This is a genomic window from Amycolatopsis ultiminotia (assembly GCF_039536925.1).
Lineage (GTDB): Bacteria > Actinomycetota > Actinomycetes > Mycobacteriales > Pseudonocardiaceae > Amycolatopsis > Amycolatopsis ultiminotia.
In genome coordinates this window covers 1-115,343 of the sequence record NZ_BAAAZN010000017.1, presented here as the reverse complement: position 1 = coordinate 115,343, position 115,343 = coordinate 1, and the positions used below count along the sequence as shown (strand labels likewise).

Here is a 115,343-nt window from a genome sequence, read left to right as displayed (position 1 = left end):
ACACCGTGCCGTTGCCGCGGCTGATCGCGGCGGAGCTGCGCTGGATTTTCCGCAGGCCGCGCACGCTGGCCGTGCTGGGGCTGCTGGCACTGGTGCCGATCGTGATCGGCATCGGGCTCACGCTGGTCGGCCAGAACTCGTCCGGCCCCGGTGGGGGCGACGCGAGCGCGGCGCTGCTGTCGTCCGCGGTGAACAACGCCTTCGTGCTGCCGATCGCGGCGATGGTGATGACACTGACGCTGTTGCTGCCGCTCGCGTCGGCCATGGCCGGTGCGGACGCGATCGCCGGTGAGGCAGCGCACGGCACGCTGCGCGGCTGGCTGGTCGCACCGGTGAGCCGGGGCAGGCTGCTGACGGTGAAGGCGATCGGCGTGGCGATCGTGTCGGTGGTCGCGGTGCTCGGGATGTGCGTGACCGGGGTGGTCACCGGCCTGATCCTCAACGGTACCGATTCACTGTTCACCTTGTCGGGCACCACGTTGTCGCTCGGCGGGGCACTGGTGCGCATCCTGGTCGTGGCAGGCTGGATCGTGCTGCAGATGTGGGCGGTCGGCGCGGTCGCGCTGGCCGTGTCGAGCTGGACCGAACACCCGATGCTCGTGGTCGCCTCGGTGCTGGCCGGCAACATCGTGTTCACCATCCTCGGCTTCCTGACGTCGCTGGACTGGCTGCACCCGTTCCTGCTCACGCAGAACTGGACGGAGGCGCCGACCGAGGTACTGCAGGACCCGATGTCCTCGACGATGCTCGGCGAGGGTGCGCTGCGTGCGGTCTGCTACCTCGTGGTCGGCCTCTCGGTGGCCTACGGCAGGCTCGCCACCCGCGACGGCTGATCGCCCAGAACCGCCAGAACCGCCCAGGGCCGCTCAGCCGAGCACGGCGATCCCGTCCGGATCCGGAACCAGCCGGACGGGATCGCCTGCCCGCAGATCCCGCCCGGCCGGCGCTACCGCGTCCATTGTGGACTCTTCCCGTCGGACGACGAGACGCAGGTGGTCGCGCCTGCGCACGGCCGCGACGACCTCGCCCGGCACGCCTTCCCCGGCCACCCGCAGCCCGTGCGGGCGCAGGCCCAGCCGGACCGGCCCGTCCGCGGTACCGGGCAGCTCGACGGCACCGAGTTCGGTGTGCACCACCCCGCCGTCGGCGGTACCGGCCAGGAACGTGGTGACGCCGAGGAAACGGGCCACCGATTCGTCGGCCGGATGCTGCCACACCGATCGAACGGCGCCCTCCTGCCGGATCTCGCCTTCGTCGAGCACCGCCACCCGGTCGGCGAGGGTGAACGCCTCCTCCTGATCGTGCGTCACCAGCAGCGCGGTGATCTTGCTGCGCCGCAACAGGTCCGCCAGATCGAACGCCAGTTGCTCGCGCAGCCCCGCGTCGAGTCCGGACAACGGCTCGTCGAGCAGCAGCAGCCGGGGCTTCGGGGCCAGCGCGCGGGCCAGCGCGACCCGCTGGGCCTGTCCGCCGGACAGTTCGGTGACCCGCCTGCGTTCGAATCCGGCCAGCCCCACCAGGTGCAGCAGTTCGGTGACCCGTTCCGCGTGCTGTGCACGGGCAACGCCGTGCATGCGCAGGCCGAAGGCGATGTTCGCGGCGACGTCGCGGTGCGGGAACAGCTGACCGTCCTGGAAAACCAGGCCGAAGCCCCGTTTGTGCACCGGGACCGCGGCGAGGTCGGCGCCGTCCCAGGAAACCGTCCCCGAGGACACCGGTTCCAGTCCGGTGATCGCCCGCAGCAAGGTCGACTTTCCCGAGCCGGACGGTCCGAGCAGCGCGAGCACCTCACCGTCGGCGAGGTCGAGCCTGGCGTCGCGCACCGCGGCGAAGGTTCCATAGTGGACGGTGACGTCCCGTACCGAAAGCGCCATCAGAACTCCCCGACCGAACCGAACCGGTCGATCAGCACGACGGCCGCCACGGTCACCAGCATCAGCAGGGCACACGAGGCGTAGGCCATCTGGTTGTTCAGCTCCCCCGGCCTGCCGATCAGCGTGGCGACCGCGACCGGCAGCGTCGGTGCGTCCGGACGGGCGAGGAAGCTCGTCGCGCCGAACTCGCCGAGCGCGACCACGAAGCCGAATCCGGCGGCGGCCACCAGTGAGCGCGCGGCCAGCGGCAGATCGATCTCCCGCCACACCCGCAGCGGACCCGCGCCCAGCGTCGCCGCGGCCTGGCGCAGCCGTTCGTCGATCGCACGCAGCACCGGCAGGATCATCCGCACCACCAGCGGGATGATCACCAGCGCCTGTGCCAGCGGCACCAGCATCGGCGAGGTGCGCAGGTCACCGGGCAACGCGTCGAGCGTCACGAGGTAGCCGAATCCGACGGTCACCGCGGAAACCCCCAGCGGCAGCATCAACGCGGCGTCCATCGTCTCGCCCGTCCCGCGGGCGAACCGCCCCGGCGAACGGCGCAGCGCCACCAGCACCACGCTGGCGATCACCCCGATCGCCAGCGCGAGCAGCGTGGCGTCGGTGGCCGCGGCGAGCGAGTTCTGCGCCGCGACCCAGCCGGTCACCTGCAGTGCGCCGTCCACACCGGTGCTCGACAGTGCGCGATACCCGGCGAAGCTCCATCCGTCCGGAGTGGACACCGACGCCACGAGCAATGCGACGATCGGCGTCAGCAGCAACCCGAGCACCACCACCGCGGCGGCAACCACCGACCACTGCCCGCCACCCGGCCGACGCGCGGTGACCCGGGCAGACCGCAGCCGTTCGGCGTTCTCCCGGCGCCGCCGGGCGACCGCGCCGAGCGCGAGAGCGGCGATCACGGCGGCGAACTGGAGCAACGACAGCGCGGCCGCTCCGGAGAGATCCAGCAAATCGACGGTACGCAGGTAGATCTCGGTCTCCAAGGTGCGGTAGTTCCCGCCACCGAGGATCAGCACCACACCGAAACTGGTGGCGCAGAAGAGAAACACCACCGCGGCGGCGGAGGCGACCGCAGGCGCCAGCGCGGGCAGCGTGACCGTGCGGAACGCCCGCCACGGCGAGGCACCCAGCGCCCGCGCGGCTTCGGTGGCCCGCGGGTCCAGGTGCGCCCACAGCCCCGAGACGGTCCGTGCGACCACGGCGACGTTGAAGAACGCGTTGGCCAGTACCAGCGCCGGCACGCCACCGTCCGGCCACAGCGCGCGGAACGCGAGCCCGACGACCACCGTCGGCAGCACGAACGGGACCAGCACGATGGTCCGGGCCAGTCCGACCCCGGGCAGCCGCACCCTGGCCAGCAGGTACGCCACCGGCAGTCCGGCGAGCACCGCGACCACGGTGGAAGCGGCGGCGCTGCCGACGGTGAACCCGGCGAGCCGCCAGGTCTGCGGGTCGCCGAGCACGGTGTCCACGCCACCGGCGGAGAAGCCGCGGCCGATGATCGCCACCACCGGCCAGGCGAAGAACACCAGCAGGAAGGCGACCGGCAGCAGGCCGAGCAGGGTCAGCCCGGCGGTGCGGGCAGTCCTCACGCCCCCATGAGCGAACGCCATGCACCGATCCACTTCTCCCGGCCGGCCTGGATCTTCTCGGCTGCCATGGTGGCCGGGTCCGACGGCTGCGGTGCCACGGCGGTCCAGCCGGCAGGCAGCTCGACGCCCTGGCGCGCGGGGTAGACGTACATGTTCGGCGCGACGGTGGCCTGGAACTGCTGCGAGAGCAGGAAGTCGACCACCTTCTGCGCTTGCGGCACCTGTTTGCCACCGGCCAGCACCCCGGCGTACTCGACCTGCCGGAAACACGTGTCGAGCAGTGCCTTGGTCCGCGGCTTGCCGTCTTCGCCGAGCTCCGCGGCAGGCGAAGAGGCATAGGAGACCACGATCGGGCGCTGGCCCTTGCCCGACGAACCGGAGAAGTCCTTGCTGTAGGCCTCCTCCCAGCCGCTGTCGACCTTGAGCCCGTTGGCCTTGAGCCGGTTCCAGTAGTCCGGCCAGCCCGATTCGCCGTACTTCGCGACCGTGCCGAGCAGGAAGGCCAGGCCGGGGGAAGCGGTGGCCGGGCTCTCGGCGACCATCAGGTCCTTGTACTGGGGGTCGGCCAGATCGTCATACGACGTCGGAGCCGGAACGCCCTTCGCCGCGAAATAGCCGGTGTCCACGTTCACGCAGACGTCGCCGAGGTCGACGGCGGCGAGCCGGTGCTCCGGGTCCACCGAATACCGCTGCGGGCCCCGGTCGGACTCGGGGCTCGTGTAGGACTGGAACACGCCTTCACCGAGCGCACGGGAGGCGAACGTGCTGTCGACGCCGTATGCGACGTCGCCGATCGGGTTGCCCTTGGTCAGCACCAGCTTGTTGGTCAGCGCCCCGGCGTCGCCGGACTTGACGATCTTGAGCGTGATGCCGGACTGGCGCTGAAAGGCGTCGAGCACGTCCTGCGGCGCGGCGAACGAATCGTGGGTGACCAGCGTGACGGTCGGATTCTGCTGGTCGGAATCCGCCGAGCCGCCGGAGCTCCCGCCGGACAGCGAACAGGCACTCGCCAGCACTGCGACCGTGCCGAGGCCCAGCACCGTACGTGCGGTCCGCGGAATCATCTGCCCTCCTGCACTAAGCCGGACAAGGAGAGCGGTAGGCCTCCCTGCGCCGGCATTACCCGGAATCAGGTGCGAACGGTCGCGGACCGGTAGCGCCCGCCTCTCAGTCCGGCGTGCCGGACTCCCGTGGCAACTTCGCAGCGTAGCCGACACCATGGAGTGATGACGAAACTCCTGAGCAACACCGCGGCCGACGAGGCACTGACCACCCTGTCCGGCTGGCATCGCGCGGACGACACCATCGTCCGCACCGCCGAGCTCTCCTCGTTCCCGGCGGCGATCGAGGTGGTCGACCGGGTGGCCGAGCTCGCCGAGGCGGCCGAGCACCACCCGGACATCGACATCCGCTGGCGGACGTTGACCTTCCGGCTGAGTACCCACTCCGAGGGCGGTCTCACGGAGAAGGACTTCGCACTCGCGCGGCAGATCGACGAGGTGCTGGCGTCCCGCTGATCAGCTGTGACCTCTGCTACCACGGCAACACGAACGACCTCCCGGTGCGTCACCCAGGCAAAGCGGACCGCACGTTCAGGAGGATCGGAAATGCTGCAGGCGATCGTGGTGGGCACGGTGTCGTTCGGCCTGATGGTGGCCGTCGCGGGTGGGGTGCTCTGGCACACCGTACGCAATCGGCGTGATCTCGAGCACAGGCAGTAACACCGGGCATGATCAAGGCGCTAACCCTGCGGAATCGTCACTTCACGCCCGAGGACACGCCATGAACAGCTCCTCCGCCCAGGTCACCGTCTCCCAGCACGCCTGGATCGCGGTATTTTCCACGGCCCTCACCTTGACTGCGATCGTGGTGCTCGGCCTGCTCGGCTGATCACCCCCGCCCCTCGCTCACGGTGAAGGGGGCTTCCAGGATCCTGGAAGCCCCCTTCACCGCCGAAGGTTCCGGTCGCCGTCAGGCGTGACCGGTCCGCGTTGCGCCCACTGCCGCGACCACGTTGCTCGTCGGCCGAATAGATTCCTTCAGCCCGCACCGTGCCTCATACGGCGAACATCGGTTCCCGCGCCCCAGTTCGTTCTCGAACCGATTTCGCGGTATTCGTTCTCAGTACCGCGCCTGGTCGTATTTGAACGAGTCAAAGTCGTTGAAGGTGTTCACGGCCGTGTTACCTGCCGCCTCCGTGGTTCCCCGCGCGCCGACCCGCTCTTCGAACTTGTTGCCCTGCTCTTTCCTGATCCGCAGGACAAACTGCGTACCGGTCGAAGCCTGCGTGGTCACGCACGCGGCACCGGCGACGGTCCAATCGGTGTTGTGACCGTCGACCTCCACCCGCACCTTGTAAGCCGTGGTGGTGTTGCACAGCCGGAACTCCGCCGAAGCAGCCTCCGCCACCGAGGTCGTCCCCACCATGGCAAGCACACTGAGCCCCAGTGCGGCAGCCGTCGTGATGAACGCCGGTGCGCCCCTTCCTGCTGACTTCATGTCGAGCCACTCCTCCGCGTGATGTTCGGTCGTCCGAATTCAGTGAAGGGAGCTTCGCGGCGAATGGAGTAACCCGGCAACAACCTTGGCCCGCCTTTTGCCCCTCCAGGTCACGAAGTCTGCCCCGCACCTCGCTCACCCGCTGAAATGGATCAAGATGCGGCACGACGCCGAGGCGTTCAGCCCGCACACGCACCCGCCGAACCCCGGCTCGAATCCCCCGACAGACGACCGCGACACCTTCCTCGCCCCGCCTGGCGGCGATGGTCCTGACACCGGCAGCGCCGATCCGCCGGACCAGCGCCGGCAGTCAGACGTTGAAGCGGAACTCCACCACGTCACCGTCGGACATCACGTAGTCCTTGCCTTCCATCCGGACCTTTCCGGCGGCTCGGGCTGCGGCCATCGAGCCCGCTGCGATCAGGTCGTCGTAGGAGACGATCTCGGCCTTGATGAAGCCGCGTTCGAAGTCGGTGTGGATGACGCCCGCGGCCTGCGGGGCGGTGGCGCCCTGCGGAACGGTCCAGGCACGCGATTCCTTGGGGCCCGCGGTGAGGTAGGTCTGCAGGCCGAGGGTGTGGAATCCGGCGCGGGCCAGCGCGTTCAGGCCCGGCTCCGGCTGACCGACGGATTCCAGCAGCTCGCGCACGGATTCCTCGTCGTCCAGTTCGAGCAGTTCGGCCTCCACCTTCGCGTCGAGGAACACCGCGTCGGCGGGCGCGACCAGTTTCGTCAGCTCCGCGCGGCGCGCCTCGTCGGTGAGCACGGGCTCGTCGGCGTTGAAGACGTAGAGGAACGGCTTCGTCGTGAGCAGGCTCAGTTCCCGCAGCGCTTCGGTGTCGATCTCCTTCTGCGACTGGAACAGCGTGCGCCCGGAATCGAGGATCTCCTTGGCCCGCTGGGCGTTCTCCAGCGCCGGCCGGGCCTCCTTCTTCGTCCGGGCCTCCTTCTCCAGCCGCGGCAGCGCCTTCTCCAGCGTCTGCAGATCGGCGAGGATCAGCTCGGTGTTGATCGTCTCGATGTCGCTCGAGGGGTCGATCCGGCCGTCCACGTGCACCACGTCCGGATCATCGAACACCCGGATGACCTGGCAGATCGCGTTGGCCTCACGGATGTTGGCCAGGAACTTGTTGCCGAGCCCGGCCCCCTCGGAGGCACCCTGCACGATCCCCGCGATATCCACAAAGGACACCACGGCCGGCACCGTCTTCTCCGAGGAGAACAGCTCGGCCAGCTCGGCCAGCCGCGGATCCGGCAGCGGCACCACCCCGACGTTCGGCTCGATCGTGGCGAACGGGTAGTTCGCGGCGAGCACGTCATTGCGGGTCAGCGCGTTGAACAGGGTGGACTTGCCGACGTTGGGCAGGCCGACGATACCGAGGGTGAGACTCACGGCGGGTAAGTCTACGTGCCGTGCACCCACGCTCGCCGACCCGGCCAGCGCGACCCCGGCACTCGCCCGCCCGGCCGCCGCCTGACCGTCGCCCGACCGAGTGCCACGGTCGCACCGTCGTGTCGGATTCCCGCCAGTCAGTCCCCCCACCTGCTGGCATCATCGACGTCATGGCCCCCACGAGCACCCCGGTCTGGCAGGACACCGAGCGCTGCTACCGCGCTGTCACCGCCCGCGACCAGCGGTTCGACGGCCAGTTCATCATGGCCGTGCGCACCACCGGGATCTACTGCCGACCGTCGTGCCCGGCGCTCACGCCGAAGGCACAGAACGTCCGCTTCTTCCCGACGTCAGCCGCAGCGCAGGCCGGTGGCTACCGCGCGTGCCGCCGTTGCCTTCCCGACGCCGTGCCGGGATCGCCGGACTGGAACGTCCGCGCCGACCTGGCCGCCCGCGCGATGCGGCTGATCTCCGACGGTCTCGTCGAACGCGAAGGCGTGCCGGGCTTGGCTCGGCGGCTCGGCTATTCGGAACGCCAGCTCGGCCGGGTGCTGACCACCGAACTGGGCGCCGGCCCGCTCGCCCTCGCGCGCGCCCACCGCGCACACTCCGCGCGACTGTTGATCGAGATGTCGCAGCTGTCCCTCACCGACGTCGCGTTCGCCGCCGGGTTCTCGAGCGTCCGGCAGTTCAACGAGACCATTCGCGAAGTGTTCGCCACCACCCCGTCACAACTGCGGGCGGCCAGCCTCCGCCGCGGACGCCACGACGAACCGAGCAGCGCAACGAGACTGTGCCTGCGCCTGCCGTTCCGCGCCCCGTTCGACGCGCAAAGCGTGCTGCGTTACCACGCTTCGCGCGCGCTGCCGGGTATCGAAGCAACCGAGGGCGGCACGACACTGACCGGTTACGGCCGCACCCTGCGGCTGCCACACGGCCCGGGTTCGGTGTGGGTTCACCCGCAGCCCGACCACGTACGCTGCGACCTGGCCCTGACCGACCTGCGTGACCTGGGCAGCGCCGTCGCCCGAGTCCGCCGCCTGCTCGACCTGGACGCCGACCCGGAAGCAGTGGCCCGCACCCTCGCCGCAGACAAGGCACTCGCGCCGCTGATCTCCGCGTCACCAGGCGTCCGAGTACCAGGCGCGGTCGACGGACCGGAAGTCCTGCTGCGCACCTTGCTCGGCAATGCCGCCGCCGACGTCGCCACCCTCGGCGAACCCATCTCGCCAGCCACCCCAGCAACCGAACCCGCAGGCAGCCCGGCCCCGGCAGCCACCCCGCTGACCGGACCGCCCCCAGCCCCCAACCGCGCCGACGATCCAGCCTCCGCAACCAGCCCTGCACGCGATTCGGTCCCGGCAGCCGGACCAGCACGCCGTCCAACCCCGACAGCCAGCCCTGCAGGCGACCCGTCCTCGACAGCCGGCCCCCCGGGCCTGCCAACCCCGACAGCCCACCCCGCCAGCGACCCAACCCCAGCAACCGGACCTGCCGGCGAGCCGGTCCTGGCAACCGGATCCGCACGCGGTCCGATCCCGCCCGGCACAACCACACGCGGTCCGGCTCCAACGACGCAGCTCACCGGCGCCCCGACCCCGGCAGCCCGCCCAGCTCCCGTGGGCGGTCCGGCACCGGCGGACGCGCCTGCAAGCAACCCGGCTCCGACGACCAGTCTCGAGAGCGACCCAGTCCCAGCAGCCGGACCTGCCGGCGACCCAACCCCAGCAACCGGATCCGCACGCGGTCCAATCCCGCCCGGCACACTCACCAGCCGACCGACTCCCACGACGCAGCTCACCGGCGCCCCGACCCCGGCAGCGGAAACTGCGCGCGGCCCGGTCCCGCCCGACGCAACCGTAAGCAAGCCGGCTCCGGTGGCCGGGGCACCGACCGGCCGGTTTCCGGTCCGGCGCCGCGCGGCGTCGGCGGACCGGGAACCGTCCCGTTCGGACGGTTCGCCGATGGACGCGCTCACCAGGCTGTTCCCGACCCCGGCAACCGTCGCCGAAGCGGACGTGGACCCGTTGGTCAGGAGGGTCGCCGCGGCCCTTGCCGAGGGCACCCTCGACCCGCACGTCGGCCGCGATCCGGACGAGCTGCGCGACGAGCTGCTGACCGGCGGCGTCAGCCCGGCGGCCGCGGACTACGTCGTGATGCGCCTGCTGGGCGCGCCCGATGTGCTGCTGAGCGCCGACCCCGCCGTCCGCCAGGGCGCCGGCACCCTGGGCATCGATCTCGCGACGTCCGCGCGCGGATGGCAGCCGTGGAGCTCGTATGCCGGCATGTACCTCCGCACTCTCGCCAGTCACACCGTTTGAGGAGAATTCTCGTGAGCACTGCTTTTTGGTCCACTTCGGATACCAAAGTCGGCCCGTTCACCGCCGTCGTGGCGGGTGACGGGGCGGTACTCGCCTCAGGCTGGACAGCCGACGTCACCGAACTGACGTCCCTCATCTCCCCCGCACTGGCGCCCGCCACGCTGACCGAACGCCGAGACCTCGGCCCCGTGACGACCGCCGTGCGCCGCTACCACGCCGGCGACCTGGATGTCACCGCGGACATCGAGGTCCGGCAACGCTCCGGCGCCTTCCGCGAGCACGCCTGGGACATGCTGCGCAAGGTCCCCGCAGGCAGCCCGGTGAGCTACGCCGAATACGCCACGCTGACCGGCAACCCCGCCGCAGTCCGCGCCGCCGCCTCAGCCTGCGCCCGCAACGCCGCGGCCCTCTTCGTCCCCTGCCACCGAGTAATCCGCACCGGCGGCGCCCCAGGCAACTTCCGCTGGGGCACGGACACCAAGCGCTGGCTGCTGAACCACGAACAAACCGCCTGACCCGGGCCGCACGGCGTTTTCCGGCCACCCCCGCCCAACCCCGATCCTCCACACGCTCCACATCCCCGGACCAGCCCAACCCCTCCACCGACCAACCCCGTCCGCCAAGCCGACGACCGCCCAACCAAGCGCGGCCGCACCCAACCAAGCGCCGCCCCACCCAACCGAACGGCACCACCCAACCCGAACGGCACCACCGACCGAACGAGGCACCGTTCGCCCGGACGAACGCAGCACCGCCCCGACCGAGCGCAGCGCCACCCGACAGAGCACCGCCAACCGAGCCCGGCACCGTTCGTCTGAGCACCGCCGACCAAGCGTGGTGTCGCCCAACCGAGCACCGGCCCCGACCGAGCGCGGCACCGTTCGTCCGGACGAAGGCTTTCCCCGCCGTCGCAGCACCCTCCGGCCAGCCGCAGCCGCAGCCGCAGCCATAGCCACCGTCAGCCAACCGCAGGCCCCGACCGCCCACGCATCCCGTCAGCCAACCGCGGTTCTCACCAACCAGCCGCAGCCCCGCAGGTCAACCACAGACACCTCCCACCAATCACACCACCGCCGACGCTGGTACGTCCCGGCCGGAGACGTCAGAGATGCAGGCGGCAACTACCGCCGACCTTGCTCCAGCCCGCCGCCGGCCTCGGAGCAAGGTCACCACCAGACGACTCCCACCAGTAGGCCGGAAGGCGAGGATCCGCAGATTGCCTCAGCGAGCCTCGCACACAAACCTGCGGTCCAAGGACTTCCGCAACGACGCCGGCTGAGCACCGCTGCAGTCGGACGGTTCCCCCAACGAAACCGTCGGCACCACAGACGCCCGGCACCACAGTCGGCGAGACCGTGTGCAACGCCGCAGTCAGACAACTCCGGAACGAAACCGTCGGCACCACCGCCGTCCAGCACCGCCCTCGACGATGCCGGGACGGCCGACGCCAGCACCGAGACCGTCCAGTCCTGCGGTGTCCGCCGCTCGGCTTGCGGTGCAGGCTGGCTCCTCGGGCAGGTCCTGCTCGGCCCAGGCAGTCCCGCGTAATCAGCGTCCCGCGCTGTTCTCGTCAGGCCATGCTCAGCTCCACGGTCGAGCCGGTGCGCGCCTTTCGCACCCGCAGGCGGGTGGGGATGCGTTGGCGCAGTTCCTCGACGTGGGACACCAGGCCGACCACGCGTCCGCCGGCGCGGAGTTCGTCGAGGATGTTCATCACCACGTCGAGCGTCTCGGCGTCGAGGGTGCCGAAGCCCTCGTCCACGAAGAGCGTGTCGAGTAGCGCTCCTCCGGTCTCACCGGCGACGACGTCGGCAAGGCCGAGCGCGAGTGAGAGCGACGCGAGGAACGACTCGCCACCCGAGAGGGTCTTCGCCGGCCGGACAGCGCCGGAGTAGTCGTCCAGCACGTCGAGTCCCAGGCCGCCGCGGGTGCCACGGGCACCGGCCGCGTCCGAGTGCACGAACGAGTACCGGCCCTGGCTCATCGTGCGCAGCCGGGCGGTCGCCGCAAGCGCGACTTCCTCGAGCCGAGCGGCGAGGACATACGAGCGCAACGACATCTTCCGCGCGTTCTGCCCACGTCCATTGACCACTTCGGACAGCGCGCGCAGCTCTGCGTACTCCTCCTCGACCGGAGCCAGTTCGGTCAGCGCCTTGCCCATCCGGCCGGCCAGCTTCGCCAGCTCTCGGTGCTGGGCGGTCACCGATTGCTGTGCCGCATACGCCGTGTCCGCACGCGCACGCGCGACCTTCGCCGCTTCGGCCTTGGGCGCGACCTCCACGACGTCGTCCGGTGAAATCCCGAACAGCTCCGGTTGCGCGAGCAGTTCCCGTGCACCCGCCGCCATCGCCTCGGCCTCGGCGAGACCCTGTTCGAGTTTCGCGACCTGCTCGTCGGAACGCACCGCGGCCCGCATCTGTTCGAGCGTGGAGAACCCTTTGGCGTGCAACGAGATCTCGACAAGATCCCGCTGTTCGGCCAGCCGGGACTCGGCACCGGCGAGCGCGGTGCGGGCCTCGGCGGTCTGGTCGAAGGCGCCCGCGACGGTGAGCAGGTGCTGCCGCCGTGCCGGAACGTCCGGGAATTCGCCCCGGCCGGCGCGCAGCCGTTGCTCACGTTCGGCGAGCCGCTCTTCCAGCGCACGGACTTCGCCGGTCGCCTCGGTGACCGCCCGTTCGGCCAGCCGGTGCCGCTCGCCCAGCTTCTCCACCTGCTGCTCCAGATCGGTGACCTGGCGGGTGAGCCGGTCCTGGTGCCGCGCCCGTTCCGCCAGCTCCGCAGCAACCGCACGAGCCTCGGCCAGCTTCGCCGCCACCGATTCCGCGGTACGCCCGTCCAGCCGTTCCCGGAGTGCCTCAGCCCTGGCCTTCACTTCCTCCAACGCGGAAACCACCCGCTGCCGCATCGTCGAAGCCTGCTGTTCAGCCTCCTCCGCGGCACGTTCCTCGGCCGGATCCACCAGCCGCGCCTCGTGGTTCGCCGGCGCCGGGTGGTCCGCCGAGCCGCACACCGGGCACGGCGCGCCTTCCGCCAGCCCGGACGCCAGCTCGGCCGCCATCCCCTCCAGCCGACGCTCGCGCAGGTCCAGCCGCCGCTGCCGAGCCGCCTGGTGTGCATCGACGGCCTCGCGCAGCTTCACCTCGCCACGCTCGACCCGAGCCTCGGCCGCAGGCAGCTCCTCGGCCGCCTTGGCCAGCACCGCCAGCTCCTCCACCCGAGCTCCGGCGCCGTCCAGCTTGGCTGCCGCTTCACCGGCCGAGACTGCTGCGCTCCGGGCCGCGGTGAGCCGTTCGGGCAACTCCTTCAGCTGCTCGGCGAACTCCGTGGCTCGCCTGGCTGCTTCCTCGGCCGCCTTGTTCCGCTCCGCGCGGTGTTGTTCGTCTATCTGCTGCTGCCGGGCTTCGGCAGCCAGTTCGGCGAGCGCACCGGCCTCCTCCCGTAGTGAGCCCGCGCGCTCGCGCAGGTCGGCCACGGCGAGCCCGACTGCGTCGAACCCCATTTCGGCGACGTCACGGGTACGGTCGGCCTCGATCACCTGAGCGTCCGCGAGTTCGCCGGTGCGCCGCTCCAGCAGCTCGACTTCGGGTGCCACCGCCCCCGCCCGTCGTGCGGCCGCGATCTCCTCGGCCCATTCGGCACGCTCTCCCGCCTGGTCCGCGATCTGCGCCAGCCGCGTGTGCGCGGTACGAACGCGACGTACCTTTTCTGCCGCCTCCTCGGCTTCCCGCACCACGACATCCGCCGTCGCGGCCGCCGAACGTGCTTGTGCCGCTTCGGTTTCGACCACCTCAGCGCGTGCGGCAACCTCCGCGAGCAGCGCGTCGACCCACTCCGCCTGTCCGTCCTCCGGCGGTTCTTGCTGGGCCTCCTGCGCATAGCGGGCGAGCAGCTCGCGCACCTCCAGCTGCTTTTTCTCCAACGCCCGGCCACGCTCGGCCCGCAGCTCGGCGAACCAGCGCTCGACGTCGGAAAACCGCTCTGTCCCGAACAACCGTTCCAGCAGCTTCTCGCGCTCGGTGGTGTCGCTGCGCAGGAATTTCGCGAACTCGCCCTGCGGCAGCAGCACGACCTGGAAGAACTGCGCGGCGGTCATGCCCAGCAGCCGCTCTACCGTGCGCGCGACCTCGTCGATCCGGATCAGTCCGTCGGGTGGCAACCCGGCCGGTGGCTCACCGATCCAGGTCAGCGAGACCCTGGCCTGCTGCGTGGTGACTCCGGCGCCGCGCTTCTTCGGCCGCGCGTACTCCGGGCTCCGCACGATCCGCAACCGCTGGCCCTGCACCGTCAGCTCCAGCACGACCTCGGTGTGCCGCTCAGGCTCGGCAAGGTCGCAACGCAGCCGTTTGACGTCCCCGCGCGCACCAGGGACCACCCCGAACAGCGCGAAAGCGATCGCGTCGAGCAGCGTGGTTTTGCCCGCGCCGGTGTCGCCGTGGAGCAGGAACAGACCGTCCGCGCCGAGTGCGTCGAAGTCCACTGTCTCGCGCTGCGCGTACGGCCCGAACGCCTCCACTTCCAGCCGATGCAGTCTCACAGCTTCGCCACCGCCGCCCGATTCGCCGCTTCGAGCGCGAGGTGCACGAGTCGTTCCTCGCGTTCGTTGGGCGGAGCACCGCGGCAGTCGTCGAGGAAACTCCGCGCGATCTCGATGTCGGAGCGGCCGCGCACTGCGTCCGCGTATTTCAACTCCGCGTCGGCGACTCCGCCTTCCGGATGCCAATCCATGTGCACCGCATAGGGAAAACGCTCCCGCAACCGGCGCATCGCATCGACCGGACGCACCCGGTCGGTGATGGTGACCGAAAGGAAGTGCTCACGCCATTGCTCGTGGTCCGGATCCGCGAGGAGTGCGGCGAGCTCTCCGGCGAGCGTGGCCAGCGGCCGCGGGACCGGCAGCTCGTGCCTGCGCACGGCGGCCAGCCCAGCGGCGTCGAGATCCACGAGCCAGACCGATTTCCGTTGCCTTGCCTCGGAAAACGAGTAGGCGAGCGGACTTCCGGAGTACCGGAGGTGTTCGGCGAGCGTCTGCGGACCGTGCAGATGACCGAGTGCGACGTAGTCCACGCCGTCGAACACCGAGCCCGGCACCTGCTCGACACCGCCCACCGCGATGGTGCGCTCCGACTCACTGGCCGCGCCTCCGGTGACGAATGCGTGCGCCAGCACCACCGACCGCGTGCCGGCGCGACCGGCCAGATCGGTACGCACCCTGCGCATCGCCTCGCTCAGCACTCCGGTGTGCCCACGCGCCTCCGGTACGCCCAGCGCATGCCGCGACGGCTCGGGTTCGAGATAGGGCAAGCCGTAGAACGCCACCGGACCGTGCTCGTCCTCGATCAGCACGGGATCGGCGATCCCGCGGACCGTCGCGCGCATGTGCAGTCCGCCCGCCGCCGCGAAGTCCGCGAACGCGCCCAGCCGTGCCGCGGAATCGTGGTTGCCCGGCGTGATCACCAGCTCCGCGCCGGCACGGCGGATACCGGCCAGCGCGGCCGTGGCAACCCGGACCGCCTCGGCGGAGGGCACCGCGCGGTCGTAGATGTCGCCGGCCACCACCACGACGTCGACCGCCTCGCGCTCGACGAGGCCGGCGATGTGCGTGAGGAGGGCCTCCTGTTCGGTGAGCAGATCGGCGCCGTGGAACGTGCGGCCGAGGTGCCAGTCGGAAGTGTGGAGGACTCTCACGACGACCACGTTAGGAGCCAGGACCGACGAAATGCCGCAGGCACGCCGATGCTCCACTCGAACGTGTGTACTAATCCAATCGAGGCGGATGGACACGCCGTCGCTCGAACCGGTGAACTGGCTGGTCAGCTACGCAGCACGACGGACGGCGCCGGTTTTTGTCGGTGCGGTCCGCCATGATGTCTCCTCGACCGACACCCCTAGGGAGAGGAGGCCCGGGTGGAGACGGTGATCACCACCGCGGCCGTCGTGCTCGCGCTGCTCCTGTGCGTCGCGGTCGCCCTGCTGTGGCGGCTGTACAAAGACGGGATGCGCCGGGCCGACGCGGCTGCGCGGCTGGTCGCGGCGGAGCGCGCGAAGGGCGATCAGCAACAGCTCGCGCTGCGGCGGTACGAAGTGGCGTTCGCGTCGATCCACGGCAGGGGCGAACTCGGCGAACAGGTACTGGTGGAAACCGCTCGGGCACTGGGATTGCGGGAGGGGCTGCACTTCACGCTCCAAACCGATCTCGCCGGCGGCGGGAGCGCAAAACCCGACCTGGTGCTGAACGTCGGCGGCGGCCGGGCGGTACCGGTCGATGCGAAGGCGAGCATGGCCATCTGGGCGGAGGCGGTCGAGACCGACGACCCGGAGGAACGGCTCGACGCGTTGCGCGTCCACGTCCGGCAGCTGCGCTCCCGTGCGGCGGAGCTGGCAGGCAAGGGATACCAACGCTGGGCAGACGCGATCTACGGCACCATCATGTTCGTCCCGTCCGACGCGGCCGTGGCCGCCGCGCTCGACACCGACCCGGAGTTGTTGCGCTGGCTCATCGACCGTCGGGTATTCCTTTGTGGACCGACAGGTTTCGGGGTGCTCGCGTCGGCGGCGTTGTTTGCAGCAAGCGATCGGGCGTTGGTGGAGGACGTGGAGCAAGTCCGCGCCGGGGCGGCCGCCGCGCACCGGGCGGCGGGGAACGCGGTGGAGGCACTCAACCTGTCCACCACCCATCTGCAGCGCTTCGTGTCCGCTCGCCGTCGCGAACTGGAAGCGCTGGAGTCGTTCCGCGCGACGGTCGCGCCACTCACCGACGCGTCAGGCAGCCCGGCACCGGTACCGCAACTGCGAAAGGGGGATGAAGTGGCCGCGAGCTGAGGACCGGCATCCGGCCGCCCGCGTCGGCTTGGCGCGCGATGGGCCGGTCACGACGCTGCGTGGATGGAGCCTGCCTGCCGTGGACGGAGCCTGCCTGCTGTGGACGGGTTGCGCCGCGCGGATGGGCTCGGGCCATGCGGACGCACGCTCCGCGAGCAAGAGGGCTGTGCGAATGGGCTAGGGTACGGAGCCGGCTTCAGGGATGGAGATGGGCTCTGCCGCCTGGAGGCTCGCGGCCAGGGGCTGGTACTTCGAGCGTGCCGGACTTCACTGCCGGGGCGTTCACGTCGCAGTGGTGTGGGCTTCTCTGCCACGGAGATGCGAGTCACCACCGCGGAGGTCTGTTCGTTGCCGCGAAGGCTTGGGGCGACGGATCCACCGGCTGGGGATTCGCTGACCTGGCGAGCGTGGACGTGCCACGGTTCGCAGGACCGGCTTGCACAAGGCGAGCGGAGCAGTACGAGACTCGTGCGTTGGGCGTTGGGCGTTGGGCGTTGGGCGTTGGGCGTTGGGCGTTGGGCGTTGGGCGTTGGGCGTCGGGCGTCGGGCGTCGGGCGTCGGGCGTCGGGCGTCGGGCGTCGGGCGTCGGGCGTCGGGCGTCGGGCGTCGGGCGTCGGGCGTCGGGCGGTTCAGGGATGGGCATCCGTGAAGATCGGCTTGGTGTTGGCCGTTGCGGCATGGGCGCGTGAGGAACGACGTCTTCTTTCGTGCGGCTGTGCGGCGGCGGCTGTCGGGTCGGGCGTTCTGACGGAAGCTGTCGGGTAAATGTCCAGTCGCAGCGCGGCGGCTGGGGGGCGGTTGGGGGCGTCGGAACGTTCGAACGGGCACGATTACGGCATCTCGCGGGCACGATTATTCGCCGGTTGAACCGCGGTACCACGTTAATTCTCGGTCAAGTTCACGGTGTGCCGAATGCGCTGGGCGGGCTTCCGCCGGGGAAGTCCGAGGGCGCACAGCCGGGGTGCGCAGCGGGCGACGAAGTGCCTCACCGGCACATACCACCGGTATGAGTGCTGGTCAGAGGTCTGGTCCACGGGCCAGTCTCACGGCGGAACGGACCGGCCCGCTGACACGCTGGGTACCACTCGACCGGGCGAGAGATCATGCGGTCGGGTGGCGGCTGGGTGCTGTGTTCGACAGTGCCAGCAAGATCGTGACAAGTACGGGCTACGGTGTGCGACGTGACCGCGATACGCGATCGCCAGAGCGATCCTGATGCCGATGACACTCCCGTGCCCTGGGACGAGCGTCTCGTTGTCGGCGCAAGGCGCGGACTGTCCTGGTGGGCGGCCGTGCTCGTGGGTTTCGGCTTGGCCGTGCTCGGCGCCATCATCGACGAGGAGACCAAGGGCAGCCTCGATTTCGTCTTCAAGGCGGGCTATTTCCTCGGGGCCGTGATCGCAGTCGGCGCGGTGCAGAGACGGGCCCTGTTCGGTCCGATGGTGCAGCCGCCGCTGGTACTGGCCGTCACTGTGCCCGGTGTGGTGCTCGTCACCGGCGGTGGTTCCGGCGGCAGTGACACGCTGTCGAAGCTGCTGAACGTCGGGACCCCGCTCATCAACGGCTTCCCGACGATGGCAGTCACCACCGGCGTCACACTGCTGTTCGGCTTCTTCCGCATCTACCGCGAACGCGACCCGAACGCCCCGGTCAAGCTCAAGGACGGCAAACCACCACGCGACCGCGGGGACGAGACGCCCGCCCGGCCCCGCAACCGGCCGCCGGCCGGACGCACCGGGCAGACGCCTCCGCCGCCCGGCAGTTCCCGCCGCGATCCGCGCGAGCGCGGCCTCGACGGCCCCCCTCCGCGTCGGCCACGCCCACCGGCAGACCCCGCTGCCCGTCCCCGGCGGGAACCCGTGGACCCGAACGTTCGCGGCGGACGCAAGCCTCCGCCGCCCGGCCGTCCACGGCCGCCGGAAGGCGACCCGCGCCGGCGCGACCCCCGCGGTGAACCGCCGCCCCGTCGCAGGCCGCGCGGGGACGAGCCGCCCCCCGGCCGGCCGCGCGCGCCGCGCCGGGAACCCCCGCGTCGCCAACGCCCGTGGGAAGACGGTGCCTGACCGGCAACAACGTTTGACACTGCGCCACGGACACCACAAATGCCGCCGATCCCACCCGGACCGGCGGCATTTCCGTGCGACAGCCTCATCGCGGACGGACGGATCACCCGGGCAGCACCCAACCGTGACTGCTCGGCCTCCCGCATCTGGGGGCGACGGCACCAGGACGCCGACGACAAGGAGCACGAGTCGCCGACCACCGCACAGCGCTCGGGTCATGACTGGCACCCGACCTCAACCCGACGTGCACACGCAGTGACTGCCCGACCCCGACGCGAACATTCGCTCCAGGCCGAGGAACTGGACCAGGCGGGAACGGGAGCGATCAAGTCCAACCGGGAACCGCTGGAACGGCAGCGGCGAGCCCCGGGGCTAGAGCGCGGCCCAGCTCAAGGCCGACGCGACTCACTGCCGGTGGGTTCAGGGCAGGCGCCCTGACGGCAAGCACGACTCACGGCGGGCACAGCTCAGGACCGTGGTGTTCCGGTGAAGATCGGAGCACCTGGCACGCCACGAGCACAGATGGAAACCTATGGTGCACAAGGGAAACATCAGTTCGGATCGCAGGACACGGTGCAGGGGAAGAACATCCTGACAGAGCGTTGGCAGGAGCCGGCCGGGAATCGATGGCTCGATAACGCTGGTTGTCACTGGCCCGGACCTGATTCCCAGTGCCTCGGGACAGCTGGGGTTGGTGCAGGAATTGACGGCTTCTTCGAGAACTGGTCGAGCTCACCCGGCGGCCGAAGTGGTGCGCCAACGTACAGCGCGAAGTACTGGTCCAGCCAACAGGAACGCCGACTGCGCTGGCGTGGCATGGCCAAACGGCGGTGGGGCGGGCACCGGCTGAAGCAGCGAGCTGGCATGGCGGGGCACTCGCCTGTCGGGCGCGGCGAAGCGAGACGCGAGTATGCCGGGCGCGGAGCGATGCGCAGCAGAACGCAAGTGTGGCAATAGCGCAGCGGAACGCCAGCGCGGTGAAGGCGGAGCGGAGCACCAGCGCGGCGGGCAGAGGCGGAGCGATGCGAAGCACCGTCGCGACGGGCGCCAGCAGGGCGGGCGCCAGTGTGGCAAGGAGCTCGGGCAATGCGCAGCGGAACGCAAGAGCGATGAGTAGCGAAGCACCGGCGCAGCGGGGCACCAGAAGGGAGAGCGCTGGCGGGGCGAAGCGGCAGCGTGGCCAAGCCGGGCGCGGCGAGACGGGCGCGACGGAACGGGCGCGGCGAGACGGGGCGGCGGAACGGGGACGGAGGGCGGAGCAGCGCGCCAGCGCGGCAAGGCAGCGCGCCAGCGCAGCCGAGCGGGGCGACAGCACAGCCGAGCACGCTCCGCGTACAAGAGCGGGGCGCAGGCGGAGCGATGCGTAGCGAAGCACCAGCGTGACGCAGCACCAGCAGGGAGGGCGCCAAACGTGCGCGGAGACGGGACAAAACCTCGTCTGGCTCAGTCTGGTGCGAAGCGATTGCGGGCGGGGGGCAAAACCGCTCCTCACGCGTCCGGTCGGGGAGCGGGTCCGGGGCCGGACCTGCGGCCCGAAGCCGGGGTGGTGGTGGGGGCTTCGGTCTTCGTGGGGACTGTGTGGTGGGGCGGTTGGGTCAGGCCTGTTCTTTGGTTGCCTTCCGGAGTTCCTTCGGCAGTGCGAATGCGATCTTCTCGTTCGCCGTCGTCACCTCGTCCACCTGGCCGTAGCCGCGGTCGGCCAGCCAGGTCAGCAGGTCCATCACCAGGACGTCCGGGACCGAGGCGCCGGAGGTGACACCTACCGTGGACACGCCCTCCAGCCAGGATTCGTCCACCTCCGTGGCGAAGTCGATCAGGTGGGACGTGCGCGCGCCCGCCTTCAGCGCGACTTCCACCAGTCGCTTGGAGTTCGACGAGTTCTTCGAGCCGACCACCAGTACCAGATCGCATTCCGGGGCCATCGCCTTGACCGCGACCTGCCGGTTCGTGGTGGCGTAACAGATATCGTCACTCGGCGGATCGGCCAGGCCGGGGAAACGCTCCCGCAGCTGGTCGACGCGCTCCATGGTTTCGTCCACCGAAAGCGTCGTCTGGGAAAGCCAGATCACCTTGGACGGATCGCGCACCTCGACCTTGCCGACGTCTTCCGCCTGGTCGACCAGCTGCACCTGCTCCGGCGCCTCACCGGAGGTGCCTTCGACCTCCTCATGACCTTCGTGGCCGATCAGGAGGATGTCGTAGTCGTCCTTGGCGAACCGGTTGACCTCTTTGTGCACCTTGGTCACGAGCGGGCAGGTGGCGTCGATCGTGCGCAGGTTCCGGTCCGCGGCCTCGGCGTGCACCGCAGGCGAGACGCCGTGCGCGGAGAACACCACGAGCGCTCCCTCGGGCACCTCGGAGGTCTCCTCGACGAAGATCACGCCCCGTTCGCGCAGGGTGTCCACCACATGCCGGTTGTGCACGATCTCCTTGCGCACATACACCGGCGGGCCGTAGAGCTCGAGGGCCTTCTCGACCGCGACGACCGCGCGGTCCACACCGGCGCAGTAGCCACGCGGCTTGGCAAGCAGCACGCGTTTGGCGGCGCCGGACTGGGCGATCGTCGGATTGCCGGCGGGCTCGGTTCCGGGACTCGCTGAGGTCATGCCTCCAGGGTACGGGCTGTCCCGCCACTGCTTCGAAGTCCTCTTTGGGATGACCTGCTGGACCATCCGGGATGTGCCAGCGGTCACGTCGCGTGTGCCTGCCCACCCGTTCGGCTGGGCAGGAGGGCCGCCATGCGGCACGCTGTGACCCATGAAGCCACTCCCGCTCCCCCTCCGGGTCGCCGCGGGCCTCGCCGTCACCACCGCCGAGCGGGTTCGTGAGCTCCCGAAGCAGCTCACCGGCCTGCCGGTCACCGTCGTGAGCCAGGTGCTGCAGCTGTCCATGCGCGTGCAGCAGCAGGTCACCGAACTGGCCATCAAGGGCGACGACGCGCTGTCCGTGCTCCGCCCCGTCGAGGACACCCCCAGCTGGGCCACGTTCGACGAGGACGCCGAACCCGACCTCACCCCTGCCCGGCCGAAGCTCGTTCCGGTGGACGACCTTCCGCAGTCCCGCACCAACGGGCACCGCACGACGGCGCCCGACCTCGCCACCGCGGTCGCCGACGACATCGACGACGCCGAGCCCGCCGACCCGTGGGTCGAGGAGACCCGTGCGCTCGCCGAGGACCACGCGGACGGCGAGAACGACAGCGCCGGCAAGCCCGCGGGTCTCACCGGCTACGACGAGTTCAGCCTGCCGCAGCTGCGTGCCCGCCTGCGCCGGTTTACCGTGCCGGAGCTGGAAGAACTGCTGGCGTATGAGAAGGCGCACGCCGATCGTGCGTCGTTCGTCGGCATGCTCGCCCGCCGGATCGCCAACGCGCGCAAGGCCGCGGAGACGAGCGAAGGCGGATCGGGCGACCCCGCGGAAGGCCAGTGAACACCCGCCGACGCACTCCCTCCCGCGGAGGCGGCATGAACACCGCCAACGCACTCCCTCCCGCGGAGGCGGCATGAACACCGCCAACGCACTCCCTCCCGCGGAGGCGGCATGAACACCGCCAACGCACTCCCTCCCGCGGAGGCGGCATGAACACCGCCAACGCACTTCCCCCTGCGGAGGCGGCATGAACACCGAACCGGCGACCAGTCCGGAGCAGCCGTGGCCGGTCCGGACCGTCGCGCGCAAGATCGGGGACTGGATCCACCGGCTCGGCGATGTGTGGGTCGAAGGCCAGCTCACACAGATCAACGCGCGTCCGGGTACGCAGACTGCGTTCCTCACGTTGCGGGATCCCTCGGCGGACGTGTCGATGTCGGTCACCTGTCCGATGTGGCTGGTGCGCGAGCTCGAAACACCGCTGCGCGAAGGCGATCGCGTCGTGATCCACGCGAAGCCGTCGTACTTCTTCGGACGGGGCACGCTCAGCCTGCGGGCCGACCGGATTCGTGCGGTCGGCATCGGCGAACTGCTCGCGCGCATCGAACGGCTGCGTAAGCTGCTTGCCGCCGAAGGACTCTTCGCCCGCGAGCGGAAACGGCCGATTCCCTTTCTGCCCAGGGGAATCGGCTTGATCACCGGACGGGCCTCCGCGGCCGAGCGCGACGTGCTGGCAAACGCGCAGGCACGCTGGCCGCATGTGCTGTTCAAGGTCGTGAACACCGCGGTGCAGGGACCGCAGGCGGTGCCGCAGATCCTCCGCGCACTGTCCACTCTGGACAAAGATGCCGACGTCGACGTGATCGTGCTCGCCCGCGGCGGCGGCAGCGTGGAAGATCTGCTGCCGTTCTCCGACGAGGCGCTGTGCCGGGCGGTTGCGGCCGCGGGCACCCCGGTGGTCAGCGCGATCGGGCACGAACCGGACACCCCGTTGCTCGACCACGTCGCCGACCTGCGGTGTTCCACCCCGACCGACGCGAGCAAACGCATTGTGCCCGACGTGCGGGAGGAGACCGCCCGCGTACGGCAGATGCGTGACCGCGGCCGGCGCGCGCTGCACGGCTGGGTCGACCGCGAGACGCGGCTGCTGACCCAGCTGCGCAGCCGTCCATCGCTGGCCGATCCGCTCGGCCCGATCCAGCGCAGGCTCGACGACGTACTGCTGCACCGCGAACGCGGCCGGCGCGCGATGCTCGGGCTGCTCGCCAAGGACCAGGCCGAGGTCGCCAACGCCCGCGGCAGGCTGACCGCGCTCGGCCCGGCGGCCACCATGGCCCGCGGCTACGCCGTCGCCCAGTTCACCGACGCCGAAGGCAACCTCCAGGTGCTGCGGTCCGTCTCCCAAGTCGAGGACGGTGCGCCGCTGCGCGTGCGGGTCGCCGACGGGGCGGTGCACGCGGTGGCCGAGTCCGTCGAGAAGACAGCGGAGACCGCGGAAGGAGACCGGCCGTGAGACAGCAGGCACCGGCGTTCCTCCCGCTCACGGTGGACGCTGCGGCCCGGCTCGGCGCCGGTCCCCTACTGCGGCAGGCGCTGGCCACCGACCGCGCGGCCGACGAGTGCTGGACGGCACTGCTCGCCGGTTGTGGCACGGCCGCGCGCCGCGGGCTCGCTCCGCAGCTGCGTCGTCTTTCGGAGGCGACCTCGGAACAGGTCGGCCCGCGCTGGTGGTTCGCCGAAGGCGCCGGGCATCGGCGGCGGGTGGCTGGTGCGCAGGAGAACCTGGAAGACGCGATAGCAGAAGGTGACGGGCAGGAGTTCGCCCTCGCGTTCGTCGGCTACGACCACGCGATGGCCAGCGCGGTAGTCTGCGCGCACAGCCCCGTGCACCCGAAGGTCGGAGAACGTCGAGCGTGAGCGAATCAGCCAGCGAAACCGCCGGCCTCGGCTACGAGCAGGCACGCGACCAGCTCGTCGAGGTCGTGAAGGAACTCGAGGCGGGCGGGCTGTCCCTCGAGCAGTCGCTCGAGCTGTGGGAGAAGGGCGAGCAGCTCGCGAAGGTGTGCGAGCGGCACCTGGAAGGCGCGCGCGAACGGGTCGAGGCGGCACTGGCGTCGGTCGAGGACGACGACGCTGAGTAGGTGACGACGCTGCGTGCATGACGACGCAGGGTGACGTGCACCATGCGCGACTGAATCGGTCAGGGCAGGCCGGCATCTGAGAGACTGGGCTTCCACTGAGGAACTGTGATCCGGGAGGTCCGTATGACCACAGCCAGTGACCCGCGTCGAGTCGAAGCGCCCGATCGCAACCTCGCCATGGAACTCGTGCGCGTGACCGAGGCGGCCGCGATGGCGGCAGGCCGCTGGGTCGGCCGCGGCGACAAGATCGGCGGCGACGGCGCGGCGGTCGACGCGATGCGCCAGCTCGTCTCCACCGTCTCGATGCGTGGCGTCGTGGTGATCGGCGAGGGCGAAAAGGACGAGGCGCCGATGCTGTTCAACGGCGAGGAGGTCGGCAACGGCGACGGCCCGTACTGCGATGTCGCGGTCGACCCGGTGGACGGCACCACGCTGATGGCCAAGGGCATGCCGAACGCGCTGGCCGTGCTCGCCGTCGCCGAACGCGGGGCGATGTTCGACCCGTCCGCGGTGTTCTACATGGAAAAGCTCGCCGTCGGGCCGGACGCGGCCGGCAAGGTGGACCTGGCCGCGCCGATCGACGAGAACATCCGCCGCGTGGCCGAGGCGAAGAACTCCAGCGTCAGCGATGTCACGGTGTGCATCCTCGACCGGCCGCGGCACGAGCAGATCATCAAAGAGGTCCGCGAAGCTGGCGCCCGGATCCGGTTCATCTCCGACGGTGACGTGGCAGGCGCGATCGCCGCGGCCCGCCCGACCACCGGCGTGGACATGCTGATCGGCATCGGCGGCACGCCGGAGGGCATCATCGCCGCGTGCGCGATGAAGTGCCTCGGCGGCGAACTGCAGGGCAGGCTGTGGCCCAAGGACGAGGAGGAGCGCGCGAAGGCGCTGGCCGCAGGCCACGACCTCGACCGGATCCTGCTCAACGACGACCTGGTACGCGGGGACAACGTGTTCTTCTGCGCCACCGGCGTCACCGACGGCGACCTGCTGCGCGGCGTGCACTACCGCGCGGGTGGCGCGACGACGCAGTCCATCGTGATGCGGTCCAAGTCCGGCACGGTCAGAATGATCGACGGTTATCACCGGCTGGAGAAGCTACGGGCTTACTCGTCCGTGAACTTCGACGGCAAACTCGAACTCAACGACGACGGCAGCGTGCCCCCGCTGCTGCCCTGACCCGCGGAACCCCCGCAAGGAGCCATCCGGTGCCGAAACGGTTGCCCGCCATGCTGTCCGCCGTCCTCGTCGCTGTGGCGCTCGGCACCGGCACTGCGGCCGCGAGCCCGGCACTCGTCGGCGGGACCGCGGCGGACCAGCCCTACCCGTTCGCGGTGTCGCTGCACACCTCGTCCGGTGCGCTGTTCTGCGCCGGTTCGCTGATCGCCCCGTCGTGGGTCGCCACTGCAGCGCACTGCCTGTCCGCGGAGAAGCCCGCGACGGTCGGGCTGCGGGTCGGCACGGCCGACGCCGACCAGGGCGGGGAAACGCCGAAGGCGGCCGAATTCGTGCTCAACCCGCACTTCAACGCGGCCGACCAGACCGGTGACCTCGGGCTGATCCGGCTCGCCGAACCGGTGCAGGCCACGCCCGTGCCACTCGGTGAAGCAGCGGGCCCCGGCACCGCGACCCGGTTGCTCGGCTGGGGCCAGACCTGCGCGACCCCGGACTGCGGTCCGGTCGCGTCGTCCCTGCAGCAGCTGGACACCCACCTCGTCGAGGGCGCGAACTGCAGCTCGGCGTTCGACGGCACCGCCGAGCTGTGCACGGACAGCCCCGGCGGCAAGGCCGGTTCGTGCTACGGCGATTCCGGCGGCCCGGAGCTGGCCCGCGACGGCGACCGGTGGGTGCTGGCCGGTGTGATCAGCCGTCCCGGCAACGGGTCGACGACCTGCGCGACCGCCCCGTCCATCGCCACTTCGGTGGTCGCCTACCGGCCGTGGATCGAGGAGAAGACCGGCTGACTCATTCCGCGTTGCTCGAGTGGCCGGGGAACAGGTGTGCCTCCGGGTTGAGCGCCACCGCGATGTTGTTCACCGCCGTGGCGGCCTCGCCGAAACCGGTGGCGATCAGCTTCACCTTGCCCGGGTAGGCGGCGACGTCGCCTGCCGCGTACACGCGTGGGCGGGCGGTGGCCATGGTCGAATCGACGGAGATGGCGCGGTGGTCGATCTCGAGGCCCCAGCTTTCGATCGGGCCGAGGTCGGCGGTGAAACCGAGAGCGGCGACCACTGCGTCGGCACGCAGCTGCTCCTCGCCCGCGCCCTTCACCGAAAGGTCCACGGCCGTCAGTTCGCCGCCCGGTGCGGCGACGAAACGGGTCACCTCGGCGTCGGTGACCAGCCGTATGCCCAGCTCCCGAACCTGGCGCACGATCGACTCGGCTGCCCGGAACTTCGCCCGGCGGTGCACCAGCGTCACGCTCTCCGCGACCGGGTGCAGCGCGAGGCACCAGTCGAACGCCGAATCGCCGCCGCCGACCACCACCACGTGCTGGCCCGCGTGCGCGGCCAGCGACGGCACGAAGTGCACCATGCCGCGGCCGAGCCAGCCGTCCCCGGCCGGCAGCGGACGCGGGGTGAACTCGCCGATTCCCGCGGTGATCAGCACCGCGCCCGCCCGCACCACCTCACCGCCGTCGAGGGTGAGCTGCACGCCGCTGTCCAGGATCTCCAGTTTCTCCGCCTTGCGCCCGAGCAGGTACTTCGGCTGCCACGGCGCGGCCTGCTCGACCAGGCCGGTCACCAGATCACGGCCGCGGATCGCCGGGAACCCGCCGACGTCGTAGATCATCTTCTCCGGGTACATCGCGGTGACCTGCCCGCCGGGTTCGGGCAGCGAATCGATCACGGCCATGGACAGGCCGCGGAATCCCGCGTAGTAGGCGGCGAACAGGCCGGTCGGGCCTGCGCCGATGACGGCGAGATCGTAGGAATCCATAAAACTCGCTCCAGCCAGTGGTGGGTGGCGGTGATCGAGAACACATCGAGAATAGCCAGCCCGGCAACGCCGCTCGGTAGGGGGCGGGCCACCGGAGGAAGCCGGGCCCGGTCGCCGAGGTGGGCGACGCCACCACGCCATCCGCCGGATTCCGGGCCAGAATCAGGGTATGGCTGAACAGGAATACCGGATCGAACACGACACGATGGGCGAGGTCCGCGTCCCGGTCGACGCGCTCTACCGCGCGCAGACGCAGCGTGCCGTGCAGAACTTCCCGATCTCCGGCCGCGGTCTCGAGCGGGCCCAGATCCGCGCGCTGGGCCTGTTGAAGGCGGCCGCCGCACGGGTCAACAAGCAGCTGGGCGTGCTGGAGGGCGAGGTCGCCGACGCGATCGCCGCGGCAGCCGACGAGGTCGCCGACGGCCGTCACGACGCGCATTTCCCGATCGACGTGTTCCAAACCGGTTCCGGTACCTCGTCCAACATGAACGCGAACGAGGTCATCGCGACGCTGGCCACCCGCGCACTCGGCCGGGACGTGCACCCGAACGACCACGTCAACGCCTCGCAGTCGTCCAACGACACGTTCCCGACCACGATCCACGTCGCCGCGACCGAGGCCGTGCTGACCGACGTGGTGCCGGCGCTGGAGCACCTCGCGGGCGCGATCGAGCAGCGTGCGCAGGAGTGGCAGGACGTGGTGAAGTCCGGCCGCACGCACCTGATGGACGCGGTGCCGATCACGCTCGGCCAGGAGGCCGGCGCATGGGCCGCGCAGATCCGGTTCGGCATCGAGCGGCTCAAGTCCGGCCTGCCGCGGCTGGGCGAGCTGCCGATCGGCGGCACCGCGGTCGGGTCCGGGCTGAACGCGCCGGACGGGTTCGGCGCCGCGGTCGCCGCCGAACTGGCGAAGCTGACCGAGCTGCCGCTCACCGAAGCACGCAACCACTTCGAGGCACAGGCAACGCAGGACAGCGTGGTCGAGACCTCCGGGCACCTGCGCACGGTCGCGGTGTCGCTGAACAAGATCGCGAACGACCTGCGCTGGCTGGGTTCCGGTCCGCGTGCCGGGCTGGCCGAACTGGCGCTGCCGGACCTGCAGCCGGGTTCGTCGATCATGCCGGGCAAGGTGAACCCGGTGATCCCGGAGGCGACGCTGCAGGTGGTCGCGCAGGTCGTCGGTAACGACGCGGCGGTGGCGTTCGCCGGTGCGGCGGGCAACTTCCAGCTCAACGTGAACCTGCCGGTGATCGCGCGCAACGTGCTGGAATCGGCGCGGCTGCTCGCGGCCGTTTCGCGGCTGCTGGCGGACAAGGTGTTCGCCGGGATCACCGCGAACACCGAGCAGGCACGGCAGTACGCCGAGGGTTCGCCCTCGATCGTGACCCCGCTGAACAAGTACATCGGCTACGAAACGGCGGCGTCCGTGGCGAAGCAGGCGCTCAAGGAGCTGAAGACGATCCGTGAGGTCGTCATCGAGCGCGGTTTGCTGAAGGAAGGCAAACTCACCGAGGCCCAGCTGGACGAAGCCCTCGACGTACTGCGCATGGCACGCGGCGGGAAGTAACTCAGTCCTCTGCAGCGGCCCTCGCGAGCGGAATCGCGGGGGCCGCTGCTTTCGCGTTCCGTGAGTCCACATGCGACGGATACGGTGACCATCGTCGGTCACGGCACAACCGTCGCCACGGCGTCCCGGTGTCGGTGCCCGGCGGTGCAGCGCACCCCGGAGCGGCTGCGGACGGCGGTCGAGCGGATTTCATCGGCTTGCTGAACCGCGAGTGAACTCCTGGTGCACGAGGGAGGGGTCCCGCCGCGGACGCCTACTGTGGGCATCTCGGAATTCGCGATGGGGGAAGGAACGCCGTGAGCTTCGGGGAGATCCTGCGGACGCTCGCCGAGGTGCTCACCTCCGGGCGCGGCATCATCCCGATCGCGGTCGTGGCGGGTGCGACGATCGCGGCGCCGCTGATCGACCGCTACCTGATCCGGCGAAGACGGCTGCTGTTCCGGGTGCTCTACAACTCGAAGATCGGCCTCAGTCCGGTCACCCTCGGCGACGGCAACGACGGCGCGGCACAACAGGATCCCGAGCTGGTCCGCACGGTGCGGCTGCTGGAACCGCTCAGCGTGGTGGTGATCCGGATCCGCAACACCGGCAGCTTCGACATCCGCCCCGACGACTTCGAGCACCCGCTGCAGTTCACCTTCGGCGATCGGATCGTGTGGGACGCACGGGTGTCCGAAGCCCGCGACGGCCTGCGCGACGTGGTGCGCAACGGTCTCGAGTTCTTCACCCACGACGAGCCCGCACCGGAGCCGGTGCCGGACGCCGCCCGGCTGTCCGGGGTCAGGGCACTGCTGCCGCAACGGCTCGCCGACCTCCTTCGCCAGCCCGACCCGTCGTCGACGCAGACCAGGGCACCGCAGTGGCACGGGGTGCAGCTCGGGCGACTTTCCCTGAAACGCCGGGAAAAGTTCAAGCTCGTCGTGGTACTGCGCGAACCGGACGGCTGGCACGGCGGTCCGCTGTCGAAGGACTGGGGGTGGACCGGACGGCTCGGCGGCGGCCGGATCAAGGACGAACGCAAGCAGCGCCGGCTGTCCTGGCCGGTGGTCACGGTGGCGATCGGCGTGCTGCTGACCGGGGCGCTGATCAGCACCCTCATCGTCGCCGCCTCGCAGTCGTCCGCCTCCGGCTGTGGCAGCGGGTCGGTCGCGGTGCACGGGTCCAGCGCGTTCGTGCCGATCCTCGGCAACATCGCGCAGGAGTACCACGGGCAGTGTCCGGATGCCGGGATCACCACCCAGGCCACCGGCAGTGTCTCCGCGGTACGGGAACTCGGCCCGCTGGCACCGGAGGCGAAGGACGGTCTGGCCGTGCTCTCCGACGGCAAGGCGAGCGCGGCCGGGCCCGACCTGGTGGCGCAGCCGGTGGCGGTGCTGATGTACAGCCTGGTGGTGAACGGTGCGACCGGCGTCGACCGGCTGACCACCGACCAGGTACGCGGCATCTTCAGCGGCCGGTACCGCGACTGGGCACAGCTGCGGCCGGGCCCGTCGTTGCCGATCCGCATCGTCGGGCGTGGACAGGAGTCGGGCACGCGCAGCACCTTCGAGCACAAGGTGCTGGACGCCGCGGAACCGGCGCTGTCTTCGGACGACTGCCGGACACCGCGGTTTCCCCCTGCCGCCGGGGTGGTGCGGTGTGAGCGCGGGACCACCGCCGAGCTGCTGCAAGCCGTCGGCGAGACACCGGGCGCGATCGGGTACGCGGACGGGCCTGCCGCCAAGCTCGCGTCGGGCCAGGGCGGCAAGGTCACCGTGGCCCAGCTCGACGGCCGCTACCCGGACGTGACCAGCATCGACGCCGGCTACCGCTTCTGGACCGTGGAATACCTGTACACGAAGGGCGTGCCGGAGAACGATTCGCTGCTGAAGCTGTTCCTCGACTACCTGCGCAGCAGCACGGCACGCGCGGAACTGCAGGACGCGGGCTACGCCCCGTGCGTGACGAAGCAGGGTCTGCTGGATCCGTATTGCACCCGGCCGGACGCGTGAGCCGGTTTTTGTCGGTGGCCGGGGTCATCATGGTCGGGTGCTGCTGACCGACCTCGTCACCGCCTCCGCCGAGCTGGCGGCCACCCGCTCCAGGAAGGCGAAGATCGCCGTACTGGCCGCGGTGCTGCGCGCGGCCGAGCCGGATGAGCTGCCCGCGGTGATCGCCTACCTCACCGGGCAGACCGCGCAGGACCGGCTGGGCGCGGGCTGGCGCACGCTGGCCGAGCTCACGGTCACCCCGGCGGCCGAGCCTGCGGTCGCGGTGCACCAGGTCGACGCGGCACTCACCGAGGTCGCGGCCGCCGCCGGGGCCGGTTCGGTGCAGCGGCGCGCGGACGTGCTCACCGCGCTGTTCGCCCGGCTGACCCGGGCCGAACAGGAGTTCGTGATCCGGCTCGTCACCGGGGAGCTGCGCCAGGGCGCACTGGAGGGCGTGATGGTCGAGGCGATCGCCGTCGCCGCCGAGGTGGGCCTCGAGCAGGTCCGGCGGGCGTTCATGTTGTCCGGACGGCTGCCGGTCACCGGGCACGCGGCGATGACCGGCGGCGCGGCCGCACTCGGGCAGTTCCGGCTGGCGCTCGGGCGGCCGGTGCGGCCGATGCTGGCCTCGCCGGCGGAGTCGCTGGAAGAGGCCTTCGCCGAACACGAGCACGCGATTGTCGAGTACAAAATGGACGGTGCACGGATACAGGTGCACCGGCAGGGCTCGCAGGTGCACATCTACACCCGCACGCTGCGGGAGATCACCGCGAGTGTGGCCGAGCTGGTGGAGCTCGTGCGCGCGCTGCCGTGTGAATCGGTGGTGCTGGACGGGGAAACGCTCGCGCTGACCGACGACGGCAGGCCGCGGCCGTTCCAGGAAACGATGAGCCGCTTCGGCAGTACCCGCGAGGAGCAGGTGCGTGCGTTGCTGTTGCGGCCGTACTTCTTCGACTGCCTGCACCTCGACGGCGTGGATCTGCTCGACTCGCCGCTGTCCGAGCGCAACGCGGCGCTGCGCCGGGTGGCCGGAGCGCACGTGATCCCCGGCGAGGTGCACCCGCCCGATCCGGCGGCGGTGCTCGACGCCGCGATGGCGGCAGGCCACGAGGGCGTGCTGGTCAAGGACCTCGATTCGGGATACGCAGCCGGTCGCCGCGGGCGCGCCTGGCTCAAGGTGAAACCGGTGCACACCATCGACCTGGTGGTGCTCGCCGTGGAATGGGGGCACGGGCGGCGCACCGGCATGCTGTCCAATCTGCACCTCGGCGCGCGGGATCCCGACGGTGGCCCGCCGATCATGGTCGGCAAGACGTTCAAGGGCCTCACCGACGAACTGCTCGCCTGGCAGACCCGGCGGTTCCAGGAGATCGAAACGCACCGCGACCGCTGGACCGTCCACGTACGACCGGAGGTGGTGGTCGAGATCGAGCTGGACGGCGCGCAGGTCAGCACGCGGTACCCGGGAGGTCTGGCGCTGCGGTTCGCCCGCGTGCTGCGGTACCGCCCGGACAAGGATCCGGCCGAGGCGGACACCATCGACGCCGTGCGCGCACTGCTGCGCGGGGAGCGGGCGGAATGAGCATATTCCGGACATCACACCGGATTCCGCGCCGTTTTCGGGGAAACGCCCGACGAAAGTCGATGTCGTGGCACCGGGCGCGAAGGCGAGAGTGGGGGAACTGCTTCGGCTTCGGGTGCTGGGAGCTGCTTCGGGTGAAAGGGAGAGTGCACATGAGGTTTCGGGTCCGGTCCGCTGCCCGGCGGCTCATCCGGCCGGCCGCCCTGCTGGCCGGTGCGGCACTCGCCGTCACGGCGATGACAGCCGGGACCGCGGCGGCAGCGGCGTCCGAAACCACCGCGGCGACATCCGCAGCCGCTGCGGGCGGAAGCACCACGGCACCCGCTGCGGCATCCGCGGCCGGAACCACCACGGCACCCGCTGCGGTCTCTGCGGCGGCGAACGCCGCGGCCAGGTCGGCCGGAGCCGGAGCCAGTCCGGCTGGGTCGGCCGGGGCCGGAGCCAGTCCGGCTGGGTCGGCCGGGGCCGGAGCCACTGGGGCTGGGTCGGGGAGCGCCTCGCCGGCGCCGCCGAAACCGCCTGCGGAGCACCGGTTCTCCGCGGCTGCTCGGTCGTTCGTCGGAGCGGCCACGGTGCCGGAGCGGGTCGCGAAGCTCGAGGCGGCGATGGCGAAGCTGCCACCGGAAAGCGGCGCTTACCACGCCACGAAGCTGTGGGACCAGGGCATCACCGGCGCGGGCGCCACGGTGGCCACGCTGGTGTCGTTCGGTGACGACCAGGTCAAGCAGGTCCTCGACGAGTACTCGCAGAAGCACGGGCTGCCGCCGGCCAACGTGGAGGTGCTGCAGCCCTCCGGCGCGGTGCCCGCCTGTACCGACCCCGGCGTGGACACCGCCACCTGCCAGGCGTGGGGCGGGGAAACCGACCTCGACGTCACGATGATGCACGCACTGGCGCCGAACGCGAAGATCGTCGTCGCGGCCACCCCGGTCGCCGAGACGCAGGGCTTCACCGGGCTGCCGGAGATGATGCAGGCGGTCGACTACCTGACCGAGCACCGGATCGCCGACGTGATCTCCATGAGCTTCGGCACCGCGGAGGAGAACTTCCCGTCGTTCCCGTCCATCAAGACCCTCGATCCGGCGCTGGAGCGGGCCGGCCGCGCGGGGGTCACGATGGTCGCCTCGTCCGGCGATGACGGGCCGACCGGCGGGGACCTGCAGGGCACCGGCAACTACCCGTACCGGGTGGCAAGCTGGCCTGCCGGCGATCCACACGTCACCACGCTCGGCGGCACACAGTTGCACCTCGACGCCGAAGGCAACCGCACGAAGCCGGACGATCTGGTGAACGTCGCCGACAACGGCTTCGCCGAGGGCGCGGGCCTGTCGAAGGCCTACGCGCGCCCGTCGTGGCAGAACGGCGTCAAGAAGATCACCGGCAGCCAGATGCGTTCGTTCCCGGACATCAGCATGGAAGGGGTCAACGGCACGTCGCAGTCGGCGCCGCTGTTCGCCGGCGTGCTGGCGCTGGCGGTGCAGTCCCATCACGGTCGGCTCGGCCAGATCAACCCCGCGCTGTACACGGAACTCGGCCCGGCAGGCACCGCGGCCGGCATCGTCGACGTCACCACCGGCGACAACAGCCAGGACGGCGTGCCGGGATTCAAGGCCGCCGCCGGCTACGACATCGCCAGCGGCTGGGGCACCGTCGACGCCTCGATCTTCGTCCCGGCGTTGGTGAAAGCGCTGCACTGACGGCTCCGCGCCTGGAGACCGAGGCGGCCCGGCACGAGCGATCGCCCGGCCCTGCGCACGGTGCCCAGGGCCGGTCCGATCAACGCCGCCCGTGCCGACTGCCTCGTCGCATCCCGGGCGATACCGCACCGACCTGACGAACCGTAGGAGCGTTTTCGTGCCGGCGGCCCACGACACCGGCCGTCGCAGCGGGCGCGAAAACGTCGCAAACGCCGATCGGGACCGTACCGTGGTCGGCATGCCTTCGAGGACGTTGGTGCGCGGATGGTTCGCCGTCACCGCGGTCGTGGTGCTGGCGGCGCTGGTCATCCAGATCGTCGCGGTCGCGCGTGCCGAGGGGCGGGTCGCGAACCTGCTCAGCTACTTCACCATCGACTCGAACCTGCTGGTCCTCGTGACCACCGCAACGCTCACGCGAGGCCGGGCGCCCTCGTCGACGCTGTTTCGGGTGCTCTGGCTCGACGCGCTGGCCGGGATCGTGGTGACCGGCGTGGTCTACCAGGTCGCGCTCGCCGGGCGGTACGAACTGCACGGACTCGATCTGCTCGCCGATTTCCTGCTGCACCGGGTGTCGCCGGTGCTGTGCGTGCTCGGCTGGCTGATCGCCGGACCGCGGATCAGCAACTGGCGCGCGGCCCGCTGGTCGATCGTCTTTCCGTTGCTGTGGCTGGCTTTCACCCTCGCGCGCGGCGCGTCCGGCGGCGGTTATCCGTACCCGTTCATCGACGCCGGGGCACTCGGCTACGTTCGCGTCGCGCTCAACTGTGGCTTCATCGCGGTGTTCTTCGTGCTGCTCGTCGTCGCGATCCGGTTCGTGGATCAGCGGCTCAGGCACGCACCCGGCGGAACGCGTTCAGCGGATCGTTGAGCCCGGCGGTCGCCAGCGCCCGCCACGCGCTCCGGCGATCGGCCGGTTTGCCCTCCGCCAGCCGGTGCAGCTGCTGGGTGTGCCACTGGATTTCCAGCAGGCTGTCCGCGAGCCGGATCCCGGTGCGCGGGCACCGCCGCTGCGCTTGCACGTCCGCGCCGGCCAGCAGCCGTCCCGGCAACTCCGCATCCACGATGTAGGGACGACCGAGGCCGATCACGTCCAACGCACCGGAACGCAGTGCCTCGGCCATCGCGGCCGCCGTGGTGAAACCACCGGTGACCATCAGCGCCACATCGCTGACCTGGCGGGCTTTCGCCGCGTAGTCCAGGAAATACGCTTCCCGCTGCGCGGTGCTCTCGCGGACTGTCCCCATCATCACGGTCTTTTCGTACGTACCGCCGGAAATCTCCAGCAGGTCGATGCCCGCCTCCCCGAGCGCCCGGACGACGCGCAGCGACTCGTCCTCGTCGAAGCCGCCGCGCTGGAAATCCGCGCTGTTGAGCTTCACCGAAACCGGCACCCGATCCCCCACCGCGGCGCGCACCGCACGCACCACTTCGAGCAGGAACCGGCTGCGGTCCCGGCCCCATTCGTCCTCGCGCCGGTTCACCAGCGGGGACAGGAACTGGGAGATCAGGTAACCGTGCGCGCCGTGCAGCTGCACCCCGGCGAACCCGGCGGCCACGAACGTCCGCGCGGCCAGCGCGAACCGCTCCACGATGCCCTCGATCTCGGCACCGGTGAGCGCGCGAGGCGCGGCGAACGCAGTGCGCACGCCCCGATCGCCGAAGGAGACCGCGGACGGCGCGACCGGACGGCGCGACAGGTACCGCGGGCTCTGCCGTCCGGGATGGTTGAGCTGCACCCACAGTTGCGCGTCCGTGCCGTCGACAGCCTGCGCCCACGGCCGGAACGCCGCAGCATCCGGCACCGTGGGCACCGCGACGTTGCGTGGTTCACCGAGCGCAGCCGGATCGACCATCACATTGCCGGTCACCAGCAGCCCGGCGCCACCATGCGCCCAGGTCCGGTACAGCGAGGCGAGTTCGGACGTCGGTGCGTTACGCCGATTACCGAGCTGTTCGCTCAACGCCGATTTCGCGAGCCGGTGCGGCAGGACCGCGCCACAGCGCAGTTCGAGCGGTTCGGCCAGCAGTTCCCGGGTGACTGTCATCGCGGTCCCGTCGTCGCAGCGAACTTACCGCCAGTAAGACTACTCGACAGTAGATACCGGCGGTAGGCCGTCACGGGCGCCGGGACTTCAGGAAGGACTGCCTGCCTGCGGATCTTCGCGGTCTGCCTGCGGGTCTTCGGGCACCGGGTCGGGATCGTCGGCGAGGTAGATGGCGCGCATCCACACGCTCGTCGCCGACTCCACGAGATCGTCGACCGACATCGCACCCGGTGCGTCGATCAGCTCCAGGAAGAGCATCCGCTCGCCGTGCCAGATCAGGTTGCGCGCGAGCCTGCCCGGCTCCGGACCGTCCGGGGCGATGCCCCGCTGCCGCTCGCGCTCGATCGCGCGAGTCATCCGCTCGACCGGCTGCGTGATGAGGTCGTGCCACAGGGTGCGGGCCTCGGCAACGGAATTCCACAGATCTGCGCCCTCCCGCATCACCGCTCCGTGCGCGAGCCAGAAATCGACGACCGCGCGGATGGTGGCCGTCATCGACTCGCGCGGCCGGACGGATTCCGGGCGCTGGAACCACGATTCGTTCGTGTCGTAGAACACCAGCAGCCGGTCGCGCACCCTGGCGAGCAGCGAAGCGTAGGCCTCGTGTTTCGACTTGAAGTAGAAGTAGAAGCGAGTGCGGGTGATGCCTGCTTCCTCGGAGATCTGCTCGACACCCAGGTCTCGCAGCGGAGTCTCGGTCAGCAACCGCTCCAAGGCGTCCAGGATCAACTCGTCTCGCCGCCGGGTGGCCCGGGTCTTGCGCGTACCGCTCCTGGCGGCGGCTGGCGGTCCTGACATCGAGCCGACTTTACCTCGTGCGCGCGGGACCGCCCATCGTCCGTCCCGAACTCGCGGGCCCCGCCGTGGGCAGCCGGAATTGAACGCGCTCGATCGAGGAGCAGAGCGGCCCGAGCAGCCCGAGCCGGATCCGACGGTGTTCGGCGTTCTCGTCGTAGGCGCGGTACGCCTCCTCGTCGGCGAGGTCGACAGTCACCGCGAAGTCCGCGTTTCCCGCGCGGAGCCCGAGGTCGACCCCGGCGTGCAACTCGATTTCGACACCGGGAACCGCCAGTTCCCGGAGGGCTTGCAGACCAGCCTCCAGTGCAGCGAGGTCCACCTCGTCCGACACCCTGCCCAGCACGACATTGCGAATCACCCGCCGCCTCCGGTTCCGGCTCGGCCACGCTCCCACTCCCGGGGACGGACCGGAACGCTGCGCAGGGAGGCCGACCGCCGCTCGTCGAGCGCCCGCCTGCCGTGCTCGCTCATGAGCTCCGGTGTCCACATCGTGGCGGTGTCCACCTCCACCCGGACGGCCTCGACCCCGTCGACCTCGGCGACGCGATCCTCGATCCCGTCGGCGATGGAGCTCATCAGGATGCACGACGGTGCCGTCGGACTGATCGTGATCACGACGGTGCCGTCCCAGTCGAGGTGCCACTGCCGGACCAGGCCCATGTCCCGGACGCTCATCGGCGCCTTGGCGGCGATGCTGCAGGGATCGTCGACCCTGCTGAGCGCGTCCTCGATCGCGGCGTGCAGTCCGGCGTTGCCGGGCGAGCCGTGCGGTTCGGCGCTCACCGCCGGAACTCCGCCCGATCGGAGGCGAACTCCTTTTTCCAGGCCGCGTAGGGCTCCGGTCGCGGTTCCGCGCGCCGGGCCATCGAGAACTGGTCGTCGGCGATCCTCGCCTTCGCGGACTCGACGTCGAGATCGACCACGCGCGCGTAGTTGAGCCCGAGGATCTTGGCCTTGTCCGCACGGGTCAGCGGCTCGACCCCGGTGCCCGCACAGGTCTTCTCGGAGAACTGGAACTTCGTGAACGCTTCGAGAAACGGCTGTGTGTGGGCGAACATCGCGCCGTCGGAGAAGACGATCTTGTCCGGGCCGCCCCAGAGGATGAAGTCGGCCAGCACCTCCTCGAACATCTGCGGCGCCTTGAGCAGGAGCAGGCTGGTGACCTCGAGATTGGCGTAGACGTTGGGAAAACGGGCCAGCGCAAGGGAAGTCTCCCGAGTGAAGGCCAGCCCGGCGTGGATGATCTCGAAGTTCATCTCCGGGTAGCGGCCTGCCGCACCGTCCACGTCGTCGATCCGGTACGGGTTCATCGGCACCGGCCCGAGTGGCGCCGCCTTGTGGATGGCGACCGTCTTCAGCCCGTGCTCGATCGCCCGCTCGATGATCGGGAAGGCGAGGTCCGGATCGTCGAGCCGCCACGAACGGTCCGGTTCGACCTGCGCCGGGTACATCTTCAGCCCGATGGCCTGCGGCAGCTCGGCCATCTGCTCGTCCAGCTCACGCAGGCAGGTCTCCAGACCCGCGGTCGGGTCCACGCCGACGTAGGCGAGGAAGCGGTCCGGGTGCTTCGTCGCTGCCTCGACGGTCTTGCACCGCGCGGCCAGCCCGTCGTCGAAGTACGAGTCGAGGCGCAGCGTATGGGTCGAGGCGAGGTCGACGTCGGACTCCACGAACAGCGCCTGCGCGAGGGCATCGACGGTCCAGTCGGAGGTGAACTCCTCGTGCGTCATCCGGGCATGCGGTGGCGACCACGACTCGTGCAGCCCCCAGAGCATGTCGCACAGCAGCTGTCCCGGCCGGTTCCGGATGTTGGCAGGCTCGAGATTGTAGGCGTGCGCGACCGCATTGATCACGAAGTAGTCGTCGATCATCGTTGACCTCCTGTGCTGGGTGGTGCGTGCCGCCGGATCGGCGGCATCGCGACGAGCGTCGTGTTGGGTGGACGGGATCAGATTCGGCGCGTCGTCGTAGCCCAGTACTCGTCGCGCAGCGCGCGCTTGAGCACCTTGCCGACGCCGGAGCGCGGGAGATCGCGCAGGATGATGCGTTTCGGTGCCTTCACCGAGCCGAGATGCGCCTTGCACTGCGCGATGAGGGACTGTTCGTCGAGCGGGAAGCCGGGTTTGGCCTCGATCACCGCGGTGACCGCCTCGCCCCACTTCGGGTCCGGCAGGCCGATGACCGCGCAGTCGCCGACGGCCGGGAACGTGTGCAGGAACGCCTCGACCTCGGACGGGAACACGTTGAATCCGCCGGTGATGATCATGTCTTTCTTGCGGTCGACGAGGTAGACGAACCCGTCCTCGTCACGCAGGCCGACGTCGCCGGTGCCGTACCAGCCCCCTGGCCGGACGGTCTGCGCAGTCGCCTCGGCGTCCTGCCAGTAACCGGCGAAAACCAGTTCGGACCGCACGACGATCTCCCCGCTCTCCCCCGGGCCGAGCAGCGCGCCCTCGTCATCCATGATCTCGATCCGGGCGATCTCCGACGGCCTTCCGCAGGACGCCAGCCTGCGGCTCAGCGCGGGATCCGCGACCGCGGCGGCGATCTCCGGCGCCTCGTGCACGGTGCAGATCAGCGGGGCCTCCGCCTGTCCGAAGGTCTGCGTCAGCACCGGCCCGAACACTTCGACCGCTTCAGCGAGCCGGTCCGGTGCCAGTGGCGCGCCGGCGATCAGGAACTGACGCAGGGACGAGTAGTCGTGCTCGCGAACGTGCGGGTCGGCGAGCAGCTTGTACAAGGCGGTCGGCGGAAGGAAGATCGCCGAGACCCGGTTGCGTTCGATCGATCCGAAAATCCGGTCGGGAACCACGGCGTGGTGCACGATCACCGCGCCGCCGTCGGCCAGTGCCGGGAAGCAGAGCAGACCGGCGGCATGCGTCATCGGGGTGGCGCAGAGGTAGCGGGACGGAGCGGGTGCACGCAGGTGGATCCGGAAGGCCAGGCACATCAGATGGATCTGGTGGTTCGTGATAGGGACCGCTTTCGAGCGGCCGGTCGTCCCGCCGGTCGGGAGCAGCATCGCGATGCGGTCCGGTTCGAAGGCCGGGTCCGGTGCACGGAATTCCGGTGGCGCCAGCCAGTCGGCGAAGCCGGTATCACCGCCGAAGCCGACGGACGGGTCGAGGCCCTCGACCCGTTCTTCGAGTTCGGCGACCCGATCGGACAGATCCTGGTGGTGGATGATCCGCCGGCAACCGACCGTGGCGAGGAAACCCGCCTGGTCCGCCGCTCCGGAGGCGACGTTGATCGCGGTCCAGATCGCTCCCGCCCGGAGGATGCCGGCGACCCCGGCGAGGGCAAGCGGATGGTTGGTGCTGAGGATGCCGATGCGATCCCCCGGCCGCACTCCGTCACGGACAAGCGCTCCGGCAATCCGGTGGGTCAGGGTGCGGAACTCGTCGTGCGTCAGTACGACGGTCCCGTCCGGATCGACGAGGCACGGAGCGGACGGCGCCATTTGCGCACCGCGATCGATGTAGTCGACGAGCATCATGCGAAGACCTCGTTGTCAACGTGGGTAAGGGAAACTCGCGGCGCGTTCAGCTCACGATGGTGCGGAGCAGTGCGCAGGCATCGTCGATGACGCGCGCACCGGCCGGGATCTGCTTCGGCACCAGCGGTGCGTGGTGAATGATCCCGGGAACGCACACGTCCTCGGCGCGACCGCCCTCCTCGCGGATCCGCTCGGCGAAGGCGTGCCCTTCGTCGCGAAGCGGATCGAACTCGGCGGTGACGACAACAGTGGGCGGGAGTCCGCTCAGGTCCAGGGCACGGAACGGGAAGACGAGCGGGTCGTCGTGTGCCGCGCCAGGGGCGTACTGCTCGAACATCCAGTCCATTTGCTCGCCGGAGAGCAGGTAGTCCTCGTCCAGAGTGTGCCGAGACGTCGTACCCGAATCCCGGTCCAGCACGGGGAGCAGTAACACCAGCCCGGCCAAACCGGTATCGCCCCGCTCGCGCAGCCGTAGCGCCGTCGCGGCCGCGAGGCATCCCCCGCTGGACTCGCCTGCCAGGAACAGCTTTTCGCCCGGGTTGGCGCGGGAGACGGCCGTGAGGACCGCGGTGATTTCGTCGAGCTGACGGGGGTGGGTCGCCTCCGGAGCAAGCGAGAAGTCGACCGCCACGACGGTGCAGCCGGAACGGTTGGCGAACCGGCGGCACAGCGTGTCGTGGGTGTGCAACCCACACCGGGTGAACGAACCACCGTGCAGGTAAACCACATTCCCCAGTGGCTCGGTACCGGGCCGGTAGCTCCGTACGGCGACGCCGCCGACCGTCCGGTCGTCGACGGCGTGGACGTCTTCCCGCTCGAATCCGAACGGGATCAACGCCTCGACCGACGCCCGCATCTCGGCGATCGACGTCTCCGACAGCGGTTTGGCCGGCTTCCGCAGGGCGTTCTCGACAAAGGCTTCGGCGGCTTGATCGAGTGGCATGGCGAGAACAATACACGACGTCTTGTATTGTTCAAGACCACGGCAACGACACTGTCGACCCGCGGCCGGCGTACTAGGGTCTGCAGACCATGACGGCGATAGTGCAGAACCTGATCACGTCGGGTGTTTTCGAGCTCGACGGCGGCAGCTGGGACGTGGACAACAACGTCTGGATCGTCGGCGACGGCACCGAGGTGATCGTGATCGACGCAGCACACGACGCGGACGCCATCGCGGACGTGGTCGGCGAGCGCACGGTCCAGGCGATCGTCTGCACGCACGCGCACAACGACCACGTCAACGCCGCGCCGGCGCTGGCCGAACGGACCGGCGCGCCGATCCTGCTGCACCCGGCCGACCGCGTGGTGTGGGACCTGACCCACCCGGACCGCGCCCCGGACGGCGAACTCTCCGACGACCAGCGGATCACCGTCGCCGGCACCGAACTCACCGTGCTGCACACCCCCGGCCACGCACCGGGTGCGGTCTGCCTGTACAGCCCCGAACTCGGCGTGCTGTTCACCGGAGACACCCTGTTCCACGGCGGCCCCGGCGCCACCGGACGGTCCTATTCGGACTATCCGACGATCGTGAAGTCCATCCGGGAACGGCTGTTCACCCTGCCGGAGACGACGATCGTGCGCACCGGGCACGGCGAGGGCAGCACGATCGGCGCGGAAAAAGCGGCCTCGGCAGGCTGGCCGGAGGCCTGAACCGGGACTGGCGGGCCGGCCCGGACTAGCGGGTCAGCCGGGGACTCTGCGGCTCGGCCCGCGCGTGGTTGCGCACTTCCGCGGCCAGCGCGCGGGCCCAGCTGAGCAGACCGGGCACGTCGAGATCGTGCGGTGCGGTCTCGCGGTACGGCTCGATGTTGTCCGCACCGCGTTCGAGCAGGGCGGCCGCGCCGCTGCTGTTGCCGCGCAACGCGTGCGTCAGGCCCACGGCGAGCTGGGCGAGGCCACGCCACAGCTCGCGCTCGGGACCGTCGGTCGCTTTCCACGCGTCCTCGAACACCTCGTGCGCGTGGAACGGCCGTCCGGTGTCGAGCAGCTGCTGTGCCTCGGCCAGGGTCTCCTGCGGAGTGCGCAGCACACCCTCCGGCTGCCGGTCCACGCCCTGCTCGCCGTAGGGCAGCGGGCGGCCGAGGCCGTCGCGCGGGCGGGCGTTGCGCGCACGGCCCGTTTCGTCGCGATCACGGCCGTTCATGCGGCCATTGTTCCACGGGGCACGCCGGGTTCGCGTCCCGCGCACGGGCCACGTAGCCTGGGGACTCGTGCGCTTTCTGGATGGGCATGTGCCCGCTCACGACCTGACCTACGACGACGTCTTCCTGCTGCCGAACCGCTCGGACGTCGAGTCCCGTTTCGACGTGGATTTGTCCACTGTGGATGGCACCGGTGCGACGATCCCGGTGGTGGTGGCGAACATGACCGCCGTCGCAGGCCGCCGGATGGCGGAGACGGTGGCCCGCCGCGGCGGGCTGGTGGTACTGCCGCAGGACGTGGACACCGCCGCCGTCGCCGAGATCGTCACCTGGGTGAAGAGCCGCAATCCGGTCTGGGACACGCCGCTGGTGCTCACCGGTGGTGACGCAGTCGCGGACGCGCTGAACCTGGTGCACAAGCGAGCCCACGGCGCGGTCGTGATCGTCGACGCCGACGGCAAGCCCGTTGGCATCGTCGACGAGGCCGCCTGCGCGGGTGTGGACCGCTTCGCCCGGCTGGCCGACGTCGCACAGCCGCCGACCGTCGCGGTGCCGCTGGACACCGAACCGCGGGAGGTCTTCGAACGGCTGCACGCCCACGGTGGCCGTCTCGCGCTCGGCCTCGACGAGGAAGGCCGGCTCGCCGGCGTACTGACCGAGGTCGGCGCACTGCGCGCGGGCATCTACACACCGGCCGCCGACGAGGCGGGCAAGCTTCGGGTGGCCGCGGCCGTCGGGGTGAACGGCGACGTCGCGGCCAAGGCCGAGGCGGTGCTGGCGGCAGGCGTGGACGTGCTGGTGGTGGACACCGCGCACGGGCACCAGGAGAAGATGATCGCCGCGCTGAAGGCGGTCCGGTCGGTGTCCCCGAAGGTCCCGGTGGTCGCGGGCAACGTGGTCACCGCCGAGGGCACCCGTGACCTGATCCAGGCAGGCGCGGACGTGGTCAAGGTCGGGGTCGGACCGGGCGCGATGTGCACCACCCGGATGATGACCGGCGTCGGCCGTCCGCAGTTCTCCGCGGTCGCGGACTGCGCGGCGGCGGCTCGCGAACTCGGCAAGCACGTCTGGGCGGACGGCGGCGTGCGGCACCCGCGGGACGTCGCGCTGGCGCTGGCCGCGGGCGCATCCGCGGCGATGGTGGGCTCCTGGTTCGCCGGCACCCACGAGTCTCCCGGCGACCTGCGCTACGACGAGCAGGGCCGGCCGTACAAGGAGTCGTTCGGCATGGCGTCGAAGCGGGCCGTCGGCGCCCGCACGCGCACGGACAACGTGTTCGACCGCGCACGCAAGGCCTTGTTCGAGGAGGGCATCTCCACGTCCCGGATGGCGCTGGACCCGACCCGGCCCGGCGTCGAGGACCTGCTCGACTCGATCTGCTCGGGGGTGCGCTCGTCGTGCACCTACGCGGGTGCCCGCACGCTCGAGGAGCTGCACGCCCGTGCCGTACTGGGCGTGCAGTCGGCCGCCGGTTTCGCCGAGGGCAGGCCGCTGCCGTCGGGCTGGTGAAACCGGCCGGTGCCGGGGACCCCGTCGTGGCGCCCCCGGCACCTCCGGATCAGCCGTGGTCCTCCAGCAGCTCGGTGACCAGTGCCGCAATCGGCGAGCGTTCCGAGCGGGTGAGGGTCACGTGCGCGAACAGCGGGTGCCCCTTCAGCTTCTCGATCACCGCCGAGACGCCGTCGTGCCTGCCGACGCGGAGGTTGTCGCGCTGGGCCACGTCGTGCGTGAGCACCACCCGCGACGCCGTGCCCAGCCGGGAGAGCACGGTCAGCAGCACGTTGCGCTCGAGTGACTGCGCCTCGTCGACGATCACGAACGAATCGTGCAGCGACCGGCCGCGGATGTGCGTGAGCGGCAGCACCTCCAGCATGCCGCGGTCGAACACCTCGTCCAGTACGTCCTGGCTGACCAGCGCACCGAGCGTGTCGAACACCGCCTGCGCCCACGGCTGCATCTTCTCGCTCTCGGAACCGGGCAGATAGCCCAGCTCCTGGCCGCCGACGGCGTAGACCGGCCGGAACACCACCACCTTGCGGTGTTGCCGTCGTTCCATCACCGCTTCCAGTCCCGCGCACAGCGCCAGCGCCGATTTTCCGGTGCCGGCGCGGCCGCCGAGCGAGACGATGCCGACGTCGGAATCGAGCAGCAGGTCGAGTGCGACGCGCTGTTCGGCGGAACGGCCGTGCAGGCCGAACGCCTCGCGATCCCCGCGCACCAGCCGCACGCGCTTGTCCGCGGTGACCCGGCCGAGCGCGCTGGAGCTGCCGGCGAGCAGCCGCAGCCCGGTGTGGCAGGGCAGCTCACCCAGCTCGCTGAGGCCGAACTCCGCCGGATCCGCCGAACCGCCGGAGAACAGCGCGTCGATCAGCTCCTGCGGGGCATCTGCGTCCGCCATGCCCGTCCAGCCCGATGGCGTGACCTCCTGCGCGCGGTACTCGTCGGCGACCAGGCCGACCGCCCCCGCCTTGACCCGAAGCGGGATGTCCTTCGTCACCAGTGTGACCGATTCGCGCTCGGTGGCGAGGTTGAGCGCGCACGCGAGGATGCGGTGGTCGTTGGAGTCGGTCCGGAAGCCCACCGGGAGCACGGACGGATCCGTGTGGTTGAGCTCCACCTGCAGGGTGCCGCCGTGGTCCCCGATCGGGACCGGGGCGTCGAGCCTGCCGTGCAGCAGGCGCAGATCGTCGAGCAGGCGGAGCGATTCCCTGGCGAACCAGCCCAGCTCGGAATGGTGGCGCTTGGCCTCCAATTCACTGATGACGACCAGCGGGAGCACCACGGCGTGTTCGGCGAACCGGGTGACCGCCCACGGGTCGGAGAGCAGCACCGAGGTGTCGAGCACATAGGTGCAGCGCGGGGATTCGGGCGAGATCGAGGCTTTCTCCGGGGCCGAGGCACCGGTCGAAGAACGGCCAGAGGCCTTGCGGGGTGAACGCTGCGCAGTCACGACGGCATCTCCCTCGAGGGCGTGTGCACCCCACGCCCGCACTCGCTGGGCCGGGCACCTCCCTGGCGGTTCGCACTCCCTGACGCCGGATGCGTCAGGGCACGCGACCTGCAGGGCCGGGTGCCGGCCCCCTCGTGCACCGTGTGAGCGGCTGAGCCGCTCCCTCGATCACTGCCACGACCAGGGCCTCCCGCGAGAACCCGCACGGAACGCGAGCCCTCACTTCCGGAAGGTACCCACGTCCGCCGGATCATGCAGGCAGCCACACAGGTGATTCGCCGATTCGTCATCTCACCGTCAGTGGGCCGACACTGACCGTCGGCGACAGTGACCCAGTGTCACCAGGTGCGCGATCGAGGGGTCCCGCGGTCGCATGATTTCTCCGTATTGATTACCGTGTGCAGGGAAATGCCGGAGAAAAGGCTTGTACCACGGGGACAACCGTAATGCATTTCGCATCCGGGGTAGTGGACCGTACCGAGTGAAAGCCGCCCATCCGGACTCACACAATGGGCGTACGGAACATTCCCCGACGGCCACATGCGGGTAATTTCCTCACTGCGGGACACACCACCGGAACGCTCCGGTGCCCCGGATCCCAGTATCTCAACTTAGGAGTGTGCGAAGTGCTGAAGAAGGCTGGAATCGTCGCCGGTGCGGCCGCGGGCCTGATGATGATCGGCGGCACGGCGTTCGCCTCGCCCGCCGACACGACCGGCACCCCGGACCCGACGTTCGGCGACGCGTACGCCACCTTCATCGAAGGCGGCGGCGCACTGGGCTATGGCGCAGCCTCGCTGGTTGCCGGTGCCTACACCGGTATCGCCACGACCCCGGCCCTGGTTGCCCACTCGCTCGAGCACCACTGACGCGAGCGTGCTGGCGAAGGCCCCGGAGCCCGGCTCCGGGGCCTTCGCCGTGCCTGGGATCGGTTGGGATCGGTTGCGCCTCGGGATCGGCTGCACCCCCGGGCAGTGGGACCAACGGCGAGTTGGCTCCCGCGCCGGTCGGGACCAGGGCAACTGGCCCCCGGGCCGGTCGGGTCCCAGCGCCGGTGCGGTAGCGGGCCGGTTGAGGCCAAGCTGATTGGGGCCAGGCCGGTTCGGTCCCCGTCGGTTCAGACCAGATCGGTTCGGTCCCCCGTCGGTTCAGGCCAGGCCGGTTCGGCCCTCGGTCAGTTGAGGCCAGGCCGGTTCGGTCCTCGGTCAGTTGAGGCCAGGGCGATTGGGGCCAGGGGCGGATCGGGTCCCGGGTCGGTTGGGTCCCGGGTCGGTTGGGTCCCGGGTCGGTTGGGTCCCGGGCGGATTGGATTCGGGTCGGTTGGGTCCAAGGTCGACGGTGCGCCGGAGCGGTTGCTCTCCGCGCCGGTGTCGGTTGTGCGGCCGGGGCGGTTGGGTCCGGGAACGGTTGCACGCCGGAGCGCCCGCAACCCCGGATCGTTGGCACTTCTGGCCGGCTGTGCCGCAGGCCGTTTGCGTCCGGGGGCTCGACTGTGCGGTGAGTCGGCTGCGCCCCGGATCGGCGGTGACTCAAACCCACTGCGCCGTGGGCCGTTCATGTCCGGGGCTGACTGTGCCCTGACCCGGCTGCGGCCCGCTTCAGCTGTGGCCTGGGTTGGTTTTGCCCGGGTTGAGTGCGCGCGGGGTCAGTTGCCGAAGCGGCGGTGCCGCCAGGCGTAGTCGCGGATTGCGCGCAGGAAGTCCACCCGCCGGAATGCCGGCCAGTACGCCTCGGTGAACCAGAATTCCGAATGCGCTGACTGCCACAGCAGAAATCCGGAAAGCCGCTGTTCACCGGAAGTCCGGATAATCAAGTCCGGGTCCGGCTGTCCGGACGTGTACAGGTGTTCGGAGATGTGGTCCACGTCGAGCATTTTCGCCAGCTCGCGAATGGAAGTGCCTTCGTCCGCGTGCTGGAGCAGCAGCTTGCGCACGGCGTCGGCAATCTCCTGCTGCCCGCCGTAACCGACCGCGACGTTCACCTCCATGCCCTCGCGATCCGCGGTGCGGGCGGCCGCCCCGGTGAGTTTTTGCGCCACCTCCAGCGGCAGCAGGTCGAGGGCGCCCACGATGCGCAACCGCCAGGGCACGCTGGGTGCGGCCAGTTCGTCGGTGACGTCGGTGATGATCTTCAGCAGCGGCATCAGCTCGTCCGGCGCGCGGTGAAGATTGTCCGTGGACAGCAGCCACATCGTCACGACCTCGACCTCGGCCTCCCGGCACCAGCTCAGGAAGTCGGCGATCTTCTTGGCGCCCGCGCGGTGCCCGTCGGCCACGTCGGTGAACCCGGCTTCACGCGCCCACCGGCGGTTTCCGTCGAGGATGATGGCGATATGCCGCGGATGCCGACCCGCCGCCTGCTGGATCAGGCGGCGGCCGTAGACGCCGTAAACGACGTCGGACAGAAAGGACCGGAGGCTCACGTCAGCTGAGCGTACGCACCCCTCAGTTCCGGGTGTGACGCGCCACGGGGGCTGGCGAAAAACCTACGGTCCCGTAGCGTGGGCCCGGTGAGCGTGACGACCGAACCCCCACCGCCGCCCGTGGACACCAGGCCGCGGCTGCGTGGGCACATCCACTTCTGGTCCTTCTTCGGCGCGGTCGCCTGCGCCGCCACGCTGATCAGCCTCGCCGCCGCCACCGTCTCCCCGGTCGCGGCACTCGCGACCTCCGTCTACGGCCTCACCGTGCTGGGCCTGTTCGGCGTGAGCGCGCTGTACCACCGCCGGCTCTGGAGCCCGCGCGCGTACAAGTGGATGAAGCGCGCCGACCACTCGATGATCTTCCTGTTCATCGCAGGCACCTACACCCCGTTCACCCTGCTGGCCATGTCGAAGCCGACCGGCTACATCATCCTGGCCATCATCTGGGGCGGCGCGGTACTGGGCGTGACGATGAAGATGCTGTGGCCGCACGCCCCCCGCTGGCTCGGCGTACCGATCTACATCGCACTGGGCTGGGTAGCCGTCTTCGTGCTGCCGGAACTGGCCCGCCACGCCGGCCCGGCCGCCCTGGTCCTGATCTGCGTAGGCGGCCTCTTCTACACCCTCGGCGCCGTCTTCTACGCAGTCAAATGGCCCAACCACTGGCCGGAGACCTTCGGATACCACGAGTTCTTCCACGCGTGCACCGTGCTGGCCGCGGTGTCCCACTACATCGCGATCTGGCTGGCCATGTACGCCTAGGCACTTGACTTGCCGCCGAGTCGGCAGGGTGGCATCGGTCCAGGATCGACGCGTCATGGGGTCCAGGGCTGCACCGCGAAGCCGGTGCCGTTGCGGGTGATTTCGGTGGCTCCGGTGCCGGCGAAGTGGGCTGGGATCACCAGTTCCCGTTCGTCGGCGGCGTGTTCCAGCGTTTGGTTGCGGGTGGCGATCGCCTGGGCCGGGTTTTCGCAGAAACAGCTGTTGTGTTCCGGTGCCAGGATCTGGACCGGGCTGTGCAGGATGTCGCCGACGAACACCGCGCGGTCGCCGTTCGACTTCAAGCGCAGTATCGACGAGCCCGGGGTGTGTCCGGGGGCCGGTTCGAGGGTCAGGTTCCGGTCGATGCGGTGGCTGTTCTCCCACAACGTCGCGCGGTCGAGTACCGGTGCGATGCTGTCCTCGTAGACGAGGTGGCTTCCCTTGCGCCGCACCTGGTCGGACGCAGTACGCGGCACCGGACGGCGGTGCTCGTTGCGCGGATCGAAATAGACCTGGTCGAGCTTCGGGATCAAGTACGTCGCGTTGGGGAACGTGGGCACCCAGCCGCCGTCCCACCGGGTGTTCCAGCCGACGTGGTCGTAGTGGATGTGCGTGTTGACCACCAGATTCACCTCCTCGGCCCGCACGCCGGCCGCGGCAAGCCGCTCCGCGAACCCGGTGTCCAGATGGTCGAACAGCGGGATCTGCGGCCGATCGCGGCCGTTCCCGACGCCGGTGTCCACCAGGATCACCTTGCCCTCGCTGCGCAGCACCCAGGTCTGCACCGCGGCGTGGTACCGGTCCCGCTCCGGGTGCCAGTGGTCCGGGACGAGCAGGGATTCGTGGTCCCGCCACAGCTCGGGCGGACTGGGCACGATGTCCCGCGCGGGCGCGATCTCACCCTGCCATTCGACGACTCGGACGACCTCGACCGCACCCAGCTGAAAGCTTTGCATATCAGCCACGTTAGTCGGCCATAGTGAGACTATCCATGCGCAATATCCGCAATTTGATACGTGAAAGTCTCACCCGAGAGATTATACTGCGATCCATGGACCTCCTCAGCGACGCGATCGCCGTGATGCGCACCGGGGAACCGGCGTCCAACCGCATGTCGGCCGGCGAACAGTGGTGCTACCGGTTCGCCCCCTACGCCGGGGCCGGGTTCCACGTGCTGCTCCGCGGTTCCGGCTGGCTGCTTACCGACCACGGCGACCCGATCCGGCTCGGCACCGGCGATGCAGTTCTCCTCCCGCACGGCAGCGCGCACGTGCTGTCGAGCACGCCCGACGACCGAGCCGCGGTGCCGTTCGAAACCGCGGTGACCCAGCCCGACGGCACCACCGACATGCTGTGCGGGAAGTACCGTTTCGACCGTTCCCGCGCGCATTTCCTGATGTCCTCGCTGCCCGAAGTGGTCCACCTCCCTGCCGAAATCGGCGCGCATCCCGAGCTGCGCGCGGCGATTTCGTTGCTCGGCGGCGAGGTACACGGGACACAGCCGGGCCGGGACGCGGCCGTCGGCGGGCTGCTCGAACTGCTGCTCGCTTACCTGATCCGCGCATGGCTGGTGGAGAACGCCGAGGACGCCTGGCCGAAAGCCTTGCGTGACCCCGAAATCGCCGCGGCGCTGGAGGCGGTGCACGCGGACCCGGCACGGCCGTGGCAGCTGGCGGAGCTGGCCGCGGAGGTCAGGTTGTCCCGCGCCACGTTGGCTCGCCGCTTCACCGCGTTGACCGGCCGATCGCCGATGGCGTACCTCACCTGGTGGCGCATGACGGTCGCCGCGCGGCTCCTTCGCGACAGTGACCTCCAGCTGCCCGCTGTCGCGCGGCAGGTCGGGTACGGCTCACCGTTCGCGTTTTCGCATGCTTTCAAACGCCAGTTCGGCGTCGCGCCCGCGTCGTACCGGTCAGCTGCGGAGCATGGGAGCGGCGAGGAACTGCTCCGGGATGGCGAAGGCGTCCACGAGCGTGCGCGCGTGCGGACGTAGTTCACCGCACAGGCTGTTGACCGCCGCCGTCACTGCCTTCGAACGCGACGCCGTGATCCGACCGTGTTCCAGGAACCACGCGCGGTCGGCTTCAATGGCTGAAAGCGCGTACAGGTCACAGACGCGTTCGAGAAGCATCTTCGCCTCCGGATCCGCACATGCCTCGACAGCGCGCGCGAAGGCTTCGAGGACCAACCGCTCGACATGTACGCGACCGGCCAGCAGCACGTGGTCCTGCGCGTCGTTGAAGACGCCGAAGGGATCCTCGGCCGCCTTACGCAGACGGTTGGCGACGCCGTCGAGTACGTGCTCCTCGCGGTCCTCGAACAGCCGCAGCTGCCACTCACGATCGAAAAGCGCCGTGGCGTCATCGGAATCGGTGAACCGTTCGATGAATTGCCGCGCGGCCGTGCGTTCCAGGACCGTGCCGACCAACTGCTCGGCGACGAACCGCGCGGTCGCCAACGGGCTGAGGTCCTGGAAGTGCTCCTTGTAGCGGGTCAGCAGGCCTTTCGCGACCAGCTGCAGCAACACGGTGTTGTCACCCTCGAAGGTGGTGAACACGTCGGTGTCGGCCTTGAGCCCGGGAAGCAGGTTCTCCGAGAGGTAGCCCGCGCCGCCACAGGCCTCGCGCGCAGCCTGGATGGTGCTGGTGGCGTGCCAGGTCTGCACGGCCTTCAGCCCGGCCGCACGGGATTCCAGCTCACGCTGCTCTTCTTCCGGTGCGTCCGTCGCGATGTCGTTCAGCTTCGCGACGAGCTCTCCCTGCGCGAAGTGCAGTGCGTACGTCTTCGCCAACGCCGGCAGCAGTTTCCGTTGGTGCCCCAGGTAATCGAGGATCACCACCTCGTCGCCCTCGGGACGCCGAAACTGGCGCCGCTGCTCGCCGTAGCGAATCGCCAGCGCGAGCGCACGCTTCGTCGCATTGCCCGCACTGCCGCCGACGCTGACCCGGCCGCGGATCAGCGTGCCCAGCATGGTGAAGAACCGGCGGCCGTCACTCTCGATCGGACTGGAGTACGTGCCGTCCTCGGCGACGTCACCGAAGCGGTTCAGCAACGCCTCCCGCGGCACGCGCACCTGATCGAAGGTCAACCGTCCATTGTCGACACCGTTGAGACCGGCCTTGGGCCCGCAGTCCTCGATCGTCACCCCGGGCGCAGGCGCACCGGCTTCGTCGCGGATCGGCACCACGAAGGCGTGCACGCCCCGGGACCCACCGCCGGTGATCAGCTGCGCGAACACCACCGCGAGGCGGCCGTCGCGTGCGGCATTGCCGATGTATTCCTTGGTGGCGCCCGGATCCGGACTGTCCACTATGAACTCGCCGGACGCCGGGTCGTATTCGGCGGTGGTGTGCAGGTGCTGTACGTCGGAACCGTGCCCGTGCTCGGTCATCGCGAAACAGCCGAGCAGATCCAGATCCATGATCCGGCGCAGGTACTTCTCGTGGTGGCGTTCGGTGCCGAGCAGCTGCACGGCGCCACCGAACAGGCCCCACTGGACGCCGGCCTTGACCATCAGCGAAAGGTCACCCAGTCCGAGCATCTCGAACGACATCACCGACCCGCCGACGTCGCCCTTCCCGCCGTACGCCGGGTCGAAGCCGAGCGCGGGCCGGTCGGTGGCCGCGAGTTTCCGCAACTGGTCGAGCACCTGCGCGCGGTGCTCCTCGACGCCGACGTCACCCGCCTCCTGGAACTGTTCGGCGGCCATCTGCGCACGAACGCCGCGCTTCACCTCGCCCCACCGGCCGTCGAGCACGGCGGTGAGCAGGTCCGGATCCACTTTGTCAGGTACGACAGGGACGTCCACGGCTCCTCCGATGCAGCTACCTCGCGCCTTACTCGCCAGCGTGCCGCAGCGAAGGACCGGTTGCAGGCCGAAGTGAGGTGAACGACTCGATGGTTTGGCCCGCGCCCGGACGGGGCACGCCCGCGGCCGGTCAGCCCAGGTCGGGCCCCTTCGACCGCAGGTCGTCGACCTTCGTCAGTGCCTCGCGCAGTTCGGCCAGCCAGCTCTCGGCATGCTCGCCGACCAGCCGGACCGACCAGGCCAGCGCCTCGGATCGGGAGCGGGCCACACCCGCGTCGACGAGCGTGTCCAGCACCAGCCGCTCCGGCTGCCGCAATCGGGTCATCACCGGCGCGGACAGCGTCGTGAACCGCACCTCGGTGCCGCCGATCCGCGCACCCCACGCGACTTTGCGCTGGTAACGGTGCTCGGCCTGGCGCGCGATCTCGATGCGCTCGTCACGCGTCTCCTCGCGGAACCGGCTGATCCGCCCGTCCTCGGCCGCTGCGCGCGCCGCGTCGTCGGCGTATTCACCGGTCGGCGCGGGCAGTTCGCCGACCACCACGATCTCCTCACGGTCCACCGTGACCTCGGGATCCCCGGTGAACCAGCCTTCCGGCAGCCGTCCGCCGAACCATGCCGCCGCGTCGCCCGCCGACGGCACCTCGGCCTGCTGCCAGCCACCGCGGCCCTTCCAGCCTCGTCCCATGTGTCCCACCGCCTCACTGTGCGTGAACATGCTCGCCTCCGCGATTACATGATTACAACGCTATTCAAGTTACGCCTCACCACCGCTCCTGCGGACGGTGTTCACCAGGGGCGGAATCTCAGAGCTGGGCGACGAGCTCGCCGGTGGTCGTCACCGGCCGTTCGCACACGTAGCCGCGGCAGACGTAGGCGGCCGGCTGTCCCTCCACGAGCGGGCGATCGGCGAGCAACGGGACACCCGGCGCATCCGGCGCGCCACCGAGCACGATGCCTCCGCCGTGCACGTTCCTGGCGGCCGCGCTGACCAGCGGCCCGCGTGCGTCGCCGACCACGGCGACCTGCACCGGACCCGACTGCGCTGCCTCCGCCACCGAAAGCCAGTGCCCGGCGAACCGCGGGACCCGCGCCGCGAGCAGGCCGACCCTGCGGAGTGCGGCGTCCGCGGCGTCCCGGTACCGCGTGGCTTCCGCGGGACCGGCCAGCGCGGACGCGGTGAGCAACGCACCGGCGAGCGCCGACGCGCCGGACGGGCTCGCGTTGTCGGTCGGATCGGACGGCCGCTGCACCAAGGCCTCGGCATCGTCGGCGGTGTCGTGATAGGCACCGGGAGCGGTCTCCGAGGCGAAGTGCGCCAGCGCGACGTCCAGCAACCGGGTCGCCTCGGCGAGCCATCGGGGTTCGCCGGTGGCCTGGTGCAGGCTGAGCAGGCCGTCGGCGAGGCAGGCGTAGTCCTCGAGCACACCGGCCGGCGAGCCGACGGCGCCGTCCCGCGAACTTCGCCGGAGCCTGCCCTCGACCACGTGCACGTCGAGCACCAGCCGAGCCGCGGCGCACGCCAGCTCGATCCACTTCGGACGGTCCAGGGCGGTACCGGCCTCGGCCAGCGCGCCGATCGTGAGACCGTTCCACGCGGCAACCACTTTGTCGTCGCGGCCGGGCTGCGGACGTGACCGGCGCGCGGTGAGCAACGCCTGCCGGACCCGCTCGAACCGCTCGGAGTCATCAGGATCGGTGAGCAATCGCAGGGTAGAAGCACCGTTTTCGAAGGTGCCCGTCGTTGTGACCCCGAAAAGCTCTGCCGCCCACGCACCGTCCTGGTCGCCGAGCACCTCGCGCAGCTGCTCGGGCGTCCAGACGTAGGTCAGCCCTTCGACGCCTTCGGTGTCCGCGTCGAGCGAGGCCGCGAAACCTCCTTGCGGCGTGCGGAGATCGGCTTCCAGGAACCGGACGATCCCCTCGGTCACGCGCAGTGCGGAAGCCGAACCGCGGCGGGCGAGGTGTGCATAGCAGCGGAGGAGCAAAGCGTTGTCGTACAACATCTTCTCGAAATGCGGCACGGTCCATTCGGCGTCCACGGAGTACCGCGCGAAACCACCGGCCAGCTGATCGTGGATGCCGCCGCGGGCCATCGCCTCGGTGGCCGCCTCGGCGAGCACGAGGGCACCGGCCGAACGGGTGCGCTCGTGGTGGCGCACCAGGAACTCCAGCACCATCGACGGCGGGAACTTCGGGGCACCGCCGAACCCGCCGTGCACCGGATCCGCTTCTTCGCCCAGCTTCGCGACCGCGTCGGCCAGCACCCCGCCGTCGACGATCGACTCCTTCAGCGGGCCGCTCTGCTCAGCCAGGTGCTCGACGATCTGCTTCGCCCCGGCACGCAGGTCGTCCGGGCGCTCCTCCCAGGCCTCCGAGACGGCGACCAGCAGCTGACGGAACGACGGGACGCCCGGCCGTGGCGAGGGCGGGTAGTAGGTGCCGCAGTGGAACGGCTCGCCGTCCGGCGTGAGGAAGCAGGTCATCGGCCAGCCACCCTGTCCGGTCATCGCCTGCGTGGCGGCCATGTAGACCGCGTCGATGTCCGGCCGCTCCTCGCGGTCGACCTTGACGGTGACGAAATGCGCGTTCATCAGCGCCGCGGTGCCCTCGTCCTCGAAGGACTCGTGTGCCATCACGTGACACCAATGACACGCCGCGTAACCGACCGAGAGCAGGATCGGCACTCCTCGTCGCCGAGCCTCGGCCAGTGCCTCGGTACCCCACTCCTGCCACTGCACCGGGTTGCCGGCGTGCTGCAGGAGGTACGGGCTGGTCGCGTCCGCCAGTCGGTTGTTCACTCTCCCCACCGTAGGGGCCACGGCGAGCAGGGGCGAACATCCCCGGACGGGATCAGTCGGACTTCTTGCCCGCCGCCGCGTCCTTGCGTGGTGCGCCTGCCGCGTCTTCCGTCGGTGGGTCCTTCGGTGCGCCGGCCTGGTCCTGCCCGGCCCCGGCCTCGTCGGCAGGCTGCGCTGGCCCGCCGTCCCCAGGGCCGGCCGCCGCGTCGTCCTCGGTCTCGAAACTGGCAGGCACCTTCTTCAGGTGCTTGCTCATCGAGCGGATCAGGAACGCGACCGCGATCAGGAACAGGATCAGCACGAGCAGCCCGACCGGGGAGGACTTGCCGAAGTCCTCGCCCTGGCCGCCGTTGTCCCCGCTGTCCGGTTGCTGGGCCAGTACCAGGGCCGACGCCGTGAGCGGGACGACCGCCGCGGCCGGCACACCGAAACTCATGGACTCACCTTCTCCTTGATACCGGTGAACAGATCATCCTCCGGCAGCGTGCTGTCCACCAGGCAGCGGTTCAGCTCGTACTCCTCGGTCGGCCACACCTCGCGCTGGATCTCCAGCGGAACCACGAACCAGCGGCTGGTCGGGTCGATCTGCGTGGCGTGCGCCTTCAGCGCCTCGTCGCGCACCTCGAAGTATTCCGCGCACTCGATCCGGGTCGTCACCCGCTCCATGATGTCCGGGCGGTCCGGGTCCCAGGACTTGAGCCACTCCTCGTACGGCGAGGGCAGCCCGGCCGCCTTGAGCGCGGTGTCGAACGCGACCATGCGGGCCTTGGAGAACCCGTGCCCGTAGTAGAGCTTGAGCGGCTGCCACGGCTCACCCGCGTCCGGGAACCGGTCCGGATCGCCCGCCGCGTCGAAGGCGGCCATCGACACCTCGTGGGTGCGGATGTGGTCCGGATGCGGGTATCCGCCGTTCTCGTCGTAGGTGGTCATCACATGCGGCCGGAACTCGCGGATCACGCGCACCAGTGCCTCGGTGGACTCTTCCAGCGGCACCACCGCGAACGAGCCCGCCGGCACCGGCGGCGGCGGGTCACCCTCGGGCAGCCCGGAGTCCACGAACCCCAGCCAGCGATGGCTGACCCCGAGGATCTTCGCCGCGCGGGCCATCTCCTCGCGGCGGACCTCGGCCATGTTCGCCAGCACGTCCGGACGGTCCATCGCCGGGTTCAAAATGCTGCCGGCCTCACCGCCGGTGCAGGTCACGACCATGACCTCGTGGCCATCGGCCACGTACTTGGCCATCGTCGCGGCACCCTTGCTCGACTCGTCGTCGGGGTGCGCGTGCACCGCCATGAGTCGCAGCCCGGTCTTGCGGTCTTCTGTCGTCAGCTCGTCGGCTCCCACCATCGTCCGAACGGCCCCTTCGTGTCCCGTTATTCCGCCGTACCCGGCCTTCCCGCCATTGCCGGGCCCCGGCTCCACGCCGCCGGTACGGGTCACGGATACTCGACTGCGGACGGTCTGCCGCAGTTCGGCACCGCCCATTGTCCCCAGGGGTACGACGAGCCCGACCGGAGGCCCGGACTTTGCACAGCGGTGAGACCGTGACCACCGAGAGTGACGCCGATCCGGCGCCGCTCGCGGACCGGTACGGCACCGCGCGGCGGGTCCGCACGCCCCGGCGCTGGCGGCGGTGGCTCTTCGCGGCCATCGCGGTGGTGGTGAGCTGCGCCATCGCCTGGATCGCCTACGTCAACCTGGGACAGTCCTCGATCAGCGCCGAGCGGGTGGCCTTCGAGCCCCGGCCGGGCAACGCGATGCAGATCACGATCAACGTCACGCGCGACGACGTGGACCGCCCTGGCGTGTGCGTCGTGCGGGTGCGCGATCGGGCGGGCGCGGAAAGCGGCCGCAAGGAGGTTCTGGTCCCCGCCGGGGCCGGGCACAGCCGGGTGAGCACAGTGGTGAAGAGCATCGGCCTTCCGGTGACCGCCGACGTGTACGGCTGCTCCTATTCCATACCACGTTACATGTCAACCCCCTAGCGGCCAACGGGGTGAAATGCGCGGCGAACGTCCGCGCAGCGTGGGAATGGACCGGCGTCGGTCACCCCTGCCGTGATACGCTGGTACATCAGCACGGCCCGGGGCGGGCCGTGTTTTTCCTTTATCTCAGCCCGCGTGGGCATGGACTGTGCACGCGGACGCCGGCTTGTACACCCAAGCCTGGCAGGCCCTACGAGGAGATGGTGACCGTGAGCGACACCAAGGTGACCTGGCTGACCCAGGATGCCTACGACCGGCTCAAGCACGAGCTCGACGAAATGATCGAGGATCGTCCGGTCATCGCCGCACGCATCAACGACAGCCGGGAAGAGGGCGACCTCAAGGAAAACGGCGGCTACCACGCGGCCCGCGAGGAGCAGGGCCAGGCCGAAGCCCGCATCCGGCACCTGCAGGAACTGCTGCGCAACGCGAAGGTCGGCGAGGCACCCGAGGACGACGGCACGGCCGGTCCGGGCAAGGTGCTCACGGTCAAGTACGACGGGGACGACGACGAGGAGAAGTTCCTGCTCGCCACCCGAGAGGAAGGCGCACAGGGCGCGCTCGACGTGTACTCCCCGGAGTCGCCGCTGGGCAAGGCCCTGCTCGGCGCCAAGGAAGGCGAGTCGCGCGAGTACGAGCTGCCCAACGGCAAGACCATGAAGGTCACCCTGGTCAAGGCGGTGCCCTACAGCGACTCCTGACCTGCTCGGTCCTGCCGGAGGTGCTGATCCGCCCGGGGGCTACCGCGGATCCCGGCCCGCTCGGCCCTGCAGCACGACCCGATCCGCCCGTCGAACGCGCGCCCGGCCCGGTTTCCCGTGGCCGGGCGCGCGTTCTGCGGTCTACCGTGTTTCCCGGACGACGACTGGGAGGACACGATGAGCGCCGAACCCGTCTGTCTCACGTGCGGTATGCAGTATTCCGCGCCGCGGGCCGACTGCCCGGTCTGCGAGGACGAGCGGCAGTACGTACCACCGGGCGGCCAGCAGTGGACCGACCTCGCGACGCTGCGGGCGAGTGGTGACCTTCGCGCGCGGATCGACGAGCAGGGGCCGGGTGTGCTCGGTATCGGTTCGGAACCGAAGTTCGCGATCGGCCAGCGCGCGCTGCTGGTGCGTGCCGGAGGCGGCAACTTCCTCTGGGACTGCGCCGCCTACCTCGACGACGAGCTGGTCCGCAGGATCACCGAACTCGGCGGGCTCACCGGCATCGCGATCAGCCATCCGCACTACTACACGACCATGGTCGAGTGGGCACACGCCTTCGACGTGCCGATCTACCTGCACGAGGCGGACCGGCAGTGGATCGGCCGCCCGGACCCGGCGATCCGGCTGTGGTCCGGCGCCACCCTCGACGTCGCCGACGACCTGCGCCTGATCAACCTCGGCGTGCACTTCGCAGGCGGCACCGTGCTGCACTGGCCTGCCGGCGAGAACGGCCGCGGCGCGCTGCTGTCCGGCGACGTCGTGCAGGTGATCCCGGACCGCACGCACGTGGGCTTCATGTACAGCTACCCGAACCTGATCCCGGAACGGCCGAGCGTGGTGCGTCGAGCCGCGGAACTGCTCGAGCCATACGAGTTCGAAGCGATCTACGGCGCATGGTGGGAAGCCATCGTGCGCACCAGCGGCCACGAAGTCGTCCAGCGCTCAGCGAAGCGGTACCTCGCTTACACACAGGAGACGGCGTAGGCGATCACCTCTCGCGCGCGGCGCGCTCCAGCAGGGGGCGGACCCGTGGTGGCACGGGTGTGGACAGGGCGATCGAAGTCGACGTACGGAGCACGTCGGGCACTCCGACCACTTCGTCGATGACGCGTTGGAGATCGTCGTTGTCGCGCGCGACCAGCCGGACGAACAGGTCGCCCTCGCCGGTGGTGGCGTGCACTTCGCACACCTCGTCGATCGCCGCGAGCGCTTGTGCGACACCGGTGCGTTTCCCTTGGGCGATCTCCACCACTGCGAACGCGGTGAGCCCGTACCCCATCGCGGCGAGGTCCAGTTCCGGCGGGAACCCACCGAGCACTCCGCGTTCGGCGAGCCGGTCCAGCCGCGCCTGCACGGTGCCGCGGGCCACGCCGAGCCGACGGGCGCATTCCAGCACACCCAGCCGGGGTGAGTCGGTGAGCAGCAGCAACAACCGCGCGTCAAGGGCGTCCAGCACCGGTCACCTCCCTGCACAGATCGTCCGCGACGACCTTTCCCCGGTATCGCTGAGCAGATTGTCTGGCAATATCTGCGATCATTGCACAGTTTGCCTCGCGGGTGGTGGCGCGCGACCGTCCACAATCGACGTTCAGCTGACGATGGTGAACCCGGCGTCGGCCAGCGCCGCCTCGACTTCCGCGCAGTGTTCCGGGCCCCGGGTTTCCAAGGCGAGTGCGACATCGACCTCGCCGAGCGCGAGGCTGCCGGAGATGCGGGAGTGCTCGACGTCGAGGACGTTGGCGCCCAGGTCCTTCACCGAGGACAGCACGGACACCAGCGAGCCGGGGCGGTCCGGCACCCGCAGGTGCAGCTTGAGATAACGCCCGCCCGCGGTCATGCCGTGCTGGATGATCTGCTGCAGCAGCACGGGATCGACGTTGCCGCCGGACAGGATCGCCACCACCGGCGGTTCGAACGCACCGGGGTGCTGCAGCAGTGCGGCCACGGTCGCCGCGCCGGCCGGTTCGACCACCAGTTTCCGCCGTTCCAGGCAAGCCAGCACCGCACGGGACAGCGATTCCTCGCTGACCGTCACGACCTCGTCGACCAGTGCGGACACGTGGGCGTAGCTGACCGGGCCCGGCTCGCCGACGGCGATCCCGTCGGCCATGGTGTGCGGCTGCGGAAGCCGGACCGGGCCGCCTGCCGCCAGCGACGGCGGGAACGCGGCGGCGTCCTCGGCCTGCACGCCGACCACCCGCACGTGCGGACGCAGCGCCTTCACCGCCGAGGCGACCCCGCCGACGAGCCCGCCGCCGCCGGTCGCGACGAGCACCGTCCGCACGCCGGGCACCTGCTCCAGGATTTCCAGGCCGACGGTGCCCTGTCCGGCGATCACGTCGGTGTGGTCGAACGGGTGGATGAAGACGGCGCCGGTGCGTTCGGAGAATGCGACCGCCTCGGCCAGCGTCTCCTCCAGGACCGCACCGTGCAGGTGCACATCGGCGCCGTAGCCGCGGGTCGCGGCGAGCTTCGGCAGCGGCGCGCGCACTGGCATGTAGACCGTCGAGGAGATGCCCAGCAACGACGAGGCCAGCGCCACCCCCTGTGCGTGGTTCCCGGCACTGGCGGCCACGACGCCGCGGGCACGTTCGGCGGCGGAGAGCCCGTGGATGCGGGTGTAGGCACCGCGGATCTTGAACGAGCCGGTGCGCTGGAGGTTCTCGCACTTGAGGTACACCGGCCCGCCGTGCAGACTGCGCAGATCCCGGGCGTGTTCCATCGGCGTCACCCTGGTGACGTCGGACAGCAGCTTCCGGGCCTGCTGGATGCGCTCGAGGCTGACCAGTTCCATAAGCCGCGATGATGCCACCGACGGACGGCCGGGCCGCGGCCGCCGGGCGACCGGTACGCTTATCACAGCAACCACACGTGATCAGGGAGTGCGACCATGGCACGCGGGCAGGACGCGACCACCGCTCGAGCCATGCGAGCGACCCGTTCCACCGGCCTGCTGCCCCTCGTCGCCGGCATCGTGTCCGCGATCGCACTGACCGGAGCCGCCTTCGTCACGGTCGACGCGGCAGGCTGCGGAGGCCACCCGCAGTACATCCGCCACGACAGCCACACCGAACTGGTCGGCGGCTGCGTGGACGGCAACCAGCTCCCCGCCGCCCCGGCGGACCGGGAAGCCGGCCACCACTCGGCAGCCAAGCCCGGCGCCCAGCCGAGCAGCTACCGCCCCTGACCCCTGCCGGGGCTCCTTCCGCTCTCCCCCGCGTCCGGGTGATTTCTTCTCCGGCCTTTTTGCGCCTCGCCGACTGCGCCCCCTCGAAGCTTTTTGGCGGGCGAGGACGCAAACGCTTGCCTCCCGGACGCGCCAGCCCCTTTATGCCGGGTAACGGAGCCTCCACGCTTTCACCTTTCGCACTCCTTCACCTCCCGCACTCCGGCCCCTCGCCACCTCCTGGCGCCCGACCTCGCGTCCGGCACTCCGACCTCACCTTCCGGCACCCACCGACCCCGACTCCGGCACTACGACCTCACATCCAGCACCCACCGACCCCGACCCCGGCACTCCGACCTCACCCGCCAGCGTCCGCCAACCCCGACCCCGGCACTCCGACCTCACCCGCCAGCGTCCGCCAACCCCGACCCCGGCACTCCGACCTCACCCGCCAGCGTCCGCCAACCCCGACCCCGGCACTCCGTCCCCGGCTCCGGCACGAACCCCCTACCCGCTCCCGCGAACGGTCCGGGAAAGCAACCCTCTCCCGGCTCTCCGACACGGCGACTCCACTACGAACCACCGGACATGCCCGCCACCGAACACCTCCCGACGGCTTTGACGCCGCAGCCCCGGTCCCTCCTGCACGCGGAATGTGCAGAACCCCCGCCACAGCTCCGGTACGGAATCACCGCGGCAACTTGGTCCGGAATCACCGCGGCAACTCCGGTCCGAGACCACCGCGGCAACTCCGGTACGGAATCACCACGGCAACTCGATCCGGAATCACCGCCGCAGCACGCGTCCTGGCAGGGAACGTTCCGGGGCCTCCCCTCCTCCGCCTCCCGACTGCCACACCGGCCCGAGAGAGCCGCTACCCGAGCCCACCGTCCCGCTCACAACGAACCGATCCCGCCCGAACCGACACGTCCGGGCCACTCGCACCCACGCCCTCGACCCAAACGGACCCCTCGCACCCACCCACCGAACCAACCGGACCCCTCATACCCACCTACCGACCCAAACGGGACCCTCGCACCCATCTACCGAACCGAACGGGCCATTTGCACCCCGCACCGCCAAACCGAACGGGCCGCTCGCACCCCGCACCGCCGAACCGAATGGGGTGCTCGGAACCGCGTCCCGCGAACCAACCGGGACTTTGACACCCAAGCGGGCTGCAACGAGCGGGCTGCTGACACTCGCACCTGCCCGAACGGGCGGGCCATTGCATGACCACCTGGCGAGCTGACCAAGCCATCACCCCATGCTCGCCGTGGCGGTAGCGGGTCCGGAGGCGGCGATGGGGCAGCGCGGGTGGTTGGGATGCTCGTGCTCGTTGCCGGAGGTTCGCCTGGCGCCGGTGGCTTTGTCCCGGGCCGCCGCTCAGCCAGCCGGGGAAGGGCGGGGCGCAAGCGCAGCGGCCGGGGACCGTCGGCCAGCGCTCCGCCCGGCGGGCGAGAGCCAGCCCAACCGACGAGCAGGAACCCAGCAAGCCAGGATCAGCCTCGCCGACAAGAGACCAGCCGGCCCGAGCGAACGCACCGAGCAGAAACCGTCCCAACCGACGAACACAGCCCAACGAACCAGAACCAGCCTCGCCGACAGAAACCAGCCCAACCGACGCGAGCGAAACCCACCGGACAAGAGCGGCCCAACCGACAAGCAGCGGCCCAACGAACCAGAACCAGCCTCGCTGACGGAGAGCAGCCCAACCGGCGCGAGCGAACCTCCTGTGCGCGGAGCGTGGCACCGGACAGGAGCCGGCACCGCGGCCGGGAGTCGGCCCGGCTCGCAGGGAACCCGCACCAACGCGGGCCGGCCCAACCAGCAGGAGCCTGGCCAGCGGGCGGAGCGAGCCGGCCCGCGGGACCGGCCCTACCAACCCAGCAGGCAGGAGTCGACCCGGCCAGCAGGAACCACGCCCGCCAACCCGACCCAACCCCGCAGACAACAGCCGATCCCGGCCAACAGGAACCACACCCACCAACCGACCCAACCCCGCAGACAACAGCCGACCCCGGCCAACAGGGACCCCGACCTCGACAACCCGGCAGGCAAGAGCCGACCCGGCCGGCGGGAACCCCGACCTCGACGACGCGGCAGGAAAAGCCAACCCGGCCAGCCGGAGCCAGTCGGCCGTCGGGAGGGGTTAGCCCAGGGCTTGGGTCAGGTCGGCGAGGAGGTCTCTGCCGTCTTCGATGCCTACGGAGAGGCGGATCAGGTCGGCTGGGACCTGGAGGGTCGAGCCTGCGGTGGAGGCGTGTGTCATCCGGCCCGGGTGTTCGATCAGGGACTCGATGCCGCCAAGGGATTCGGCCAGGATGAAGAGCTTTGTGCGGGACGCGACGGCCAGTGCGGCCGCCTCGCCGCCGGCCACGCGGAAGGAGACCATGCCGCCGAAGCGGCGCATCTGCTTGGCCGCGATCTCGTGGCCGGGGTGTTCCGGCAGGCCGGGGTAGTAGACCTGGGTGACCTTCGGGTGCCGGGCCAGTGCGCGGGCGACCAGGTCCGCGTTGTCGCTGTGCCGGTCCATCCGCAGGGCCAGCGTCTTCAGGCCGCGCAGGGTCAGCCACGCGTCGAACGGGCCGGGCACCGCGCCGGCCGCGTTGCGCAGGTAGAACAGCTGCTCGCGCAGTTCGTCCTCGTCGGTCAGCACCGCGCCGCCCACTACGTCGGAGTGGCCGCCGAGGTACTTCGTGGTCGAGTGCACGACGATGTCCGCGCCGAGGGCCAGCGGGGTCTGCAGGTACGGCGTGGCGAAGGTGTTGTCGACGACCAGCCGCGCCCCTGCCTCGTGCGCCACGCCTGCCAGCGCGGCGAGGTCGGCGATGCCCAGCAACGGGTTGGTCGGCGATTCGCACCAGATCAGCTTGGTCTCCGGGCGCATCGCGGCCCGCACATCGTCGATCCGGCCGAGGTCGGCGACGGTGTGCTCGACGCCCCACAGGCTCAGCACCTTGTCGATCAGGCGGAACGTGCCGCCGTACGCGTCGTTGCCGAGCACCAGGTGGTCACCGGGGCGCAGCACCGTACGCAGTACCGCGTCGGACGCCGCCATACCGGACGCGAACGTGAGCCCGTGCCGGGCGCCCTCCAACGACGCGAGCGCCTCCTCCAGCGCGGTGCGTGTGGGGTTCGCGGTGCGTGAGTATTCGTAATCACCCTCGCGGGTGCCGCCCACGCCGTCCTGGGCGTAGGTGGAGGTCTGGTAAATCGGCACGATGACAGCGCCGGTGCGCGGGTCGGGCTGCTGCCCGGCGTGGATCGCGCGCGTCTCGAAGCCCAAGTCGGTGTAGTCATCGGCCATGGTCCACAGAGTACGGGCCACCTCCGACAATCCCGTCAGGTGGGACGCACTTTTCCGGTGGGAAGACTGCCGGCGCCGCCGCCACCGGCAGTCCCTCGGTCACCAGCCCGGTTGCTGCGGGTAACCGCCGGGAGCCGGCTGCTGACCGCCGTGGGAGACCCATTCGGCGGTCGGCTTCACCAGTGCCAGCACCAGCGTCGCGATCGGCGGGATCAGGGCCAGCAGCGAACCGGCGATTCCGGCTCCGATCACCCGGCCGGTACTCCCGCCGAGTGCGCTCACGCCCACCGAGACGAACACGAACGAGACCACGGCGTAAACGATGGCAAGCCCGCACCCGATGATCACGCACATCCGGCCTGCCGACTTGTGCAGGAACATCGCAATCGCCCCGTACAGCAGCAGGCCTGCTTCGGCGAGGTTGACGATGAGCGCCACCAGCCCGTACCCGAGCCCGCCGGAATGCCCGAGCAGAACAATCCCGCCGATCACCCCGAAGACGGCCACGAGCCCGCCGATGATGGCCAGGATCCCGGAGATGATCGCGGTCACGCCGCTCGGTCGCGACTGCATCATGCCTGGCCCGCCGGGGTAGGCCGGGTACGGCTGCTGCTGGCCATACGGTTGCTGCGGGTACTGCCCCGGCACCTGACCGCCGGGATAAGGCTGCGCCGGCTGGCCACCCGAGTACGGCTGCGCCGGGCCCGGCTGGCCGCCGGGGTAGGGCTGCGAAGGCGTGGGCTGGCTCCCCGGATACGGCTGCTGCCCGGACGCCGGCTGGCCGGGGTACGGGTTCTGCCCGGGGTACTGGCCCTGCGGGTTCTGGGGGTAAGTCACGGGAATCCCTCGGGTTCTGCGGACCCGCCGACGCGGGTTGGGTCCTCGTATCGTGCCAGGCCGACGGCCGGTTCGGGGCAAAAACCACCGGGTCCGGGAAGCGGAGCGGGCAGTCCGGCCGGGTCAGCGCGTCCGGAACCGCAGATGGCGGAAGGTCGGCGGCAGCGCGGTGAGCAGCAGCACGAGCGGGACGGTCACCACCAGCACCGCCCGGTCGATTGCGGCCGGCCCGTCCAACCGGGACACCGCACGGAAGTACCCGGCGTAGGAGCCACCGTCGAGCGTGGGTTCCAGCAGGATCGCCGCGATCGCCAGCACCGCGCCGAGGATCAGCAGCACCGCACCGGTCACCGCACGGAAGAACACCGCGAGGGAACCGATCAGCAACACCAGCGCGGCGCACAGGAAACCGCCGAGATCCACCAGCGTCCACCGGGGCAGGTCGCCGAGGCTGAATCCGGACGGGATGTCGATGAATTGCGTGACCGGCAGATAACCGGCCGCAACCGCGGCCACGAGGCCGAGCAGACCGGCCGCGATCGCGGTGGCTCCGCCGGGACGGCGAGACGGCTCGGCACCGGGGTACGGGTCGCGTGGCAGCTGCCGCGCCGCAGGTCCGTACTGGCCGTGCACCGTGCTCTCCCTCGGCTGGAAGGCGTAACGAACGGCCCACCCTAGCCCGGAAAATGCCCACCGTGGACGCGTATCGGCAATAGCCCGGAAAAACCGCGGGCAATTCCACCACCCGCCGGAACAGTTCAAGATCAGAAAAACCGCAGTGTCGAATTCTTCCGCCGGGAAACGCCCCGCAGACGGTCGAAGGGCGCCCCCGGCACTCGGCCGGAGGCGCCCTTCGCGAGCTTCAGCGGATCACCACTGCGGTGTCTGCCCGTACCCCTGCTGTCCGGGCTGCTGCCCGTACCCGGGCGGGGGCTGCTGACCACCCTGCGGCGGGTACTGCCCTTGCTGCGGGTAGCCAGGAGGCTGCTGGCCGTACCCCGGCTGCTGCGGCGGCTGACCGTAGCCACCCGGCTGCTCGAAACCACCACTGCCCGGCTGCTGCGGCTGGCCGTATCCCGGCTGCTGCCCGTACCCCGGCTGCGGCGTCGGGCCACTGACCGGGTTCGCCCCACCGGGCTGACCGAAGCCGCCACTGCCCGGCTGGCCGTAACCGCCCGGCTGACCAGGCTGCTGTCCCGGCTGCGGCGGCTGACCGGGCTGGCCGAAGCCACCCGGCTGACCGGGCTGACCCGGCTGACCGAACCCGCCCGGCTGACCAGGCTGACCCGGCTGACCGAACCCGCCCGGCTGGCCGCCGAAGCCCTGGCCGAACCCGCCCGGCTGCTGCGGGCCGTTCGAGGACGAACCGCCGCCGAGGCCGACGAACTGCGCCGTCGCCGGGATCAGGCCGAGCACGCCGACGATGATGATGATGATGCCCAGGATCATCGTGAGCGTGCCGAGGTCACTGCTGAAGCTGCTTTCGCTGGCTCCGGACTGCTTCAGCTGATCGGCGAGCTTTCCGCTGATCGTGGTGCCGTTCATCAGCAGGATCGAGAACAGCGTGAGCAGCACGCCGCCGACCGCCACGACGATCGGCACGAACTTGCGGATCCCGGCGAGCCGTCCGGCCAGCGCCAGTCCGGCACCGCCGACCAGCGCGACCACCGCGCCGACCAGCACGAGGATCACGTAGAACCACAGCGTGCCCCCGCCGGAAAGGCCGGACTCGCTGAGGAACTTGTCGAGTTCCTGCTCGTTGGGCGCCGAGTCGTAGTACTTCGTGATGTCGCCGACCTTGCTGATGTACACGAAGCTGTAGATCAGCGAGATCAGGCCCAGCACCGCGACCAGGCCGCCGGCGATGTAGCCGAACAGCGAGTTGCCCCCGCCTGCTGCCGCCGGCGGTGCGCCGAACCCGGCAGGCTGGCCGTATCCGGCGGGCTGACCGGGCTGACCGGGCTGCCCCGGCTGGCCGAAGCCACCCGGCTGTCCCGGCGCGCCGAAGCCCTGCTGCTGGTCGAAGCCACCCGGCTGGCCGAAGCCCTGCTGACCTGGTTGTCCCGGCTGACCGGGCTGACCCGGCTGACCGAACCCGCCCGGCTGACCCGGCTGACCGAAGCCGCCGACCGCGGCCGGGTTGTCCGCCGCGCTCGGCGGCGGGGTGTAGGGGATGGCCGAGGGCTGCTGACCGGGCGGCACCAGCTGCGTCGACTCCGCGGTGCCCTCGGCGCCGCCCACCGGGTTGACCACCTGGGTGGCGTTCGCGTCACCGGGCTGCGCCGGCTGCACGACCTGAGTCGGCTCCGGCGTCTCCCCGAACGCGCCGCCGCCCTGTGCGGGCTGCGGTGACTGGCCCGGTTGGACCACCTGAGTCGGCTCCGACGCGCCGAAGGGACTGTCCTGCTGCGGTGTGGGGCCACTCGGTGGGCCCTGTGGCGGCGGCTGCTGGCCGCCGTCCCAGGGCTGGTTCGGTGGCTGCGGAGCACTCATGTGGGTCTTGAACCCCCTTGACGAGGACGCGAAAAAGTTCTACGACGCTCACGCTATCGGATCGGGGGCCGGGGCGCTCGCAGACGCCCCGGCCTGGGATCCGCAGTTCGGAGCTAGCGCCCCGCGAGGAAGGCGAGCAGGTCGTGCCTGGTGACGACGCCGGCCGGTTTGCCGTCGATCAGCACGAGCGCGCCGTCGGCACCTTCCAGTGCGGTCATCGCCGCGCTCACCTGCTCACCGGCGCCGATCGTGGGCAGCGGCGGCGACATGTGCGTCTCGAGCCGGTCGGCGAGCTGGGCCTTCCCGGTGAACAGCGCGTCGAGCAGGTCACGTTCGTTGACCGCGCCGACCACCTCGGCGGCCATCACCGGCGGTTCGGCGCTGACCACCGGCATCTGGCTCACGTCGAACTCGGACAGGATGGCGACCGCCTCGGCCACCGTCTCGTTCGGATGCGAGTGCACCAGGCTGGGCAGCGAACCGCTCTTGCGGGTCAGCACGTCACCGACGGTGGCGCCGGAGGAATCCGGCGGCAGGAAGCCGTAGGAGGACATCCAGCTGTCGTTGAACACCTTGGTGAGGTACCCGCGGCCGCCGTCGGGCAGCAGCACCACCACGACGTCGTCCTCGGTGAGCCGCTCGGCGAGCTTCAGCGCGGCGGCCACGGCCATCCCGCACGAGCCGCCGACCAGCAGGCCTTCCTCGACCGCGAGGCGGCGGGTGGTCTCGAAGGAGTGCGCGTCGCTGACCGGGATGATCTCGTCGGCGACGTTCCGGTCGTAGGTCTCCGGCCAGAAGTCCTCGCCGACGCCCTCCACCAGGTAGGGCCGTCCGGTGCCGCCGGAGTACACCGAGCCCTCCGGGTCGGCGCCGACCACCTGCACCCGGTCGTCGCTGGCCTCTTTGAGAAACCGGCCGGTGCCGGAGATGGTGCCGCCGGTCCCGACGCCTGCCACGAAGTGCGTGATCTTCCCGTCGGTCTGCCGCCAGATCTCCGGTCCGGTCGAGTGGTAGTGGCTCGCCGGATTCTCCGGGTTGGCGTACTGGTTGGGCTTCCACGCGCCCTCGATCTCACGCACGAGCCGGTCGGAGACGTTGTAGTAGGAGTCCGGGTGCTCGGGCGCCACCGCGGTCGGGCACACCACGACCCTGGCGCCGTAGGCACGCAGCACGTTGCGCTTGTCCTCGCTGACCTTGTCCGGGCAGACGAACACGCACTCGTAGCCCTTGCGCTGGGCGACCATGGCGAGCCCGACACCGGTGTTGCCCGAGGTCGGCTCGACGATCGTGCCGCCGGGGCGCAACTCGCCGGAGGCCTCCGCGGCCTCGATCATCCGCAGCGCGATGCGATCCTTCACGCTGCCGCCCGGGTTGACGTACTCGACCTTGGCCAGTACCAGCGGCCTGAGCCCCCGGGTCAGGGAATTCAGTTTGACCAGCGGGGTGTTGCCCACGAGGTCCACGATGTGCTCTGCGTACTCCACCCCGGCAGCCTAAACGGCCGGACCGGCGAGCGCGGACGGCACTCACCGGAGGGTCTCCGGGTGCGCGTCGGTGATGGCAGGCGGCGCTCGGCGAGGTCAGACCTCCCCTGCGCCGACCTCAGGCAGCCACCAAGCCGCGCGTCGACACCGGAATCGGCCTGAGGGCCGCCGAACGCCGAACCGTCATCCCGTCCCGGAGATCCGTCCCGGCGTGCAGTGCCTCCCCCGTCGGCAGTACGCCGAGGGGAGTGCCGCGGTATGCGCACCACTGCTTGGCAGCCATGGCCGGTTCACCTCCTCCGTTTCGGGCTTTTCCCGTTGACGTTTCACCCAGCTTAGTGGTTCCGGCGTTATTCGGGAACACTCGTTCGGACCAGTCCGGCCCATCCGTTCTCGCCCGGTTGTTCTTCCCAGCCGGGCGGCCAGGTGCGTTTGTACCCGGGCCTGGCCAGCGCACCGTCGAGCCGGGCATTGGATTTGACGCCGAATTCGGCGTGCTTGCCGAACCGCGCACCGTGGAAGTTCTCCCGTTCCCCGCCGAAGGCGGTGCCGCGGAAGTCCACGCGCTCGGTGAAGATCGCCTGATTGAAATCGGCTTTCGTCCGGAATTCGGTGCCCCGGAAGGTGGCGAACTCGAGAAACTCGGTCTGATAGCAGACGATCGAACGGATCGCGCAATGCGTGAGGGTGAGCGCGACCAGCCGGGCGCCGGAGAAGTCGAGATCGATATCCGGCCAGAACGACCCCAGCGGTTCCGGTTCGCCGCCAGGGCGCAGGTGCAGCAGCAGGATCCGCTGCGCGGCCTTGCGCACCTGCAGTTCCTCGGCCGCAGTGTCGGTTTCGTCGTCGTAGGGCATGCGCAGGTACGCGCACAGCACGTTGACGATGGTCTGGCGCTGCTCCGCGTGGTCCTGTGCGAGCCGTTCGAGCGCGTACAGCCCGGCCAGCCGGACCGGGGCCTTGTCGCTGCCGAGCTGGTCGGCCGCCTTGCCGTACATGTCGGTGATCCGGCGCTGGGTGGCGTCGTGGTCCTTCTGCTCGAGGTCCAGCTCCGCCGAGCGCTGCCGGCGCGCAGCGAGCAGCAGGGCCGCCGCGCCACCGGTGCCGACCACCAGGTTTGCCGCCGTGCGCAATGCGTCGAGCCGGGCCGAATCGGCCGGACTGCCGCCGCCGAGCAGCAGCAGGAGCAGGGCCGCGGCGACTGCGGCGAGCAGCACGATGCCGGTTGCCCACCACGCGATCGTGCGGATCGACAGGACTCGACTCGACGACGGCACGCCGGTGATCCTGCCACGCCCGCACCGGGGCCTGCGTCACGTTCGGCTTTGCGCCGCGGCCGGGACACGGCACTATGGTGAGCACCCGCTTAGTGCCGCTGACCCGAGGAAGTGTCCCGACATGCCCGAAGCCGTCATCGTCTCCACCGCCCGCTCCCCGATCGGCCGTGCCGGCAAGGGCTCGCTGATCGGCATCCGCCCCGACGACCTCGCCGCGCAGATGGTCCGCGCGGCACTGGACAAGGTGCCGCAGCTGGACCCGGCCGACATCGGCGACCTGATGCTCGGCTGCGGGCTGCCCGGCGGCGAGTCCGGGTTCAACATGGGCCGCGCGGTCGCCGTCGAACTGGGTTACGACCACCTGCCCGGCTGCACGATCACCCGGTACTGCTCCTCCAGCCTGCAGACCACCCGGATGGCGCTGCACGCGATCAGGGCAGGCGAGGGCGACGTGTTCATCTCCGCCGGCGTGGAGACCGTGTCGCGGTTCGCCAACGGCAGCTCGGACTCCTGGCCGGACACGCACAACCCGCTGTTCGCCGAGGCGGAGAAGCGCACCAAGGACACCGCGGAGTCCGGCGCGGACAGCTGGACCGACCCGCGCACCGAGGGCGCCGTGCCCGACGTCTACATCGCGATGGGCCAGACCGCGGAGAACCTGGCCCGGCTCAAGGGGATCACCCGCGAGGAGATGGACGAGTTCGGGGTGCGCTCGCAGAACCTCGCGGAGAAGGCGATCGCGGACGGCTTCTGGGCCAAGGACATCACCCCGGTCACACTGCCGGACGGCACCGTGGTGTCGAAGGACGACGGCCCGCGCGCGGGTGTCACCATCGAGGGCGTTTCCGGGCTGAAGCCGGTGTTCCGCCCCGACGGACGGATCACCGCGGGCAACTGCTGCCCGCTGAACGACGGCGCGGCGGCACTGGTGATCATGTCCGACACCAAGGCGAAGGAACTCGGCATCACGCCGCTGGCCCGCGTCGTGTCCACCGGTGTGACCGGCCTGTCCCCGGAGATCATGGGCTACGGTCCGGTGGAGGCGTCCAAACAGGCACTGTCCCGCGCCGGTCTGTCCATTTCGGACATCGATCTGGTCGAGATCAACGAGGCGTTCGCGGCGCAGGTCATCCCGTCCTACCGCGACCTCGGCATCGAGCTGGACCGGCTGAACGTCAACGGCGGTGCGATCGCGGTCGGCCACCCGTTCGGCATGACCGGCGCGCGGATCTCCTCGACGCTGATCAATTCCCTGCGCCACCACGACAAGCAGTTCGGCCTCGAGACGATGTGCGTCGGCGGCGGCCAGGGCATGGCCATGGTGCTGGAGCGGCTTTCCTAGTCCCGGCAACGAAAACGGGCCGCTCGCGGATTTCGCGGGCGGCCCGTTTTCGGATACCGGTTCAGCAGATGCTGTCCGTCGGCGCGGGGTTGCCCAGCCGGAACAGCGGCCGCAGCTTCAACCCGATCCAGGTGCCGAAGAGCGCGAACGCGCCCCACAGCCAGCCGTGCAGGCTGCCCACCGAAATCCCGCCGAGGTACGCGCCGATGTTGCAGCCGCCTGCCAGCCGTGCGCCGATGCCCATCAGGATGCCGCCGAGGATCGCCGCCACCGCGGTGCGCCACGGGATCGAGCTGTGGATCTTCCACGCCCCCGCCGCGGCGGCCGCAACCCCGGCGCCGATCATGATGCCGATGTCGGTGAGGCTCGTCTTGTCCTGCCAGATCGACTTGCCGAGCGACGTCGCGTTCGCCTTCTCCTGCCAGAACTCCCACTGTTCCGGGTGCAGGCCGAACACCTGCAGGATCTTCGCGCCCCACAGGCTGAACGCACTCGTCACGCCCCAGATCCCGCCGGAGACGAGGTACACCGCACCGGCCAGCACGCCGAGCACGACCGCGCCCACCAGCACCGGCCACGAACCGCGGAAGATCCGGGCGAAACCGCGTGCGGTCGGGACGACGTCGACCGGCGGGGGCACCCGGCGCCGCTGTACCACCCGCGTCACGAACACGATCGCGACGAGCACCGCGATCGTGATGGCCCACGAACCGAACCAGCCGACGTGGTCGGCGAGCAGGAACCCGGACAGCTGCGGCCAGCCGGTGAACAACGGGTAACCCCAGGTGTAGAGCACCGAGCCGGTGATGAAGCCGCCGAGGGTGAGCACGATCGTCGACTGCCCGGAACCGACCGCGAACAGCGTGCCGGACGCGCACGCACCACCGAGCTGCATGCCGATCGCGAACAGCGTCGCGCCGACGAACAGGGCGATCCCGATCGGCCCGACGCTCTGCACCGGCACCGGGGCACTGCCGAACAGGCCCGCGCCGGTGCCGCAGATGAGGGCGATCAACGTGGCCGCGGTGCCGAGCAGCAACGCGTGCGCCCGCAGGCCCTGTCCGTTGCCGACCGCGATCAGCTGGCGCCAGGCCGAGGTGAAGCCGAAGCGGGAGTGGAACAGCGCCAGTCCCAGTGCCAGCCCGAGCACGAGCAGCACGCCGAACTTGGCACCGAACGCCGTCCACACGTATGCGGTCAGCCCCACCGCGAGCACGCCGGCCACCACCAGCGGGACGATCCGCACCGGCTCCTCCGGCCGAGGTGTCGGTGCGGCACACGAGGTGGGGAAGGTGAGCAGCTTTTGCTCACCGGCGGGGGAATCGGTCTTCGCCACCGGGTCTCCTGGTCGTCCGTGGGGGTTCTCGGGAAGCCGGATCACGGTAGGACCACCGGGCCGGGCAGCGCAGCCCGTCCCACAGAGTGCGACGAACCCGGCAGGTCACGCGCACGCACCCAGACCGGAGAAAAGGCGCCCCGTTGGTCACGGAGCGCCTTCTCGGGAAACCTGCGTGAGGACTTACTCCCGCAGGTAGGACAGCAGTCGCAGGATCTCCAGGTACAGCCAGACCATCGTGGTCATCAGGCCGAACGCGGCGTACCAGGCCCATTTCGACGGCAGGCCGGCACGGATCATCCGGTCCGCCTGGTCGAAGTCGAGCAGGAAGCTGAACGCGGCGATGCCGATGACCACCAGGCTGAACACGATCGCGATCGGCCCGCCGTCGCGCAGCGGATTGAACCCGAAGAACAGCGAGGTGACCAGGTTGACCAGCATCAGGATGGCGGCACCGGCGACCGCGCCGACGATCCACTTGGTCAGCTTGGGCGTGACCTTCACCGCACCGGTCTTGTAGACGACCAGCATCGCGATGAACACGCCCGCGGTGCCGATCAGCGCCTGCAGCCCGATGCCCGGCCGGACCAGCTCGAACAGCCCGCTCAGCGCACCGAGGAACAGTCCTTCCGCGGCGGAGTACAGCAGTGTGAGCGGTCCGCTCGGCTTGCGCCGGAAGATGATCACCAGCGACGCCACGAGCCCGACGACCAGACCGCCGATGAGTGCCCCGAGCAGCGCGCCGTTCAGCCCGATCACCTGGCCGAACTCGTCGGTCTCGAGCTGCGTCTGCGCCCAGATCGCGCTGAACACGCCGACGACGAGCGCGACGCCGAGCGAAAGACCCGTCTTGATCACGACGTCGTCGACCGTCATCGGGCGGTCGGCCGAGGCCGTGCCCATCTGCCCCGGGCCGTACCCGGGCACCCCGCCCTGGCCCTGCGGCTGTCCGTAGGACTGGTCGAAGCCGACGTTCGGCCCGTACTGCCCGGCCGCGGTCGCGCCGCGCGGCAGATTGCGGAACGCCGGGTTGCTACTGGAACGCACGTGTCCTCCTGGACCTTCTGGAACCATGCATCGGGTTCAACGACCGCTCGGGCCCGCTGGTTCCCGTCGGTAAAGAAAACTTTACCCGTCGCGGCAAGGGACGGCCGCCCCCGTCGACGACACGGTATGCGACGCAGGTCACGACCGTTCACCGCAGGTCACCCGATGGCCTCTAGACAACAGACCCGGTCACCGGAGAATCTGCACATCGCGTGTTCGGGAGGTAACCGAACGCGTGTCGGGGAGTTCTTCGATCGGGTGACCTGCGGTGCCGCCAGAGGGGCGTGCGCGCGTGGGCACGTTGAATGGAGTCAACACACCATGGGGTGGATCTCACGCCCGCGCGCTCGGCTGCGCGCGGTCACCGGACTGGTCGCCACGGCGGTGCTGGGCGCGCTCTCCGTCACCGCAGTCGGCAGCACGCCCGCCGCGGCCGCGAGCCAGGAGGGCGTCGGGCATGCGGTCACGCCCGGCCAGCCGTTCGCTTCGCACACGCCCGAGCGCAACTGGCTCGGGTCCTACGTCGTCGGCGGCAAGCAGGTCTTCTGCGTCAGCTTCCAGCTGAAGGCACCGGACACCGGCGAGAAGTACCAGCCCGGCGACAAGCTGCTCACGAAGTGGGGCACCGAGCTGCCCACCGAGCAGGCGGCCAACATCTCGTACCTGCTGCTGCGCTACGGCGACACGAAGGACGCCGACCAGGCTGCCGCACTGGCGCATCTGCTGCACTCGTGGACCGCCGCGCCGCGCAGCGACAAGGATCTGGACCCGTCGCTGCCCGCCGACAAGATCGGCTACGACGCGCCGTATCACTTGCAGAAGCTCAAGTCCCAGGCGCCGGGCGCATACGACGACGTGACCAAGCTGACCGAGGACGCGGAGGCCAACCGCGGCCCGTGGACCTCGTCGGTCACCGCGCCGAAGGACGCACAGCACCTCGGCACCCCGGCGAACTGGACCGTCACGGTCAAGAACGCGAAGGGCACCGGCGTCGCCGACGTCCCGGTCAAGCTCACCGCGACCGACGCGTCCATCGACACCGGCTCGGACGAGTCGGAGGCCACCGACACCTCCGCGGGCAGCTCGTCCACCGCGGGCGCGGAGACCGAGACCACGGTGAAGACCGGCAGCGACGGCACCGTCACGGTGCAGCTCACGCCGACCGGTGACCAGCCGAAGCTGTCCGCATCGCTGTCCGCACCGGCCGACCGGCCGTACGTGCAGAAGCCGGTGAACACCGGCATCCAGAACGTGGTGTCCACCGGTGGCGAGAAGACGCTGACCGCCGCCGGCGTGGTCGCGGTCGCCAAACCGGGCAAGGTGCAGGTCACCAAGACCGACGCCAAGACCGGCAAGGGCATCGGCGGCGCGACGCTGCGGATCACCGGCAAGGACCGGGCGAGTGCGGCCACCGGACAGGACGGCAAACCGCTGAACGGCCCGGACGGGCAGCCCGCCGTGGTCACCACGAGCGGCGATACCGGCGTCGCCGCGGTGGACAATCTGCTCGCCCCGCAGGACGTGTGCGTGGTCGAGGTGAACGCACCACCCGGCTACACCAACGCCTTCGACCCGAAGAATCCACCGGCCGCGTGTGGTTCGCTGGAACCGGGCGGCACACTGGCGCTCACGGTGGTCAACACGCCGAACGAGGTGCCGCACACGATCCCCGCGGGCGATCAGCCGGTGGCGATGGCCAAGGGCGCGGTCGAGACGAGCGTCTCGGTTCCCGGGGTGGCCGGTCTCGCGGCGCTCGTGCTGCTCGGCTCGGCATTGGTCGGGTTCGCGGCGCGGCGTTCGGCCCGGCGGTGACGAAGGCAGGGCTATGACAGGCAAGGGCCGGTTGATCGCCGGTTTCGCGTTGGGCGCGGTGAGCGTGCTGGCGGTGGAGTTCGCCACGGTCGTGGCGACTTCACCGCCGACGACGGCGGTGGCCGGAAGTGCCGCGCCGGCCCCGTCCGCGCTCGCGGCGCGGGGTGACTCCCCCGCGCCGGCCACGTCCGTGCCACCGGCACCGTCCGCACCGCCGTCCAGTACGCCGGCGGCGCCGCCGCCGGCCGCTCCCGCCGAGCACCGGCAGCCGGCACCACAGCGGCCGGGCACGATCCGGCTGCCCGGTGGCGGTACCGCGGCGGTGGTGCGCCAGGGCCTCGGTCCCGGCAACACACTGCCGGTGCCGTCGAACATCGGGCAGGCCGCCTGGTGGGGTGCGGAACTGGACGCGGTGAGCGGCGCGAGCGTGTTCGCCGGACATGTGAACTGGCGTGGCGCGACCGGTCCGTTCGCGGAGCTGTGGAACGAGCACATCGGCGGCTCGGTGACCATTGTGGACAGTGCGGGCAAGACCTTGCGCTACCGGATTTCGCAGATGATCACCGTGCACAAGAACGACCTCGGCGCACGGGCGGACGATCTGTTCGGCCAGGCCGGTCCGCATCGCCTGGTACTGGTGACCTGTGGCGGCCGCTGGGTCGGCGGCAGCGACGGCTACGAGGAGAACCGCGTCGTGATCGCCGATCCGGCCTGATCCCACCGGACCCTGCCCGCCATCGGCTCCGCTCCGGCGCGGGGCCGGTACCGACCGCTAAGTTACTTGTGAGTAACATCGGCTGGGCACGCTGTGGTCAGCACGGCGTGCATGCAGCACAATGCGCAAGGGTCCAGCGGCGTACGGCGGAGGGTGAGACAGATGGCGACGTTCTTGGTGACAGGTGCGACCGGGCTGATCGGCCGCCAGTTCACCCGGCAGCTGCTCACCCGGCCGGACGTGCAGCGGGTCGCCCTCGTCGTGCGGGCCGGCTCGCGGGACAAACTGGCCGCGCTGGTGGACGGGTGGCCGCACGCGGACCGCGTGACGCTGGTGACCGGCGACCTCGCCGAAGACCTGATGGGGGTTTCCGAGGACGACCGCGAACGCCTGCGCGGTGTCGACCACGTGGTGCACCTGGCCGCGCTCTACGACCTCACCGCCGACGACGAGGCCAGCGTCCGGGCCAATGTGGACGGCACGAGGCATGTCCTGGAACTCGCCGCGGACCTGCGCGCCGGATGTCTGCACCACGTGTCCTCGGTGGCCGTCGCGGGTGATCACGAGGGCCTGTACACCGAGGACATGTTCGACGTCGGACAGCGGCTGGTCACGCCGTACCACCGCACCAAGTTCGAGGCCGAGAAGCTGGTGCGCGACCAGCTCGAGGTGCCGTGGCGGGTGTACCGGCCCGCGGTCGTGGTGGGCAACTCCGAGACCGGCGAGATGGACAAGGTCGACGGGCCGTACTACCTGTTCCCGGCGATCAGCAGGCTGGCCGGGCTGCCCGACCTGCCGATCGTGGGCCCCGACCTCGGCGACACCAACGTGGTGCCGGTCGACTACGTGGCGAAGTCGCTGCTGGAACTGGTCACCACGGACGGACTCGACGGACGGGCCTTCCACCTGGTGAACCCGGAACCGCAGCCGGTGGTGTCGGTGTACAACGCGTTCGCCCGCGCGGCCGGTGCGCCGACGATCACCGCGCAGCTGGGCGAATCGGTGTCCCAGGCCATCGTGGGGCTGGTCAAGCTCGGCGAGCACATCCCCGGCTTCACCATCGCCCGCGACGCCGTGCTGGAGCGGCTCGGCATCCCGCCGGTGCTGCTGGAGACGATGGCCTTCCCGTCGGTGTTCGCCTCCGCGGAGACCCGCAAGGCACTCGCCGGCAAGGGGATCGAGACGCCCCGGCTGGAGGAGTACGCGGCCACGCTGTGGCGCTACTGGCGTGAGCACCTCGACCCGTTCCGCGCGCGCAAGCACGGTCCGCGCGGCGAGCTGGACGGGCGGCGCGTGATCATCACCGGCGCGTCGTCGGGCATCGGGCGCGCTGCCGCGCTCAAGGTCGCCGCGGCAGGCGGGGTTCCGCTGCTCGTCGCGCGCAGGCAGCACGAACTGGAAGAGGTGCGCGACGAGATCATCGCGGCGGGCGGCACCGCCTCGGTGTACCCGGCGGACCTGACCGACGAGGAGTCGGTGCACAAGGCCGTGGACGCGATGCTCGCCGAACACGGCCGGATCGACATGCTCGTGAACAACGCGGGCCGCTCGATCCGCCGTTCGATCAAGCTGTCCTACGACCGGATGCACGACTACGAGCGCGCAATGGCGATCAACTACTTCGGCGCCGTGCGGCTGATCCTCGCGGTCCTTCCGCACATGTCGGAGCGGAAATTCGGGCACATCGTGAACGTGTCCTCGATCGGCGTGCAGGGCATCGCGCCGCGGTTTTCCGCCTACGCCGCGTCGAAGGCCGCGCTGGACTACTTCTCCCGGATCGCGGCCACCGAGACGCACGGCGACGGGATCACCTTCACCACCATCCACATGCCGCTCGTGCGCACGCCGATGATCCGGCCGACGAAGATCTACGACGCATTCCCCACGAAGTCGCCGGAGCAGGCGGCGGACATGGTGCTGACCGCGCTCGTGGAGCGGCCGAAGCACATCGGCACGCCCGCCGGGCAGGCGATCGGGGTGACCTACACGCTCGCGCCGGGGCTGACCGACGCGATCGCCTACCAGGGCTTCCGGATCTTCCCGGATTCCACCGCGGCAGGCGGCAGCGGGAAGCTCAAGATCGGACGGGGCGACATGCACCTCTCGCGCGCGGCGATGGCACTGGCCCGGCTCTCGCGCGGCTTCCACTGGTAATAGGCCGTTCAGGCGAGATCATCGGGCGGATGCGGCCGCCAGTCGGTGATTCGCCACTCCTGACGGCGGCGACACCAGGTGCGCGGGTACGGTCGTGGGCATGGTTCCCGAGCGAGACAACGGTCTCCTGCCCCTGCGGCGCGAGTACACCGAAGCCTGGCGCGGCTTCGACCGCACCGAGGTGCGCCAGTACCTCGACCACCTCGAGGCGCAGCTGCACCGGCTGCTGACCGACCGCGACGCGGCCGCGGCACAGGTCGCCACCCTGTCCCGGGAGCTGGAATCGGCGCGCGGTGAGATCAGCAAGCTGCAGACCCGCGTCGACGAGCTGATGAAGCCACCGGAGCGGCTCGAGGACCTGGACGAGCGGATGCAGCGCACCGTGCAGCTCGCGAACGCGCGCGCCGAGGAGGTCACCAAGCGGGCGGAGGTGGCCGCGGAGAAGCACTGGGCGTCGTCCACCGAGGCGTCCACGAAGCTGCGGGAGCGCTACCGCCGTCTGGTCGAGGAGCTGGACAAGCAGGCAGAGGCGCTGCACTCGGAGCACGAGGCGGCGCTCAAGGAAACCCGCGCCGAGGTGCAGCGGCTCACGGTCGAGGCGGCGCAGCGCCGGGAACTGCTCGACAACGAGGCCGAACGCAAGCGCCGCAAGATCGAGCGGGACTTCGATTCGAAGATCACTTCGGAGCGCACCGCGCACGAAAAGCTGATCGCCGACCAGCGGACGGCGAGCAAGCAGCAGGCCGAACGGCGCATCGCGGAGGCGACCGCGGAGGCGACCCGCCGCGTCGAGGAAGCCACCGCCGAGTCCAAGCGCCGCCTGGACGAGGCGACCACCCAGGCCGCCCAGCGCACCACGGCGGCCACCCGCAAGGTCGAACGGCTCGCCGAGATCCGCGAGCAGGCCCGCAAGAACCTGGCGATGGCCGACGAGGTGCTCGGCCGCAGTGAAAGCCTGCTGACCGCACTGCCCGCGGAATCGGTGATCCCGTCGGCGTCGAAGCTGGTCGGTGGCGACGAGCCGGCCAAGCCGAAGCCGGACACCGACTCCCCGACGGCACCGGCCGCCAAGCCGGTCACGCCGAGCCCGTCACCGAAGCCCAAGCCGGCCGCAGCGGGCAACGGCGCCACCTCGGCCAAGGACGCGGGCGAGTCCCAGAGCACCCCGGACGGCGCGGCGAACGCAGCAGACAACGGCCAGCCGCCCAAGCCGCTCTCACCGACCGCAGGCAAGCCCCACAGCTGATCCGGCCTGGTGCCGGTGCACCCGGCACCACCGCACGGCCGGGCCAGGACCGGTGCGGTGTCCAGCCACCGATCGAGCAGTTCCGCCCTCCGGCTTTCGATGGGTGGTTCGGGCGAGAGTCAGCGCGCCGTCCTGCCGCAGCGCGTCAGGCCCTTGCCACACCAGCGGTCAGACCGTGCGCGGCCAGGGGTTCGCCGCCTCCAGCTGAGCGGCCATGCCCAGCAGGAGTGGTTCACTGCCTGGCATGGCCACCAGCTGCACGCACGTGGCGAGGTGGTGCACCGGGTGGCGGCCGATCGGGACAGTGATGGCCGGGTAGCCCGCGAGGTTCCACATGCCGGTGAAGCCGGCCACGCGCACAGCAGGCAGGGCGGTCACCGGCCACGGATGGCGGTGCCGGCGACGGGCCTTCGGCGGCAGCGTGGCGAGGGTTGGCGTGACCAGCACGTCGTGGTCGGTGAAGAACGCCTCGGCGATCGACAGCCACTCGGTGCGGGTGCGGTCGTGGACTGACCTGGCGGTCAGCTTGCCCAACCTGACGTGGGTACGGGTGCGTGGCTCGAGGCGGGCCGGGTCGAAGCCGTCCTCGGCAGCCTGTTCCGCCGGTCCGGCGAACCAGCGCGCCAGCATGCCGTTCAGGGTGGACAGCGGGTACCGCGGGGTTGCCTCGGTGACGGAATGCCCGGCCCCGCGCAGCAGCCCGGCCGCCTGCGTGACGGCGGCGCCGAGCGGCCGTGGCAGCGGTGCCCGGGTGAACGGCACCTGCGTGGACACCGCGATCCGCTGCCGCCCGGGTTCCGGGAGCGTGGCCCACTCCGGACGTTCCGCGAGCACGGACAACAGCAGCGCGGCGTCGGCGGGCGTGGTGGCGATCGGGCCGTGCGCGGCCATCCCGAACCAGCCCTCGGACGGTTCGCGCACCACGCCGCGGCCCGGTTTGAGACCCACCAGCCCGCACATCGCCGACGGCAGCCGGATCGAGCCGAGACCGTCGGTGCCGTGCGCGATCGGCACCAGTCCGGCGGCGACGGCGGCGGCACTGCCACCGGAAGAACCACCCGCGGTGAACGCCGGATTCCACGGGTTGTGGGTGACTGCATCCGGACCGTCGGTCATCGGGTAGATGCACAGCTCGGGTACCCGGGTCAGCCCGACGATCACCGCACCGGCCGCGCGCAGCCGGGCCGCGATGACGCCGTCCGAGGTGAAGGGGGTACGTGCGCCGGCGGCCGAGCCCCAGGCCGCGTATTCGCCTGCGACCTCCGTGACGTCCTTGACCGCCACCGGAACCCCGGCCAGCGGCAGCTCCGGCAGATCCGGCCGGGCGGCGACCTCGGCCGCCTCCGTGCGCGCCTGCTCGACCCGCACCTTGCGGAACGCGCCGACGATCGGATCGGCGGCCGCGATCCGCGCGAGCGCCTCGTCGGTCACCCGCACCGGATCCAGTTCGCCGGCCCGTACCGAACGGGCAATCTCCACCGCCGTCTGCGCCATGCGCACGACCCTATCGACGCGGGAAAGCCCGCGGGGGCGGCGGCACCGCGCCGGCCGCCGCACCCGCGGAGCAGATCAGATGGCGCCGGCTCGCAGCGCGTACGCCACGGCGTGTGCCCGGTTGTTCAGGCCACAGCGCGTCATCAGGCCGTACAGCACGTTCTTCACGGTGCGCTCCGAGTAGCAGAGCTTCGACGCGATCTCCTCGGTTCCGTAGCCCTCGGCCACCAGCCGCAGCACGTCGCATTCGCGAGAGGCAAGACCGGACAGGGTGAGGCCGTTGGGCTCCAGCACGTCGCGGCGCATCCGCTGCACCTGGCTGAGCAGCGCGCCCTGCAGCCGCGGCGGCAGGGTCGCGGTTCCGTCGCCCGCGGCCAGCACCGCGGCCACCAGCTCGGCACCCCCGGTTTCGCGCCGGGGCAGGATCGCGACGACACCGCATTCGATCGCGGTCATCAGGTCGCTCTCCCGGAAGTGATCGGCGACGAGCACCAGGTCCGGCCCCGCCATCCGGTCGGACTGCCGGGCCAGTTCCTTGACCCTGGACAGCACCCGGTCGGTTACGTGTTCCTCCATCACGAGGACCACGTCGGCCTCCGCGGCCGTGTCCTCGGACAGGACGCGGAGCTCGGGGCGGGTGCCCAGCAAGCTCGCCGCGCCGGCCCGGGTGATCGGATCAGAAGCGAGAACGGCGACCTTGACCAGCTTCACGACAACTCCTACCGCCACTGCAGGTTGACGGTCAAAGTCTGACTCGGCTGACTTCACGTTTTCTGGCAACGGCACTCGAAGCCGCGGCCGCCGGCCTGCAGACGCAGGCGTTTGCCCAGCTCAGCCAGCTCTATCGGGCTCTTCAGCCGCGATCTCGTCGACTGCTTGCCGAGCCCGGTCCAGGCATTCGGGCATCCGCCGCACGGCGGCGTTCCACTCGCACTTGGCCACCCAATACCGCTCCTTCGCCGCGGACGGCCAGCCGGGCAGCTCCTGTTCGACGGTCGCCTCCAGTTCGGTCAGCACCGCGCGGATGGCGCTGGTCGTCGTCCCCACCCTGGACAGGACCTCGTCGGCGCGGCGGAGGTCGGCACGCCCGCCGGTCATCGCCGACCCGACCTCGTCGACTGCTCATCTGAGCGTCGCGGCGAGGCCGCGGCGAGATCCCGGAGCGCACCCAACCGGGCGAGGATCACCTCGAACTGCCGCTCCCAGTCGTTGATCGCCTGGCCGAGCCGTACCGACGCGTCGCCCCGCCAGGAGGCCTGCAGGTCGGCCAGGTCGAAGTTCACCGGGCGCAGGCACGCGTTGGCGGAGTCGATCGCATGGGCGAACCGGCCTTCCGCCGTGCGCATTTCCGACGGCACCGCTTGGGGAGGAACCGAATCCACCGCACACTCCTCACCACGAACAACACCTCGTGCGGAAACCGCACCAGGTCCGGATCCGAGGCTGCCCGAGCCGCCACCGCCGCGGAAACCAAAGATCAACGGCGGTGCCCGTTTTTCGGAGATCGCTGCCTGCCGTTCCACGGCTGCGGCGGCGGTGAGTTTCCCTGTCGTTCGCCGGTGCGCCGGATGGCCGACACAAGACCACCCGACAATGACTACAGGGGAACCGGTGCCACCCGGGACGAGCGGCACAAATGACGGCATCTCGGGGAGGCGAGCAACCAGGGTGCACTCCGCGACGTCACCATTTCGGGCGTAAGCTCATCAGAGACATCAGGCGTGTGACGACTCGTCGGCGCGTGAAGGGAGACCGATGTCGGCAGCGGACGGCGTCACCGCGCCGAGGATCCAGCTGCTCGGACCGGTCCGGGCCTGGCGGGGCGAGCAGAGTCTCGACCTCGGGTCTGCCCATCGGCGCACCGTGTTCACCGTGCTCGCGCTCGCGCAGGGCCGCAGCGTCTCCCGCGAGGAGCTGATCGACGCCGTCTGGGGCGACAATCCCCCGCCCAGTGCGCAGGGCAGCATCTACACCTACATCTCCGGCCTGCGCCGGGTGCTCGAACCCGGCCGGGCCAAGGGCACCGGATCCCGGCTGCTGGCCTCGGTCGGCTCCGGGTACGCGTTGCGCCTCGAGCCCGCGAGCATCGACGTGCACCGCTTCGAGGCACTGCGCGAACAAGCACATCGGCTGCTCGCGCAAGGGCAGACCGGCGCCGCACGGGAACGGCTGGACGAGGCGCTCGGCCTGTGGCAAGGCACGCCGCTGGAGGGCCTGCCCGGCCCGTATGCCACCTCGCACCGCGCGCGGCTGGAAGAGCTGCGGCTGGCCACCGTGGAACGGCGTGCGGAAGTGGCTCTCGACCGCGGCGAGCACACCGGCCTGATTCCCGAACTGAGCGAGTTGGCCGTGGAGCACCCGCTGCGCGAGCCGCTCCACGGAGCGCTCATTCGAGCACTTCACCTGGCCGGCCGGAGGGACGACGCCCTCGCGGTGTACACCGGACTGCGCGAGCGGCTGGTCGAGTCGTCCGGCACCGAACCCGGCCCTGCCCTGCGGGACCGGTACGAACAGCTGCTCAGCATGCGTCCCACCGGCGCCGCCCCGGCGGAGGACGAGCGCCCCCCGCCGGCCCGCGTGCCCCGGTTCCCGCTGCCCGTGCTGCCGCCGCGTCCCGCCACCTTCGCCGGGCGGGACGACCAGCTGGAGCTGCTGCACGAGGCGGTCGCCGGGCTGGCGAGCGGGCTGGGCCACTCGGTGTGGGTGGAGGGCGAACCGGGGATCGGCAAGACCGCGCTGCTGGCGGAGCTGCTCGAGGTGGCGCAGCAGGAGGGCGGTAAACCGCTGTTCGCCGCGGCGGACGCGCTGGACCAGCGGTTCGCGCTGCACCCGCTGCTCGACGCGCTGGGCGTGCACGCACGGGCCTCGGACCTGCGGCGCGCGGAGCTGGCCGTGGCGCTGGCCGAGGATCCCGGGCTTGACCCGGCCGACGGACTGCTCGGGCTGGTCCGCGAGCTGTGCGCGGACGAACCGCTGGTGCTCGTCGTCGACGATCTGCAGTGGGCCGACGAGCACACGCTGCGGGTGTGGCGGCACCTCAGCCGCGAGACCCGCAGCCTGCCGCTGCTGCTGGTCGGCGCGTGCCGTCCGATCCCCCGGCCGCCGGCGCTGGACGCACTGCGCGCGGAACTCGCCGCGGACGGCGCCTCGATGCTGCCGCTGGGACCGCTGCCGGACGCCGCGATCGGCCGGCTCGCGGACGAGCTGGCCGGCGCGCCGCCGGGCCGGACGCTGTCCGTGCTGGTCTCGTACGCGGCGGGGAACCCGCGCTACGCCAAGGAAATCGTCGAGACCCTGCTGGCCAACCAGATGATCCTGCTCGACGGTGCGCAGGCGATCGTGGACGCCGCGGTCTGCCGGACCATCCCGTCCCCGCTCGGTTCGAAGGTCACCCTCTACCTCAGCTTCCTCGGCAGCGGCACCCGGGACGTGCTGCGCTGGGCGGCGCTGCTCGGCAAGGAATTCTCCTTGTCCGACATCGCGATCGCCACCGAACGCGCGGCCACCTCGCTGGTCGGTGCGGTCGAGGAGGCACTTGCCTCCGGCGTGCTCACCGAGTCCGGCGACCTGCTCGCCTTCCGGCATCCGCTGCTGCGGCGCGTGCTCTACGAAAAGACCCCGGCCGCCATGCGGGTCGCCCTGCACCGGCAGCTGGCCGAGGCGTTCGACGGTGCGGGTGCCTCCACCCAGCGGGTGGCCGAACAGCTGGCCGCGGCGCCGGGACTGGTGGACCAGTGGGTGATCGGCTGGCTGCTGGAGCACATCGGCACGGTCGCCGCACAGGCCCCGCGGATGGCGGTGGACCTGCTCAAAACCGTGATCGCGCAGACGACCCTGCCCGCCGAGGCCCGCGAACCGCTCACCGCGACACTCGCCAGGCTGCTGTTCTGGCTCGGCCGGGAACCGGAGGCGGAGGCGCGCTCGGTGGTCGCCCGCACCGCCGACAGCAGGCAGGCCGCGGAGATGCGCTGGATCCTCGCCTACATCTACTACCGCCGCGGTGAATTCGCCGAGGCCGCCGAGGAAGTCCGGCGCACGCTCGCGGACCCGGGCGTACCGGAGATGTGGCGGGGCAGGCACGAAACGCTGCGCGCGACCATCGAACGGCTCGCCACGCAGGATTCGGCGATCGAGCCGGACCTGTCCGAACTGGGTGTGCTGGACGGACTCGACGACGCGGCCGAACCGCTCAGCACGGCCCGCCAGCTGGCCGCAGTCCGGGCGGTGCCGGGGGAAATGCACCTCGCCGGCGCCGTGCACTACTACTGGCGTGGCCGCTGGCCGGACGCGCTGACCGAACTGGACACGGTGATCCGCGGCGGCGCGGAAACCGCGTCGTACGTACTGCGCAGCCCGGGTTCGGCGCTGCTGGTGCACGGCGTCGGCGCGTTGATCGCCAGTCACCGCGACGATCCCTCGGCAGCGCACGAGCACCTCGACGCCGCCTCCCGGCAGTACTGGCCGCAGGATCTGGAGCCCAACGGCGGGGACTACCTGCTCGCCGCCCGTGCCCAGCTGGCCGAGCTGGAGGGCCGCCCGGAACGCGCGATGGCCGAGCTGCTGCCGTTGCTGGAGCAGAGTTATCCGCCTTCGGCCCGGCAGCAGTGGCTGCCCGACCTCGCCCGGCTCGCGATGCAGATCGGCGATCAGCAGCGGGCGTTCCAGGCACTGCGGCTGATGGGCGACACGGACGGGTTCGACACCCCGCCGACGCACGTCGCGGCGGCCGCGCACTGCCGTGGCCTGGTCACCGCCGATCCGGACGCGATCCTCGGCGCCGCCGCCCACTACGGGTCGGCAGGCCGGGTGCTCAAGCATGCGAGAGCCAACGAGGACGCGGCCATCCTGCTCGCCGAGTACCAGCGGCTGGACGAGGCGCGTACCGCGTTCTTCACCGCGCTCAGCAGCTACACCGGCCTCGGCGCGGTGTGGGACGTGCGCCGGGCGGAGGCGCGGATGCGGCCGTACGGGATCCGGCGGGCGAATCCGGTCCGTCAGCGGGCGGCGGCAGGCGAATGAACGATGTGCACCGGCCGCTCAGGCGATGCCGGATGAAGATCGGCGCCCGGTAAACTCACGGGATCTGACGGTACCTCGAATGGAACGGCATGCCAGCGGACGGGCGTAGCGGGCTGCGGGTGAACGTACTCGGCCCGCTGCGAGCGTGGCGCGGGGCGACCGAAGTCGCCCTCGGGCCGGCGCGCCAGCGTGCCATCTTCGCCATGCTGGCAACCGCCACCGGGCGCAACGTGCCGCGTGCGGAGCTCATCGCGGGGGTATGGGGTGCTTCGCCCCCGGCCAGCGTCGAGGGCAGCGTGCACACCTACATCTCCGGGCTGCGCCGCACGCTCGAGCCGGAGCGCACGCGATGGGCGGCCTCGACCGTGCTGGTGTCGGAGGCCGACGGTTACGCACTCGACCTCACCCCGGAGTCACTCGACGCAGCGGTGTTCGAACGGCATCGCGAGCGCGCGCGCCAGGACGCCGAGGACGGTGAGCACGAACGCGCAGTGGCCGGTTTCGACGCCGCACTGCTGCTGTGGCACGGGGAAGCGCTGTCCGGCGTGCCGGGAGAGTTCGCCGAACGGCACCGTGAGCACCTGGCGACGCTGCGGCTGGACACGCTCGAACAGCGCGCCCGCAGTGTGCTGGAGCTGGGCGGGCACCAGGACCTCATCGCCGAGCTCGCGGTCCTCACCAGTGAGAACCCGCTGCGCGAGTCGTTGCGCGAATCGCTGATGCTCGCGCTCTACCGCAGCGGCAGGCATTCCGACTCCCTCGACGTGTACCGCGAGGCCCGTGCCACGCTGCGCGACGAGCTGGGGGTGGAACCCGGGCCGCGGCTGCGCGCACTGCACCAGCGCGTGCTCGCCGAGGATCCGTCGCTGGACCTGCCCCGCCGCCCGGAGCCTGCCCCGGTGCCGGTGCCCGCTCCCCGCAGCCGGCGCGTCGAAAGCGATCCGCTGCTCGGCCGTGCGGAGGAGGCAGCCCAGCTGCGGGCACTGCTCGCACAGGTCCGCGAAGGCCGGGGCCGGGCGGTGTGGATCGAGGGCGAGCCGGGTATCGGGAAGTCGGAGCTGCTGGCCGCGAGTTTCGCGGACGCGGCCGCGCCGGGGCTGCAGCTGGCCTGGGTTGCCGCCGACGAGATGAGCATGCGGTTCCCGCTGCAGGTCATGATGGAGTGCCTGGCGATCGACCCGCTCTCGCCCGATCCGCGGCGCGCCAGGGTGGCCCACGAGCTCGGCGGCGAACCGGCCGGCCGGGCATGGGGCACCGGCGATCCGGTGCTTGGCGCGGTCGACCGGCTGCTTTCGCTGGTCGACGAGCTGTGCGCGCAGTCCCCGCTGGTACTCGTGGTCGACGATCTGCAGTGGGCCGACGAATCGAGCGTGCTGGTGTGGCACCGGCTGTGCGCGGCCACCCGGCAGCTGCCCCTGCTGCTGGTCGCCGCGACCAGGCCCGCGCCGGATCGCGCGGAGCTGACCCAGCTGCGCCGGGGCGTCGAGGCCCGCGCCGGGCTGGTGCTGGACCTGGCCCCGCTCGGCAGCGCCGACGTGGACCGGCTGGTGGCCAGGCTGGTCGGCGCCGGACCCGGACCCGGGCTGCGCGAACTGGCCGCCCGCGCCGCGGGGAATCCCTTGTACGTCAAGGAGATGATGGACGTACTGGTGCAGGCGGGCGCGGTCGAGGTCAGCCGGGACCGGGCCGATGTGGACGATCCGGCCGAGTTCGAGACCCCGCATTCGCTGCTGGCTGCCGTGGACCGGCGGCTGGACTTCCTGCCGGCCGAGACCCAGGACGTGCTGTGCTGGGCGGCGCTGCTCGGCATGGAGTTCGCGGTCGGCGACATCGCCGCGGTCCTCGACCGGAGGCCCTCGGACCTGCTCGGCCCGCTCGAGGAAGCGGTCGCCGCGACCGTGCTGATCGACACCGGGACCCATCTGGCGTTCCGGCATCCGCTGCTGCGGCAGGCGTTGTACAACCGGCTGCTGACCGGCACCCGCGCGGCACTGCACCGGCAGGCGGCCGAGGCGCTGGCCCGGATCGACGCACCGGTCAAGCGGGTGGCCGAGCAACTGGTCGCCGCACCGTCCACTGTGGATCCATGGGTGCTGGACTGGCTGGTGCAGCACCAGAGCGCGGTGTCGAACCGGGCTCCGCTGATCGCCGTGGAACTGCTCGAGCGGGCACTGGCCTGCTGCGCACCGGAGGATCCGCGCCGGGAGGAACTCCTGGTGGCGCTGGTGAAAGTGCTGTTCCGGCTCGAACGGGTTCCGGAAGAGCTGGCCATGCAGGCGCTGGAGGTGGCGCGGGATCCGGAGAACGCCGAGGAGATGCGGCACGTTCTCGCGGCCATGCGGTTCCGCCGGGGCGACGTCCAGCTCGCGGTGGAGACGCTGGGCGAGGCCTCCGCGGACCCCGCGGTCCCGGAGCTGTGGCGGGTCAAGCACCGGCACCTGCTCGCGAACTTCCGCCGCGGCGGGCTCGACGACCTCGGCCGGGCGGAGACCAACGCGCACCAGGCACGGGCGGAGGCGGACGGCGACCCCTACCTCACCGCACACGCACTGCAGACGTTGTGGCTGGTCGATTCGGTGCGCAGGCACCACGCGAGCGCGCTGGCGCACATCGACCAGGCGATCGCAGTCGTCGGCGACGAGCACGAACTGGCCGATCTGCACCTGGACCTGCTCGACAACCGGGTGTTCACACTGCAGAACCTCGACCGGCTCGACGACGCCGACCACACGTTGCGCGAGGCGGGCGAGATCGCACTCCGGCATTCGCTGCCGGTCGGACTGCAGGTTTCGGTGGCGGTGCACCGGTACTGGGAAGGGCGCTGGGACGAAGCGCTGGTCGAGCTGGACACGGTGACCGAGGACGGGCCCGCGATCACCTTCTACGGATTGCGCGAACCGGGTGCCGCGGCGCTGCTGCTGCACGGGGTCGCCTCGCTGATCGCCGCCCGCCGGGGCGAACTCACCCAGGCGGCCGCGCACCTGGACGCGGCCGAGGAGTACGCACCGGCCACCGGTGCCGAGCGGGAAAGTTTCGACTTCCTGCTCGCGGCACATGCGCTGGTCGCCTTCCAGCGTGGGGAGGTCCAGCAGGCGCTGACCGTGCTCGAACCGATCCTGAACCCCACCTACGCGCAGATGATGCTCCGGCACCAGTGGCTGCCGTTCTTCGTGCAGCTGGCGCTGGAAGCCGGGGACCAGGCGCGGGCGGAACGCGCGCTGGCCGTGTGCGAGGAGGAGTGCGCGAAGGAACGGGAGCCCGCGCGGGCGTCCGCGGCCACCGAATGGTGCCGTGGCCTGATCGACCGCGATCCGGTACCGGTGCTGCGTTCGGCCGAGCATTTCCGTGCGGTGGGCCGGAAACCCGAACTGGCGAGCGCGTTGGAGGACGCCGCGGTGCTGCTCGCCCGCGCCGGTGATCTGAACGCCGCGCACGCCGCCTTCGACGACGCCGCCCAGCTCTACACCGAGCTGTCCGCGCACTGGGACCTGGAACACGCGGAGTCGCGGCTGCGCGCACTCGGCGTCCGGCGGGGCGCGCAGTTCGTCCCGGTCCGGCCGGGGCACGGCTGGGATTCGCTGTCCCCGCTGGAAGTCCGGATCGCCACGCTGGTCGCGGCCGGACGGTCCAATCCGGACATCGCCACCGAGCTGTCGCTGCCGCGGCGGACGGTGCAGGCGCACGTCGCGCGGGTGCTCGGCAAACTGGAAACGCACTCGCGCACCGAGCTGGCGAACAGCCTGGCCAGCCGCACCGGTTGACCAAAGCCGGGGGTCATCGGCGCCGATCGGCCGAGGCGCCGATGCGAAGCTGCCCAGCACAGTACGAGGTATGCGAAAACGCCTTTTGACCGCGGCTTCCGCGGCACTGCTCGTGACCGTCCTCACCGCGGCCACCGCAGTGGCCGCACCGGCCCCGGTGACCTTCGACCTGCCGGTGCCCTCCGGCCCGCACCCGATCGGCGAACGGGACGTCCACCTGGTCGATCCCGCGCGCGCCCGGGAACTGATGATCAGCGTCTGGTATCCGGCGGAACAGGGGAACGGGCCGCGGGCGCGGTACCTGCCCGCGCAGGCGGCGGACTACTTCGACCGGGGAGCGGCTCCGGCGCTGGGCATCGCGCCGGGCCGGGTCGACTGGGCGGCGATCGAAACCCACGCGCGCGCCGATGCCGCACCACAGGGCCGCTGGCCGGTGCTGCTGTACTCGCCGGGCGGCGGTTCGCTGCGGGAGCTGGGCACCTCGACCGCCGAGGACTTGGCGAGCCGGGGGTACGTCGTGGTGACCGTCGACCACACCGGCGAGGCACCGTTCGTGGTGTTCCCCGGCGACCGGATGGTGACCGCGGATCCGGGTCAGGACCTCGTGTCGGATCTGCGGGTCCGGGTCGCCGACATGCGGTTCGTGCTCGACCGGCTGCCCGGGATTCCCGGACTGGGTCAGGCGATGGACCTCGGCCGCGTCGGGCTGCTCGGACATTCCTTCGGCGGGGACACCGCCGCCGAAGTGACCACAGTGGACAGCCGGGCGGATGCCGCGGCCGACCTCGACGGCTGGCTCGCCTACGACGTGGACGGGAAGAACCGCACCGGTGCCGGTACGAACGGCGTACCGCGGCCGATCCTGATGATGGGCTCGGCAGGCAGCACCCGCGGCGGCGAAGTACGCAGTCACCTGACCTCGCCGTCGTGGAACTCGTTGTGGCAGCACACCACCGCGCCGAAGTACGACGTGCCGCTGCCGGACGCGATGCACTACAGCTTCACCGACGTCCAGTGGTTCCTGCCCGAGCTGGCGCGGAAGCTGCCGGTGGACCCGGCAGTGCGGCAGCAGCGGATCGGCTCGATCGACCCCGCGATCAGCCTTGCGACGCAACGCACCCTGCTCACCACGTTCTTCGGCCGTATGCTGCGCTGAGAGACAGGCAGACCCTTGACGGTGGCCGTCGGCGCAGTGACACTGTTGCGCTATGCGAAAACCGTCGCGTGGTCCGCAACACCTCGAACGTTACGGCTTCCGGAGGCGACCATGCTGCGCGTGCTGACCGGCGGGCGGCGGGCGCTCCCCGCCGCCCGCTGAGCCATGGAACGGCGCCAGGTCGAATACTTTCTCGCAGTGGTCGAGCACGGCGGGTTCACCAATGCCGCACGGGCGCTGCACGTGGCACAGCCCTCGCTGTCGCACGCGGTGCGTGCGCTCGAACGCGAACTCGGCGGCCTGCTGTTCCACCGGCTTCCGCACGGCGCGGTACTCACCTCGGCGGGGTCGGCGCTGCTCGAGCCCGCCCAGCAGATCGTGCGGGATCTGCGCGTCGCCACCTCTTCGGTACGGGAGGTGCTCGGACTCGGCGGTGGCACCCTGGACATCGTTTCGCAGACCACGTTGTCCGTCGAGCCGCTCGCCCCGCTGCTGGGCCGGTTCCGGACCGGTCACTCGAAGGTCCGGGTGCGGGTGCTGGCGCCGGAGAGCCGGACCGAAGTGATCCGGCGCGTACGGCACGGCGAGAGCGAGGTCGGGCTGGTCGAGTCCGCCTCGGACATCCGCGGGCTGGCCACCGCGCCGCTGCCGGACCAGGAGATCCTCGCCGTGCTGCCCGCGGACAGCCCGCGCCGGGACCGCCTGCCCCGGCTCGAACTCGCCGCGCTCGACCTCGTGTCCACCCCGCCGGGCACGACCACCCGGCGGATCGTCGAGGACACCCTGGCCGGACTCGACGTCGAACCCCGCATCGTGGTGGAGACCGAACACCGCGCGATGATCGTGCCGCTCGTGCTGTCCGGTGCGGGCGCAGCGCTGCTCCCCCGTGCGATGGCCGAGGAGGCCGGGCACCAGGGTGCGGTGGTCGTGCCACTCGCTCCGGCCGCCGTGCTGTGCGGCCGGATCCTCTGGCGGCCCGGCCCGCTCTCCCCTGCCGCGGAAGCGTTCGTCGACCTCGCCACGACTGAGCTGCACCCATAGCGAACGTCTACCGGGCGCATCCACATCCGGTCTCGGCCCGGCCCGGCAAGGGCGTTGCCCGGATCGCCCCACCATGTGAGATTGGACTGAACTTCCCACGATGCCAAGGAGAGCACCGCCGTCCACACTGCCGAAAAACCCACGACAGGAGCCGCTGCGGTACCCGTCGGCCGGCGCCACCGGCACCCGACGTCCGGCACCGTGCGGATCACCGAAGGAGGACAAGCATGACCGATTTCCCCGCCGGACGGCACATCCTGCCCCGGCCGGAGCACCGGGATCCCGTCGCGACCGCGCTGAGCGTGCACGACCAGTCCGCGCCGCTCCGGGCACTGGGGCCGGTCCCGCCGCCGCGGGGAGCGCCGAACGTCGTCGTGGTGCTGGTCGACGACCTCGGTTACGGCACGTCCAGCGCGTTCGGCGGCCCGTGCCGGATGCCGACCGCGGATCGGCTGGCGGACAACGGGCTTCGCTACACCCGATTCCACGTGACCGCACTGTGCTCACCGACGCGGCAGGCGCTGATGACCGGCCGCAACCACCATTCGGTGGGGATGGGCGGCACGACCGAGATGGCCACTGCCGCACCCGGGTACCACGGGTTCCGGCCGCGCAGTGCCGCGACGATCGCCCAGCTGCTGCAGGGAAACGGGTACAGCACCGCGGCATTCGGCAAATGGCACCAGACACCGCCCCGGGAGATCAGCGCCGTCGGCCCGTTCGACCGGTGGCCGACCGGCGAGGGCTTCGACACCTTCTACGGGTTCATGGGCGCGGAGATGAACCACTGGTACCCGCAGCTGTACCAGGGCACTACGCCGGTCGAGCCGGAACGCCGTCCGGAAGACGGCTACCACCTCACCGAAGACCTCGTCGACCACGCCATCGACTGGGTCCGCACCCAGCACACGCTCACCCCGGGTCGCCCGTTCTTCAGCTACCTCGCACTCGGTGCCGGGCACGCGCCACTGCACGTCGGCAAGCAGTGGCGGGAGGGCTACCGCGGCCGGTTCGACCACGGCTGGGACGAACAGCGTGCGCAAACCCTGGCGCGGCAAAAGGAACTGGGCGTCGTCGCGGAGGACACCGAGCTCGCGCCGTGGTCGGAAGGCGTACCGCACTGGGACGAGCTGACCGGTAACCAGCGCCGCCTCGCAACGCGGTTCATGGAGACCTTCGCCGGTTTCGTCGAGCACGCCGACACCCAGGTCGGCCGGTTCACCGATGCACTCGGGGAAATGGGCGTGCTGGACAACACGTTGTTCCTCTACGTACTCGGCGACAACGGCGCTTCCGGCGAGGGCGGCATCGAAGGAACCGTTGTCGAGCACCGGCTCGGACACGGCCTCGTGGACGATCCGGACGAGATGATCGCCCACCTCGACGAGATCGGCGGGCCGCACAGCTATCCGATCGCGCCCGCCGGGTGGGCGCTCGCGCTCAACACGCCGTTCCAGTGGACCAAACAGGTCGCCTCGCACCTCGGCGGCACCCGCGACGGGATGATCGTGGCGTGGCCGGCCGGCATCGCGGAGCGCGGCGGGCTGCGCCACCAGTTCAGCCACGTCATCGACATCCTGCCGACGATCGCCGAATGCGCCGGGATCCCGTTGCCGCACAGCGTCGACGGGGTCGTGCAGCAACCCGTCGAGGGCGCGAGCTTCGCCTCGACGTTCCACGACGCGCACGCGCCGGAGTACCACCACACGCAGTACTTCGAGATGTGCGGCAACCGCGGGATCTACCACGAGGGCTGGATGGCGGTGACCCGCCACGGGGTGCCGTGGGAGATGGTGCCGACCGGCATCCGCCACTTCCGGGACGACGTCTGGGAACTCTACGACCTCACGACCGACTGGAGCCAGTCCCGTGACCTCGCCGCAGGGCATCCGGACAAGCTGGCCGAACTCCAGGACCTCTTCCTCATCGAAGCCGCGAAACACCACGTGTTCCCGCTCGACGACCGCGTCACCGAACGCGAGAACCCCGCGGTCGCCGGCCGGATCGACCTGCTCGGCGCCCGCACCTCGGTGACCTACCACGGCGGAATGCGGCGCTGCACCGAGGAAACCACGCCGAACGTCAAGAACCGCTCGCACAGCGTGGTGGCCGACATCGACGTACCCGAAACCGGCGCCGAAGGCGTGCTCATCGCGCAGGGGGGCAGGTTCGGCGGGTGGTCGGTGTACCTCGACCGCGGTTGTCCGTCCTATGTGTACAACTACTTCGGCATGTCCGGGTACGCGGTGCGGACGCCCACCCCGCTCCCACCGGGACGGCACGAGGTGCGGGTCGATTTCGACTACGACGGCGGCGGGCTCGGCAAGGGCGGCAGCGTAATGCTGATCGTCGACGGGGAAAAGCTGGCCTCGGGCCGGGTCGAGCGCACCATCGCGTACTACTTCTCGTTCGACGAGACGCTCAACGTCGGGGTGGACCTCGGCACCCCGGTGACCGAGGAATACCCGGTGATCGACAACGCTTTCACCGGAACCGTGCACACCGTACGCATCGACCTCGCACCCGAGGCGGAGGAACCGGACGCGAGCGGCCGGCACCGGCGAGTACTGACTTCGCAGTGATTCCCGGGGCGGCCGCGCGGATTCGCCACGCGGCCGCCCCGGCCTCAAACTCCGAGGTCGGCTGCCACCCGGAACCCGAGGTTGCCGGTGGAGGAATCCGGCGTGTTCGCGGTACGCGCGGCCACCCGGTAGCGATTGCAGTACGACTCGTGGCACAGGTACGAGCCACCGCGCATCGAGCGGTGCGGACCTGCCTCGTCGAACCGGTCGGCGCACCACTCCCAGACGTTGCCTGCCACGTTGTACAGCCCGAAACCGTTGGGCGGAAAGGCATCCACCGGCGCGGTGCCGAGGTATCCGTCGTCCCCGGTGTTGCGCACCGGGAAGCGGCCCTGCCAGATGTTGCAGCGGTGCGTACCGCCGGGGGTCAGCTCGTCGCCCCAGGGATAACGCGCCTGGTCGAGCCCGCCTCGCGCGGCGTACTCCCATTCGGCCTCGGACGGCAACCGCCGCCCGGCCCACTCGCAGTAGGCGAGCGCGTCCTGCCAGGACACGTGCACGACAGGATGGTCTGCGCGGCTCTCCACCTCGCTGCCCGGCCCCTCCGGCGCCCGCCAGTACGCGCCGGGCACCCCGCACCACCACGGCGCCTGCTCCGGCCGTGGCGAATCCCGGCGCAGCGCGGCGGGCACGAACTTCGCGAACACGTAGGTCCAGCCGAACTTTTCCGCATCGGTGCGGTAGCCGGTCTGGTCGGCGAAGGCGGCGAAGTCCGCATTGGACACGCAGTGCGCGCCGATCGCGAACGGGGCGAGCGTCACCTCCCGAACCGGACCCTCCCGATCCTCGGCGAACCCGTCCGGATCGTCGGTGCCCATCCGGAACGTCCCGCCCGGCAACGCCAGCAGCCCGTCCGCGTTGCCGGCCGAAAGCGGTGGCACGGTAACGGCTTCCGAGCCGGAACGGCTCGGCGGGCAACAGTGGGACACGTGCTCCAGGGTAACCGCGCGCGGCGGCGGGGCACCAGCCCGGCTAGCCGTACCGCACGCCGCTCGCGATACCGCGGACCAGGTACCTGCCCAGCACCAGGAACAGCACGATCACCGGCAGCACTCCGATGCTCGCCCCGGTCAGCATCAGCGAGTAATCCGTGAAGTAGCCACTGGCCAGCTGCGAGAGCACCACCTGCACGGTCGGGGACTCCGCCGGATCGAGCACCACCAACGGCCAGAAGTAGTCGTTCCACGCGCCGAGGAAGGTGATCATCGCCAGTACCGCGGCCTGCGGCCGGATTGCGGGCACCGCGACGTGCCAGAAGGTGCGCAGCACCGAAGCACCGTCCACAGTGGCCGCGTCGACCAGATCGGCGGCCACCGCGCCCTCGCACGCCTGGCGCATCCAGAACACGCCGAACGCGCTCACCAGCCCCGGCACGATCACCGCCTCCAGCCTGCCGTACCAGCCGAGGTCGCCGACCACCAGGTACAGCGGGATCACGCCGAGCTGGGCAGGCACCATCGCAGACCCGGCAACCAGCAGGAAAAGGCTGTTGCGGCCGGGAAACCGCAACCGGGCGAAGGCGTATCCGGCCACCGTGGACAGCACCACGTTGGACACCATCACGGTGCCGGACACGATCATCGAATTGCCCATGGCCAGCCAGAAGTCGACGGTGTCGAACACCCGCCGCACGTTCTCGAGGAAGTGCCCGCCGGGCAGCATCAGCGGCGAGGTCTCGCCGATCGCGGAGTTGTCCCGGGTGGACACCACGAACGACCAGTACAGCGGGAACAACGAGGCGCCGACCACTGCGGTCAGCACCAGGTAGACCCAGCCGCCGGGCCGCCGCCGCGGCCTCACGAGGAGCGCACCAGCCGGCGCAGCAGCCGGTAGTTGAAGACCGCGAACAGGACGCACACCAGGAACAGCACCCAGGACAGCGCGGCCGCGTAGCCGGCGTCGAACTTGGTGATCCCCTTCTCGTACAAGTACATCGCCAGTGTCTGGAACTGCCGGTCGTTGCCGCCGGTACCGCCGCCGCCCGCGTCGAACAGCTGCGGCTCGGCGAACAGCTGCAGCCCGTTCACGGTGCCGGCCACCACGGTGAACGCGATCGCCGGCCGGATCCCCGGCACGGTCACCGACCAGAAGGTACGCCACCGGGACGCACCGTCCAGTGCCGCCGTCTCGTACAGCTCCTGCGGCACCGCCTGCATCGCGGCCAGGTAGATCAGCGCGTTGTAGCCGGTCCAGCGCCACATCACCATGCTCGCCACGGCGAGGTGCGAGGACCACCGGTGCGCCTGCCAGGAGACCGGGGACACCCCGAACCAGCCGAGCACCTCGTTCACCACCCCGAAATCGCGGCCGTAGAGCTGTGCGAACACCAGCCCCACCGCGGCCACGGACACCACGTTCGGCAGCAGTACCCCGGTCTGCCACCAGGTCGAACCACGCAGCCGGTGATTGAGCAGCGCGGCGATGCACAGCGCGACGAACAGCTCCGGGATCGCGGCGAGCAGGAAGATCGAGATCGTGTTGCCCAGCGCGTTGTAGAACCGCGGATCGCCGAACAGCTGCACGTAGTTGCCGAACCCGAAGCCGCCCCGGTCGCCTGCCAGCAGATCCCAGTCGTGCAGGGAGACCCAGACCGTGTAGAGCATGGGGAAGGCGCCGAACACCGCGAAAACCGCGAAGAACGGCGCGATGAACAGAAAGGGGGTGGCCTTCCGGTCCAGCCGCGCTCCGAAGGTCCCGCGATCGCGCACGCCCGGCCCTACTTGATCGCCTCGCGCCCCATCTGCACCGCGTCCGCCCAGGCCTGATCGACGTTCTCCGATCCTTCCTCGATCCGGCCCAGTGCCTTGCCGAACTCGGGGCGTACGTCGGCGTCGTGCAGGCCGCGGTAGTTCGGCCGCAGCTGGTTGGCGGAGGCGGCGTAGAGCTGCCCGGTCGGGGCGTTCGAGAAGTATCCGTCGGTGTGCGCGATGACCTGCGGGTCCTCGTAGACCGACGGTTCACTCGGCAGGATTCCGGCGTTGAGGAAGAGCTTCTTCTCCTGCTCCGGTGCGGTCAGCCAGCGCGCGAGGTCGTAGGCCTCCTTCGGATGCTCGCTCTGCTTCGGCACGGTGAGGAAGGAGCCGCCCTGGTTACCGCTGTTGCCGGGCACTGTGGTGACGTCCCACTTGCCACCGACGTCGGTGCCGCCTGCCTCCTTGATCTGCGTGAGCATCCACGCCGGGCAGGCGATCGTGGCGAAGCTGCCCTGCTTGATCGCCACGTTCCAGGCCTGGGTGTAGGTGGTCACGGCCGCCGTCTGCCCCCGTTCGGCGAGCCCGCCTGCCAGGTAGAAGGCATTGCGCACGCTCGGGTTCCGGTCCGCGACGTAGGAGTCGTCCTTGGCCGAGAAGTAGTTCTCCGGGGACTGGTTCAGCATCGCGGTGTAGACGCTGCCCGCGGAATCGGCGAACTTGACCTTCGGCTGCTCCGCGGCGAACCGGCCGGCGAGGTCGGCGTAGGCCTGCCAGGTCGGCATGAGCGCCGCGACGGCCTTGCGGTCGGTCGGCAGGCCCGCCTGCTGGAAGAGGTCGCGGCGGTAGCACATGGCCAGGCTGCCCATGTCCGTGCCGAGGCCGAGCACGTAGCCGTCCTTGGTGCCCTGCGCCCACTTCCACGGCACCCACTGGTTCTTGAGCTCGTTCGCGCCGTACTCGGCGAGGTTGACGAACTTGTCCTGCACCTGCTGGTACTTCGGCAGCTGCTGCTCCTCGACGGCGACGATGTCGGCCGCGCCACGACCTGCCGCGAGCTGGGTGCTCAGCGACTTGAAGTGCGTGTCGAAGTCGGTGACCCGGCTCTTGATCTCGATGCCGGGATGATCCTTTTCGTACTGCTCGAAGAGCGGCTGGTAGCCGAACTCCCCGAACGTCGCCACGGTCAGCGTGACCTTCCCGCCGGTGGCCGTCGAGTCACCACAGGCGGAAGAGAGGAGCAGGAGCGCAGCCGCGATGGCGGCGGCGACCGGACGGCTGGTCAGCTTTCGCACGTGGTGAACATCCTTCAAATAACCCCTGCGCGCAAGGCGTAGGCGACGGCGTGCGGACGGTTGCGCAGCTTCAGCCTATTGGTCAGCCCGTAGATGACGTTCTTCACGGTCCGCTCCGAGTAGCACAGCTTGCCCGCGATCTCCGCGGTGTCCCAGCCCTCGGCCATCAACCGCAGCACGTCGACCTCGCGCGAGGACAGCGCGGCGCCGTCGCCGCTTTCCTGCAGGCTCTCGGCCTGGTCCAGCAGGTCACGCAGGGAGGTCTCGCGTCCCGAAGCCGCCGCCACGATGCTGCGCACCAGCTGCTCGCCCGCGATGGCTTCACGCGGCAACACCGCCGCCACGTGGCAGGCCGCCAGCTCCGGCAGCTCCTCGGGCTCCACGTAACCCGCCACCAGCACGATGGCCGCCGGGGTCTCCGACGCCGCGGCCCGCAGTGCCGCCTTCGCCTCCCGCGTGATGCGGTTGGCCGCGAACACCAGCACGGCCGCCTCGCCGCGCTGCTGCCCCGGCAGCATCCGCACCTCCGGACGCGCGCGGAGGTGGTCGATGAGCCCCGCCAACGCGATCGGGTCCGAAGCCCACGCCGCCACCTTGACCTGGTTCATTGCCACCTCCGTGTACAAACACCTATCCCGTGTGGCAGTCAGTGTGCCGAGGGCGCCTTCACAAATTCTCTAGGCGCGGCGACGCCATTCTTCACGGGCCGAACTTGGGCCTTGAGGTGGGCTTCGGATACCGTCTTCAAGACCCGTCCCAGACCGCCAGAGGAATTCATGAAGGCGCATACTCGGCCACGGCGGTCACCGGCGGGATTGCTCGCAGGCCTGCTGCTCAGCGGGGTGCTCGCCGGATGTGCCGGGCCCCAGGTCACCGGCACGGCGATGCCTGCCCCCGGCGCGGCGCCCAGCACCGGCAGCACCCCACAATCCGCGCCACAGTCCCCGCCACCAGCGCAAACGCCCGCTGCCACCGGTTCGTCCTGCGCCGCCGCGGTGTCCGCGATGGACGTGCGCGCGCAGGTCGCGCAACTGGTGGTGCCCGGCGTGGACGCCGGAAATCCGGCCGCGGTCACCAATCTGGTGCGCACCACACAGATCGGCGGAATCTTCATCGGGGGCAATAAAACCACGCTGTTGCAGAATGGTGCACTCACCGCGGTCCAACAGGCGGCGAAGATCCCGGTCTCGGTCGCGGTCGATGAAGAAGGCGGACGGGTCCAGCGCGTGGACGAACTCGACGGATCGCTCCCGAGTGCGCGGGAACTGGCCGCCACGAAATCGCCGGACGAGGTGCGCGCGCTCGGCGAGCAGCGTGGCAAGCAGCTGCGGGCACGCGGGGTGACCGTGGACTACGCACCGGATGCGGACGTGAGCGACGAGCCGGACGACGCGGTGATCGGCGACCGTTCCTACAGCCCCGACCCGGCCAAGGTGCGCGAGTACGCGATGGCGTTCGCGCAGGGGCTGCGCGCGGGCGGCATCCAGCCGGTGCTGAAGCACTTCCCCGGGCACGGCCGCGGGTCCGGGGATTCGCACCGGGGCACGGTGACCACTCCACCGCTGGACCAGCTGGAGCAGACCGATCTGCTGCCCTATCGCGACCTCGCCGAGTACGGCCGGGTGGCGGTGATGGTCGGGCACCTGGACGTACCCGGCCTGACCGACGGCGTACCGGCCTCCCTCTCCCCGGCCGCCTACCGGCTGCTGCGCGGCGAATTCCGGTTCACCGGACCGGTGATCACCGACGACCTCGGCGGGATGAAGGCGATCACCGACCAGTACCCGCTGCCGGAGGCGGTGCTCAAGGCCCTGCAGGCAGGCGCGGATGCGGCCTTGTTCTCCTCCGGCAACGGCGACGTGCCCGCGGTGCTCGACCGGCTCACGCAGGCGGTCGGCTCCGGGGAGCTGCCCGCCGCGCAGGTCGCCGCCTCGGCCGGCCGCGTACTGGCGGGCAAGGGCGTTTGCACGATGTGAGGAACTCTATGAACGAAACGTCCGGAGTCCCCGGTCGCAGTGTGACCATGGTCGCGCTCACTGGCCGATCGAGGAGGATCGAATGTCCGGACGCTTCCGCAGAGTTGCCGCGCTGGGTGCCGCGGTACTGGGATTCGGGGCGCTGCTGACCGGTACGGCAGCCGCGTCCGGGGTGGTCGACCACCAGGTGGCCAGCACCGGCTGCGGGCGCGACGCGTCCGGGGCCGGGAAGACGACTGTCGCACATCTGAGCTCCGGCGGGGTGGACCGTGAGTACCGGATCTACCTGCCCGCGCGGTACAACCCGCACCGCAAGTACCCGCTGGTGGTCTCCTACCACGGCCACCAGCGGACGGCGCAGTACCAGGAAGAGCTTTCCGGCTTCTCCGGATCGGACCTCATCGCGGTGTACCCGCAGGGCCTCGTCGGCACCGACGGCGAGACCGCATGGACCGGCGCGCCGTATTCGGCATCGGCCGACGACGTGCAGTTCACCAGCGATCTGCTCGGCTCCCTGCAACAGCAGCTGTGCGTGGACCCGTCGCGGATCTACGCGACCGGCAAGTCCAACGGCGGCGGGTTCGTCGGCGTGCTGGCCTGCCGGATGGCGAGCCGGTTCGCCGCGTTCGCCCCGGTTTCCGGCGCCTTCTACCCCGAGGGCGGCGCCTGCCATCCGTCGCGGAAGGTGGCACTGCTGGACTTCCACGGCCAGGCGGACGAGACGATCCCCTACGACGGCAACCCGGACAAGGGCCTGCCCCCGCTCCAGGACTGGCTGGCCGACTGGGCCGAGCGCGACGGCTGCGCCCCTAAACCGCATTCCTCCTCCCCGGTGCGCGGAGTGGTCAAGCAGCGGTGGCCCGGCTGCTCGCTCGTGCACTACCGGATCAAGGACGCCGGGCACGTCTGGCCGAGCACCCAGCCGAATCTCGACTCGGACACCCCGACGGTCATCAATGCGACCCCGCTGATCCGCGGCTTCTTCCACGCACACCGGCTCTGACCGCCGGGGTCGGGGTGGCTCCGCGCGGAGCCACCCCCCATTTTCGCGCCACAGCTCCACAGTGGACTCGGCCGGCCGGGTCAGCCGGATTCGCGCACCACCAGGGAAACCGGCAGGACCTGCGCCGCCGGTTCGAGGTCCGGACCGTCCAGCAGCCGCATCAGGATGCTCACCATCGTGCGCACCTGTTCCCGCGGGTCCTGGTGCACCGAGGTCAACGGCGGCGTCATGGCCGGCGCCAGCGTGGCGTTGTCGTCGAAGCTGGCCACCGCGACGTCGCCGGGCACGTCGCGACCCGCCGCGGACAGCGTGCGCAACGCACCCACCGCCATCATGTCGCTGGCCACGAACACCGCGTCGAGATCGGGAACCCGCTGCAGCAGTGCGGACATCGCCGTCGCACCACCGGCGAGGGTGAAGTCCGCCTCCTCGGACAGGCCCGCCGGGTCGAGGCCGGCATCGGTCAGCGTCGCGCGCCAGCCGGCCAGCCGGGCGATCGGCGCACCCTGGTCCTGCGGGCCGGCGATGGTCGCGATCCGCCGCCGGCCGGACTCCACCAGATGCGACACCGCCAACCGGGCACCACCCTCGTTGTCGAAGTCCACCACGTGCACGCCACGCCGCAGATCGGCCGCCTGGCCGCCGAACACCACCGGAACCCGCAGCAGGCGCAGCGCCCGCGGCAGCGGATCGGTGCGGTGCGGCGCGAACACGAGGACGCCGTCCACGTGCCCGCCCTCCAGGAACCGCACTGTCCGCGCGAGGTCCTCCCGGGTGTCGCTGAAGATCAACACCATCTGGCAACCCACGTCGGCCAGCTCGCGGTAGCCCGCACGCATCACCGCGGTGCGATACGGGTCGTCGAGCAGCCGCGCCTCGGGTTCCGACAGCACCACGGCGATCGCTCCGGTGCGACGGGTGACCAGCGATCGCGCGGCCTGGTTCGGCGAGTAGCCGAGGTCCCGCGCGGCGGCCAGCACCTTCTCCCGTGAGCGCGCGCTGACGTACGTGTCATCGTTCAACGCGCGCGACGCCGTGGACCGCGAAACCCCGGCAAAAGCCGCCACATCCTCCAGCGTCGGCCGCTCGTCCTCGGACCGAGGCGCCACCGCTTCACCCCCTGGTTCGTGATCGACGCCAGCTTAACCGGCCGATATCGGGAGCGCTCCCGGATATCCGGGACTCGAAGACCAGCCTTGACATCGGACGTTACCTGCAACACACTCGGTCGGCATCTGGGAGCGCTCCCAGAAATGACCTTCAAGGGGTTGACGACGGTGACAACGTTCCGGAAGGGCCTGGTGCTGGCACTGGGCATCACGATGACGGCGCTGACCGCCACGGCGTGCGGTGGCGGGGACGGGGATGTGCCCGCGGCGGCCGGACCGAACGAGCACGTGGAGCTGACCCTGGCCACGTTCACCGAGTTCGGCTACGAGGCGCTGCTCCCGGAGTACCAGAAGCTGCATCCGAACATCACGGTCACGCACCGCAAGACCGGCCAGGGCGGCCCGTACGCGCAGGACATGATGACCAAACTCGCGGCGGGCTCCGGACTCGCCGACGTGCAGGCGGTCGAGGAGGGCCACCTCTCCGACGTGCTCGCCAAGTCCTCGAAGTTCCGCGACCTGGGCGAGATCGGACCGGCCGACGCCGCCGCGGACCGCTGGCTGTCCTGGAAGTACGAGGCGGGCAAGGACAAGAACGGCAAGCTCATCGGTTACGGCACGGACATCGGCCCGCTCGCGATGTGTTACCGCAAGGATCAGCTCGCCGCAGCCGGACTGCCCACCGACCCGGAGGCGGTCAAACCGCTCTTCGCCACCTGGGACAGCTACTTCACCGCCGGCGCGCAGTACGCCGCCAAGACCGGCAAGGCCTGGTTCGACTCGGCCGCGCAGAACTTCAACGCCATGGTCAACCAGCTCCCGGTCGGCTACCTGGACAAGGACGACAAGCTGACCCTGGAGACCAACCAGGGCATCAAGGACGCCTGGCAGAAGGTGACCGACGCGGTCGCCAAGGGCGAGTCGGCCAAGCTCACCGCGTTCAGCAACGAGTGGAACTCCGGCTTCCGGCAGAGCGCGTTCGCGACCAAGGTCTGTCCGGCGTGGATGATCGGCGTGATCAAGGAGCAGGCCGGTCCCGGTAACGCGGGCAAGTGGGCGGTCACCCCGGCCTTCCCCGGCGGGGGCGGCAACTGGGGCGGCTCGTACCTGACCGTGCCGACGCAGAGCAAGCATCCGCGGGAGGCCGCCGAACTGGCCGCCTGGCTGACCGCACCGGAGCAGCAGATCAAGGCGTTCGCGGCCACCGGCAACTTCCCCAGCCAGACCAAGGCGCTGGAAAGCCCGCAGCTGCTGAACTCCACCGACGCCTACTTCGGCAACGCGAAGGTCGGCGAGCTGTTCGCCGAACAGGCGAAGAAGGTCGGCAAACCGCAGTACAAGGGCCCGAACGACGGGCAGATCCAGGACAACGTCGCCGCCCCCGCGCTGCAGGCGGTGGAACAGGGCGCCGCCGCCGCGGACGGCTGGCAGCAGCTGGTCGACGGTGCCAAGAAGCTCGCCCGCTGACCATGACGGTCACCGACAAGATTGCTCCGGAACACCCGGCCGGGGCACGGCGCCGCTCCGCGCCCCGGCCGGGACTGCGCGCCCGGCTCGCCCGGTGGGACGTCAAGGTCTCGCCTTACCTTTACGTGGCACCGTTCTTCATCGTGTTCGCGGTGGTGGGCATGTTTCCGTTGCTCTACACCGCGTACGTGTCGCTGTTCCACTGGGAGGCCGGCGACGACAACCCCGAATTCATCGGACTGGACAACTTCAAGGAGCTGTTCACCGACACGCAGTTCTGGCACGCGCTGGAGAACACGGCCAGCATCTTCCTGCTTTCCAGTGTGCCGCAGCTGATCATCGCGGTGCTGCTGGCTGCGTTGCTGACCGCCCGGCTGCGCGGCGCGAACGGCTGGCGCGTGGGCGTTCTGCTGCCTTACGCGGCAAGCCTGGTCGCACTCGGGATCATCTTCGCGAACCTCTTCGGCCCGCGCTACGGACTGGTCAACGGGGTGCTGCAGACCATCGGACTGTCCCCTGTGGACTGGCAGGCCAACCGGTTCGCCAGTCATGTCGCGATCGCGATCATGGTCAACTGGCGCTGGACCGGCTACAACGCGCTGATCGTGCTGGCCGCGATGCAGGCCATCCCGAAAGAACTGCACGAGGCGGCACTGATCGACGGAGCAGGCACGCTACGCCGGTTCACCAGCGTGACGTTGCCACTGCTGAAACCGACGCTGATCTTCGTCACGATCACCTCGACGATCGGCGGACTGCAGATCTTCACCGAGCCCAAGCTGTTCGACGCAATGCCGGGATCGAACAACGGTGGTTCCACCCACCAGTTCCAGACCGTGACGCTGTATCTGTACCAGACCGCGTTCGAGAACTTCGACCTCGGCTACGCGTCCGCGATCGCGTGGGTGCTGTTCGTGATCATCGTCGTGATCGCGCTGGTGAACTACCTGCTCACCGGAGCGCTGGCGGGGAGGAACAAATGACCACGCGCACCGGTCTGCGCGCGAAAGCGGGCAGGCTCGGCAAACCCCGCAAGGCCACCTACGGCGTGCTTGCCGTGTTCGTGCTCGGCTCGCTTTTCCCGTTCTACTGGTCGTTCCTCGTGGCCAGCCGCGACAACGGGATGCTCACCGAGCGGATCCCGCCGCTGCTGCCCGGCGGGAACTTCTTCGCCAACGCCGCCAGGGTGTTCGACACGGTGCCGTTCTGGCGGGCACTGCTCAACAGCGTCCTCGTGTCCGGCACGGTCACGCTGACCACCGTGCTGTTCTCCGCACTGGCCGGATTCGCCTTCGCCAAACTGCGCTTCCGCGGCCGGAACGGACTGTTCGTGTTCATCGTGGTCACCCTCGCGGTGCCGACCCAGCTCGGGATCATCCCGCTGTTCATCGCGATGTCGAAACTGGGCTGGGCCGGTGGGCTGCAGTCGGTGATCGTGCCCAACCTGGTCACCGCGTTCGGCGTCTTCTGGATGCGACAGTACACAGTGGACGCTCTGCCGTACGAACTGATCGAGGCGGCAAGGGTCGACGGGTGCAGTATGATCCGGATCTTCTGGAACGTGTGCCTGCCCGCGGTGCGCCCGGCCGCGGCGATCCTCGCCATGTTCACGTTCATGACCTCGTGGAACGATTTCCTGTGGCCGCTGGTGGTGCTCGACGCGGGCAATCCGACCGTGCAGGTGGCACTGGAGAAGCTGCAGAGCGGCTACTACGTCGACTATTCGCTCGTGCTCGCGGGCACCACGCTCGCCACCATCCCGATCCTCATCGTCTTCGTCCTGCTCGGCCGCCAGATCGTGGCCGGGATCATGCAAGGTGCCGTGAAAGGGTGACCATGTCCGCACAGCCGATGCCCGAACGGGTCGCGCTCGCGTTCCCGGACGCGTTCGTCTGGGGTGCCGCGACCGCGGCCTTCCAGGTCGAGGGATCGACCACAGTGGACGGACGGGAACCGTCCGTGTGGGACACCTTCGCCGCCCGGCCGGGCGCGGTGGTGGATGGCGACACCGGCGAGCCCGCCGCCGACCACTACCGGCGTTACGCCGACGACGTGACGCTGATGCACTCGCTCGGCCTCGGCGCGTACCGGTTCTCCCTTTCCTGGCCCCGGATCCGTCCGTTCGGCAAGGCGAACCAGCGTGGCATCGGTTTCTACGACCGGCTGGTGGACCGGTTGCTCGCGGCCGGTATCCAGCCGTGGGCCACGCTGTATCACTGGGATCTGCCACAGTCGCTCGAGGACAGTGGCGGGTGGACAGCGCGGGACACTGCCTACCGGTTCGCCGAATACGCGGAAACGATCGTGGGCAGGCTCGGCGACCGGGTGGCCAGCTGGTCCACATTGAACGAACCGTGGTGCGCGGCGATGCTCGGGTACGGTTCCGGCGTGCATGCGCCGGGACGCACCGAACCGGCATCCGCCGTGGCCGCGGCACACCATCTGCTGCTGGGGCACGGACTCGCGATGGACGTGCTGCGCCGGGACGTACCTGCCGTGCCTTCGGGGATCACGCTCAACCTGTACCCGGTCGCCGCGGATTCGGCCGGACCGGCGGACGCGGACGCACAGCGCCGGATCGACGGGCTGCAGAACCGGCTGTTCCTCGATCCGGTGTTGTGGGGCGGATATCCGGACGACCTGGTGGCCGATCTGGCGCCGTTCGGCCTCGACGAGGTGGTGCGGGAGGGGGACGACGCGGTGATCGCCACGCCGATCGACTGGCTCGGGGTGAACTACTACCGCGGCTACCGCGTGGCCGGTACACCCCGGCCGGGCAGCGCCCCGGCCGGGGCGGAGTGGCCCGGCGCCGGGCACGTGCACTTCGTACCGGACCCGGCGGCGCCGCGCACGGACTCCGGCTGGGAGGTGCAGCCCGGCGGACTGACCGGAGCACTGCGGCAGGTGCACCGTGACTACCCGCCGATCCCGTTGTACATCACGGAGAACGGTGCGTCCTATCCGGACTCGCCGGTGGCCGGGGAGATCGCCGACGACGACCGGGTGGCCTTCGTGGAGGCGCATCTGCGTGCCGCTCACGACGCACTCGCCGACGGGGTCGATCTGCGCGGTTACTTCTACTGGTCGCTACTGGACAATTTCGAATGGGCGGAGGGATACGCGAAACGATTCGGCCTGGTGCACGTGGACTACCAGACCCAGCGCCGGACCCCGAAACGCAGCGCCCGCTGGTATGCGAACGTGATTGCCCGCAACGCGGTTTCCTGAGCGCCGGTCCCGACGACGGTGCCCGGCGGCCGGGACCGGTCGCCACGGACCGTGGTCGAACCAGCACGCTCGAGCAAGCACCATCGAGGCCGGGCACACCACGACTGCCGAAGGGTTCTCCCGCCGCACGACTGCCGAGTACCGCACGGTCACCGCGGAGTTCCCACCGCATCGCGGACGGCCGCCCGCGATCGCCGAGGGTTACGAATCCGATCCCGGCAGTACCCGGCTGCTCAGCGGGGCGGTGTCCGGACGCTCGGGTGGCCACCACACCTGCGCCGGCGGCGGCGGAACGTCGTCGTCGGGCAGTTCGAGCGCGTCGCTCCCGCTCTGCCAGCGGTTCCAGTGCGCGGAGCACAGTCCGCGCCACAGCGCCGGTTCCGAGCACTCCTGCCTGCGGCACCTGCGTGCCGGTTGCCCGCTTTCCACCACGTCCACGACTCCCAACCCGCGCCTGGTGCCGCCGACCGGTTCGTGCTGGCAGGCCCCGGCGGTAGCACTCCGAACTCGTGCGAACACAATCCTTGTGCTGCAACAGAAACGTTGGCGCTTACCCTACTCCAGGCCAGAAACTCGCTCGCACGAGCTGCGGTGCACTCGTTCAGCGGTTGACGCCCGCCGCGCAAGCCCACCGGCACCGCACACCCCGGCACGCAAGGTGAGGGACCGACCGCGCACCGTCCGCACGTCTACTGTGGAGCGTCCGGGTGCCGGTGCGTGGCGTCGTACTCGTGCGCCGCGGACCGCTGGGTCCGCACGCGCAGCAGGCTCTCGTCCGCGGAGTCGTCGTCGGTCTCGTTCAGTCCCAGCACCACCGCACGGCGGATCTGTTCGCGGTTGTCGCGCACCACGGAGGAGAAGAAGTCGTCGATGCGCGGGTCGAGCAGTACCTCCAGCAGCACCCGGAACGAGGTGTCCACGACACCGCGCACGACCTCGTCGTGGAACGGGAGACGGCGGAGCTTGCCCAGCTGCGGGTCGGCCGCGAGCTTCTCGGTGATGATCGCGCGCAACTCGTCCTTGTTCCCGCTGAGCGACTTCGCGAGGTTCTCCGGGTAGTTGCCGGTCTCCAGGACCTTGACGACCTCGTCGAGCACCGCGACGGTGACCGGCTTCTTGATCGCCTGCACGATCGAATCGGTGAGCTTGTCCACCAGCCGGTAGGTGAACTGCTCGCCGACGGCGCGGTCCGCGGCCCGGCCGAGCCGCACCACGAGCAGGATCACCGCGATCACGTGGTGGTGGGTCACGAAGGCGGGATGCGCGATCGGGATCATCGCGAACACCTCGTACCAGGTGCGCCCGAGGAACGCGATCCGCCAGCGCCGCTTGCGCCAGCGCCACAGCAGTTCGAGCAGGAAGATCCCGCAGATCGCGCAGTCGGCGACGAAGAACCACCGGCCGAGGTCCGCCGAGACCGACGACACCAGCTGGTAGCCGACCAATCCGGCGGAGACCAGCGCGAGCGCGAGCATGATCCAGTCGTCCGCGCGCACGTTGCCGGGCAGGATGCCACTGTTGAGCTCAGCCCCCTGCCTGCGGCTGGTGGTCATGCGCACTCCCTGGTCTCGACGGCCCCTGCCAGCCCGATGATCGCACGATCCACCGCCACCGGCCGGGCACGCCGATCCCGGCGAGCCCTCGACCTCGGGGGCCGGCACCCCGCAGCAGCGCGCCCATCGCGGGCACCGGCCTGCGCAGAACCCGCCCCGGACGAGATTCAGCTACCGGCGAGCAGTGCCGCGCCGAGGTCCGTCGTGAGGTACCGGACCGACCGGCCGGAGCGTTGCCTTGCCACCAGCCCGGCCTCCCGCAGCACCCGCAGATGCTGGGAAATCGCGCTCGGCGTCACCTCGAGCGCGACCGCGAGATCGGTGGTCGTGGCCGGGGAGCACAGCGCCGCCAGCAGATCGGCCCTGGCGCGGCCGAGCAACCGGGCCACCCCGTGGTCCGGCGGCCGGGTCCCGGCTGTCCACAGTGCACCGATGCCGCGGGCCGGATAGCGGATCGTGGTCTGCGTGGCGGTGCGGGCCCGCACGAACACGTCCGGCGAGCCGAGTGCGACCGGCATGAGCACCAGGCCACCGGGCCCCAGCCGGACTCGCCGCTGCGGACCGCCGGTCCGCACCAGCCTCCCGGATACCCAGCGCAGGTCGGGGTGGAGATCGGCGAAGAGGCGCGCGGCGCCGCCCGCGGCCAGCTGACCGGCCCGGTAGCCGACGTCCGCGTCCAGCAACGCCCTGATCCGCGGCCAGTGCGGCTCGACCACCCGCCGGTAGGCCATCCGCAGTTCGTCCGCAATGATCTCGAGACCGGCCGACGGTTTTTCGGCCAACGGCGACACCGGCGCGGGCAGGTCGGCGCCGAACACCCGGCGCAGGCTCGCCCGCACGTGCCGCGCGCTGGTCCGGCGCAGCGCGGCCAGATCCTGCTCCAGCGACGCCGTCGGACCGCTCGGCGCAGGCACCAGGAAGTTCGGCCAGCTCGGCCGTTCGGCAGTGAGCAGCGCCGAGGTCAGCGGAAGCTCCTCCGACCCCAGCTCCCCCTCAGCCCAGCGCAGCCACCGCAGGTGCAGCACGTTCGGATTGCGCCCGTTCAGCTGCAGCAGCGCGGCGACCGTCTCGGACAACGGGGACACCGCGAACCGGGTCTCGGCCAGTTCGTCGACCCCGAGTGCCACGGTGAGCGCCATCGCCTGAGTATGTAGCACTGGGCTAAAAGATGTTGCCCGCCGGCCGGACCGGCGAGGATTCCCGGCGTGTCCCGACTCTCCCCGGCCTACCGGAAACTGTGGTGGGCAACCGGAATCAACAACGTCGGCGACGGTGCCTTCACCGCCGCGGTGCCACTGCTGGCCGCCGCGCGCACCGACGATCCACGGCTGGTCTCCGCGGTCGCCGCTGCGTCGTATCTGCCGTGGCTGTTGCTCACCCTGCCCGCCGGTGCGTGGGCCGACCGGCACGATCGGGTCGGCCTGATGTGGCGAGCCCAGGTGGTACAGGCGGTGGTCGCCGCAGCGGTCGCGCTGGCGACCGGATCCGCCGGGGTCGCGATTCTCGCGCTCACCGCGTTCGCGCTGGGCGCGGGTGACGTCGTGTTCGGCACCGCGGCACAGTCGTTCCTGCCGGAGATCGTGCCGAAGCCGTTACTGCACCGGGCGAACGGAGCGCTGCAGACCGCGACCGTGATCGGTGTCCAATTCGCCGGGCCGCCACTGGGCAGTGCGCTGTTCGCGGTCGCGACGCCGCTGCCGTTCGGTGTGGACGCGGTCTCCTTCGCGGTGTCCGCGGCACTGCTGATCTCCCTTCCCCGGCAACGCAAACCGAGCTCGCCGCCGCGGGCACCGATCGCCGAAGGGCTCCGCTGGCTTGCCCGGCACCGGCTCCTGCGCACACTCGCCATGGTGCTCGGCGTCAACACGTTCTGCGGCCAGCTCGCGACCGCGACGCTCGTGCTGCTGGCCACCCGGACCCTGCGCGTCAGCCCGGCGGGCTACGGCCTGCTGCTCACCGCAGCGGCGATCGGCAGCCTGCTCGGCGGCCTGGTCAACGCCCGGATGGTCGTCCTGCTCGGGGAACGCAGGGCGCTGGTCACCGCGCTCGCCGCGAACGCGCTCGTGTTCACCGCACTCGGGTTCAGCCCGAACGCGATCGTGCTCGGGGTACTGCTGGCGGCGAACGGATTCGTCACGACGCTGTGGAACGTGGTCACTGTCAGCCTGCGCCAGGAGCTGGTCCCCGCCCCGCTGCTCGGGCGGGTGACCAGCGTGTACCGGCTCCTCGGCTGGGGCCTGATCCCGCTCGGCACCCTTGCCGGCGGTTTCGTCGCGGACTCGTTCGGCCTCCGCGCGCCCTATCCGGTGGCAGGCGTGCTGCGCGGGCTGGCGCTGCTGGCTGCGCTGCCGGTACTCAGGCAGTCAGCCCGACCCCGGCCTCCGCGGTGTTGACCAGGAAAGTGAGCGTTTCCTGGAAGTACAGCTCCACAGTGGACGCGTCGTGGCCGGTGTAGCCGATGGACAGATCCTGTCCGAAGTGCAGCTCGTAGTCCCCGCCACGGGTGGACAGCACGCAGGCCCCGCTGATCGCCGGGGTGCGGACGAGCTCACCGTCCACCAGCTGACGCAGGTGCTCCAGCACCGGATAACCGTGGTCGGCCGCCTCGATGGCCGCGGTGTGCGCCTCGTCGCTGAGCAACACCGCGAACGGCCCGGCGACCCCCGCGTCGCGCAGTTCGGCCAGCGCGTCGCCGATCGCGTTCGGGTAGGTACCGGCTTCGGCAGGCAGTGCCAGTGCGCGCAGCGGCGACGCCGGCCGGATCCCGCTGATCCCGGCGGCAGCGAAACCGTCGACCACGATCCGGTCCTCGGCCCGCGCGATGTGCTGTGCGGCATCCTTCACCGGCTGCCAATCGGCGTCCTTCGCGCCCCATTCCACCGAGTCGACGGCCTCCCGCGACACCGTGAACGGCACCCGCAGCTCCACGATCCGCTGCGCGGTGCGCAGGCTCGCCACCACTGCGTCGGACGGTCCGGAGACCGGTTCCTTGTGCCCGGTGCCGATCGCGGCGAGCGCCGGGTCCTCGGCCACCACCACGTCGACCACCCGCCGTGCCGCGGCGGACTCCCGGAACGTGCGCTTGGCCTCCTCCTCCAGATCCGCCCATGCGGCGGCCGAGATCGGGGCGAGTTCGCGATGCAGGTTGTTCATGGCCGAGAGCTCCTTCGCAGGCTGCCGATGCCCAGTGACGACCCGTCCGGTGCCGGTGGCTCCGGCTCGGCCGGGGGTGACGCGGGGATTTCCGGTGGATCTTCGAGGAAGTCCACGGTGGGGACGTAGAACAGCGCTCCGGTGAGCGGGGTGGAGAAATCGAGGATGCGGTCGTGGTTGCCCGGCGGTGCGCCGACGAACATGTTCTCCAGCATCCGCTCGATCACCGACGGCGTCTTGGCGTAGCCGATGAAGTAGGTGCCGAACTCGTCGTAGGCGGGCCGCCCGAACGGCATGTTGTCCCGCAGGATGTCCAGTTCGTTGCCGTCCTCGTCGGTGATCACGTTGAGCGCGAGGTGCGAGTCGGGCGGCTTCTCCTCGTCCGAGAGCTCCACATCGGACAGTTTGCGCCTGCCGATCACCAGCTCCTGTGCTTCGGTGCCGAGCGCGTTCCACGCCGCCATATCGTGCAGGTACTTCTGCACCACCACGTAACTGCCGCCGTCGAAGGGTCCGTCGTCGTCCACCAGCACCGCACGCGCGGCACCGCCGCCGGTCGGGTTCTCCGTGCCGTCCACGAAGCCGAGCACGTCCCGCGCGTCGAAGTAGCGGAAGCCGGACACCTCGTCCACCACGGTGACCGAACCCCGCAGCCGGTCCATGATCAGCGTTTCCAGCTCGAAGCACAGGTCCGTCCGGTCCGCGCGGAGGTGGAAGAGCAGGTCGGCCCCGGTGGTCACGCTGGTGTGCCGGTCGCCGGAAAACACCGGGAGCTCGTGCAGCTCGGCGGGGCGCGGAGCACCGTAGATCCGGTCCCACGCGGCCGCGCCCACCCCGGCGACGCAGGTCAGTCCGCCCGCCAGCGCCCGGAACCCGACCGTGCGCTGCAGTCCGGGCAGGTCCGCGAGCAGGTCCTTGGCGATCTGCTCGGCCCCCTCGTCCACCCGGACCACCAGGAACACCGCCGCACGGGTGAGCGGACCGAGCACACTCTGCGACTCCGGGGGCAGCTCAGCCGACGAAGCGGTCACCGCGGTACTCCCGCACTCTCGAGCACACACCCTCCCACCGCCACGATCCGTCGAGCGCATCCTAACCGCCGGTGGCGCGCTTCACCGGTCGTGCGGATCGCCTCAGGCGAGGCGGGGCAGCAGGTCCGCGACGTCGGCCGCCAAGCGGTCCGCAGCACCGTCCCGGCCGGCCAGCCGCTGCAGCAGCGCCTGCTGGAACAACCCGTCGAAGGCGGCGTAGGCGACCTCGGGCGTCACCCGCGGCGGCTGCCCGGTGAACTCCGCGTAGCGCTGGATCACCCGCCAGACCATGGCCTGCCGTTGCCCGTCGATGTCGAGCACGTCGGTGCGGAAGGACTCTTCGAACAGGCTCTGGTTGCGCAGGTCGTACCAGAGCCGGTGCATTGCCGCGTCGGCCCGCAGGGTGGCCGCCATGGCCGCGCCGAAGCCCTGCTTCAGCTCCTCGGCCGAGGTCGCCTCGGCCACGACGTCGTCGTAGCGGGTCACGCAGACGTCCTCGAACTTGCGGACCGAGTAGGTGAGCAGCTCGACCTTGTCGGCGAAGTAGTAGTGCAGCACGCCGTGGGAGAAATCGGACTTCTGCGCGATCTCCCGCAGGCTCGTGCGGGCGTATCCCAGCTCGGCCAGCGCCTGCAGGGCAGATCCGGCCAGCTGCTCACGCCGCTGGGCGAACTTGTCCACCGCACGCCGGGAGATCCGCTCCTGTGCACTGGTCACCTGGCTCATGCTAACAAGCCTCTCAGACACCGGGGGTTCGTCAAAAGGTAATCTTGACGACTGTCCAGATGCTGAAACTCCGCCTGTTCCGCCACGAGGCGCAGGTCACCGCATGGATCAGAACCTGCCGCCGCCGGCGTGCAGGGTCTGGCCGGTGACCCAGCGGGCCGCGCCGGAGGCCAGGAATCCGACGATGTCGGCGATGTCGTCCGGTTCGCCGAGGCGGCCGAGCGGCGTCTGGCGCGCGGCGTGTTCGGCCGCCCCCGGCGGGCCGTCCGCGGTGAGCGCTTCCGTGCGCACGGCGCCTGGCAGCACGCTGTTCACCGTCACCCCGCGTGGCCCCAGCTCCTTCGCCAGTACCCGCACGAGCTGATCCCCGGCGGCCTTGCTCGCCGCGTAGATCCCGGTGCCGGGCTGCGACGTCACCACCACGCCGCTCGAGACCACCACGATCCGTCCGCCGTCGCGGACCCGTCGCGCCGCTTCGCGCAGTGCCACGAATGTCGCGCGCAGGTTGGTCGAGAAGACGAGGTCGAAATCCTCGTCGACAGTGTCGGCGATCGGGCAGAACCGGGCGACACCGACGTTGGCCACCACCACGTCCAGGCCGCCGAATTCCCGTTCGGCAGCTTCGAAAAGACCGTGCAGCTCGCGATCGTCGGTCACGTCGGCGCGCAGTGCGACGGCCTGCGCACCGGCCGTGCCGATCTTGTCCACGACCGCCTGTGCCGCGGATTCGTCGCTGCGGTAGTTCACCGCGACCGGCCAGCCGTCCATACCCAGCCGTTCCGCGATCGCGCGCCCGATCCCACGCGAACCTCCGGTGACCAACGCACCCGCCATCTCGCCGCCCCTTGTCGCCTCCGAAGACAGCCTAGCCGCGACTTTCAGGCACCTTGTCTCGCATACGCGCGACCCGGTCAACCGGCCGTGCTTCAATGAAGATCATGAGCAATCCGCTGGTCGCACCGGTGCAGGATTCGACGACGGCGGTGTCGGGGGTTCCGCTGCTGGAGGACGCGACGGGACTCAAAGACGCGATCGAGAACAAGGACTGGGCAGCGGTCGCGATCGGCGCGGTCGGCACCGCAC

The 115,343-nt window shown here is 70.3% G+C and carries 95 protein-coding genes, 1 pseudogene and 1 riboswitch (1 of these 97 running past the window's edge); of the genes and pseudogenes, 43 read left to right on the top strand and 53 right to left on the bottom strand.

What is annotated here, in order from left to right; genetic code table 11:
* Positions 1–833, top strand: the 3' portion of a protein-coding gene (locus tag ABD793_RS31885) for an ABC transporter permease (protein WP_344866776.1). It extends 85 nt beyond the left edge of the window; 833 of the gene's 918 nt are visible here — the last part of the coding sequence; the start codon falls outside the window, past its left edge; it ends in the stop codon at positions 831–833.
* A 33-nt stretch (positions 834–866) separates the two neighbouring features.
* Here ABD793_RS31885 and ABD793_RS31880 read toward each other — a convergent pair whose 3' ends face one another.
* The 3 genes from ABD793_RS31880 to ABD793_RS31870 are packed head-to-tail and all read right to left on the bottom strand — an operon-like array spanning position 867 to position 4,536.
* Positions 867–1,874, bottom strand: coding sequence for an ABC transporter ATP-binding protein (locus tag ABD793_RS31880; protein ID WP_344866774.1), 1,008 nt, complete (start codon positions 1,872–1,874; stop codon positions 867–869).
* Positions 1,874–3,493 (bottom strand): ABC transporter permease, encoded by a 1,620-nt coding sequence (locus tag ABD793_RS31875; RefSeq protein ID WP_344866772.1) that lies wholly within the window; start codon positions 3,491–3,493, stop codon positions 1,874–1,876. Before ABD793_RS31875 ends, ABD793_RS31880 begins: the two co-directional genes overlap by 1 nt.
* Complete coding sequence (locus ABD793_RS31870) at positions 3,469–4,536, bottom strand: thiamine ABC transporter substrate-binding protein (protein WP_344866770.1); 1,068 nt, start codon at positions 4,534–4,536, stop codon at positions 3,469–3,471. Before ABD793_RS31870 ends, ABD793_RS31875 begins: the two co-directional genes overlap by 25 nt.
* A gap of 24 nt (positions 4,537–4,560) precedes the next feature.
* Positions 4,561–4,674, bottom strand: a riboswitch (TPP riboswitch).
* A 24-nt stretch (positions 4,675–4,698) separates the two neighbouring features.
* Here ABD793_RS31870 and ABD793_RS31865 point away from each other — a divergent pair.
* Complete coding sequence (locus tag ABD793_RS31865; RefSeq protein WP_344866768.1) at positions 4,699–4,989, top strand: 4a-hydroxytetrahydrobiopterin dehydratase; 291 nt, start codon at positions 4,699–4,701, stop codon at positions 4,987–4,989.
* 604 nt (positions 4,990–5,593) lie between these two features.
* Here ABD793_RS31865 and ABD793_RS31860 read toward each other — a convergent pair.
* Entirely contained in the window at positions 5,594–5,899 is a 306-nt protein-coding gene (locus ABD793_RS31860) for a hypothetical protein (protein WP_344866766.1), read from the bottom strand.
* 382 nt (positions 5,900–6,281) lie between these two features.
* Complete coding sequence (gene ychF / locus ABD793_RS31855; RefSeq protein ID WP_344866764.1) at positions 6,282–7,364, bottom strand: redox-regulated ATPase YchF; 1,083 nt, start codon at positions 7,362–7,364, stop codon at positions 6,282–6,284.
* A gap of 170 nt (positions 7,365–7,534) precedes the next feature.
* Here ychF and ABD793_RS42855 point away from each other — a divergent pair.
* Together ABD793_RS42855 and ABD793_RS31845 are read left to right on the top strand one after the other, a co-directional pair.
* Positions 7,535–8,590, top strand: a pseudogene (locus tag ABD793_RS42855) (bifunctional transcriptional activator/DNA repair enzyme AdaA); the annotation flags it as partial.
* Between the two features lie 1,106 nt (positions 8,591–9,696).
* Positions 9,697–10,200: a methylated-DNA--[protein]-cysteine S-methyltransferase gene (locus ABD793_RS31845; protein ID WP_344866760.1), complete on the top strand. Its 504-nt coding sequence runs from the start codon at positions 9,697–9,699 to the stop codon at positions 10,198–10,200.
* A 1,055-nt stretch (positions 10,201–11,255) separates the two neighbouring features.
* Here the strand turns inward: ABD793_RS31845 and ABD793_RS31840 are convergent.
* Both ABD793_RS31840 and ABD793_RS31835 read right to left on the bottom strand, forming a co-directional pair.
* A complete protein-coding gene (locus ABD793_RS31840; RefSeq protein WP_344866758.1) occupies positions 11,256–14,219 on the bottom strand; it encodes an AAA family ATPase in 2,964 nt (987 codons plus the stop codon).
* Entirely contained in the window at positions 14,216–15,370 is a 1,155-nt protein-coding gene (locus ABD793_RS31835) for a metallophosphoesterase family protein (RefSeq protein WP_344866756.1), read from the bottom strand. Before ABD793_RS31835 ends, ABD793_RS31840 begins: the two co-directional genes overlap by 4 nt.
* 219 nt (positions 15,371–15,589) lie before the next feature.
* Here ABD793_RS31835 and rmuC point away from each other — a divergent pair, with 219 nt between their 5' ends.
* Positions 15,590–16,504: a DNA recombination protein RmuC gene (gene rmuC / locus ABD793_RS31830; RefSeq protein ID WP_344866754.1), complete on the top strand. Its 915-nt coding sequence runs from the start codon at positions 15,590–15,592 to the stop codon at positions 16,502–16,504.
* A gap of 282 nt (positions 16,505–16,786) precedes the next feature.
* On the opposite strand, the gene ABD793_RS42850 is transcribed toward rmuC, so the two are convergent.
* A complete protein-coding gene (locus ABD793_RS42850) occupies positions 16,787–17,332 on the bottom strand; it encodes a hypothetical protein (protein ID WP_425548801.1) in 546 nt (181 codons plus the stop codon).
* Positions 17,333–17,685: 353 nt separating this feature from the next.
* Here ABD793_RS42850 and ABD793_RS31825 point away from each other — a divergent pair, with 353 nt between their 5' ends.
* The gene (locus ABD793_RS31825) at positions 17,686–18,567 is read left to right on the top strand and encodes a DUF6542 domain-containing protein (RefSeq protein WP_344866752.1); all 882 of its coding nucleotides are present in this window, start codon (positions 17,686–17,688) and stop codon (positions 18,565–18,567) included.
* A gap of 1,595 nt (positions 18,568–20,162) precedes the next feature.
* Here the strand turns inward: ABD793_RS31825 and ABD793_RS31820 are convergent.
* On the bottom strand, positions 20,163–21,173 hold the full coding sequence (locus ABD793_RS31820; RefSeq protein WP_344866750.1) for a 4-hydroxy-3-methylbut-2-enyl diphosphate reductase: 1,011 nt from the start codon (positions 21,171–21,173) through the stop codon (positions 20,163–20,165).
* A 151-nt stretch (positions 21,174–21,324) separates the two neighbouring features.
* Between ABD793_RS31820 and ABD793_RS31815 the strand changes: the two genes are divergently transcribed.
* The 6 genes from ABD793_RS31815 to ABD793_RS31790 all read left to right on the top strand — a co-directional run bounded on the left by ABD793_RS31815 (position 21,325) and on the right by ABD793_RS31790 (position 26,044).
* Complete coding sequence (locus ABD793_RS31815; protein ID WP_344866748.1) at positions 21,325–21,996, top strand: lipid droplet-associated protein; 672 nt, start codon at positions 21,325–21,327, stop codon at positions 21,994–21,996.
* Between the two features lie 187 nt (positions 21,997–22,183).
* On the top strand, positions 22,184–23,449 hold the full coding sequence (gene xseA, locus ABD793_RS31810; RefSeq protein ID WP_344866746.1) for an exodeoxyribonuclease VII large subunit: 1,266 nt from the start codon (positions 22,184–22,186) through the stop codon (positions 23,447–23,449).
* The gene (locus ABD793_RS31805; protein WP_344866744.1) at positions 23,446–23,853 is read left to right on the top strand and encodes a hypothetical protein; all 408 of its coding nucleotides are present in this window, start codon (positions 23,446–23,448) and stop codon (positions 23,851–23,853) included. The genes xseA and ABD793_RS31805 overlap by 4 nt, the downstream gene beginning before the upstream one ends.
* A complete protein-coding gene (locus ABD793_RS31800; RefSeq protein ID WP_344866742.1) occupies positions 23,850–24,077 on the top strand; it encodes an exodeoxyribonuclease VII small subunit in 228 nt (75 codons plus the stop codon). Before ABD793_RS31805 ends, ABD793_RS31800 begins: the two co-directional genes overlap by 4 nt.
* 123 nt (positions 24,078–24,200) lie before the next feature.
* On the top strand, positions 24,201–25,259 hold the full coding sequence (gene glpX, locus ABD793_RS31795) for a class II fructose-bisphosphatase (RefSeq protein ID WP_344866740.1): 1,059 nt from the start codon (positions 24,201–24,203) through the stop codon (positions 25,257–25,259).
* A 29-nt stretch (positions 25,260–25,288) separates the two neighbouring features.
* A complete protein-coding gene (locus tag ABD793_RS31790) occupies positions 25,289–26,044 on the top strand; it encodes a S1 family peptidase (RefSeq protein ID WP_344866738.1) in 756 nt (251 codons plus the stop codon).
* Between the two features lies 1 nt (position 26,045).
* On the opposite strand, the gene ABD793_RS31785 is transcribed toward ABD793_RS31790, so the two are convergent.
* The gene (locus ABD793_RS31785; RefSeq protein ID WP_344866736.1) at positions 26,046–27,020 is read right to left on the bottom strand and encodes an NAD(P)/FAD-dependent oxidoreductase; all 975 of its coding nucleotides are present in this window, start codon (positions 27,018–27,020) and stop codon (positions 26,046–26,048) included.
* A 169-nt stretch (positions 27,021–27,189) separates the two neighbouring features.
* Between ABD793_RS31785 and ABD793_RS31780 the strand changes: the two genes are divergently transcribed.
* The 5 genes from ABD793_RS31780 (at position 27,190) to ABD793_RS31760 (ending at position 34,704) form a co-directional block, all read left to right on the top strand.
* Entirely contained in the window at positions 27,190–28,587 is a 1,398-nt protein-coding gene (locus ABD793_RS31780; protein ID WP_344866734.1) for a class II fumarate hydratase, read from the top strand.
* Positions 28,588–28,883: 296 nt separating this feature from the next.
* On the top strand, positions 28,884–30,578 hold the full coding sequence (locus ABD793_RS31775; protein ID WP_344866732.1) for a PstS family phosphate ABC transporter substrate-binding protein: 1,695 nt from the start codon (positions 28,884–28,886) through the stop codon (positions 30,576–30,578).
* A 37-nt stretch (positions 30,579–30,615) separates the two neighbouring features.
* Positions 30,616–32,139 (top strand): ATP-dependent DNA ligase, encoded by a 1,524-nt coding sequence (locus tag ABD793_RS31770; RefSeq protein ID WP_344866730.1) that lies wholly within the window; start codon positions 30,616–30,618, stop codon positions 32,137–32,139.
* A 572-nt stretch (positions 32,140–32,711) separates the two neighbouring features.
* Positions 32,712–33,836 carry a S53 family peptidase gene (locus ABD793_RS31765; RefSeq protein WP_344866728.1) on the top strand — a complete coding sequence of 375 codons (1,125 nt, stop codon included), beginning with the start codon at positions 32,712–32,714 and terminating at the stop codon, positions 33,834–33,836.
* 238 nt (positions 33,837–34,074) lie between these two features.
* Complete coding sequence (locus tag ABD793_RS31760) at positions 34,075–34,704, top strand: Pr6Pr family membrane protein (protein ID WP_344866726.1); 630 nt, start codon at positions 34,075–34,077, stop codon at positions 34,702–34,704.
* Here ABD793_RS31760 and ABD793_RS31755 read toward each other — a convergent pair.
* The 7 genes from ABD793_RS31755 to ABD793_RS31725 form a co-directional block, all read right to left on the bottom strand.
* A complete protein-coding gene (locus ABD793_RS31755) occupies positions 34,664–35,881 on the bottom strand; it encodes an NADH:flavin oxidoreductase/NADH oxidase family protein (RefSeq protein WP_344866724.1) in 1,218 nt (405 codons plus the stop codon). The genes ABD793_RS31760 and ABD793_RS31755 overlap by 41 nt on opposite strands.
* Positions 35,882–35,968: 87 nt before the next feature.
* Positions 35,969–36,679 carry a TetR/AcrR family transcriptional regulator gene (locus ABD793_RS31750; protein ID WP_344866722.1) on the bottom strand — a complete coding sequence of 237 codons (711 nt, stop codon included), beginning with the start codon at positions 36,677–36,679 and terminating at the stop codon, positions 35,969–35,971.
* A 10-nt stretch (positions 36,680–36,689) separates the two neighbouring features.
* A complete protein-coding gene (locus tag ABD793_RS31745) occupies positions 36,690–37,037 on the bottom strand; it encodes a Dabb family protein (protein ID WP_344866720.1) in 348 nt (115 codons plus the stop codon).
* The gene (locus ABD793_RS31740) at positions 37,034–37,462 is read right to left on the bottom strand and encodes a metal-sulfur cluster assembly factor (protein WP_344866718.1); all 429 of its coding nucleotides are present in this window, start codon (positions 37,460–37,462) and stop codon (positions 37,034–37,036) included. The genes ABD793_RS31745 and ABD793_RS31740 overlap by 4 nt, the downstream gene beginning before the upstream one ends.
* Entirely contained in the window at positions 37,459–38,550 is a 1,092-nt protein-coding gene (locus ABD793_RS31735) for an amidohydrolase family protein (RefSeq protein ID WP_344866716.1), read from the bottom strand. The genes ABD793_RS31740 and ABD793_RS31735 overlap by 4 nt, the downstream gene beginning before the upstream one ends.
* 77 nt (positions 38,551–38,627) lie before the next feature.
* Positions 38,628–40,175, bottom strand: coding sequence for a class I adenylate-forming enzyme family protein (locus ABD793_RS31730; protein ID WP_344866714.1), 1,548 nt, complete (start codon positions 40,173–40,175; stop codon positions 38,628–38,630).
* A gap of 46 nt (positions 40,176–40,221) precedes the next feature.
* Complete coding sequence (locus tag ABD793_RS31725) at positions 40,222–41,118, bottom strand: alpha/beta hydrolase (RefSeq protein WP_344866712.1); 897 nt, start codon at positions 41,116–41,118, stop codon at positions 40,222–40,224.
* An 89-nt stretch (positions 41,119–41,207) separates the two neighbouring features.
* On the opposite strand from ABD793_RS31725, the gene ABD793_RS31720 reads away from it, so the two are divergent.
* Positions 41,208–41,831: an MBL fold metallo-hydrolase gene (locus ABD793_RS31720; RefSeq protein ID WP_344866710.1), complete on the top strand. Its 624-nt coding sequence runs from the start codon at positions 41,208–41,210 to the stop codon at positions 41,829–41,831.
* A 25-nt stretch (positions 41,832–41,856) separates the two neighbouring features.
* Here ABD793_RS31720 and ABD793_RS31715 read toward each other — a convergent pair whose 3' ends face one another.
* Positions 41,857–42,324: a DUF309 domain-containing protein gene (locus ABD793_RS31715; protein ID WP_344866708.1), complete on the bottom strand. Its 468-nt coding sequence runs from the start codon at positions 42,322–42,324 to the stop codon at positions 41,857–41,859.
* A 67-nt stretch (positions 42,325–42,391) separates the two neighbouring features.
* On the opposite strand from ABD793_RS31715, the gene guaB1 reads away from it, so the two are divergent.
* Positions 42,392–43,831, top strand: a complete 1,440-nt coding sequence (guaB1, locus tag ABD793_RS31710) for a GMP reductase (RefSeq protein ID WP_344866706.1) — start codon at positions 42,392–42,394, stop codon at positions 43,829–43,831.
* Positions 43,832–43,880: 49 nt separating this feature from the next.
* On the opposite strand, the gene phoH2 is transcribed toward guaB1, so the two are convergent.
* Positions 43,881–45,167: an RNA 5'-3' helicase PhoH2 gene (gene phoH2, locus ABD793_RS31705; RefSeq protein WP_344866933.1), complete on the bottom strand. Its 1,287-nt coding sequence runs from the start codon at positions 45,165–45,167 to the stop codon at positions 43,881–43,883.
* A 731-nt stretch (positions 45,168–45,898) separates the two neighbouring features.
* Here phoH2 and ABD793_RS31700 point away from each other — a divergent pair.
* A complete protein-coding gene (locus ABD793_RS31700; RefSeq protein WP_344866704.1) occupies positions 45,899–46,141 on the top strand; it encodes a hypothetical protein in 243 nt (80 codons plus the stop codon).
* A gap of 776 nt (positions 46,142–46,917) precedes the next feature.
* Here the strand turns inward: ABD793_RS31700 and ABD793_RS31695 are convergent.
* Positions 46,918–47,694, bottom strand: coding sequence for an isoprenyl transferase (locus tag ABD793_RS31695; protein ID WP_344866702.1), 777 nt, complete (start codon positions 47,692–47,694; stop codon positions 46,918–46,920).
* 120 nt (positions 47,695–47,814) lie between these two features.
* Here ABD793_RS31695 and trhA point away from each other — a divergent pair, with 120 nt between their 5' ends.
* On the top strand, positions 47,815–48,456 hold the full coding sequence (trhA, locus tag ABD793_RS31690; RefSeq protein WP_425548802.1) for a PAQR family membrane homeostasis protein TrhA: 642 nt from the start codon (positions 47,815–47,817) through the stop codon (positions 48,454–48,456).
* A 53-nt stretch (positions 48,457–48,509) separates the two neighbouring features.
* Here the strand turns inward: trhA and ABD793_RS31685 are convergent, their stop codons facing one another.
* Positions 48,510–49,412 (bottom strand): MBL fold metallo-hydrolase, encoded by a 903-nt coding sequence (locus ABD793_RS31685; protein ID WP_344866698.1) that lies wholly within the window; start codon positions 49,410–49,412, stop codon positions 48,510–48,512.
* Between the two features lie 95 nt (positions 49,413–49,507).
* Between ABD793_RS31685 and ABD793_RS31680 the strand changes: the two genes are divergently transcribed.
* Positions 49,508–50,449 carry an AraC family transcriptional regulator gene (locus ABD793_RS31680; RefSeq protein WP_344866696.1) on the top strand — a complete coding sequence of 314 codons (942 nt, stop codon included), beginning with the start codon at positions 49,508–49,510 and terminating at the stop codon, positions 50,447–50,449.
* Here the strand turns inward: ABD793_RS31680 and ABD793_RS31675 are convergent.
* From ABD793_RS31675 to mca, 5 genes are all read right to left on the bottom strand, one after another.
* Positions 50,369–52,264 (bottom strand): acyl-CoA dehydrogenase family protein, encoded by a 1,896-nt coding sequence (locus ABD793_RS31675; protein ID WP_344866694.1) that lies wholly within the window; start codon positions 52,262–52,264, stop codon positions 50,369–50,371. The two genes, ABD793_RS31680 and ABD793_RS31675, sit on opposite strands and share 81 nt — an antisense overlap.
* 130 nt (positions 52,265–52,394) lie before the next feature.
* Positions 52,395–52,952 carry a hypothetical protein gene (locus ABD793_RS31670; RefSeq protein ID WP_344866931.1) on the bottom strand — a complete coding sequence of 186 codons (558 nt, stop codon included), beginning with the start codon at positions 52,950–52,952 and terminating at the stop codon, positions 52,395–52,397.
* A gap of 118 nt (positions 52,953–53,070) precedes the next feature.
* Positions 53,071–55,065, bottom strand: a complete 1,995-nt coding sequence (locus ABD793_RS31665) for a thioredoxin domain-containing protein (RefSeq protein WP_344866692.1) — start codon at positions 55,063–55,065, stop codon at positions 53,071–53,073.
* A 52-nt stretch (positions 55,066–55,117) separates the two neighbouring features.
* Positions 55,118–55,501, bottom strand: coding sequence for a hypothetical protein (locus tag ABD793_RS31660; RefSeq protein WP_344866691.1), 384 nt, complete (start codon positions 55,499–55,501; stop codon positions 55,118–55,120).
* Complete coding sequence (gene mca, locus ABD793_RS31655) at positions 55,498–56,412, bottom strand: mycothiol conjugate amidase Mca (protein ID WP_344866689.1); 915 nt, start codon at positions 56,410–56,412, stop codon at positions 55,498–55,500. Before mca ends, ABD793_RS31660 begins: the two co-directional genes overlap by 4 nt.
* Positions 56,413–56,609: 197 nt before the next feature.
* On the opposite strand from mca, the gene ABD793_RS31650 reads away from it, so the two are divergent.
* From ABD793_RS31650 to ABD793_RS31640, 3 genes are all read left to right on the top strand, one after another.
* Positions 56,610–57,050, top strand: coding sequence for a DUF4307 domain-containing protein (locus tag ABD793_RS31650; protein WP_344866687.1), 441 nt, complete (start codon positions 56,610–56,612; stop codon positions 57,048–57,050).
* Positions 57,051–57,250: 200 nt separating this feature from the next.
* A complete protein-coding gene (greA, locus tag ABD793_RS31645; RefSeq protein ID WP_344866685.1) occupies positions 57,251–57,751 on the top strand; it encodes a transcription elongation factor GreA in 501 nt (166 codons plus the stop codon).
* A gap of 177 nt (positions 57,752–57,928) precedes the next feature.
* Complete coding sequence (locus ABD793_RS31640; protein ID WP_344866683.1) at positions 57,929–58,741, top strand: MBL fold metallo-hydrolase; 813 nt, start codon at positions 57,929–57,931, stop codon at positions 58,739–58,741.
* 4 nt (positions 58,742–58,745) lie between these two features.
* On the opposite strand, the gene ABD793_RS31635 is transcribed toward ABD793_RS31640, so the two are convergent.
* Together ABD793_RS31635 and ilvA are read right to left on the bottom strand one after the other, a co-directional pair.
* A complete protein-coding gene (locus ABD793_RS31635; RefSeq protein ID WP_344866681.1) occupies positions 58,746–59,213 on the bottom strand; it encodes an Lrp/AsnC family transcriptional regulator in 468 nt (155 codons plus the stop codon).
* A gap of 132 nt (positions 59,214–59,345) precedes the next feature.
* Positions 59,346–60,551 (bottom strand): threonine ammonia-lyase, encoded by a 1,206-nt coding sequence (ilvA, locus tag ABD793_RS31630; RefSeq protein ID WP_344866679.1) that lies wholly within the window; start codon positions 60,549–60,551, stop codon positions 59,346–59,348.
* Between the two features lie 96 nt (positions 60,552–60,647).
* On the opposite strand from ilvA, the gene ABD793_RS31625 reads away from it, so the two are divergent.
* Positions 60,648–60,944 carry a hypothetical protein gene (locus ABD793_RS31625; RefSeq protein WP_344866677.1) on the top strand — a complete coding sequence of 99 codons (297 nt, stop codon included), beginning with the start codon at positions 60,648–60,650 and terminating at the stop codon, positions 60,942–60,944.
* A gap of 2,131 nt (positions 60,945–63,075) precedes the next feature.
* Here ABD793_RS31625 and ABD793_RS31620 read toward each other — a convergent pair.
* From ABD793_RS31620 to ABD793_RS31595, 6 genes are all read right to left on the bottom strand, one after another.
* On the bottom strand, positions 63,076–64,233 hold the full coding sequence (locus ABD793_RS31620) for a cystathionine gamma-synthase (RefSeq protein ID WP_344866675.1): 1,158 nt from the start codon (positions 64,231–64,233) through the stop codon (positions 63,076–63,078).
* A 99-nt stretch (positions 64,234–64,332) separates the two neighbouring features.
* Complete coding sequence (locus ABD793_RS31615) at positions 64,333–65,070, bottom strand: hypothetical protein (RefSeq protein WP_344866673.1); 738 nt, start codon at positions 65,068–65,070, stop codon at positions 64,333–64,335.
* Between the two features lie 123 nt (positions 65,071–65,193).
* Positions 65,194–65,703 (bottom strand): hypothetical protein, encoded by a 510-nt coding sequence (locus tag ABD793_RS31610; RefSeq protein ID WP_344866671.1) that lies wholly within the window; start codon positions 65,701–65,703, stop codon positions 65,194–65,196.
* A 237-nt stretch (positions 65,704–65,940) separates the two neighbouring features.
* Complete coding sequence (locus ABD793_RS31605; protein ID WP_425548800.1) at positions 65,941–67,440, bottom strand: hypothetical protein; 1,500 nt, start codon at positions 67,438–67,440, stop codon at positions 65,941–65,943.
* Positions 67,441–67,676: 236 nt separating this feature from the next.
* Positions 67,677–69,047, bottom strand: coding sequence for a cystathionine beta-synthase (locus ABD793_RS31600; RefSeq protein WP_344866667.1), 1,371 nt, complete (start codon positions 69,045–69,047; stop codon positions 67,677–67,679).
* A 350-nt stretch (positions 69,048–69,397) separates the two neighbouring features.
* Positions 69,398–70,324, bottom strand: a complete 927-nt coding sequence (locus ABD793_RS31595; RefSeq protein ID WP_344866665.1) for a pentapeptide repeat-containing protein — start codon at positions 70,322–70,324, stop codon at positions 69,398–69,400.
* A gap of 121 nt (positions 70,325–70,445) precedes the next feature.
* Here ABD793_RS31595 and ABD793_RS31590 point away from each other — a divergent pair, with 121 nt between their 5' ends.
* The gene (locus tag ABD793_RS31590) at positions 70,446–71,666 is read left to right on the top strand and encodes an acetyl-CoA C-acetyltransferase (protein WP_344866663.1); all 1,221 of its coding nucleotides are present in this window, start codon (positions 70,446–70,448) and stop codon (positions 71,664–71,666) included.
* Between the two features lie 61 nt (positions 71,667–71,727).
* On the opposite strand, the gene ABD793_RS31585 is transcribed toward ABD793_RS31590, so the two are convergent.
* Positions 71,728–73,002 carry a YeeE/YedE family protein gene (locus ABD793_RS31585; RefSeq protein WP_344866661.1) on the bottom strand — a complete coding sequence of 425 codons (1,275 nt, stop codon included), beginning with the start codon at positions 73,000–73,002 and terminating at the stop codon, positions 71,728–71,730.
* A gap of 183 nt (positions 73,003–73,185) precedes the next feature.
* Positions 73,186–74,049 carry a Bax inhibitor-1/YccA family protein gene (locus ABD793_RS31580; RefSeq protein WP_344866659.1) on the bottom strand — a complete coding sequence of 288 codons (864 nt, stop codon included), beginning with the start codon at positions 74,047–74,049 and terminating at the stop codon, positions 73,186–73,188.
* 321 nt (positions 74,050–74,370) lie between these two features.
* On the opposite strand from ABD793_RS31580, the gene ABD793_RS31575 reads away from it, so the two are divergent.
* The 4 genes from ABD793_RS31575 to ABD793_RS31560 all read left to right on the top strand — a co-directional run bounded on the left by ABD793_RS31575 (position 74,371) and on the right by ABD793_RS31560 (position 79,976).
* Entirely contained in the window at positions 74,371–75,861 is a 1,491-nt protein-coding gene (locus tag ABD793_RS31575) for a SpaA isopeptide-forming pilin-related protein (RefSeq protein WP_344866657.1), read from the top strand.
* Positions 75,862–75,874: 13 nt separating this feature from the next.
* Complete coding sequence (locus ABD793_RS31570; protein ID WP_344866655.1) at positions 75,875–76,576, top strand: class F sortase; 702 nt, start codon at positions 75,875–75,877, stop codon at positions 76,574–76,576.
* Between the two features lie 162 nt (positions 76,577–76,738).
* Complete coding sequence (locus ABD793_RS31565; protein ID WP_344866653.1) at positions 76,739–78,730, top strand: SDR family oxidoreductase; 1,992 nt, start codon at positions 76,739–76,741, stop codon at positions 78,728–78,730.
* 100 nt (positions 78,731–78,830) lie between these two features.
* Entirely contained in the window at positions 78,831–79,976 is a 1,146-nt protein-coding gene (locus ABD793_RS31560) for a coiled-coil domain-containing protein (RefSeq protein WP_344866651.1), read from the top strand.
* A 168-nt stretch (positions 79,977–80,144) separates the two neighbouring features.
* Here ABD793_RS31560 and ABD793_RS31555 read toward each other — a convergent pair whose 3' ends face one another.
* The 4 genes from ABD793_RS31555 to ABD793_RS31540 all read right to left on the bottom strand — a co-directional run bounded on the left by ABD793_RS31555 (position 80,145) and on the right by ABD793_RS31540 (position 82,852).
* Positions 80,145–81,470, bottom strand: coding sequence for an amidase family protein (locus ABD793_RS31555; protein WP_344866649.1), 1,326 nt, complete (start codon positions 81,468–81,470; stop codon positions 80,145–80,147).
* 75 nt (positions 81,471–81,545) lie between these two features.
* The gene (locus ABD793_RS31550) at positions 81,546–82,181 is read right to left on the bottom strand and encodes a helix-turn-helix transcriptional regulator (RefSeq protein WP_344866647.1); all 636 of its coding nucleotides are present in this window, start codon (positions 82,179–82,181) and stop codon (positions 81,546–81,548) included.
* A gap of 120 nt (positions 82,182–82,301) precedes the next feature.
* Positions 82,302–82,568 carry a WXG100 family type VII secretion target gene (locus ABD793_RS31545; protein ID WP_344866645.1) on the bottom strand — a complete coding sequence of 89 codons (267 nt, stop codon included), beginning with the start codon at positions 82,566–82,568 and terminating at the stop codon, positions 82,302–82,304.
* Complete coding sequence (locus ABD793_RS31540; protein WP_344866643.1) at positions 82,565–82,852, bottom strand: WXG100 family type VII secretion target; 288 nt, start codon at positions 82,850–82,852, stop codon at positions 82,565–82,567. Before ABD793_RS31540 ends, ABD793_RS31545 begins: the two co-directional genes overlap by 4 nt.
* A gap of 373 nt (positions 82,853–83,225) precedes the next feature.
* On the opposite strand from ABD793_RS31540, the gene ABD793_RS31535 reads away from it, so the two are divergent.
* The 5 genes from ABD793_RS31535 (at position 83,226) to ABD793_RS31515 (ending at position 95,029) form a co-directional block, all read left to right on the top strand.
* Positions 83,226–86,489, top strand: coding sequence for an ATP-binding protein (locus tag ABD793_RS31535; protein WP_344866641.1), 3,264 nt, complete (start codon positions 83,226–83,228; stop codon positions 86,487–86,489).
* 89 nt (positions 86,490–86,578) lie between these two features.
* Positions 86,579–90,250: an ATP-binding protein gene (locus ABD793_RS31530; protein WP_344866639.1), complete on the top strand. Its 3,672-nt coding sequence runs from the start codon at positions 86,579–86,581 to the stop codon at positions 90,248–90,250.
* Between the two features lie 70 nt (positions 90,251–90,320).
* On the top strand, positions 90,321–91,406 hold the full coding sequence (locus ABD793_RS31525) for an alpha/beta hydrolase family protein (RefSeq protein WP_344866637.1): 1,086 nt from the start codon (positions 90,321–90,323) through the stop codon (positions 91,404–91,406).
* 165 nt (positions 91,407–91,571) lie between these two features.
* On the top strand, positions 91,572–92,447 hold the full coding sequence (locus tag ABD793_RS31520) for a LysR family transcriptional regulator (RefSeq protein ID WP_344866635.1): 876 nt from the start codon (positions 91,572–91,574) through the stop codon (positions 92,445–92,447).
* 227 nt (positions 92,448–92,674) lie between these two features.
* Positions 92,675–95,029, top strand: coding sequence for an arylsulfatase (locus ABD793_RS31515; RefSeq protein ID WP_344866633.1), 2,355 nt, complete (start codon positions 92,675–92,677; stop codon positions 95,027–95,029).
* Between the two features lie 44 nt (positions 95,030–95,073).
* Here ABD793_RS31515 and ABD793_RS31510 read toward each other — a convergent pair whose 3' ends face one another.
* The 5 genes from ABD793_RS31510 to ABD793_RS31490 are packed head-to-tail and all read right to left on the bottom strand — an operon-like array spanning position 95,074 to position 99,622.
* Entirely contained in the window at positions 95,074–95,958 is an 885-nt protein-coding gene (locus ABD793_RS31510; protein ID WP_486303691.1) for a formylglycine-generating enzyme family protein, read from the bottom strand.
* Positions 95,959–96,001: 43 nt separating this feature from the next.
* A complete protein-coding gene (locus ABD793_RS31505) occupies positions 96,002–96,829 on the bottom strand; it encodes a carbohydrate ABC transporter permease (RefSeq protein WP_344866629.1) in 828 nt (275 codons plus the stop codon).
* Complete coding sequence (locus ABD793_RS31500; protein WP_344866627.1) at positions 96,826–97,737, bottom strand: carbohydrate ABC transporter permease; 912 nt, start codon at positions 97,735–97,737, stop codon at positions 96,826–96,828. Before ABD793_RS31500 ends, ABD793_RS31505 begins: the two co-directional genes overlap by 4 nt.
* 8 nt (positions 97,738–97,745) lie before the next feature.
* Positions 97,746–99,014 carry an ABC transporter substrate-binding protein gene (locus tag ABD793_RS31495; RefSeq protein WP_344866625.1) on the bottom strand — a complete coding sequence of 423 codons (1,269 nt, stop codon included), beginning with the start codon at positions 99,012–99,014 and terminating at the stop codon, positions 97,746–97,748.
* Positions 99,015–99,028: 14 nt separating this feature from the next.
* Complete coding sequence (locus tag ABD793_RS31490; RefSeq protein WP_344866623.1) at positions 99,029–99,622, bottom strand: helix-turn-helix transcriptional regulator; 594 nt, start codon at positions 99,620–99,622, stop codon at positions 99,029–99,031.
* Positions 99,623–99,790: 168 nt separating this feature from the next.
* Here ABD793_RS31490 and ABD793_RS31485 point away from each other — a divergent pair, with 168 nt between their 5' ends.
* Positions 99,791–100,990 carry a glycoside hydrolase family 3 N-terminal domain-containing protein gene (locus ABD793_RS31485; RefSeq protein ID WP_344866621.1) on the top strand — a complete coding sequence of 400 codons (1,200 nt, stop codon included), beginning with the start codon at positions 99,791–99,793 and terminating at the stop codon, positions 100,988–100,990.
* An 82-nt stretch (positions 100,991–101,072) separates the two neighbouring features.
* On the top strand, positions 101,073–101,993 hold the full coding sequence (locus tag ABD793_RS31480) for a CE1 family esterase (protein WP_344866619.1): 921 nt from the start codon (positions 101,073–101,075) through the stop codon (positions 101,991–101,993).
* Between the two features lie 80 nt (positions 101,994–102,073).
* Here ABD793_RS31480 and ABD793_RS31475 read toward each other — a convergent pair whose 3' ends face one another.
* Positions 102,074–103,102, bottom strand: a complete 1,029-nt coding sequence (locus ABD793_RS31475) for a LacI family DNA-binding transcriptional regulator (RefSeq protein ID WP_344866617.1) — start codon at positions 103,100–103,102, stop codon at positions 102,074–102,076.
* Between the two features lie 144 nt (positions 103,103–103,246).
* Between ABD793_RS31475 and ABD793_RS31470 the strand changes: the two genes are divergently transcribed.
* Genes ABD793_RS31470 through ABD793_RS31455 form a run of 4 tightly spaced genes read left to right on the top strand, consistent with a single transcriptional unit; the run spans position 103,247 to position 107,797 of the window.
* On the top strand, positions 103,247–104,569 hold the full coding sequence (locus ABD793_RS31470) for an ABC transporter substrate-binding protein (RefSeq protein WP_425548799.1): 1,323 nt from the start codon (positions 103,247–103,249) through the stop codon (positions 104,567–104,569).
* A 2-nt stretch (positions 104,570–104,571) separates the two neighbouring features.
* The gene (locus ABD793_RS31465; protein ID WP_344866613.1) at positions 104,572–105,552 is read left to right on the top strand and encodes a carbohydrate ABC transporter permease; all 981 of its coding nucleotides are present in this window, start codon (positions 104,572–104,574) and stop codon (positions 105,550–105,552) included.
* Positions 105,549–106,403: a carbohydrate ABC transporter permease gene (locus ABD793_RS31460; RefSeq protein WP_344866611.1), complete on the top strand. Its 855-nt coding sequence runs from the start codon at positions 105,549–105,551 to the stop codon at positions 106,401–106,403. Before ABD793_RS31465 ends, ABD793_RS31460 begins: the two co-directional genes overlap by 4 nt.
* A 2-nt stretch (positions 106,404–106,405) precedes the next feature.
* On the top strand, positions 106,406–107,797 hold the full coding sequence (locus ABD793_RS31455; protein ID WP_344866929.1) for a GH1 family beta-glucosidase: 1,392 nt from the start codon (positions 106,406–106,408) through the stop codon (positions 107,795–107,797).
* A 201-nt stretch (positions 107,798–107,998) separates the two neighbouring features.
* On the opposite strand, the gene ABD793_RS31450 is transcribed toward ABD793_RS31455, so the two are convergent.
* The 3 genes from ABD793_RS31450 to ABD793_RS31440 all read right to left on the bottom strand — a co-directional run bounded on the left by ABD793_RS31450 (position 107,999) and on the right by ABD793_RS31440 (position 110,489).
* Positions 107,999–108,235, bottom strand: coding sequence for a hypothetical protein (locus tag ABD793_RS31450; RefSeq protein WP_344866609.1), 237 nt, complete (start codon positions 108,233–108,235; stop codon positions 107,999–108,001).
* Between the two features lie 251 nt (positions 108,236–108,486).
* Positions 108,487–109,350, bottom strand: a complete 864-nt coding sequence (locus ABD793_RS31445; RefSeq protein ID WP_344866607.1) for an ion transporter — start codon at positions 109,348–109,350, stop codon at positions 108,487–108,489.
* A gap of 167 nt (positions 109,351–109,517) precedes the next feature.
* On the bottom strand, positions 109,518–110,489 hold the full coding sequence (locus ABD793_RS31440; RefSeq protein WP_344866605.1) for an ArsR/SmtB family transcription factor: 972 nt from the start codon (positions 110,487–110,489) through the stop codon (positions 109,518–109,520).
* Between the two features lie 66 nt (positions 110,490–110,555).
* On the opposite strand from ABD793_RS31440, the gene ABD793_RS31435 reads away from it, so the two are divergent.
* On the top strand, positions 110,556–111,743 hold the full coding sequence (locus ABD793_RS31435) for an MFS transporter (RefSeq protein WP_344866602.1): 1,188 nt from the start codon (positions 110,556–110,558) through the stop codon (positions 111,741–111,743).
* On the opposite strand, the gene ABD793_RS31430 is transcribed toward ABD793_RS31435, so the two are convergent.
* The 4 genes from ABD793_RS31430 to ABD793_RS31415 form a co-directional block, all read right to left on the bottom strand.
* Entirely contained in the window at positions 111,706–112,503 is a 798-nt protein-coding gene (locus ABD793_RS31430) for a family 1 encapsulin nanocompartment shell protein (protein WP_344866600.1), read from the bottom strand. The genes ABD793_RS31435 and ABD793_RS31430 overlap by 38 nt on opposite strands.
* A complete protein-coding gene (locus tag ABD793_RS31425) occupies positions 112,500–113,534 on the bottom strand; it encodes a Dyp-type peroxidase (protein ID WP_344866598.1) in 1,035 nt (344 codons plus the stop codon). The genes ABD793_RS31430 and ABD793_RS31425 overlap by 4 nt, the downstream gene beginning before the upstream one ends.
* A gap of 102 nt (positions 113,535–113,636) precedes the next feature.
* Positions 113,637–114,260, bottom strand: a complete 624-nt coding sequence (locus tag ABD793_RS31420; protein ID WP_344866596.1) for a TetR/AcrR family transcriptional regulator — start codon at positions 114,258–114,260, stop codon at positions 113,637–113,639.
* Between the two features lie 108 nt (positions 114,261–114,368).
* Positions 114,369–115,094: an SDR family oxidoreductase gene (locus tag ABD793_RS31415; protein WP_344866594.1), complete on the bottom strand. Its 726-nt coding sequence runs from the start codon at positions 115,092–115,094 to the stop codon at positions 114,369–114,371.
* Positions 115,095–115,343 lie beyond the last annotated feature (249 nt).

Excerpts from the sequence above, each read along its gene's own strand:
- ABD793_RS31490 (WP_344866623.1), bottom strand. The coding sequence starts at position 99,622 with ATGAACCAGGTCAAGGTGGCGGCGTGGGCTTCGGACCCGATCGCGTTG.
- ABD793_RS31820 (WP_344866750.1), bottom strand. The coding sequence starts at position 21,173 with ATGACCTCAGCGAGTCCCGGAACCGAGCCCGCCGGCAATCCGACGATC.
- ABD793_RS31570 (WP_344866655.1), top strand. The coding sequence starts at position 75,875 with ATGACAGGCAAGGGCCGGTTGATCGCCGGTTTCGCGTTGGGCGCGGTG.
- ABD793_RS31565 (WP_344866653.1), top strand. The coding sequence starts at position 76,739 with ATGGCGACGTTCTTGGTGACAGGTGCGACCGGGCTGATCGGCCGCCAG.
- ABD793_RS31720 (WP_344866710.1), top strand. The coding sequence starts at position 41,208 with ATGACGGCGATAGTGCAGAACCTGATCACGTCGGGTGTTTTCGAGCTC.
- ABD793_RS31620 (WP_344866675.1), bottom strand. The coding sequence starts at position 64,233 with ATGGCCGATGACTACACCGACTTGGGCTTCGAGACGCGCGCGATCCAC.
- ABD793_RS31715 (WP_344866708.1), bottom strand. The coding sequence starts at position 42,324 with ATGAACGGCCGTGATCGCGACGAAACGGGCCGTGCGCGCAACGCCCGC.
- xseA (WP_344866746.1), top strand. The coding sequence starts at position 22,184 with ATGAACACCGAACCGGCGACCAGTCCGGAGCAGCCGTGGCCGGTCCGG.
- glpX (WP_344866740.1), top strand. The coding sequence starts at position 24,201 with ATGACCACAGCCAGTGACCCGCGTCGAGTCGAAGCGCCCGATCGCAAC.
- ABD793_RS31545 (WP_344866645.1), bottom strand. The coding sequence starts at position 82,568 with ATGACCGGCGGGCGTGCCGACCTCCGCCGCGCCGACGAGGTCCTGTCC.
- ABD793_RS31780 (WP_344866734.1), top strand. The coding sequence starts at position 27,190 with ATGGCTGAACAGGAATACCGGATCGAACACGACACGATGGGCGAGGTC.
- ABD793_RS31660 (WP_344866691.1), bottom strand. The coding sequence starts at position 55,501 with ATGAGTTTCGGTGTGCCGGCCGCGGCGGTCGTCCCGCTCACGGCGTCG.
- ABD793_RS31575 (WP_344866657.1), top strand. The coding sequence starts at position 74,371 with ATGGGGTGGATCTCACGCCCGCGCGCTCGGCTGCGCGCGGTCACCGGA.
- ABD793_RS31865 (WP_344866768.1), top strand. The coding sequence starts at position 4,699 with ATGACGAAACTCCTGAGCAACACCGCGGCCGACGAGGCACTGACCACC.
- ABD793_RS31815 (WP_344866748.1), top strand. The coding sequence starts at position 21,325 with ATGAAGCCACTCCCGCTCCCCCTCCGGGTCGCCGCGGGCCTCGCCGTC.
- ABD793_RS31680 (WP_344866696.1), top strand. The coding sequence starts at position 49,508 with ATGGACCTCCTCAGCGACGCGATCGCCGTGATGCGCACCGGGGAACCG.
- mca (WP_344866689.1), bottom strand. The coding sequence starts at position 56,412 with ATGGTGGGAGCCGACGAGCTGACGACAGAAGACCGCAAGACCGGGCTG.
- ABD793_RS31785 (WP_344866736.1), bottom strand. The coding sequence starts at position 27,020 with ATGGATTCCTACGATCTCGCCGTCATCGGCGCAGGCCCGACCGGCCTG.
- ABD793_RS31470 (WP_425548799.1), top strand. The coding sequence starts at position 103,247 with ATGACCTTCAAGGGGTTGACGACGGTGACAACGTTCCGGAAGGGCCTG.
- ABD793_RS31560 (WP_344866651.1), top strand. The coding sequence starts at position 78,831 with ATGGTTCCCGAGCGAGACAACGGTCTCCTGCCCCTGCGGCGCGAGTAC.
- ABD793_RS31515 (WP_344866633.1), top strand. The coding sequence starts at position 92,675 with ATGACCGATTTCCCCGCCGGACGGCACATCCTGCCCCGGCCGGAGCAC.
- ABD793_RS31640 (WP_344866683.1), top strand. The coding sequence starts at position 57,929 with ATGAGCGCCGAACCCGTCTGTCTCACGTGCGGTATGCAGTATTCCGCG.
- ABD793_RS31750 (WP_344866722.1), bottom strand. The coding sequence starts at position 36,679 with ATGTCAGGACCGCCAGCCGCCGCCAGGAGCGGTACGCGCAAGACCCGG.
- ABD793_RS31535 (WP_344866641.1), top strand. The coding sequence starts at position 83,226 with ATGTCGGCAGCGGACGGCGTCACCGCGCCGAGGATCCAGCTGCTCGGA.
- ABD793_RS31735 (WP_344866716.1), bottom strand. The coding sequence starts at position 38,550 with ATGATCGACGACTACTTCGTGATCAATGCGGTCGCGCACGCCTACAAT.
- ABD793_RS31440 (WP_344866605.1), bottom strand. The coding sequence starts at position 110,489 with ATGGCGCTCACCGTGGCACTCGGGGTCGACGAACTGGCCGAGACCCGG.
- ABD793_RS31590 (WP_344866663.1), top strand. The coding sequence starts at position 70,446 with ATGCCCGAAGCCGTCATCGTCTCCACCGCCCGCTCCCCGATCGGCCGT.
- ABD793_RS31755 (WP_344866724.1), bottom strand. The coding sequence starts at position 35,881 with ATGACAGTCACCCGGGAACTGCTGGCCGAACCGCTCGAACTGCGCTGT.
- ABD793_RS31875 (WP_344866772.1), bottom strand. The coding sequence starts at position 3,493 with ATGGCGTTCGCTCATGGGGGCGTGAGGACTGCCCGCACCGCCGGGCTG.
- ABD793_RS31415 (WP_344866594.1), bottom strand. The coding sequence starts at position 115,094 with ATGGCGGGTGCGTTGGTCACCGGAGGTTCGCGTGGGATCGGGCGCGCG.
- ABD793_RS31530 (WP_344866639.1), top strand. The coding sequence starts at position 86,579 with ATGCCAGCGGACGGGCGTAGCGGGCTGCGGGTGAACGTACTCGGCCCG.
- ABD793_RS31685 (WP_344866698.1), bottom strand. The coding sequence starts at position 49,412 with ATGCAAAGCTTTCAGCTGGGTGCGGTCGAGGTCGTCCGAGTCGTCGAA.
- ABD793_RS31670 (WP_344866931.1), bottom strand. The coding sequence starts at position 52,952 with ATGGGACGAGGCTGGAAGGGCCGCGGTGGCTGGCAGCAGGCCGAGGTG.
- ABD793_RS31555 (WP_344866649.1), bottom strand. The coding sequence starts at position 81,470 with ATGGCGCAGACGGCGGTGGAGATTGCCCGTTCGGTACGGGCCGGCGAA.
- ABD793_RS31465 (WP_344866613.1), top strand. The coding sequence starts at position 104,572 with ATGACGGTCACCGACAAGATTGCTCCGGAACACCCGGCCGGGGCACGG.
- ABD793_RS31760 (WP_344866726.1), top strand. The coding sequence starts at position 34,075 with ATGCCTTCGAGGACGTTGGTGCGCGGATGGTTCGCCGTCACCGCGGTC.
- ABD793_RS31455 (WP_344866929.1), top strand. The coding sequence starts at position 106,406 with ATGTCCGCACAGCCGATGCCCGAACGGGTCGCGCTCGCGTTCCCGGAC.
- ABD793_RS31485 (WP_344866621.1), top strand. The coding sequence starts at position 99,791 with ATGAAGGCGCATACTCGGCCACGGCGGTCACCGGCGGGATTGCTCGCA.
- ABD793_RS31880 (WP_344866774.1), bottom strand. The coding sequence starts at position 1,874 with ATGGCGCTTTCGGTACGGGACGTCACCGTCCACTATGGAACCTTCGCC.
- ABD793_RS31625 (WP_344866677.1), top strand. The coding sequence starts at position 60,648 with ATGGCACGCGGGCAGGACGCGACCACCGCTCGAGCCATGCGAGCGACC.
- ilvA (WP_344866679.1), bottom strand. The coding sequence starts at position 60,551 with ATGGAACTGGTCAGCCTCGAGCGCATCCAGCAGGCCCGGAAGCTGCTG.
- ABD793_RS31430 (WP_344866600.1), bottom strand. The coding sequence starts at position 112,503 with ATGAACAACCTGCATCGCGAACTCGCCCCGATCTCGGCCGCCGCATGG.
- ABD793_RS31420 (WP_344866596.1), bottom strand. The coding sequence starts at position 114,260 with ATGAGCCAGGTGACCAGTGCACAGGAGCGGATCTCCCGGCGTGCGGTG.
- ABD793_RS31520 (WP_344866635.1), top strand. The coding sequence starts at position 91,572 with ATGGAACGGCGCCAGGTCGAATACTTTCTCGCAGTGGTCGAGCACGGC.
- ABD793_RS31445 (WP_344866607.1), bottom strand. The coding sequence starts at position 109,350 with ATGACCACCAGCCGCAGGCAGGGGGCTGAGCTCAACAGTGGCATCCTG.
- ABD793_RS31860 (WP_344866766.1), bottom strand. The coding sequence starts at position 5,899 with ATGGTGGGGACGACCTCGGTGGCGGAGGCTGCTTCGGCGGAGTTCCGG.
- greA (WP_344866685.1), top strand. The coding sequence starts at position 57,251 with ATGGTGACCGTGAGCGACACCAAGGTGACCTGGCTGACCCAGGATGCC.
- ABD793_RS31480 (WP_344866619.1), top strand. The coding sequence starts at position 101,073 with ATGTCCGGACGCTTCCGCAGAGTTGCCGCGCTGGGTGCCGCGGTACTG.
- ABD793_RS31870 (WP_344866770.1), bottom strand. The coding sequence starts at position 4,536 with ATGATTCCGCGGACCGCACGTACGGTGCTGGGCCTCGGCACGGTCGCA.
- ABD793_RS31725 (WP_344866712.1), bottom strand. The coding sequence starts at position 41,118 with ATGCCACTCGATCAAGCCGCCGAAGCCTTTGTCGAGAACGCCCTGCGG.
- ABD793_RS31525 (WP_344866637.1), top strand. The coding sequence starts at position 90,321 with ATGCGAAAACGCCTTTTGACCGCGGCTTCCGCGGCACTGCTCGTGACC.
- ABD793_RS31730 (WP_344866714.1), bottom strand. The coding sequence starts at position 40,175 with ATGATGCTCGTCGACTACATCGATCGCGGTGCGCAAATGGCGCCGTCC.
- ABD793_RS31460 (WP_344866611.1), top strand. The coding sequence starts at position 105,549 with ATGACCACGCGCACCGGTCTGCGCGCGAAAGCGGGCAGGCTCGGCAAA.